Below are 114,393 nucleotides of genomic sequence, written 5' to 3'. Positions count from 1 at the left end.
ATTCGCTTGACCAAGTCAATCATTCCGACAGCTTTCGCTCTTTTTATGGTATGAACAAGATCCCAAATAGGTACATGTACAGGGGAAAAGAAAAAAACGCTGCGAGGGATTTCCTCACAGCGGCTGACGCTGATCGCTTATAGGCGTATGGCGCCTGAAACGGAGACTATAGTGCCTTGCTTCTTCGACGCTTGTTATCTTTTGCTTTTGCCATTCCAAAAGAATTCGGTCGATATAGCGGATGTGCAGCTTGCCGACCGTAGCTGCCTCCCGCAATGCTGTCAGAATCAGTTCATCCGAATAACCGTCCTGATTGGTCCAGATGTGGATCGTCTCCAGCTCAAACGGCGATAGCGGACGGCCAAACGCCTGTTCAAAGCGGGTGTACAATCCCGTCTGCTCGCCTTCCAATGTACTGGCCATTTCGGCAAAAGGCTCTACCACCGGGTCAATCATCCGGGATACGCTGCGCTGCTCCCGCCAGCTTTGATAAAGCTTGCGATACAAGGGAGTCAGATTGTACAGCTCATGACGCATCCCTGTCTCGGGATCGATGTATTCGTCAATGCTGATCCATTCTTCCTTCAAAAGCTTTTGCAATGTCTGGATCAGTCTGGTTGATGACATCGACATCCGATCCTCCAGCTCCTGAATCGTCGGAAAGCGATTTCCCTCTTGCTGAAAGGATAACAAATGGATAATGAGAATCATTTCTTCATCAGAGAGCGATGTTTGCTTGTACATTTTTAAAAGGAGGTTGGAAATCGATGTGGCTCCTTCTTGCAAAATCTGTAATAGTTGTGATTCCATGAGACATTTTCACCTCATCGCCATGATTGCATGCTGGCGTGCTGTTCGCGTTGGTTTGAAGAACGTAAATACCCTGCCGCCCTCCGGCAGCAGGGTGTAAGATACTGAGCGTGTAACCGCCAAAAAAGCAGCGGGTTACGGGTAGAGGCGATAAAGCATGCGCGGGAACGGAATCGTTTCGCGGACGTGGTCCAAACCGCAAATCCAGGCGATTGTGCGCTCCAGTCCCAAACCAAATCCGGAGTGAGGCACAGTCCCGTATTTGCGCAGATCGAGATACCATTTATACGCTTCTTCAGACAGTTCATGTTCTTTGAACCGCTCTTCCAAAAGGACAGGATCGTCAATACGCTGGCTTCCGCCAATGATTTCCCCATATCCCTCCGGTGCGATCAGATCGGCACAGAGGACAACCTCTGGTCTGTTCGGATCTGGCTTCATATAGAACGCCTTGATTTCTGTCGGGTAGTGGGTAATAAATACCGGTTTGTCAAAATGCTCGGCAATCGCCGTCTCGTCAGGAGCGCCGAAATCATCGCCCCATTTGATCTCGCTTCCTTTTTCCTGAAGCAGTTTGATCGCGTCATCATAAGAAATCCGCGGGAACGGTCCGACGACATTTTGCAGCTTGGTCGTGTCGCGCTCCAGTGTTTTCAGCTCGCGCTGGCAGTTTTTCAAAACAGACTGTACGACATGAGACACAAACTCTTCTTGAATGCGCAGGTTTTCTTCGTGATCGACGAAGGCCATCTCGGGCTCGATCATCCAAAACTCGATCAGGTGACGGCGCGTTTTGGATTTTTCCGCACGGAAGGTCGGACCAAAGGAGTATACCCGTCCCAGAGCCATCGCAGCAGCTTCCATGTACAACTGGCCGGATTGGGAAAGATAGGCGTCCTCGTCAAAATACTTCGTATGGAAGAGGTTTGTCGTCCCCTCCGCAGAGGTAGGAGTCAAAATCGGCGGATCTACTTTGTAAAAGCCGTTTTGGTGAAAATATTCGTTTACCGCACGAATCACTTCGGAACGGATCGACATAACCGCTCTCTGGCGAGGGCTTCTCAGCCACAGGTGGCGGTGGTCCATCAGGAAGTCAACCCCGTGCTCCTTCAGCGAAATCGGGTAATCGTGGGAGATTTGAATAATTTCAATGCCGGTCACGGTCAATTCATAGCCGCTCGGCGCACGGTCATCTGCCCGAACGATGCCGTTTATGTACAAAGAGCTCTCCTGTGTCAATTGCGATGCTGCTTCCCATACGTCTTCCGATACTTCTGCTTTGACGACTACCCCTTGAATGAATCCGGAGCCGTCGCGCAGCTGCAAAAATTGTATTTTTCCACTGCTGCGCTTGTTAAAAAGCCAACAGCCCAATCGTACTTCTTGTCCCACATGCTGCCCCAACTGGGCAATGGTCGTCATCATCGGCTTGTTTCCCTCCATTTGCCATTGCAACACAAAATCCATACTACTTGATATCGAATCAATTATACTATTCAGCGTAGTTGAATTCAATGAGAGTCTGCGCCCGTTAGTTTACCATAATATTTTTATGACAACTTTATAGCCCTTCATCAAAGCAAAACCGGACTCCATTATACAAAATAAAAGGCCCTGCTCCGCCGGGAGCCTGGCCTTTGCCTGTATATCTGTCCGACACTCCTATTCGTCAACAGCCACGCAAAGAGTTGACGGTCTGTTGCCCACACTCTGAATGGCTGCGCTTCGATTTAGTCTTCGTAATCCTCATCAATCTCTTCGCTAATGGTTAATTCCTCCCGATTGCGGCCCTTGTTCCGATGTCTTTGCGCTGCCCTCCTGGACTCGATGGCATCCTCATCTGCAAATTCCTGATCAGCGTCCCCGTTTGACTCATGCTCGCCATCATCATGCACATACAGGACGGCATTCTCTTCCTCGTCCTTATCTTCTGCACTTAACTCTTCCTGTGCGATCTCGCCATCCTCTTCGAGTGCTTCGAGCAGATCATTCTCCTCCAGCTCCTGCTCGAAATATTCCCTCATCTCACCGGTGATGGTGCCACCTTTTTCTCCGACTGCAATCCACTGAATCACTCCTTTTTCCTCTTGTCCGGAGCGATTTCGAAACACAGTGACTACTGCAGAAGTCCGATTGCCGTATTTAAAGGAAACATGGCAGCCCATCCGGTTTGTCATTGCCACCAGACAATAGTCGGCATTTGCGAACGGAGCGTCGAGCCGTATCGTTACGTCAACTGACTTTTTGCTGGCAGGGATCCGGAAGGAAAGGAACCCGAATTGCTGCAAAGTGACCCCTTGCGGCCTGCTGGTCTCCACCGGAACAAACGCCAGTTTATCCATTGTAACCGTGCCGTCCGCCAGATGGTTAGCCGTGATCGCTCCGTCGACGATATGTTCGCCTGCCACGCTTTCGGTCTTCAGATGTTTGGCGCCTACACTTCTTTCCATCAACTGCTCGCTGCCGATAGAATTATCCAGGAGGTGTTCTGCTCTGATCGCTCCTGGCGTAATTTTGTCCCTCGTGATCGACCGATCCTCGATGTGATCAGTCGAGATCGCAAACAGGCTGATCTTTTCTCCGGTTACGCTGCGTATCGCTATTTTCGAAGTAACGACTGCTTCCTCGCCAAGCTTCTCTGTCGTAATGGAAAGCGGTTTTAGATGCTGCGAGTCGACGGCTTTGTTGGCAATGTGAATGCCATGTACGCTCCCTGGAGCCAGATGGTCGGACGTAATGGCGCCAGCGATGAGATGCTCTCCGCTCAGGGTGTTTTTCTCCACATGGCCACCTGTTACCGACTGCAGCTCAAGCCTGGTGCCGTCCACGCTGCGAGCAACCAGTTTTTCCCGCGTTACACTGCTGGGTGCAAGCTTTTCAGACGTGACTGCTTGATTTTGCAAGTGCTCGGTTTGAACGGCGTTATTCGTCAGATGCCTTGACTGTATAGCTTTGTCGGCCAGCTTCTCCTCTGTAACGATATTTCGGGAGAGATGTCTTGCTTTGACCGATTCGCTGGCCAGTTTCGCGGAGGTGATGGCGCCGTCAGCCAGTTTGGTCGTCGTTATGCTCAGCTCCGTCACTTTGTCGGTCGACACGGATTCTGCCGCAAGCTTGGAGGTCGTAATGACGTGGTCGGCCAAATTATGCGTTTGCACAATATTGTCCTTCAAATGAATATTGCTGACAACCCGTTCACCCAAATGGGTGGCATCGATCACGCCCTTCGCCAGTTTATCCTTGGTGATCGAACCGTCAGCCAAATGCTTTGCATCGATCGTTCCCTCGTTTATGTGGTGGCTGTTCACGGAACGCGGGGCCAACTTGTCGGCATTCACTGCCTTGTCAGCAAGCTTTGCGGTCGTGACCTGGGCATCGCCTATTTTCTTATGTGTGACACTGTTGTCCTGGAGATGGGCCGTTTGAATGACGGATGGTTGCAAATGAACACTGGCTACCGACTCTTTAGCCAGTTTGGTTGAGGTCACGCTGTTCTCATCAAGGTGTTCGGTTGTGATGGCATAAGGTGCCACTTTTTGGCCCGTAACCGACTCTGGCGACAAGTGCTGTGATTGGACACTGAAGGAAGCCAGATGTTGGTCCTGGATGCTGCCCGGCATGATATTGCTGGCGTCAACGGCTCTGTCATTCAAATGTTCGTGCTGGATCGCACCGCGTTTGATATGGTGCGACTCAATGGCATCCTCGTCGATTTTGCTGCCGGTGACTGCTCCATCGCGAATTTTTTCATTGCTGACAGCGTTGTCTTCCAATTTGACAGAGTTGATAATGTAGTTGGCCAAATTTCCTTTTTGGATGGTACCCATCTTGATTTTCTCTGCGGTAATCGCTTGATCCTGGATGAGCTCTGTCGTGATGGCCTGCTCCTGGATGTGCTTCGTCTGAATGGAACTTTCAGCAAATTTGATTGCGTCAATCGTCTTGTCGGCAAGCTTCTCAGACGTAATGCTGTTGTTTTGCAGCTTGTCGCCCGAAATGGAACGGTCCTGGAGCATGTCGCCACCGATCACATTCTTGCCGATATGTGTGGATTGGATTGCTTCAGGTGCAATCTTGTTCGACGTTACTGCCCTGTCTGCCAGCTTGGAACTGTCCACAGCGTAATCTTTCAGCAAATTGTTGTCGATCGTTCCCGGTTTGATTTTGGAAGCGTCAACTGCCCGATTGGCGATTTTTTCGGTAGTGACAGCCTGGTCGGTCAAATCATCCGTATAGACCACCGAATTGTTCGTCTCATCCCGACGTTCCTTGAGGACTTTGGAAAAAGTCGTCTGGTTTGAATTGACTTGCTGTTTCGGGATTTTTTGCAGAGGCGGATTGACACTGACAGGCTCCTTTTTCACGCTTGATACAGTAAATGACTCTTGTCCCCCGCTGGCCAACTGCCGGTCTGACTCCAAATCCTCGAGCCAGTCCACGTCAATATCGTTGTGCAGCAAAGGGAGTTCCAGCCTATCTGACCTTTTCCCCAACGGTTTGCTTACTTTTCGACGGTTCACCTTCGCCATGGTATATTCTTCCCTCCTGAAATCGTCCATGTCCTTCTGTAGGATATTCACCAGACCGCTCATTGGGCACCGTCAATATAAAATAATGCAAAGAAAAAAAAGAAGCCGGCGTTATACCGCCAGCTCCTTTTCAGGGGTGGATACAGAGGCAAGCAAGCTGCGAAAAGCATCGCCATGCAAAACCTCCGCTTGAAGCAATGTATGAAGACCCTCTTGAAAAACAGAGTCGTACTTGTTTAACAGCGTGCGGGTTTTCTCCAGAAGGTCTTCGAGTATGCGCTCCACCTCGTCGTGAACCCGTTCCTTGGCCACGTACTGCAGGTGAACGATGCCCAATCCGGACATGCCGCTCTGCACGATCTCCTGTGCCATATTCAGCGCCTGCTCGAAGTCGTTCTTGGAGCCTGTGCTGCGGCCGCCGTAGTAGATTTCCTCAGCCACGGCCCCGCCCAAGCATACCATAATCTGCTTTTCCAAGGCTTCCTTCGTGTACAAGTACCGGTCTTCCATCGGATTTTGCCGGACGTATCCCAATGCTTTGCCGCGAGGGCTAAGCGTCACCTGGGAGACTGAACCGGGACGTACGGTTTCACTTACGATAGCATGGCCCAATTCGTGCAAAGCCACACGCTTTTTCTCTTCAGCCGAAGCTTCCCGGTCTACTTTTTCTCCCATCATGACTTTGTCTACGGCAAAGGCAAAATGACGCGCTTCAATTTGCGGGCTTTTCTCGCGCATTGCGTAAATGGCTGCTTCATTGGCTACGCTTTCAAGCTGGGCACCTGAAAAGCCAAATGTCTCCTGAGCGACTTGCTCCAGGGAAACATCGGGTGCGAGCGGTTTATTGGCCGTATGAATCACCAAGATTTGCTCCCGCGCCGTCTTGTCAGGCAAATCGACACTGATATGACGGTCGAAGCGTCCCGGACGCAGCAGCGCCGAGTCCAGCATGTCCTTCCGGTTCGTTGCCGCAATCATCAAGATGCGCGGTTTTTCGCTCGTTCCAATGCCATCCATCTCGGTCAACAGCTGGTTCAGCGTCTGATCGTACTCTCGCTGCTGTCCGTCACGCTTTCCGCCGATCACATCGATCTCGTCGATGAAAATGATGCCGCTGTCCTGACCGTTCTTTTCAGCCAATGCCTTGACTTCCTTGAACAGATCACGGACACGCTGGGCTCCGACACCCACGTACATCTCCACAAATTGGGAACCGGACGCTGCGACAAAAGCGGAATTCGTGTAGTTTGCCGCCGCCTTCGCCATCAGTGTCTTCCCTGTCCCCGGCGGTCCTGTTAACAGCACGCCTTTCAATGGACGGATGCCGTACTGGGCGATTTGATCCTTGTGCTTCAAAAAATCAAGTGCTTCCTTCAGTTCGTTTTTGGCTCTTTCCTGGCCCCCGATCTCCGCAAACTGAACATTCGACTTGGGAACCACATTTTTCGTTTGCTTGCCTTTGCCACCGAACGATACATTTCCTTGGCTTTGTCGGACGACCAAAAAATAAAGGGCGAGCAGAACGACACCAAAGACGAGAAGGGGCGTTACATTGATGCCTAAAAACCAGAGAAACACCAGTATGGCCGGTATTGCTCCGCAGACGATTTCCTTACCCACGAACTGCCACCTCGCTTCCGGACGAACGAGGGACGATCGCGTAATAGTCGTCTGCCCCTCGCTTCAGGTATACGTATACATGCTCTGCATCCATCTGCGCCATCGCTTGGTCCAATTGATAAGCTGTTTTCCATTCGCCCACCAATTGCGGAATCCGGCTGTACTGATGCAAATCAACGGCTTCCGTGAACGAAAACAAGCCGTTCATCCATACCTTTTCCAGCTCTTTTGACTGGTTGCCAAGAGTGACCTGAATCTCTTTGCCCCCTGCCATTTCTTTTGCTTGCTGCATCAGCTTGCGATATTCCTGCGGGAACAGCTCCGGATGCGTTACATTCAAATCTATTTGGATGTGATCTTTTCCCACGTGTAGATGAGCCAGCTCTGCCGACTGCAATTGTCCGATCTGGGTGCGGATAGGCTCTTCGACCTCTATTTTCTGATATAAAAACCAACCGCCGAACAATAGCAGCAGGGTCGCCAGCAGTGAGAGTCCGATTGCCCCTTTGCGCATTTGCACAGTTTTCCCCCCAAACTATCTCAGAATGCTATGGTCTATCAACTTTTTCTCTTTTTGTCAACGGTTTTAGTATATCATACTGATATATTATTTTTTGCTTACAGTTGTTGGATGGAAATGAAAAAAGCCCTTCCGAAAATGGAAGGGCTATCTGACTATTTTGGGAGAAACGACGTAAGAGGTAAGCAGGGCACCTGTAAACAGATCGTAGTGCAAATAATGAAAACGGCCCTGTTGGTCCTGCAACGTTACTTCCCAAAAGCGATTCTTTTCGTCAATACCCGGAACGATATGGCGAATCGCTCCATCTGGAAATCCTTTTTTAACGGCCGCTTCCACGCTTTCACGGGTAACGGCTTTTTCCAGAGAATCAAATGCGACTGTTTCGGCCGTCAACCAGACCACCACAGGGGTGCCCGCCTGGTTTTTTCCCAGCACTACCGCATAGGATTGATTCCCGCGATACTCGTCTATGGAATCGATCTGCGCGACTGTTGTCCGCTCCTGGACCCATTGCCGTACCTGGGCCTCAAAATCATCCTGCTTCCCCACAACGGTTGCGCCCAGATGATAGGCCGAGCCCAGAACGAGCACAAGAATAACGGCGATTACTCCTGCAACGATTTTTACATACACCGGTAAAACTCCTTTATCCCCTTACATTACAACCGAAAGCGAAGCTGATCCTGCTTGAGTCCCGCAGCTGTCTCCATTTGCAAATAGATCTCCAATTGCCGCAATTCACTTGTCGGTCCATCGTACCATAATTGGTACTCGACTGCAATCTGATTGGCCAGACGCTGAGTCATATCCTTGATCGGAAAGGATGGTCCGAGCCACATGGACAACAGATCGGTCACCTCTGTAGAAGGCACGCTGAGACGATAGCCTTGCCAGCCCTGACCGGAACCATCTGCGACCGGAAGCGGCGCAACCCGCTCCAGCTTGCTTTTCAAGATAGCCGCATGCTGCTGGGGCGTATATAGCGAGTATGGCAAAGCCTGGTGGTCTTGAATTTCTCCGTCAATCGTGACATTGACCTGTTCCGCTTCTTTTTGCAGTTCAAAGCGATGTCCGGCTATTTCCCCGGCCAGCTGAAAATTTTCACCCTTGTACTTTCCGCTCAGAACGTAATCCTTTACGAAAACGGAGAATGGCCGCTCCGTATCTTTGGTTACCTGATCCAGCAAACTGGCAACGATCGCCCGGTCTGCCTCTTCTCGCTGTGTCGTCGAGATTACATGCGCTTCTTTTATATCCAGACGATTGTGAAGTTCTCCAAGCAAGGTGCCCAAGGCAAACAGGACGAGAAATAATGACGGAAGCCACCAGAGCTGTTTGGGCTTAATATACAAGTCCGTTCACCCCTGTCCCTTTTTCCTTATGCGTATGAATTCTGGGAAGGTTTTAGAACAGGACGGAAAACTTGCTAAACATACGACCCGGCACCTGGGCCATACTACAGATACACCCCGAGGAGGTGAGCGCGTGAAGCTGTCAAACCAAACGACATCTCCTGACCTCTTAGGGTCTATGCTGCAGGATTATCGCGTCTCCTGGGCAGCATTGTCTTCACCTCTAAGAGCATCGTCTCACTCATCCCCACTGGAATTTCGCCATACCTCGCTTGCGGAAGTATGGCGAAAATAAGTCGGCATGGTGACCAATCAAAATCCCTCTACCTACACCTACAACCTTTCTCCTGTCCCCCATGACAGGAGCCTTTTCCCTTATCGCTTCAATTGCTGAAACATCCGGTTGGCTTCAAAAATAACGCGCTCCTCGTCGACGGTGAGAAGCTCTCTGTTGCGCATCAGGAAAGAACCGGCCACAATCGTATCCTTAACATCGCGGCCATTTGCTGCGTACACGACATGGGACACGGGATCATGAGCCGGATGGAAATGCGCCTGATGACTGTCAAGCACAATCAAATCCGCTTGTTTCCCAGTCTCGATCGTTCCGAGTGTATCCGGCTGGAATACGCCCTCTGCGCCATAACGGGTTGCCATGCGCAGCGCTTCCTCGGCTGGAACTGCGACGGGGTCGTTGTTTACGCCCTTGTGCAAAATGGCAGCCAGCTTCAGCTCCTCAAACAGGTTGAGGTTGTTGTTGCTCGCGCTGCTGTCTGTTCCGAGGGAAACGTGAATCCCTTTTGCCAGCATTTTCGGTACTGGCGCCACTCCACTTGCCAGCTTCAGGTTGCTGACGACATTATGCGATACCTTCACGTGATAGTTTGCCAAGACGTCGATCTCTTCATCCGTGAGGTGAACGGCGTGGGCGAGCAAAGTTGGACGATTGAAGACACCCAGCTTTTCCAGGTGAGCAACCGGGCGAACCCCATAATCCTTTACATTCTGACCAACTTCCCACTCCGTCTCCGACATGTGGATATGGATCGGCAGAGACAGCTCCTCCGCTTTTTCCACAATTTGTGTGATAAATTCCGGTGGGCAAGTGTACGGAGCATGTGGAGCCATCATGACGGTCACGCGTCCATCCGCCTGGTTATGCCATTCACGGGCGAAAGAAACGGCATCCCGCAGCTTTGCCTGACGCTCTTCCTCGGAGCAAAGGCCGATCATTCCGCGGCAGAGACGCGCTCTCATCCCGGACGCTTGCACGGCTTTTGCCACTTCATCCATATGATCATACATATCGACGAATGTCGTCGTACCGGTCCGAATCATTTCGATAAGGGATATGTATGTGCCCCATTTCACATGCTCGGACGTGAATTGTGCCTCCAGCGGCCACATTTTGTCTTCGAGCCACTGCTGGAGCGGCAAGTCATCCGCATAACCGCGGAGCAGCGACATTCCTGCGTGCCCGTGTGTATTGATGAAGCCTGGCAGCACATAATCCCCTTTCAGATCAATCACTTCGTCATAGCCGGAGAGATCATCGGGGGTCGGACCGACGTACGTAATACCCGCTCCTTCAAATCCGACAGCTCCGTCCTGAATCACTTCATTTTGGTCATTTGCGGTAATTACCGTTGCATGGGTCAATATGGTCTTTTTCATCGTTACACTCCATTCTTACGTCAAGTAATAAGCAAGGCTCTGCAAACTGGATGTCACATCGGCATAGTGGATCCTGACATCGCGTTCGGTGCGAATCGTGGTGGGAGCAAAATTCAAAATCCCTTCAATCCCGGCCTCAAACAGCAGGTTGGCGACCGACTGGGCCGCCGCTGCTGGCACTGTTAGGATGGCAAGACGAATTTTCTGCTCTTTCACGGTCTGAATCAGCTCTTCCAGTGGCTGAATGGTGATTCCCGCGAGCACTTTTCCGCATTTGGCCGGGTCATTGTCAAAGATAGCCGCAATCCGCATGTAATCCTCTACCTGCGCATTGTAATTGCTAATGGCGTGTCCCAGATGCCCGGCCCCGATCAGCGCCACGCGAATTTCCTCGCTCAATTTTAAGATCTGACGGATTTTTTCTACCAAATAGTTCACGTCATAGCCGATGCCCTTTTTGCCGAAATCCCCAAAGGAAGAGAGATCTTTTCTGATTTGGGCAGGGTTGACGTCGAGATTTTTGCCCATCTGCTGGGAGGACACCGTCGTCACGCCCACTTGCTGCAGATAGCTTAGGTAGCGCAGATAAATCGGCAACCGGCGCACAACCGCTTCCGAAATCTTTTCACTTTTGGCCACGTACGGTCGATCCTCCTTACTTTTTTCTTTTCAAAACGCGATAATCCTTTCCATTGGAGAGGATCGTGATGGTTCCGTTCTGACTGGTAATGTAGGTCTCAACCCAGGATTCGCCGAGCCGCTCCAGCACTTCTTCCTGGCCATCCTTTAGCTTTTCTCTCGGCTTTCCGGTTAAAATGACCGCCACTTGCGGATCCACCTTGCTCAAAAATGGCTGCGAGGAAGCCTGATTGCTGCCTTGAGCAGCAACCTTCAAAACCGCTGCTTTCAATTGATCTGCGTGTTTCTCAAGCAGCCTCTCCTCGGCCTTTTCATTCATCGCACTGGCGAAGAGAAAAGACAACTTGTCATGCCGCAATTGAAAGACAAGGGAGTTGTCTTGCGGAGACAGGAACAGCGGTTCACTCGGGTGCAGGACCTGGAGCATCACATCTTCGTCCAGTCTGATTGCTTCTCCGTCAGTAACAGTCACTGCCTTTTTTGCTGCTTTGAGCGGGGCCGCGTTGCGAATCGAAGACTCAATCGGACGGGGCAAAATGACGTTCTCTACAAGCACCCGCTCCACAAGAAAAGCGAAGCCCCCTGCGTGCCCCGGCAAATCATTTGTCAAGACCACGTAATCCAACCGGGTAATTTTCCGTTCGGTCAGCGCCGCAAACAAGCGGGGCCAATCCTCAGCGCTTCCGGTATCAACGAGCATGTTTTTTCCATTCGGCAATCGAATCAAGGTTGCTTCCCCGTGCGGCAGCTCCAGATAGTGGATGACAAGCCCGATGAATTCACTCTCGTCTTCACTTGCGAACGGATCTTCTACTTTTACCGCCTTTTGCAAGTGGTTGTCGATCGAGCAGCCGGGTATCAAAAGCATTGTGACAGCCAACACCAACAGCCAAGCTCTTCCCGCTTTCCACAGCATTTATTTTATCACCTATATCCCTGTGAGACTATTGATTCATTTTATGAATCAGACAGGGATTGCATGCCCCGAAGAAACGGAGCGATGTCTTCGCGCAGGGTTGTCCAGGGGCCTGTTCTCGTATCGAAAGGTGGGAGCGATTTGAGAAACGAGCGTCCGTAGCGGGATTCCACGATGCGTGTATCAAGCACGACAACTACACCGCGATCGTCCTGGTGGCGGATCAGTCTTCCGACCCCTTGTTTGAATTGGATGACAGCCTGAGGCAAAGCGATCGACATAAACGCGTTTTTGCCCTGCTCTTTTACCTGCTCTGCCCTCGCCTGATAAATCGGGTGGTTCGGCGGAGTAAACGGAAGGCGTACAATCACCAGACAGCTCAATGCCTCGCCCTGGATATCTACCCCTTCCCAGAAGCTGCTCGTCCCCAGGAGAACGCTGTTTGTTTCTCTCTGGAACATGCGCACCAGCTTTGTCCGGTTGTTGCTGTCGATTCCGTGTCCGAGCAGTGTATAAGGCTCGTTGTCCAGTTGTTCCTTCAAGCCTTGGTACACCACACGCAGCATCGAATAGGAGGTGAACAGGATCATTGTCCGGCCGCCTGCTGCCCTGATGGCATCCACGCATCCCTGAATCACGGCCTCGAGGTACTGCTGCTCGCTCTCTTTGCCCAATGTAGGCAGATCGGATGGAATCAGCAGGAGCCCTTGCTTTTCATAACAGAACGGAGACGGCAGCTGGAGTGTTCGGACGCGCTCCTCTGGCAGCCGGTCGAGCCCCATCCTTTCCAGAATATATGAAAAGCTGTCTTTGACTGTCAGCGTCGCCGAGGTGAGAATCACGCTTCTGCGCTCGTCAAAAAGCGGTTCCGCCAAGCGTGTTGCCACTTGCAGCGGCGCAGCATGAAAGTACACTTGCTTTTTCGGGGTGCGAGACTCGATTTCCATCCAGCACACATACTCATCATCCGGCTCCAGGAGAAAGAAGTGAACCATTTCCATCCCTTCTTGCCACTCCTTCAGCAAGCCTGCAGCATCGGTATGAAGACTTTGCAGTTCAAAAGACGGCTTTTCGCCGGATGGCATGGAAGACAAAAGCGATTCCAGGTCAGACGCGTAGATCGACATCGATTCGATTACCCGCCGGGCCGTTTTTCGGATTCGCTCGTGCTTGCCGGAAAAAGACAGCGTCTGGTAACGGACCGTATCTCTTCCGGTATCGGAGGTCTCTTCTCCTCGGTCTGCCGCCCACTGATACAACAACTGCGTCAGTTGCTGGGCCTTTTCCTTGAGCCGGAGAAAATGCTCATTCATGCTTGCCCGCACCGAATTGACAGCCGCTGCCTTCTCATTTCCTGGCCAAGCCAAGAGCTGCTCGGCAAAACGGTGGAGATAGCTGCCCTCCTCCGGATTGGCTCGCTCCAGCAAAAACAAGAGCTGGGCCGTCGAAAATTGCTTGCCCAGATGGTGGGTTGCCACACTCTCCAAATGATGGGCCTCGTCAATGATCGTGATGTCATGAGCAGGCAGGATTCTTTTCTCAGCCTGCAGATCGCTGATGAGCAATGCGTGATTGACGATGAGAACATCTGCTTCGGCGGCTCTTTCCCGCGCCTGAAAGTAATAGCAGCGGCTAAACCATGGACAATTCCGGTGAAGACATGAATCCGTATCGCTTTTCACCTGCTGCCAGTACAACTGGCCGGTTGACGGCATGCTTAATTCTTCGACATCCCCGGTCTCGGTCTGGGTCAGCCAGGTCACCATTTGGCCTTTCACCAGCCGGAGCTCCTGGCTGCTGCCTTCCATGGACTCTTCCAGACTCTGTTCAAATTTTCGCAGACAGAGGTAGTTCCCTCTCCCCTTGAGCGTGGAAGCCCGGAAGGAGAACGGGAGCGACTGCTGCAGCGCGGGGATTTCTTTGTGAAACAGCTGCTCCTGGAGCTGAATCGTATTCGTACTGATGACGACAGGCTCGCGCCGCTGCTTCGACCAGAGGATGGCCGGCAGCAAATACGCGAGAGATTTGCCGGTGCCGGTCCCCGCTTCCACTAGCAAGTGAGATCCCTTCTCCATCGAGTCAAAAATGGCCCGCATCATCGATTCTTGGGCCTCCCTCCGCTGGTACCCCGCAAGGTTGCGGGAAAATGCGGCTTCTTCCCCAATCATCTGTTCGATCATGTCCTCAAACGAAGAAGTGGCCGGCAAGCCTGGGCTTTCTTCCCTTTTCAGAGAAGCTTTGAGGCGTTCCGGCTTTTTGCGCAGAGCAAGCTGCCTGTACACATCCCATTTTTCGGAATCGTCCGGGTCTGACATCCCGTCAGCGTCCCGCCCGAGCGTATCCAACTGGTCCATCGATCCCCATTTTTTCATCTCAAAGAACCGCAAGAGCTCCGAAATATCGGAACGAAAAGAAGAGACCAGCATCTGCAGGCGTTGGATGGTCACCAGAGGCAGCTCATTTATAATGTCCAGCAGATGCAAAAACAGCTGGGCCGTAGCCAAAGCGTCACTGTCCGCCTGGTGCGGACGATCATGTTCAATGTGCAGGTCATCAGCCAATTCTCCCAACCGATAGCTGCCTTGCATCGGCAACAGGAAACGAGAGAGCTCGACCGTGTCCAGTACATATCCGTCAAACGTATAATAGCCCTGGCTCAGCAGGGCTTCTTGCAAAAACTGAAGATCGAAGCTGGCATTATGCGCGACGAATGCCCGTCCTTCCAGCATGCGAAGGAATCGCGGCAGGACCTCCTCCATTGTTGGCGCATCCGCTACCATCTCGTCGGTAATGCCAGTCAATTGCTTAATAAAAGGGGGAATCGCCTGTCCCGGATTGATCAGGGTGGAAAATGACTCGGTAATATGTCCGTCGTCAATCGTAACGGCACCGATCTGAATGATGCTGTCTCCCTGTCTGGGATGGCTCCCCGTGGTTTCGAAGTCTACTACGATGAAACGATTCAAGCTATGGTCACCTCGTACTTGCGCGGCCCGTATCATGTCCGCTTCCCTAACACTTCGGCAAAGACCGGGAAATTTCCTGCTCCCTGATCAAGGATGCAAAAGTTCGCTCTCGGCTACGTGTTCCCCCAGCTTGCCTGCGCACATTTGCAGATAAAACGGTATTTCCCTGAAGTGATCGCTGTGCGGCAATACCCGGCGGAAATATTGTTCGGCCAGTCGCCAGTTTTCCTCTGCCAAGGCGATCCGCCCCAGGTGGTAGTATCCGAGTGATCGGACGTATGGATCCTGGTCTTCGGTAAACGGCTTTGCCAGTTGTTTGGCCGCCAAAATATCCCCCATCCATTCATAGGCCGTGATCATTCCCGATTGGGCAAGGCGATGATCCCGCTGCTTCAGCAAAATGAACCGGAAGGCTGCCAATGCCTCTTCGATTTTGCCGTCAAATAACAGCATCCAGCCATAGCTAAAGGTAAAGTCGAGCTGATCGGGGGCCAGGGCGATCGCCTTTTTCATCAATGTCAAAGCGCGGCGCGTTCCGGCGATGAGCCACGTGTTCCAGGCCAGCCCATGCCAAGCATGGCCGTCTTGCGGATAACGCTCGGTCAGGAAGTGATAGCAGATCTGTGCCCGGTGGTAATTCCCCAACGATTCATAGAGGGAGGCCATCTCCTGCAGCGTCGCGCTGTCAAGATTGCGGTTGGGCAGCCTAAGTCCGCCAGGCGGCGCCAGCTCCGCTGCCGGGTCGCTCATTTGCAGCAGACGGGCTGCCCGCAGCCAAAGCATCTGCGCTTCCCAATCCTGTTCTCCTTCATCGAGCACCTTCTCGATCGTCTCCATGGCCTCGTGGATGTATCTGTCTTCCAGATAGCACAGCGCCAAGTTAAACCAGGCATCCCGGTGATCGGGCTTGATCGAAACGGCTTCCTTGAACGCTTGGGCAGCTTCCAGCCACTGCCGTTCTTCGGCCAGGATGCATCCGATGGCATTATAGCTGATCGCCGTGACCGCAGGGGAGCTGGCCGATCTGCTAAGGAGGCGAAATTCCCGCAGCGCCGTTTCCTTTTCACCGCAAAACAAGAGACTGTACCCGTAATACAACCGCCCGCTTTCCCAGTCCGGAGACTGGTCTACCAGCTCGGCAAAACAGCGTTTGGCATCCTGGTACATCCGGAGGTGGTAAAAGCCCTCTCCTTTCCGAAACATATGCTCATATTCCCGATGCAACTCGAGGTGACCCTGCTTTTGCTGGGAAGCTGCTTGTGCCAAGGACTGCTCTTCGGCCGTAGTCGCGCCGTCTGTCAAAGCGGATTGCAAATCCTTCCACTCAGATGTGGAAGCGTTTTGATCTGCTTTTGGCTGTTTCCCCTCGGTCTTCGGCTTGTCCTGTGATGTATACGATTGTCCAGCAAGAGGCTCGCCAAAAGCTTCTTCCTGCTCATCATCCTGGCCTTCCATCTTTTTAATCTGCCGAATTGCAGCAGACAGCTTCTCTTCAAACTGCAGCCACAGATCGACGACTCTGTCGCTTACCTGGCGAAGCTGAAACAACTGATCAGCAAGCTGAAGCTTTTCATGCTCGGAAGCCGCCGGCCACCTTTGTTCAATTGTTTCCGCTTTTGTTTGCAATGTATCAAACCATTCTTCCAGCTTCAAAAAAAAGCCACCCCCTGTGAGGCGTGTGTAGTCTCATTGTTTCACAAGGGATGGGGCTCTATGCAGATTCTCCCGATTAATAGACGGTGGCGTGTACTTCCTCGGCGAGAAGCTGTGCAATTTTATTGTGCTCATCCATGATCGCAACCCGCGGTTTGTGGCTGCGGGCTTCTTCATCGCTTACCAGCGCATAGGAAATGATGATGACGATATCGCCGGGCTGCACCAACCGGGCTGCCGCTCCATTCAGGCAAATAACGCCGCTTCCCGGTTCTCCCTCGATCACGTACGTCTCCAGACGAGCTCCGTTGTTGTTGTTGACAATCTGCACTTTTTCATTCGGCAAGATGTCCAAGGCATCGAGAATGTCCTTGTCAATCGTAATACTTCCTACGTAATTCAGATTCGCTTCCGTTACCGTTGCCCGGTGAATCTTTGCTTTCATCATCGTACGAAACAAAGGGGAATCCTCCTTTTCCTGCATCAAACTGTCACAATCACGTTGTCAATCAAGCGTGTTTTGCCAAATCGCACAGCCAGGGCGATCAATACCCGGTCTCCCTTTTCCGGTGCTTCTGGCTTTGTCAAATCAGGGTATCGCAACAGCTCTACATAATCGATGTCCGCCAGCGGCTCGGCCTTGATGGTACGGATCATCTCATCCCGGACGCTATCGAGGTCTGCTCCGCTCGCCACTTTCTTTTCGGCTAGCTGCAGGCTGCGGTACAAGACAGCAGCCTGTTTTCGTTCTTCGGCGCTGAGATAAACATTTCGCGAGCTCATCGCCACGCCGTCTGCTTCGCGGACAATCGGGCAAGGGATGATGGTCACAGGCACGGAAAGATCCCGTACCATCTGCTCCACAACAGCAACCTGCTGCGCATCCTTTTGTCCAAAAAAGGCGTAATCGGGCTGCACGATCTGGAACAGCTTCAAAACGACTGTTGCCACACCGTCAAAATGACCGGGACGGGAGCGGCCGCAGAGCGGTTCCGAGACGCCTGAGACAGAGACGTTTGTTTTTACTTGCTGCGGGTACATTTCCCCTACACTGGGCGAGAACACAAAGTCAACACCGGCAGACGCCGCCATCTTCAAATCCCGCTCCATATCGCGAGGATAACGGTCAAAATCCTCGTTTGGCCCAAACTGCAGCGGATTGACGAAAATGCTCATTACGACGATCTCACAGTGTTTTTTTGCTTCATTCACCAAACTGAGGTGTCCCTCATGCAAGTAACCCATCGTCGGTACGAGCCCAACCCGTTTTCCCTGACGACGAGCTTCTTTCAGATGCTGCCGCAGCTCGGCAATCGTCACTACTTGCTGCATGGTCTGCATCATGACCGTAATCCCCCTCCTCCGTACAGCTTCGAAACCATTTCTTCTTTGGCATGAAAGACATGTTCCGGAGCGGGGAAACGGCGTTCCTTTACTTCGGATACATAATCACGCACTGCGTCCCGGATGGAAGTGCCGACATCCGCGTACCGTTTCACGAACTTCGGCTGCAATTGCGATGCGTACCCCACCAGGTCATGAAAAACGAGGACTTGTCCATCGCAAGAACTGCCAGCGCCGATGCCGATAACCGGAATGTCCAGTTTGGCGGAAATAAGCGCTGCCACCTCTTCCGGCACACATTCCAGCACGAGGGAGAAAATGCCTGCCTCCTGCAATGCTTCCGCCTCGTCCATCAGCCGGCGCGCCGCTTCCAGATCCCTTCCCTGGACCTTGTAGCCGCCTAATTGATGAACAGCCTGGGGGGTCAAGCCGATATGACCCATCACGGGTATGCCCGCCTGCACGCAACGTTTTACGAGCGGAACAAGTTCGGTGCCCCCCTCCATTTTGACGGCCTTTGCCAACCCTTCCTGCAAGAGCCTGCCCGCATTTTTCACGCCTTCTTCTACGGTACCGTGATAGCTGAGAAACGGCAAATCCGCCACGACGAACGCTCTCTTGGCCGCTCTGGTCACAGCTTTGGTATGGTGCAGCATGTCATCCATTGTCACTGGCAGCGTCGAGTCGTATCCGAGTACGACCATGCCGAGTGAATCACCGACAAGGATCATTTCGGCCCCGGCCTCTTCCACCAGCTTGGCTGAGGGAAAATCGTAAGCGGTAATCATGGCGATTGGTTCGCCCGCATGTTTTTTTGCGCGCAGATCAGACGTTGTGATCGGCGCCAGGTTGTTTGTCATCTCTCTCCCACCTCTACATGCGCCCTTTCCCGTGAGACCAGTACGGAAACAAAAAAACCTTCTCGCCGATAAAGGGAGAAGGTTGTCCACGCAAATACCTGGCAACATCATCAATGTCGCCGGATTCCTTCTGTCTCGGTCCACACAGGCTCTGAGCAGATTGTTGTCCATAGCATTACACAGAATGAAAAGAAAAACCCCACATACGGGAGTGCCGGTCGGAAACCCGATACAGCCTCCACTCATGGAGTATATCAAAAGAATCAGGAATTTGCACCATAATTGACGTCTGCCGAGTACACCTTGTGCCTCTTTCCAGTAGCGTCTTCCAGGATCAGCACGCCTTCCTCGTCCAGGCCAATCGCCCTTCCTTCGAGCGTATGCTGAATCGTGCTCACGGTAATCCATTTGCCGATCGTATAGGAGTGCTGCTCCCATTCCGATTTGACCCGCTCAAAGCCCTCCCGCAAATAGTGATCGTATTCCCGCTCAAAATTCTCGCAAAAGCGCTGGATGAAAGCGACCCGCTTGATCGGCTTGCCCGATTCGATGCGAAGGGAAGTCGCGATCGAGGACAGCTCCGGCGGGACGTCCTTTTGCTCGAGATTGGCGTTGATCCCCATTCCGATCACCAGGTAGTTGACGCGGTCCGACTCTGCATTCAATTCCGTCAAAACTCCGCTGACCTTCTTGTCGCCGATAAAAAGATCATTGGGCCACTTTATTTTGATGTCAACGCCGGTTTCTTCCCACATCGTCTTGGCCAACGCTACCGCGGTCAACAGCGTCATTTGCGGAGTTTTGGGCAGCGGAATTTCGGGTCTGATGATCAGACTCATCCAGATACCGGTCCCCCTCGGAGAATGCCAGGGGCGGCCAAGTCGTCCCTTTCCGCCCGTTTGCTGCTCCGCGATCACTAGTGTTCCCTCAGGCGCACCTTTGGCGGCAGCCTCGTGCGCCAATGGCTGCGTCGAGAGAACGGTGTCATACGCCAGAACCTGCTGGCCGATCCGATAGGTGCTGAGTCCGGCTCTGATCTCCTCCGCTGAAAGGCGGTCGGGTGCAGCGATCAAGCGATAGCCTGATTTCCGCAGAGCCTCAAACTCATACCCGTCCTTGCGCAGCTCCTCGATATGCTTCCAGATCGCTGTACGCGAGCATCCACAGGTCTGACTCAGCTCCTCCCCGGAGATGAACTCCCCGGGTTTTTCATGAAATGCCTTGATAATCTCTTGCTTAATATTCATGACGGGCAACCTCTTTCTTCGCTTCCTCAAGCAATGCCTCCGGCGTATTCGCCAAACCGTAAAATGCCGTCTGCTCCCACAGATGCTGCAGCATGTGCTGTACCCATTGGCCGGGCTTTTTGTCCAGCAACGTATACAGTTGCTTTCCGTTCAAGGCCAATTCCTGCACCGATTTGACAGGCATTTTTTCGCAGGTATCTTCCAATGATTTTTTCAAATCAAGAGCCGGCATGTTTTTCCATACGGCCTCAAGAAGATTCGACAGCTCCAGACAGAACGGCAAACCCGTTTGCAAGAGCAGGGGCCTCCAGTCGATCACAGTTGGTTCATCCCATTTCGGCTTCAATTGCGTAATATGCTGGACAAAGGAACAGACCGCTTCTGTCTCCCGTTTTGACAGCTTCAGCTCATGGCAAACGCCTCTTGCCTGATCGGGGTCAAGCCCGGCCGCATACATCAGCAATGCCCATTTTTGCGGAAGGTTCGCAAGGAAAGGCAATCGCGAGACATACTCCTGTCTCACCGAGAAAAGGCGCTGCAGCAAAGGTGATGTGTGCAGTGCTGCCGTCTCCGCCAAAAGCCTTGCCCCTACCTCCGGCGCTGGACTGTCCATGATTTTATGCAGTTCATCACGAACTCGCTCCATCGCGATATGGGACAGCAGAAAAGAGGTTTCGCTCATGGCTGCAAGAGTTGCGGGCTCGATCTGAAAGTGTAATTGTGCGGCAAAGCGAACAGCCCGCAAAATACGAAGCGCATCCTCTCGAAAGCGTTGAACCGGTATGCCTACCGCCCGAATCAGACCGTTTTCCAGATCAGCCTTGCCCTGAAGGGGGTCTTTCAAACAGCCATTCCGATCCATGGCAATGGCATTCATCGTAAAGTCCCTTCGCTCCAAATCGATTCGCAGCTCCGAGACAAAACTGACTTCGCTCGGCCTGCGAAAATCTTCATACCTTCCTTCAGTGCGATAGGTCGTCACTTCATAGAGCGAGCCGTCCAGCTTGACAGAAACAGTCCCATGCTTGAGTCCTGTCGGCACATGGTCGGGGAACAAGCGCATCACGTCGCCTGGATGGGCATTGGTACATATGTCTATATCATGCACAGGTCTATTCAGCAGCCAGTCACGGACGCAACCGCCGACGAAATAAGCCTCGTACCCGTTTTCCTCCAGTATTTTCAAAATGATTTCTGCCTGTTTCTTTCCCACACGTTACACTCCGTTTTCGTCCGCCCTGGTTAGTAGGAGGCGTAGTTGATGAAATTTCTCATGGGTTTATTTATTATGATTTCGAAGCTGTTTCAGCTTGCAAAAAGCAGTCCGGTCCGTTCCGTCCATAAATCAAGATTGATTGATTAATTGCAGATAGAGCGACTCGTACTCCGAAGCGATCTTGTCGTGACAAAATGTTTCACATGAGCGCTCGATGCTGCTCCGGGAAAAGCGGGCGTACAATTCTTCATCCTGCAGTAAACGCAGCGTCTGTTCAGCCATTCCAGCCACATCTCCGATTGGGCGGAGAAACCCGCACACGCCGTCCAACACGACTTCCGGCAAGCCGCCAGCCAGTGTAGCGACCACAGGTACGCCACATGCCATCGCTTCCAAGGCTACGAGTCCAAAGCTCTCTTTTTCGGAAGGAAGCAGCATCACATCCGCCATCGAGATGACTTCGGCAACATCCTCCTGCTTCCCGAGGAAATGAACGTCTCCCTCCAGGCCTTTTTCAACGATTTTCTGGCGTACCATGCTCAGATCAGGCCCTTCTCCGATCAACAGCAGCTTTGCCGGCATCTGATCCCGGACCCTTGCGAAGACTTCAATCACGTCCTGTGAACGCTTGACCGGTCGGAAGTTGGAAATATGCATGATAATTTTCTCGCCGTTCGGGGCAAATACCCGCTTGATTTCGCTTACTTCCTTGGGGTAGTACCGGCGCTTGTCGACGAAGTTATACACAGGGACAATGTCTTTCTCCACGTGAAGCAATTCTTTTGTCTGGCGTATCAAATCATGGGATACCGCCGTGACCATGTCGCTTTGTTCGATCCCAAAGCGGATCAGGCTGCTCAAGCTCGAATCGTAACCGAGCACCGTGATATCGGTCCCGTGCAAAGTCGTGACGATTTTAAGCTGCTCGCCCACCATCTGTTTGGCCAGATAGGCACAGAGAGCATGCGGTACGGCGTAGTGAACATGCAGAACGTCCAGCTTCTCGTTCTTTGCCACTTGTGCCATGCGGTTCGCCAGCGTCAGATCATAGGGCGGATATTTGAAGACGTCGTAATGACTGACCTCTACCTCGTGATAAAAAATGTTGGGGTGAAACTTCCCGAGGCGAAACGGCATGCTTGATGTAATGAAATGCACCTGATGCCCGCGTTCGGCAAGAAGCTTCCCCAGCTCTGTCGCCACAACGCCAGAACCTCCCAGTGACGGATAGCAGGTAATTCCGATGTTCATTCTTGATTTCACCTCTGTTTACAAACGATCCAGCACATAGGGTGTGGCGCTGACAAACCCTTCGGCATACATAACACCAGACTGCTGTCCGAATAACCGCTCCCGGTATTCCACTGATTCCAGATAGCCGTTATTCAACGGGGTAGCGACTGTCCCCTCTTCACGTTCAAATTGGCTCCGGTAACAGCGCAGCACATCCATTTTTTCTTTGTAGACAGATGTAATGTCTACAACGACATTTGGTGTCACGGTCGTATTGATAAAGTAGTACAACAGTTTTTCCGGACGATAAGCAGGAAGCGACAGGCCAGCCGGGTACTTGCGGATTCCCGCGGAAAACACGGCTTCGCGGACGATTCTGCTCACGCTTTCGTGATCGGGATGCCGGTCTTGCCAATAAGGAGCGAGCACAACGCGCGGTTTGATCTGCCGAATCAAATCGACCGTCCGGCTGATAGCCTCTTCCTTTACAGCTTCCAGGCCGCGGTCAGGCAACCCGAAATTGTACCTTGTAATTCCCCCTAAAGCCCGGTCTGCCGCCGCTGCTTCCTGCTGCCTGCGCTCTACGGTCCCATTGGAAGAGAGCTCTGCATAGGTCAAGTCCAGGATTCCGACACGCTCTCCTCGTTTTGTGGCGAGCAGCAAGGTTCCTGCGGCGCCTATTTCCACGTCATCGGGATGCGCTCCGATTGCCAGGATATCTACACGATCCATGCGTTTCACTCCTTGTGAACAATTTCCCGCCAGCTAAGCTCACCGCGTTCCAGAGCTTTCAATAAGACCTCAGCCGTTCCCAGATTGGTGGCAAACGGGATTTTGTGCACGTCGCAAAGTCTCAGCAAAGCGATAATATCCGGCTCATGAGGCTGAGCCGTCAGCGGGTCGCGCAGGAAGATGATCAGATCCATTTCATTCCGTGCGATCATGGCCCCAATCTGTTGGTCACCACCAAGCGGTCCGGAAAGGAAACGAGTCAGGGTCAAGGAGGTCGCCTCCATGATCCGAAGACCTGTCGTACCGGTTGCATACAGCTCGTGTTCAGATAAAATGCCTTCGTACGCCATGGATAGGTTTACAATCTCTTCTTTCATCCGGTCATGGGCAATCAATGCGATTTTCAATCAGACCTCTCCCTTGCTGTCAGTAGGAATTAAACGATCGTTTAAAAATGCAACCTAGTCGATCAAATGCTCCAGTCCATAGACCAATTGATTGAGGTTCATCACGGCTTTAATGGCCATGTTCACGCCAGGCATGAACGATTCGCGGTTGATCGAATCGTGCCGAATCGAAAGAGTCTGACCAGCCGCTCCAAACAGCACTTCCTGATGAGCCACCATCCCCGGCAAACGAACGCTGTGGATGCGAAAACCATCGTAGTCAGCACCCCTGGCTCCAGCGATTGTTTCTTTCTCTTCCGGATGCCCTTGCTTCATGTTCTCCCGGACAGCAGCGATCATTTCTGCTGTTTTCAATGCGGTTCCGCTTGGTGCATCCAGCTTTTTATCGTGGTGAAGCTCGATAATTTCCACATGCGGCATGTATTTTGCTGCCATCGCCGCGAATTTCATGCACAAAATGGCCCCGATCGCAAAGTTCGGGGCAATAATGGCTCCAAGCCCCGCTTCTTTATAGCGGGCCGTCAAGTCTTCCAATTGCTCCGGAGTAAGCCCGGTCGTCCCGACAACCGGTCTTACATTGTGACGCAAGCACAGCTCCATATGCCGATAAACCGTATGCGGAGTCGTGAAGTCAACCAGCACATCCGGCTTCATCTCTGCCAGCTGCCGCTCAATTACTTCATCACTCACCCTCGTGTCCAATGCTCCAGTATAGACCAGCTCCTGATCCTCGCCAAGCATTTTGACGACTTCTTGTCCCATTCGGCCTTGCGCTCCTGCAACCGCGATACGAATCTGTTTTTCCATCATTCTTCCGTCTCCTCTATTCTTGTCCACCGGTCTTTATCCCGTGTGTTGAACTTATGCATGATACGGTCAAATGCCTCTTGCAGGTCGATGCCGAGCGAATTGGCAAAACAGAGCACAATAAAGAAAACATCACCCAGCTCCTCTTCGACCGTTTTTTCGCCCTCATCCTTTTTCTTTGGCTTTTCGCCGTAAAAATGATTGATCTCCCTTGCCAGCTCGCCCACTTCTTCTGTCATTCGGGCCATCATTGCCAAGGGGGAAAAATAACCTTCTTTAAACTGTGATATGTATTGATCTACTTCTTGCTGGATTTCCTCCAGGGTTTTGCGCTGAGTCATCGGGTCACTCCTTTTGCAGCCTTGATTTGCCATTGCCTTTATCGTAACCGAAACAGGGCCGTTTGCCAAATCTCAATACGCTGCGACTGGCAGCATATGGACATTTCCATCAGCCTTCAATTATAATGGCTGTCGTATACATCAAAGCAACTAGGTATGATAAACAAAGTTTCGCCAGTATGAAGGAGGCACCCGAAGGGCACGGGATCTGGCTGCGCATGGATGCTTATTCGAGGCAGTTTCGCCAGTTTAAGGAGGACTTTATGAAAATTCGGTTGACAAGCATTATTGCCATCATCATTGGTTCTGCCATCATGGGGTTTGGCATTAACGCCTTTAATATTCCCAATAACCTGGCAGAAGGCGGAATCACAGGGATCAGTATCTTGATCAAGCTGCTTTTCCCGAGCGTCGACCAAGGTATTGTGTTTTTCTTGCTGAACATTCCCCTGTTCATCCTCGGCTGGAAGGTTTTGGGGCGGACTGCTTTCATCTATACCATTTTGGGAACTGTCTCGTTATCCGTTTTTCTCTCCTTGTTTGAAGGTGTCTACCCGATGCCGATGCAGGACCGCCTGCTCGCCTCCCTGTTTGCCGGGGTTGCTGTAGGTGTCGGACTGGGGATCATTTTCCGATACGACGGAACGACGGGTGGAGTCGACATCATTGCCCGATTGCTGCAAAAATACATGGGAATTAGCATGGGACGTACACTCTTTTTCGGAGATATTCTCGTCATCGGAGCATCCCTTGTCTATTTGAATGTGGAAAGCGCGATGTACACGCTGGTGGCGGTATTTATCGCTGCGCGAGTGATCGACTTTTTTCAGGATGGAGCGTATGCCGGAAAAGCGCTCACCATCATTTCCGATCACGCAGACGACATTGCCAAACAAATTCTTGACCTTGGCCGCGGCGTAACACTTTTGGCGGGAAAAGGGGCATTCTCCGGCGCAGAAAAGCAAGTCGTCTATGTCGTCGTTAGCCGAAATGAGGTAATGCGCTACAAAAGCATCGTACAGGGCATCGATCCTCACGCGTTTGTGATCGTCAATGATGTTCATGAGGTGCTTGGCGAAGGCTTTACATTGGACGAAAACAAGCAGCCTATACGGAGTTAACGATTTAAGCCAATCAACGGGAAAACACCTCGGGATTTTTTCATCTCGAGGTGTTTTTTTCGGGAAAGTATAAAAGCCTAATAAGAAGAAAAAGAGGACAGGCATAAGGCGGTTAGCTTCAGCATCTATCTCCTCCACGCTGCTACGATACCGTCCGGAACTGTCCCTGATACTTTTTCCACGCTACGTAGGCCAAGGTCATCAAAACAGCCGCTACGATGCTGAAAATCAATCCAAAAGGCGATTCGCTGCTGATCAGGTAGGCAATCGTGCTCTTGTCTTCGCCGATAAAAGCTTCCTGCATGCTGGTTTGCAGTTCCCGCAGAGCGCTCCGGATTTGATTCCATTCGATTTTGCTGTTCCTCATTTCCTTGGAGATGGCGTCATATGCCGAATCGATTTTCTTTAGCTGTTGTTCGGGAAGATGGATCGTCATCGCTGGTCTGATCACGTGATACAACCGAGAGTTTTCTTCGAATTGTTCGCGAAAATGAGCGTAATCACGCTTGACCGCAGATTCCAACAAATCCTGCAGCTGTGCAGAAACGGACGTGTAATAGCCCCTCCACATCGGCTGATGATCATGTGTCAGCGCGTCGATAACGACTCGTACACGAGTAGCATGCTCCAGCAGTTGCTGCTCATCGAGCGCCGTGTTGTTCAAGCCGTTCCTGGCAGCAAGAATTGATTGCGTGACCGCATTCAAGCTTTCGATTCTCAGCGTTTCCGGCAGCTGCAGATGAGGGAACTGCTCTGCCAGCATCCGGACCCGCTGCCGGGCCGACTCCAGGTCCCCTTTTCGTGCTGCGTCCAACATCTGGTGAGCTATGTCATCCAATGCGGCAAGCTGCTTTTCCTCCGCCGGCCGCTCAAGGTTCGTCAGTAATGAATGAATCGGCCACGATAAGAGCAAGCCGATCACCAGGAAGAACAGCAGGAACCGGATGTTCTTCTTCACACAAAAACCCTCCTTCCCTTAGTACAACCTATGGAAAGGAGGACATGTTTAGACCTTGTTTCTGCCGAATCGCATATTGGCAAACCAAATAATCGAGATCGAAACGATACTGAGAAGCACTGTACAAAAACCGATGATACCCGTATAGGGATCGAGCACGGCAGGCAGCCACGGATGAATATCCATCACATAATCGAGGAAATCATTGTTCAATGTCCATAGTGCAGCAATTCCTACAGGAAGCCAGCTCAATTTATAAAAACGAGCATACAACACGGACTCGGCGGCCATTCCAGTATGAGAAACCAACAGCATAATATCGGTTCCGCGAATGGGATTCCCCATCATCCAGCCGGCAATGATAATCGCTACCGCCCATATGCCGTATTTAAAATTAGTAATGCCAGCGAGGGCTTCCAAAACAGGAATGTGGCGTCCGAGCAAATACGTTAGCAACACCAGGGTAAACAAACCACTGCCTGTCGGGCTGTCCGGGACGAACAAGCGAAGATACGCCGGTGTGTCAGCTAATTGATTGCCGTACCAGATGAATCCATAAATGGTTCCTAGCAAGTTTACGACAAACAGGGTCCAGAGAAACCACCTTTTCCCTAATGACTGCCAAAACCACTCCCATAACAAGCTCATGAAAATCGTCTCCCGCTATGTTCGCCGCTAAAGAAAAAGCTGACCGAACGACAGTCAGCTTTTTCTTTATAGGCTTATTTCAAGGATGCCAGGTACTCTGCAAGTTTTTGGATCTCTGCCTCGTCCTGAATCAGGCCGCCAGGCATCTGTCCTTTACCGTTCTTGATGACTTCTGCAATCTGTGCAGCGTCGAGCTGGCTACCGATCTTTTGCAGATTCGGTCCGAGTGCGCCTTCCATGTTTTTGCCGTGGCAACCCATGCAACCCGTTTGTGCTGTCCAGAGAGGATCTGGCTTGAAGCTTGGGTCGGCTGGTGCTGCAGGAGCAGCAGCGCCGGAGCCACCGCCGTGTCCGCCGCTTCCGCCCTTGCTGGAGGCATGGTTCAGAGAGTGCTCATGGTCAGCTGCCCAAGTCAGGTAAAAGATACCAACCAACGCTGTCAGCATCAGGCCTGTCGCAACAGGACGACGAGACGGACGGCGGTCTTTACCAGTGTCCAGCCAAGGTGCCAGCATCAAAGCACCGAACGCAATACCTGGGATGACAACTGTTCCGAGGACGACCCAGTCCCCTGCAGCCCAAGGATACTTGAGCAATTGGTACAGGAACAAGAAGTACCAGTCAGGCAGCGGGATGAACGAAGTGTCGTTCGGGTTTGCCAAATCGGTCAAAGGCGATGGGTGTGAAACCGTTAACACCAGGAAACCGACCAAACAAACAGCTGCGACCATCCATTCTTTCAGCAGGAAGTTCGGCCAAAACGGCTCGGATTTTCCCGGAAAATCCGAATAAGATGGGGCAATATTCGGGATGCGCTTCGCCGATATTCGGGAGTCTCCGACGAAGGTAGCATCTTTGTCCTGTTTTGCCATGCTAATACCTCCTTAGTATCGAAAACTTATAGTGGGCCCGAAATACCTTGCACCCGAATCATAACGAAGTGAGCTCCCAACAGTCCAAGCAGTGCGCCTGGGAGGAAGAACACGTGAATCGCGAAGAAGCGAGAAAGCGTCGTCGCCCCTACGATGTCCCCACCGGTCAGCAGCGTCTTCAAATAAGGTCCGATCAGGGGAACAGAGTTTGCGATCTCCAGACCTACCTTTGTTGCGAAGTACGCAGTGTTATCCCAAGGAAGCAGGTAACCGGTGAAACCGAGGCCGAGCATTACGAAAAAGATCAGAACGCCCACTACCCAGTTCAGTTCGCGTGGACGCTTGTAGGAACCGGTAAAGAATACGCGCAATGTATGTAGGAACATCATTACGATAACCAAGCTGGCTCCCCAGTGGTGCATACCGCGAACGATTACGCCAAAGGCTACTTCGTTCTGCAGGTATTTTACCGATTCGTACGCGTTGATAATATCTGGTACATAGTACATGGTCAAGAACATACCAGACAGAATTTGAATGACTGTAATAAAGAACGTAAGGCCACCAAAGCAGTAAACAAATGCAGAGAAATGGTGAGCAGGGTTTACGTGCTCCGGTACTTCATGGTCGGCCAAATCCCGCCACATCGGAGTAATGTTTAAGCGTTCATCGACCCAGTCATACATTTTTTGCAACATGTTAGCCACTCACCCCCGGACGTGGATTTGGTTTCAGTTTGCCCAGATAGAGCTTGCCGTCTTTTACTTCCGTCTCGTATTCATCGAGGGATGCTGTCGGCGGTGTACCCAGAATGTGTGCCCCTTCAATGTCATAGCGTCCAAGGTGGCACGGGCAGAAATACTCGTTTGGATGATTCGGGTCGGTATTCCAGTTGACCGTGCAACCCAAGTGCTTACAGATTGGGGACAGAGCGAGAATCTCACCCTTCTCATTCTTGGTTACCCATGCAGACAAGGTCGATTCGGATTCATACCAACCGTCCTTGGTATGTACCTTAAATTCCACAAGCTTTGGCTCTGGACCAAAATCATCGACACTACCAACAGCTACTGTATCTCCACCCGCATGGCCCTTGAGCAAGGGGTCGACCGCAAAACGGATCATAGGTGTGATCATACCCGCAGCAAGGAACCCGCCAGTTCCCATAAGTGCGTAGTTTAGAAATGTTCGCCTGGAAATTTCTCTGTTATCGCCCATCTCTTTTTCCCTCCTTATCCTGTAGAATCGCACAACGATGGCGTTTTCAATACATATACACTAGGTCAATCCCAATCATAGCTAACGCCTAAAAAGATGTCAAGAATGTCCAATAGACATGCCGCATGGCAATCGCGCAAGTAGAAGAGATTGTTACCATTTTGTCAAATATGGCATATTGCTTCTCTGATTTTCCTAGTGTCTCCAAAAATATCAAGCATTAATGCCTCTATTTCTCCTGCCACATGCGGATGACTTCCTGAGTCAAAATGTCGACCGTAACCTCGAACCGGAGGGGGGAATCGAGGTCCTCATCGCCAACTGTCAGCCTGCGCGCTTCTTGACCGAGCAGCTTGATATCATCTCCGCTGAACTGAAGCAGGATGCAATGCTGAAAGCCCTCGGGAAACTGCTGCGGGATCGGTTCGTGCCCAAATTGGTAGCAGAGTGGAAACAGAAGCACTCTCCCCTTCAACTTCTGCTCAATCGAGGCTGCCACATTTAACAGATAACTCGTTCTCATCACATGATCCACGAGCTTTGTGTCCGGACGGTACAAATAAAGAGGGAGCAGCGCAGTATCCACGAAGGGCTGCAACTCCTCCCACTTTTCCATTTCCTGTATGTTCCATTGCATATGCCGTCTCCTCTTTCCTGTTTTTTTCTGGAGACTAGCGTATCACGAAATCCGCAGCTCTAGCAATTGTCCTTTCCCAAACTACGTGGCTTCGTAAGCCATGATTTCACGCAGCTCGTTCGTCAAGACGAGGAAGCGCTCCTTGTCCTTTTCCGCTAAAGCTTCGTCAATTTCCTGGTACAGCGTTCTCTTCCGGTACAGCCGCACTTGCTCGTCGATCAGCATTTCGGAAAGCAAACCGGATACTTGCTGATTGTTCGTTCCATATGTATTCGAATAAAAATTTGGCCACTCCATGCACATCCCTCACTTCAATAAAATGGTAGATTCTGTAAATCCATTGTATTTGCGAAGCCAAGATTGGCTGGCGTACGTCCCGGAGTAAATCCACTCTTCACCCGACTGGCCGACGCGAATCAAGCCAAGGTGGACCATCATTTTTAAAATCCGATTCACCAGAATATTGTTCGGATCATCATAGTAAAAAGCGCGAATCCAGGGAAGAAGACTTCTCGCAAGAGCCGTCTGAGTGACCCAGCCGCTTGCTGCCATCATCGGTATCAGTTGGACGAGCATGGGCAGATTCGGTACGGCACGCTTGTACAGCCTCATCCAGAAGCGGATGACTTCGTGATACAATGCGTCACTATACGGTTTCTGCAATTGTTCATTGCCCGCTTCCGTGAGTGATACCTGACCCGGAACCTCTTCGATCCACCTCTGGTAGTAGCAAAAATCGTAGATGAGAGAAAACCTGTCCGGATACAGATCAAAATGCAGACCGTAGCCAAAGCGCCAGCGCTCCGGCGTGAGCGGCTCCTCCTTCACCTGCAAAAATTGAAGCACCTGCTGCTGATACCGTTTGTACATCCCGCCTTCTGCAGTCAATGGGACGGGCTCCCGCTGAAGAAATCGCAAAAATTGCATGATATCGTCAACAAGGGCCGTGCCTTCATCCCGATACGCATCCGGCTCCAAAACGAATGCATTTTCGTCCTTCTGCCATTTTTGCAGCCAAGTGTGAAGAAGCGGCTCTCTGATGTCCAGCGGCACCTGGTACTGTCCGATCGTCCTGCTTTTTGCCGGAAAAATCCAGCCGCGCTTCATCGCTTTCGCTACGTATTTGCGGGCCTCCTCCTGCTTGCCTTCCTTCTTCGCATCCAAAGCTACGCCGGCCTTTGCGAGAAGGTCCTCCAGAGACATCTCCGTGCGCTTGTCCAAGAACAGGAGCAGAAAAAAATGCGTCTCTTCCGGCGACAGCTGTTCGATCTCGCGGGAGATTGTCTGCTTATGGCGCAGGTTGGCCAGCAACGTAGTGATCAATTCGTTTTTTGAGTGAGGATTGCATTCACAGCCGTAATGGTCGGCCATCTGATTGAGCTGCCGGATGTCGGTGTAGACTAAAATCTCTGCCAAGTTCATCTGGGCATCCCTTCCTTAACGAAGGCTTTTGTTACCCACCATTCTTGTCCAATTTCCGGCAAAATAAACAGGAAGCCACAATAGTGACTTCCCTAGGAAACAAGCAATTTGCCCGCATTTACTCTTCGTCTACATTCCAAGCATCGAGCAGCTTCTGGTATTCTTTTGCGTCCTCATAGCGTCCGGATTGCGTCAACAGGGCGACCAGCCTGCGGATTTGATCGAGATCGAAGCCCGACAGCTCCACGTATTGCTCAAGCGCTTCGATCGATTTTTCCGTTTTCCCCATGGAGAGGAAAATGTCAGCCGCCAACGGATACCCGGCGACGTACTCTTCATCCAGCGCGAGCAATCTTCCCACATAATCAGCTGCCTCTTCGACATTGCCCGTATGAAAAGCCATCAGGGCACAGCCGTACAGAATCTCTGCGCTTTGCTCCTGTTCGAGAGCATGCTGGTACAGATGATAAGCCTGCTCAAAGTCTCCATTCTGAGCCAGAACGCGGGACTTCGAGAGGAGCAGCTCCACACTTTGCTCCCCGGCCTGTTCCAGCGCTTTCATCGCTTCATCATCTTTGCCGATCTGGAAGTACATGTTCCCAAGCGCCGTGAGAATTTCCTTGTTGTCAGGTTCCTTCTGGCGCGCCTGTTCCAGGTACTTGATGGCGACCTCATCCAGCCCTTGCATGGCGTACAGATCAGTCAGCAATAGGTCCAGCCGCAGGTTCTCATAGCCGGACTCCTTCAATTCGTACAAGATGTGCTGCGCCGCTTCAAAATCGTTCCCATCCAGCGCAATTTCCGCCAGGAGCAGCTGGCACTCCCGTCGCAGCGGCGGATCAAGCTCAGGATTTGCCTTCATGACCTCTGCAAGCAATTCCGCCGCTTCATCCAGATGGCCCAATCGATACCACACCTCCGCCAGATACAGCATCACTTCCGGCAAATCCTTGCCATGCTCCTGAACCTTTTGGAGCGCTTGCAGCCCTAGCTCCACTTCATCGTTCTCAATCCGCTTGATCGCTTCGTCGATCACATACAGCCACTGTTTCGTCATTTTTGTTCACCTCATCTATAGGGTGGCATTTCTTATGTACAAGCTTTATATCAAAACAAGCTGCAAAAGACCGTCCGAAGACGGTCTTCCCAAATAGGACGATACTATAAAGATAAACCATTAAGCCCGCGTAAACCAGCTCATTGTCAAAACGGTTACCAAAATGCCAAACACACTGAGGACGACGGCGTAATTTGGGCTTTCATACTCGCTGGCTCCCTGCTTTCCGTCCATCGGTACAATAGAGGCCGTCGCATTGGCAAGCGGCTGTCCTTCAGAGACTAACTGATCCGATTCGACGATATATGTACCGTCTTCGGTCTGCATGGAGGAGGTCACGACTTGCGCCTGTTTGCCCATCGCCAAAACCTCGCCGCCGATCAAAAGAGAGTTTGCCTGTTCTGCATTGCTTGTGTTTACATACAACGTAAACGTACAAAGCATCAACAAAACGACAGCGGCGCACGCACCGATGCGACGCATTCTCGCTGTAACCGAAAACACCTTTCGGCCAAACGGAATCGCCCACTTCTCTTCTGACAGAATACGCGCCATGACCGCATCCACGATCGACTTGGTGGGCGCAATGGAATGGTACCGCTCTTTGTCAGTCTCCATCCACTCGCTGCTGTCCTTCCACAGTTCGTAATCTGAGCGACAGGAAGAACATGCAGCCAAATGATGATCGACACGCCGCCGCGTTACATCGGGCAGTTGTCCATCTGCGTAATCCGGCAACTTATCTTGCACATCTTCACATCTCATCATCGATTCATCCCTTCAGCTTCATCCAAATGAGGGTCCAGGATGTAGGCTTCCAATTGAGTCTTGATGCTCTGCCGCGCTCGAAACAGCAAAGATTTCACTGAACTCACTGTCAAATCGAGGATCACGGCTATCTCATTGTAGTCCATTTGCTCGTATTCCCGCAAAATCAGGGCGGAGCGCTGTTTTTCAGGCAAATTGTTAATCGCCTGGCGAACGAGATGCTCCCGCTCGTTGCGAAGCAGCACTTGCTCCGGCAAGCGTTCAAACGAAGCCAACGGCACCTGCAAAGTATCTTCGAGATACACATCCGAATTCCGGCTCTTGCGCAGCTCGCTCAATACGGAATTGCGGGCTATGGTGTAGAGCCAGGTAGAAAAGGTCGCTTCTACATCACGGAACGAATGAATGCTCTTGTACGCCTTGTAAAAAGTCTCCTGGCATAAATCCTCTGCCACATGCTCCAGATGTGCCTGACGGAGCAGATGCGTGATAAATGCAAGAATCTTTTTTTCATACCGACGTATCAACTCGGCATAGCATTCGAGATTACCTTCTTTTATTTCGCGGATAAGCTGGGAATCGGTCATGATCAGGATTACCTCCTTGCGATTCCGATCCCTCCGCAGTCTTTGTATGTTTAGACTGCCAGGGATGTAAAAAGTTGCGCTGACCTGACAAATCTTTTTCTCGTCAGGTACCCGGAATCCTTTACGAAAAAACCCCCAAATCTGGGGTCACATGACAAAATTGTATGGCTTGATGTCCAGATGGCATCGTCCCATGCCTATGGTTGCGGCAAATTGCTGCTCGGCAAAAATCCACTTTCCGTTCGACATAACAGATGTTGGAAGGCGGATTTCGCTAAAATTGAGAATAGTGTAAAGATCAAATTTTGTCAACCATTGTTCTTTTTTCACGAATAAAAGATCTGCGTCAGCACCGGGAATGATGCACCCTTTGCGTGGGTAAAGCCCCAATGCCTTGGCGGTATTTGTCGAACAGAGCTTGACGAGTAAGCGGAGCAATTCCGCATCCAGCCACTTCGTACGCCTCAGATCTACCTGGACGCTGTCCAGCGAAGCCATTACGGAAAGCGAGCGGAAAGGATGCTCGGCCAGAAAACGGAGCGCATGATCTGCGGTCATCCCCTTTACTTGATACACATGGTAGAAATCATCAAATGACTCCAAAGCCTGTGCCCAATCGGCCTTGACCCATGTGCGAATCTGCCAGAAGCGGCAGCGCCTGAGCCATTGCCTGTGCATATTTCGCTTTTCCTCCCGTGAAATAGCGGAATCGTCCGGTATGTGCAAAGTTAGTAGCACCCTATAAGACGTAAGTATCGGGGAAAACGTTTCCCATTCCAGACGGTTAATTTCTTCCTGCTTGCGAACGGTCACCCTGATCGACCTGTATCCTTCCAAGCAAAGCTGCCGAACCAGTCCATGCGCCATTTGGCTGGCGGAGACCTCCACCACCATCGTATAGTCGATGACATTGTTGAAATGAATGGCAGCCTGATACCGCCATTGATCGGATTTTTTCCAAGGATCTACGTGCAGCACATCGGTCATGCAGGTGTAGCCGTTTGCTGCCAAAGAACGGACGGCATGCAGATATTCTTCCAAGCTTCTGATTTTCGCATAGGATTTATCGGGCAAGGCAAGAAAGCCCGGCAAAATGTACATTCCGGAGGCATCCCACTCTTCAAGCGGCTGGTCGGTATCTCTGTACACCCGTAACAGCTCCTTGGCCACCCGTTTGATTTTCCCGTCCTCTATCCAAATGTCTGCTTCGACAATACCGCTCGCGGTTACAACAGTTCCATTTCGAATAACCAGTTCGTTCATTGCCATAGCTCGTCCCTCCTCCATCCGCAGATGGACGCTCTTCCAGTACGAGCATATGCATGGGTGGAGGAAAAAAGGACAAAAAAAAGCCACCGTCAATGTAAGCGCATTCAAACGGCGGCAGCACATCTGTGCTTTATTATATTGGATAGGAGTGGAGAGAAACCATACTGTACCTTTATTATATCTGAATGTAAGCGCTTGTCAAACACTTTTTACCTATTTTTCTGTCCATTCTTTTCGAGGCTTATCCCGTCTTCACTAGTCAAAAAACGAACCCGCGATCAGCACGGGTTCGTCTCGTTGTTTCATCGTTTCGCTATTTACTGATGCTCTGGAGAACGTCAGGAAAGCCAGGGAATGAAACCAAAATGGCGTCGTCATTCTCGATCAGCGTTTCCCCTTCTGCTGCCAGCCCTGCGATCGCCATGGCCATTCCGATCCGATGATCGCCAAAGCTGTCGATGACTGCACCCTTCAGCGGAGTTGGTCCCTCGATAATCATGCCATCCTCCGTCGCGATGATCTTTGCTCCCAGCTTTGACAGTTCGCTCACAACAGTGGCAATTCTGTCCGTTTCCTTTACTTTTAACTCCTCCGCGTCCTTGATGACGGTGCGTCCGCCAGCTTGCGTCGCCATTACAGCAATAACGGGGATTTCATCGATCAGCCGGGGGATGATGTCGCCGCTGATCTCGATTCCTTGCAGCTCGGAATAGGTCACGAGCAGGTCTGCGACCGGCTCTTCATTGACCACTCGTTCGTTGATCCGCTCAATTTTTCCGCCCATTCTGTCTACGACATCCAAAATTCCGGTGCGGCTTGGGTTGATCCCCACATTTTCGATCAGCAGAGAGCTGCCCGGCACCATCATCACTGCCGCAATCATGTAGGCTGCAGAGGAAATGTCTCCTGGGACCTGAATGGCTCTCCCCTTCAATTTCTGCCCGCCTTCAATTGAAACGGTCAAGCCGTCGCGGACGAGCTTGACGCCGAACGCTTGCAGCATTCTCTCCGTGTGATCTCGGGATAGATGCGGCTCGGTCACACTCGTAACGCCGTTTGCCTGCATGCCGGCGAGCAAAATCGCCGATTTGATTTGGGCACTGGCCACAGGGGATTGATACGATATCCCTTGCAGCTCCCCTCCACGTATGGAGAGCGGCGTGTATTCCCCATCCTTTCGCCCATCGATTTTTGCCCCCATCTGGCGGAGCGGTCCGATTACTCTGCGCATCGGGCGTTTCGCGATGGATTCGTCCCCTTCCATCACACTGTGAAACGGTTGGGTAGCGAGAATGCCGGCCATCAACCGAATGGTCGTACCGGAGTTTCCTACGTCGAGGTGCTGGGAAGGCTCCTGCAGTCCGTACCAGCCCTGGCCGTGAACGGTGACCCGGTCCTTGTCCTGCTCAATCTCTATGCCCATCTTGCGAAAACAGCTGATCGTGCTCAAACAATCGGCACCCGGGAGGAAGCCTTCAATACTTGTTGTTCCTTCTGCCAGCGCGCCAAACATGACGGCGCGATGGGAAATCGATTTATCTCCTGGTACTCGAACGGTTCCGTTGATCTGACTTGCTCGTTGAACGCGCAGCACAGTGACTCTCCCCTTTTTTCTCTGTATTTCTACGTATCGTAGCTATATTCTGTCCACGCACGTGCATTCGCACAGCAAAGCGTCTATCCCCCAAAGCGGGATCGTATGAGCAAACTACTCCCGTCTGTATACGTTATATCCGAAGTAACAGAGCAGCTCTTCGCCCTTTTCCAATTCGAGCTGACTGCGAAACGTTATCCGCAGGACACCGAGTATATCTTCGCGGGTTTCCCGAATCTGGAGATTGGTGATGTTGATGTTTTTCGCGCCAAGCAAAGTCGTAATCCGGCCGATTTCCCCCGGATGGTCCGGGATATCGATATACAAGTCGTACAGCGGAGGCATTGCTCCCTTTTTTCTTTCGGGAAGGCCGTCTCGGAAATCTCGGGCGGTCCGGAAGAAATGCTCGATCTGTTCGGCATCTCCTTCTTTTACAAGCCCCATGACATTATCCAGCGCTTTCGCCCAATCCTCGGCAATACGCAGGAGATGCTCCCTGTTGTTCAGCAGAACATCCCGCCACATCCTCGGGTTGCTTGATGCGATCCTCGTAATGTCGCGAAAGCCGCCAGCAGCCAAGCGATGGTGCCACGGATTGCTGTCGTCGTAGCTGGCGACGAGATTCACCAGAGCCGACGCCAAAATATGCGGGAAGTGGCTGACCGAACCGACAACCTGATCGTGTTCATCCGGGTCCATGCGAATCACTTTGGCTCGTGTCAAAGCAAGCAAGCTGGCCAATTTCTCCACCTGATCCTCCGGAACATCAGATGCCGGAGTCAACACGTAATAGGCATTTTCAAACAGCCGGTCAGACGCCGCCTCGACCCCCGACTTGTGCGATCCCGCCATCGGGTGCCCGCCGATGAAGGTGACTTCTCTTGGCATTTTCTCCCGTGCGTAGCGGACAATGCCGGATTTTGTGCTCCCCACATCCGTGACGATGACTCCCGGCTGCAGGGACAAGGACGGAAGCCTGTCCAATGTAGCGTAAATTTGCTCCACCGGTGCAGCGATAAAAATAATGTTTGCTTCTCTGACGGCGGTCTGCAGATCAGTCGTTCCGGCGTGTATGACACCGGAAGTAAGCGCCTTGTCCAGGCACTCCTGGCGCACGTCGAAGCCGACGACACTCACCTGCGGGTCCTGGCGCAGCGAAAGCGCGATGGACCCGCCGATCAAACCGACCCCGATAATTGCGATGGTGGTCTTCATCTCCACACTCTATCCTCTCTGTGTATGTCTAGACAAAAATGCCGGATGCTGAACACCGGCATTCTTGCATTTATTTTCCTGCTCCCACGACGATATTGGCCAAAGCCTGCAATACCTTTTCGTTTTGCTCTGCCGTTCCCACTGTGATGCGCTGATATCCCGGAAAGCCGAGCGCCTTGCCGGAGCGAACGATGATTCCCTGCTGCAGAAGTTGTTTGAACACTTCATCGGAATCGAGGTTCAGATTGACCAGGACGAAGTTCGTTTGAGACGGGTAGTAGGACAATCCCCACTCGTCAAACCGGTCTGTGAGCTGCTTCAAGCCTTCCCGGTTTCGTCTGCTGCATTCCTTGACGAACTCCTGGTCTTTCAACGCAGCGCGAGCGGCAGCCTGGCCAAGCGAGCTGGTGTTGAACGGTTCGCGGACGTGGTCCAAATGGCTGATGATCTCTTCGGATGCGATACCATAGCCGACACGCAGCGTAGCCAGACCGTAAATCTTGGAGAAAGTGCGAAGAATGATCAGGTTTGGATACTGTGCGAGCATCGGGATGGTCTGCGGATACGCTTCGTCCACGACATACTCGTAGTACGCTTCATCCATCACAACGAGGACGTCTTTTGGCACCTTCTTCAGAAACGCCTCCAGCTCGGACGTGCCGACAATCGTTCCGGACGGATTGTTCGGGTTGCACACCCAGACTACCCTCGTCTGCCCGTTGATCGCGGACGCCATGGCCTCCAGATCGTGAACGCCGTCTTTCAGCGGCACCTCGATCAGCTCGGCACCCTCCACCATTGCGTTGGAACGGTATTGGGAAAACGTCGGAGTTGCCATTACCGTATTGGTTCCCGGTTCCAGATAAGCCCGGGAAATCATCAGAACAATCTCATCCGATCCGTTTCCAAACATCAGCTGCTCTGGCTTTACACCGAGGAAGTCTGCCAGATCCCAGCGAAGCTGGAGACTTGCTCCGTCCGGGTAGAGTGCGAGCGAATCCAACTGCGCTGCAATCGCTTCTTTGGCCTTGGGTGAACAGCCGTAAGGATTTTCGTTGGACGCCAGTTTGATAACTTCTGTCAAGCCGAATTCTCTTTTCACATCATCGATCGGCTTTCCCGGCTGGTAAACCGGGGCGCTGAGAATACGCTGCTTGGGTCGCATCCACACTTCACTCCAGTCACATTTTTCCCCTTATTGTAGCGCACTCGTCAGCTGATGTACAAAGGTTTTTATTCTTTCGACACCTTCCTCTACCCGATCTGGATCCGCCAACAGCTCGCGCTGACGCTCGATTTCCATCACGATGGCGCTGCCGACAATGATCCCGTCCGTGTGAGGAGCAACTGCCTTTACCTGCTCCGGCGTAGAAATGCCGAAACCGACGGCCGTAGGTGCCTTTGTCGAAGAGCGGACCCGCTGCAGGAAGTCAGCCAAATCCTCGCTCAAGCTGGCTCTCGCGCCGGTCACGCCAAGCGAAGAGACGCAGTATAGAAAGCCGGTGGCCTGCTCGCCAATTGTTCGAACGCGTTCCTCCGAGGTTGGAGCGACCAGTGAAATGACGTGGAGTCCATGCGCCGTAGCCGCTTTTACTGCAGGGGCATTCTCCTCCACGGGCAAATCGGGAATGACGATCCCGTCAGCTCCCTTCGCCGCCAAATCAGCGAACAGGCGATCGATCCCGTATTGCAGGACCGGGTTGATGTAGGTGAAGAGCACGAGCGGCGTCTCCATCCCGGATTGACGCAGACGCTCCACCAGTTCAAGCGCGTCCTTGATCGTCACTCCGTTGGCCAGTGCCCTTTGCGAGGCTCTTTGTATCGTAGGTCCATCTGCCAGCGGATCGGAGTAGGGAACGCCGAGCTCCAAAAGGTCTGCCCCCGCTTCTACAAGGCCGTGCGCCAGTTGGAATGTAGCCTCCAGGCTAGGGTCTCCCACGGTCAAAAAAGGGATGAACCGTTTGCGTGTACGGTCGGCAAACAGGCGATCAATTCGATTTTCTCTCTGGCTCATTTTGCTTCCCCTCCTGCTGCTCTCGTCTCCAATGCATGCTGAATCGTTTCCACGTCTTTGTCTCCTCTTCCCGACAGACAAATGACCAGGACCTGGTCAGAGGACATGTGCGGCGCCCGCTTGATTGCTTCCGCTACGGCATGGGCGCTCTCCAGTGCAGGAATGATGCCCTCTGTACGGCACAACAGCTCTACCGCCTGCAAAGCTTCGTCATCCGTAACCGACGTGTAATGCACCCGTCCCGTATCTTTCAAGTACGAATGCTCCGGACCTACGCCCGGATAATCAAGTCCGGCGGAAATCGAATGCGCCTCTTGTACCTGGCCGTACTCATCCTGCAATAGATAGGTCATGGCCCCGTGGATGACACCCGGCCTGCCGAGACTGAGCGTCGCGGCATGCTTGTCTGTCTGGATACCGTGTCCTGCCGCTTCCACTCCGCGCAACGAAACGGCATCGTCCTGGATGAACGGATAGAACATCCCGATGGCGTTGCTCCCTCCGCCGACGCAGGCAATCACTTCGTCCGGAAGCCGTCCGAGCATCTCCCGTATTTGTGCACGTGTCTCTTCGCCGATGATTTTTTGAAACTCCCGGACCATGTAAGGATACGGATGCGGGCCGACGACCGAACCGATGACATAAAAGGTTTGATCCACATGGGACACCCAGTATCGGATCGCTTCATTGGTGGCATCCTTCAGTGTCCGCGAGCCCGATTCTGCCGGAATCACCTCGGCTCCCAGCATCTTCATCCGAAAGACGTTCAGCGCTTGCCGCTTGATATCTTCCGTTCCCATAAACACTTTGCAGGACAAGCCCAGCTTCGCTGCTACCGTTGCACTGGCAACGCCGTGCTGGCCAGCGCCCGTCTCTGCGATAATGGAGGTCTTGCCCATCCGTTTGGCCAGCAGCCCTTGACCCAAGGCGTTGTTGAGCTTGTGGGCGCCGGTATGGTTCAAATCCTCGCGTTTTAAATAAATCCGGGCACCGCCGAGATGTTCGGTCAGTTTATCGGCGTAAGTGAGCGGAGTCGGTCTGCCGGCATATTCGCGCAGCAAATCGCCCAGCTCTTTGCGGAAAGCCGGATCAGCCTGCGCATCGGCAAATGCTGCCTCCAGCTCAGCCAGAGCGTTCATCAGCGTCTCCGGAACGTATTTCCCCCCAAAAGCCCCAAACCGTCCGTACTGATCAGGTACTTGCTTTGCCTGCGTTTCCGTCGTTGTCATGCCTCTCTCACCCTTCCGACAAATTCTCGTATTTTCTGTTCGTCCTTTTCTCCCTCTGTTTCCACACCGCTCGAAACGTCAATCACGGACGGCCGGTAATTCCTGATCAGCTCGCCGACGTTTTCTGCGTGAATCCCGCCAGCAATAATACAGGGGAGCGGCGACGCCGATTGTTGCAGAAGCGGGATTTGCTCCCAGGAAAAGCGTTTCCCCGTCCCTCCTGCCAGCGCCGGATCATACGTATCAAACAGCAGGGCATTTGTCACGCCAAGGTACGCTTCTATCTGTTCTGCCCCTGCATGAGCGCCGTTGTCGCTTCCCACCGCCATTGCTTTCCAGACCGGCAAGGAGAAGCGTTCCTGTACTTGCTGGCAAAAATCTGGGGTTTCACGGCCGTGGAGCTGGATCACGGAAAGTTCGGCCTGTTCCAGAACCTCTTCCAGTTCGGCCAGTGTCGGATCTACAAACACCCCGACAGCAGGTGGATGACCCGGCACTGCGTTCATTATGGCTCCAGCTTGTTCAGCCGTCACTTGACGCCTGCTTTGCGCAAAAACAAATCCGACGTAATCGACAGCCAATGCTGTGAGACATGCAAGTGTCTCCGCTCGTTTAATGCCGCAAATCTTGATCTTCGTCATAACCTCACCTGCTCGCTGTTCTCCGCTTTTTTCCCGACCAGATCAAGCACGGCCTGAGTGACGTTCTTCTGGCGCATGAAATGCTCCCCTACCAGAATCGCACGCGCCCCGGCTTCTTGGACATAAGCTACGCAGTCCACGCTGTTTATCCCGCTTTCGCTGATGATCGGAATCCCGGCAGGCACCAGAGCCGCAAGCTCGCTGGTAGCAGCCAGATCGGTCTGAAACGTATGCAAATTACGGTTGTTGATGCCCAAAAGAGTCGGTGTGACAACTTGGAATACCGATTCCAGCTCCCGCCTGTCATGAACCTCGATCAGATAGTCCATGCCAAGCTCCGTTGCCGTCTCGGCCAGCTCCTTTAGCTGTGGCCCATCAAGAATAGCAGCGATCAACAAAATGCAATCGGCACCGCAGGCTCTCGCTTCGACTACCTGCAGTGGGTCGATCATAAAATCCTTGCGCAGCAAAGGCTGGGAAACGGCCTTTCTGATGTCCTTCAGATACACTTTGCTTCCCTGAAAAAAAGGAGTATCGGTCAGCACCGACATGCATTCAACTTCGGCAGCAGCATAGCTTTGGGCAATGGCTACCGGATCAAAATCGGGCCGGATCAATCCTTTTGACGGCGAAGCCTTTTTCACCTCGGCAATCACACTGACAGGGCGGCTGCTGTGCAGCAAAGCTTTCCCGAAGCCCTTGGCCGGCTGCATTTCCTTTGCCTCCTGCAGCAGCTTTGCCATGCTGGTGGCGGCCCGAAGCTGCGCCACTTCCTCCCGTTTTCTCTCCACAATTTTAAGAAGCATGAATCAGCCCTCCTGCCACTTGCCGAAATTGTTCCAATTTTTCCTTCACAATGCCATCGTCGATCAATTCGGCAGCGGTTATGACACCGTGGCCGATACTGCTGACTCTGCCGGAAAGATAGAGGATTGCTCCCGCATTCAGGAGTACGATGTCGCGGGCTGCGCCTCGCTTCCCGTTGTAGATGTCCTCTATGATTTTCGCATTTTCCTTGGCGTCCCCGCCCCGCAGGGCATCCAGGGAATATCGCTTTAGTCCGAATTGCTCCGGCTCGATTTCGTAATTGGTAATGATGCCGTCGCGAAGCTCGGAGATATAACTGGTCCCCGTCACTGTCAGCTCGTCGAGACCATCCGCACCAGCCACGACCAGCGCCCGCTCGACACCCAATTCACGCAATACTTCAGCAACGGTATGCAATAGCTTGGCGTCATATATACCGAGCAGCTGGTACTTTGCGCGCGCCGGGTTGGTCAGCGGGCCGAGCAGATTGAAAACGGTCCTGACCGCCAGCTCTTTGCGCGGGCCGGCTGCATGCTTCATCGCCTGATGGTAGAGCGGAGCGAACAAAAAGCAAAGGTTCGTCGCTCGCAAGCAATCGGCTGCATCTTCCGGGGAAAGGGTAATTGGCACGCCTAACGCCTCAAGCACATCGGCGCTCCCGCTTTTGCTCGATACGGCCCGGTTCCCGTGCTTGGCAATCGGCACGCCTGCACTGGCCGCCACAATAGCCGCTGCTGTCGAGATGTTGAAGGTGTGGCTGCCGTCTCCGCCGGTACCGCATGTATCGACCATGCCAGGGACATCAAGAGGAAATTGCACCGCTCGGTCTCTCATCGCTTTTGCAAATCCGATGATTTCTTCGACGCTTTCCCCTTTCATCCGCATGCCCGCCATAAAAGCACCGATCTGTGCCGCCGTCGCTTTGCCATCCATGATCTCACCCATGGCTGCTTCCGCTTGCACTCGGTCCAGATCGCATCCGCCAATGATTTTTTCCAACGCTTTCTTCAGCATATCGGCTCCTCCTTCCGGGCGAAAAGCTGCTCTGCCTTTTCCAAAGCCGCCAGCATCGCCGCCGCCTTGTTCACGGATTCCTGGTACTCTGCCGCCGGATCGGAATCGGCTACGATCCCTGCACCTGCCTGGACGTAGGCGTATCCTCCCTGGAACAGCAGCGTCCGGATTGTAATGCACGTATCCATCGTCCCGTCAAACGCCAGGTACCCAATTGCCCCGGCGTACAGATGGCGGGAATCCGGCTCCAATTCAGCGATAATTTCCATAGCCCTGAGCTTGGGCGCACCCGAGACCGTTCCGGCCGGAAAGGCTGACAGCAAAGCGTCGAAGGGATGGGCGTCCTCGCGCAGCTGTCCCGTTACGTGAGAGACCATGTGCATGACATGTGAATAGTTTTCGATAACAAGTGCTTCTTCGACCTGAACGCTGCCGTAGCGCGACACTCTGCCCACGTCATTTCTCCCAAGATCCAGCAGCATGTAATGTTCAGCCCGCTCTTTTGGGTCATTCAACAGGTCTTCCGCCAGCCTGGCGTCTTCCTCGGCAGAGCTGCCCCTCTTTCGCGTACCGGCGATCGGGCGCATTTCCACCTTGCCGTTCTCTACCCTCACCAAAAGCTCCGGAGAAGTGCCGACGATCGTTTCCTGATCGTACTGCAGAACGTACATGTACGGGGATGGATTTAGCGTCCGCAGCACTCTGTAGACGGAAAACGGATCAACCTCTGTCGCGGCCCGGAAGCGCTGGGAGAGCACCACCTGGAAAATATCCCCTGCGGCAATATACGACTTCGCTGCTTCCACCATCTTCTCGTAAGCTTCGCGGCTCATGTTGCTCTCAACCGCTATTTTCCGTGCCGGCACTTCCCCCAACGGAAGCCGTTGATTCCCATCTTGTCCCGGGGCTGTCACCCGGACGGCCAGCTCCTCCAGTCTGCTGCATACTGCCGCATACTTTTCACTGATGCGCTCCGGGGTGTCATCCGTCTCCACGTGGAGGTTGACGATCAGCTGGATCTCCAGTTTCAAGTGGTCAAAAGCGATGATCTCGTCGGCAAACAAGAAGCGCATATCCGGCAGCTCCAGGCTGTCTTGCCGATGGCGCGGCAATTGTTCGAAGTAATGCAGGGTGTTATAGCCAAAAAATCCGACGGCTCCGCCGCTGAGACGGGGAAAATGACTTAGCTTCGGACTCTTGTAGCGCTCCATTTCCTCACGCAGGTAATGGACTGGGTTCCCTTCGAGCGTAAACTGCTCTCCGTTTCGTTTCTTGACCGCAATCAGGTTGCCGGTTGCTTCGACGGTCTGAAACGGATTGAGCCCGATGAACGAGTAGCGGGCCCAGCGGGAGCCTCCCTCCACACTTTCCAACAGGAAAGAATGGGGTGTACGAATCTTCTGATACAAGCGGATGGGGGTTTCTTGGTCAGCCAGCAGTGTCATACGAACCGGAATCAGCGAGTATGACTTCGCCAGTGACTGGACTTCTGTCAAGGATGGGGTAAACATGAATACTCTCACCTCTTTTGTCGAGGTGCCAAAAGAGTATAGGGGGAAGAAGCCTTCGCAAGCAGAGCAAAAGGAAACCCAAGCACAAGTCGTCGAAATTGTGCGCCTTTTCCTCGTATGCTGTCTGCTATCGATGCACAGGGCGTGCACTGGCCGATTCTGTCCCGGGGCATGGGCAGATCCCGCCACGGCTCTTGATCCTCTTCCTCTTTTGACACCTGCGTGTTAGAGGAAGAGATAGGGGGAGAATAAAAAAACCAGGAGGATCCCTGGATTGATTGTGTATGCATGCACAATCCCAGCTTGCTCTTCTCTCCTCAGCCTAACTCTTCTTCACTCAACTCTGCTCAATCTCTACTCTGCCGGTTTTGCTTGTTACCGGTAAAACGAGGCACCCTCGTTTTTTACTATACTAAAAGAGGGTGCCCATGATGTCAATCTACTTTACCAAATCCGGCCGCAATTTTACGGCATCCCGCATAAAGACGTGCTCGATTTCGGCTGCTGCTTTATCGGTGTTGACCAGCATCATGACACGGATACAGGAAGGCAGGCTTCCCGGCACCGGTATCTCTCTGGCACACATCAACGGAACGTATTGCCAGCCCTCGATCTGCCTGGCTGCTTGAGCAGGAAACGCCGCCTTTACATCCTCAGTCGTCGTGATTAAGATGCTGGCGATGTCATCTGGTAAAACGTGATTTCGCTTGACCATTTCTTCAAGCAACAGCTTGGTGGAAGAGACAATCTCCTCTTTCGTATCTTTTTCTATCGTAATGGCTCCTCGTATTCCTCGCACTCCCATTTTCTCTTACGCCCCCGATTCTTCATTCATGACTGACAAGATAAGTTCTTCGTCTACCTGAGAAAACAATTCTACGGCGCCGATAGCCCGCGGCAAAACAAGCGCCAGTTTGCCGCCGACAGCCTTTTTATCGCGCTTCATCACTTCCAACACCTTTGCCGGATCGAGCTTGTGCGGCCATTCTGTCGGCAATTGATACTGCCGCAGAAGCCCCCGGGTACGATTGTGAACGCCTGCCTGCGCAATCCCCATGCGCTCCGCCACCTTCGCTGCGAGGCACATCCCGATTGAGATCGCTTCACCGTGATTGAGCGTCGAATACTCGCAGAGGGCTTCAAAGGCATGCCCGAACGTATGCCCCAGATTAAGCAGCGCCCGCTGATTCTGCTCGGTTTCATCTGCCGAAACGATGTTCGCCTTCACTTCACAGCCGCGATAAATCGCTTTGCTCAACAATTCAGAATCCAGCTGCCAAAGCTTTTCTGCGTTTGTCTCCAGCCAGGAAACAAACGTCTCGTCGGCAATCAAACCGTGCTTGAGCACCTCCGCAAAACCGGCAGCACGTTCCCTCTCCGGCAATGAGCGGATTGTGGATGTGTCGTATAGAACGAGCCGCGGCTGGTGAAAGGCGCCGATCAGATTTTTCCCGAGGGGATGGTTGATCGCTACCTTTCCTCCGACAGAGCTGTCGTGCGCCAAAAGTGTTGTCGGCACTTGGACAAAAGCGATGCCGCGCATGTAAGTCGCAGCGACAAAGCCTGCCAAATCACCTACTACCCCGCCGCCAAGGGCGAGGACAGCCGATTTGCGGTCCAATCCGGCAGAAATCGCTGCGGTCATCACTGCTTCATACACGGCGAGGCTTTTTGACTGCTCTCCGGACGCAATCACAAAGGAATGGACAGCGTATCCCTCCGCTTCCAAGGCGGTTTTCAGCATTTGCAGATAAAGCGGTGCCACGTTTTCATCCGTAACCACGAATAACTTGGACGTCGGGGCCAGCCCCGCCTCCCGCAGCATGGGCCCCGCCTGCTGCAAGAGGCCGTCGCCGATGACGATCGGATACGAGCGTTCGCCCAGTTCTACTCGCAAGATTTCTCTATTCATCAGAATTTCTCCGTATAAGCACGGTATTGGCGGACGTTTTCCAGCATGTCATCGAGCGAATCGGATGGGAACTTCTCGCACATCGCCGACGCGATTTCCCAAGCGACCACTGCTTCAGCCACTACGCTCGCGGCCGGGACCGCGCAGCTGTCGGAGCGCTCGATGCTGGCTGAAAACGCTTCGCGGCTATCAATGTCAACGCTCATCAACGGCTTGTACAGGGTCGGAATCGGCTTCATGACGCCACGCACCACGACAGGCATTCCGGTCGTCATGCCGCCTTCCAGCCCCCCTGCCCGATTGGATTTTCGGCTGTATCCGGTCTCTTCGCTCCAGACGATTTCATCATGAACCTGCGATCCCGGCCGTCCTGCCGCTTCGAATCCGATCCCGATTTCGACGCCTTTGAACGCCTGGATGCTCATGACTGCCTGCGCCAAACGGCCATCGAGCTTTCGATCCCATTGAACATGGCTGCCCAGGCCGACCGGAACGCCATCGACGATCACCTCGACGATTCCGCCCAGCGAATCTCCGTCCTGCTTCGCCTGATCGATCGCAGCCATCATCAGCTGTGCAGCCTCCTCATCGAGACAGCGAACAGGGGATTCTTCCGTGCGGGCAATCAGCTCTTCCAGAGGAAGATCGATTCTTTTGGCAACGACATTGCCGATCTGCAGCACCTGTCCGCCAACGCGAATGCCGAACGCCTCCAGCAATTGTCTGGCTACCGCCCCGACAGCGACACGAATCGTCGTCTCACGGGCGCTGGACCGCTCCAGAATATTGCGCATATCGCGCTGATGGTACTTGATCGCTCCATTCAGGTCTGCATGACCAGGGCGCGGCCGGGAAACACGGCGTTTTTCTTCAGCACCCTCGACCGGCTCGACACTCATGATGCCCTGCCAGTGGGCCCAGTCTTTATTTTCGACGACCAGCGTGATCGGAGCCCCGGTTGTATAACCGTGTCTGACACCGGAGAGTACCTTCACCTGGTCCTTTTCAATTTGCATTCTTCGGCCTCGACCGTGACCTTTTTGCCGTCTCGCCAATTGTTCATTGATCGCCTCGACAGAGAACGGCAGGTTGCTTGGAATCCCTTCGATTATCGCCGTCAATTGCGGCCCGTGCGATTCCCCTGCTGTCAAATAACGCATCTCTCGCTTCCTCCATCCTCCAGGCAGCACTTTCTTTTCCCGAACGGGGGCGCTGTCCTTTATCACTTTTAAGCGTTATAATATCATACCTATTACCCCGAGGAAATACAAAAGTGGGAAACTTTCTGAATCTAGACAAAACGCTTCTCTTTTCGGAGAAGCGTCTGCTGTCACGTCCAGTTTAGTAATAATCAGCCAAAAACAAAGGATTCGAAGGAACCGAACGCCGGCTATGATCTGCGCGGACGAGGTCATCCACCTGCGTTTTTTCCGCACCAAGAATTTGACCGCACTCCTGGAGAGTGATCAAGCCTCTTCGATATGCCTCGATGACCTTATGCTTATCCATCTGCTTCCTCCCTATCGGCTTGTTATTCATAGTGTTGGGAAAAAACAGCATGGATATACCCGCTCGGCTCCTTTTACCCTAATTTTCGGTAAAAGAATGTATCCTCTGTTTCAAACTGGTACTGCTGCGGCTGAAAAATCTGCTCCGTGCTGCCGACGAACAGGACGCCGCCAGGCTTTAGGGCACGGCTGAATTTGTGGTAAAGCTCATGCTTGGCCTCTTCCGTAAAGTAGATCATCACATTGCGGCAAATGATCAGGTCAAACCCGGATTCGAACGTATCGGCCAGAAGGTTGTGCTTGCGGAAATTCACGCGTTTTTTTACTTCATCTGAAATGCGGTAGCTCAAGCTGTCCTTTTGAAAATATTTGTCCAGCAAATCTTTTGGACAATCCTGCAAGGCTCTTTCTGTATAAACCCCTTGCTTTGCTTTTGCGATCGCTCCTTCGTCAATATCCGATGCCAGCACCGAAGCGTCCCAGCGATGGCGCAGCAGCAAGAGCGACAGTGTGTAAGGCTCTTCTCCCGTCGAACATGCGGCACTCCAACATTTCAGACGCGGAGACTGACGTACCAGCCTGGGCAAGATCTTATTTTCAAGCACTTCCCAACGCCCCGGATTGCGAAAAAACTCCGACACGTTGATCGTCATGCGATCGAGAAACTCGTAAAACAGCTCTTTGTCTTTTGCGATCGCCTCGAAGTACTGAGCGAATGTCGTATAACCCCGTTTCAAGCGGAGCGAAGTAAGCCGCCGTTTCATCTGTGCTTCCTTGTAGAGTGCGAGGTCAATTCCTGTCATTTTTTTTACGCTGGCGATGAACTGGAGAAAATCCTTGTCTTCCATACTTCGAAATCCCCTTTCGACGACTTACTCATGCGATTCGCGTTTTTTTGACAAAATCCTGCCGAATTTTGTTGCAGATTCGCGAATAAAAGAAAAAGACCCCTTAGCGGAGTCTTTATCCATCTGCGTGATTGCTCTTTGTTCAAGAGCTTAGATCCAGCGTTGGATCGTCTTTTCGTAGGAAAGAACTTCTCCTTGGCCAAACCACAGAGCGATTTCGCGCTCAGCGCTTTCTGGAGAGTCGGAACCGTGGATGATGTTCATGCCAACGGAAGTTGCGAAGTCGCCGCGGATTGTTCCGGATGCAGCGTCTGCAGGGTTGGTTTTGCCCATCATGGAACGAGCGGTGGAAATCACGTTGTTGCCTTGCCATACCATTGCGAATACAGGTCCGGAGGTAATGAAGTCAACCAGTTCACCAAAGAACGGGCGCTCTTTATGCTCAGCATAGTGCTGTTCAGCCAGCTCGCGGCTAACATTCATCAGCTTTGCTCCAACGAGTTGGAAGCCTTTTTTCTCGAAGCGGGAAACGATCTCTCCGATCAGGTTGCGTTGTACGCCATCAGGTTTTACCATCAGAAACGTTTTTTCCATCGTAAGGTTGCCTCCAGTATAGCTTATGTATTGGTATTTCACACACCATCAGAAATTTTATCAAAAGATAGAGGGGCAATCAACCTGCTCCTCAGCAAAAAACGCTAAAATTTGCGATCGATAATAAAATCGGCCACACCGATCAGCGATTTTTTCGTTGAATTGTTCGGCAGGTCGGCGATAATGCTGCGCGCTCTGGCGATATAGCGCTCCGCCAGCCTCTGCGAAAAAGCGATGCCTTCGTCTTTTCTCACCAGCTGGATCGCCTCGTCCACATGGTTCCAGAAGGTATCCTCCCGAATCCATTTTTGAAACTGTTCCCGAGCAATGCCGTGATGAGCCGTGTACATCGCGGGAAGGGTAATGTTGCCCTGGCGCAAATCGCTTCCCGCAGGCTTGCCCAATTGCTTTTCCGTACCGGTAAAGTCAAGGATGTCATCCGTGATTTGAAAAGCCATCCCGACATTGTAGCCGTACCAGTACATCCTGCGGACGAGATCCTCTGTCGCTCCGCTCGCAATCGCCCCCATCTGGCAGCTGATCGCGATCAAGAGAGCGGTCTTGCGCTTGATTCTGCGCAGGTACATACGGAAATTTTGATCCCAGCTGTGCAGAGCCCGCACCTGCTCGATCTCTCCCTTGACCATTTCGACGATCGCGTTGGCCAAAATCTGGTGGAGCTGAGGAATCTTCAGCTCCGTCACAATCGACAGCGCCCGGGCAAGAATGTAATCGCCGGTGTACATCGCTACTTTGTTGTCCCATTTTGTTTTGACCGTATCCCGGCCTCTACGCTTGTCCGCATTGTCGACAACATCGTCGTGCACAAGCGTGGCCATATGAATCAGTTCGAGCGGAACTGCCACGTACTTGAGCCGGGTCACGTCATAGGACCCCCACTTTCCACCAAGCAACACAAATACGGGACGGATGCGCTTCCCTCCCGCCTTCAGCAGGTGCGTGGACGACTGATACAGCTCCCGTACTCCCGTATCGATGGACAGCTCCAACTGATTTTCGATGTACTCCACATCTTTTTTCATCTCAAAGTATATATCGACTAGGTTCATCCGCTCCACCTATTTTCGTTCAACGTAGTTTTTGCCGTCCGGACTTCTCCCACAATTCCACAGTAACCGGTCCCGGAAGCAGTCCCTGCTCCGCCGCGCAGCGATAGTAGTACTCCAGCCCCGTTCTTTGCTCATCGCCAAAAACGTGCTGCAGACCTTGAAAGTATTGGCGCCAATCAGCCTTTTCTCCGCCATAATGCTGATGTACGTACTCGATCAACGGTTCAGGATTGCTTAGATGTTTCTGTTTGCTCTCCAAAAAGGCATTGTGCACCTCGCTGAGCAATTCGGCATGTTCGGCCAGAATCGCCTTGCGGACTGTCCACAAAGCAAAGGTCATGGAATATCCGGTGAAGCGATACCAAAGTTCGCCCAGATCGTAAATCATATAGGGAACACGCTGGCGTATCGCCCTGATCGCATCGTCTCCAATCAGGAGAGCCGCATCGGCACCAAGCATCATTTCTTCAAGTACAGGTGCTTGCATCGAGTAAGAGACTTGCAGCCCGTAAAACTTTTGCAGAATCACTTTCAACAAATTGATGGAAGTAGCTGACGTATTGGTCAAGGCAATTCGCGCCTCATTCAGCTCTTCGATCGGCTTTTTGCTGAACAGAAAGATCGAGCCGACTGGGCCTTTGGCGCTGACGGACAGGTCCGGCAGTACCAGGTAATCCTTCGCATGCTCTGCGTAGCTGAAAGAAGAGATTGGTCCAAGGTCGATCTCGCCGCGGGCCATCGCCTCGTTTAACTGGGCAGGAACCTGCCGGATAAACGAAATCCGATCTTCAAAACGGGCTTGGTCAAAATGAAATGTGACAGGGAAGGTGTTGGTGTATAGGATTTGTCCAATGCGCAAGGACTTTTGCATATTCTTATTCCCCCCAGCGCCGAAACAAAGCGTGCGGCACATCGAGTGCGTCCAATGCTTTGCCTACGACAAAATTGACTAGGTCATCCATCGTCTGCGGTTTTTGATAAAAACCAGGCATGGCCGGCAATATCTTGACACCGAGCCTGCTCAATCGCAGCATGTTCTCCAGCTGGATCGCGTTCAAAGGCGTTTCTCTGGGAACGAGTACGAGCTTTCGTCCTTCTTTCAACATGACATCTGCGACACGCTCAAGCAGGTTGCCTGAGGCACCGTGCGCAATGCCGGAAAGAGTTCCCATCGAACAAGGCACAACAATCATCCCCTCGCAGCGGTACGATCCGCTCGCAGCGGGACAATTAAAATCGCGCAAGCCCCAGTAACGAAGCTCTCCGGGAAAATCCTGCTGAAGCTTTTCCGCCAATAGTCCTTCGCGGTTTTCCGTATTCCAGTCCAGTTCGTCATGAAACACCTGCCAGCCTGCCTCCGTCACCATCAAGTGTACGGTATGCCCGCTCTTCAAGAGCTCCTGAACCAGTCTCACGCCATAAATCGCACCACTAGCACCTGTGATTCCAACAGCCCATGCTTGTGTACTCATGATATCACCAGATCAAGCATGGTAAAAGTAAACATAACCATGCTGAGTATTCCGTTCATATTGAAAAAGGCGACGTCAAGCTTGGACAAATCCGTCGGCTTCACCAAGCTGTGTTCGTACAGCAGAATGGCCCCGGAGATCAAAACGCCGACCAGGAACCAAATGGACAAATCTGCGATCATGTACAGCGACAAAAGGCCGAAGAACGTAATCACGTGGCAGCCTCTGGCAATCAGCAGCGCTTTGCTGATGCCAAACCGGCTTGGCATGGAGTACAAACCTTCCTTGCGGTCAAAGTCCGCGTCCTGACAAGCGTACATAATATCAAAGCCGGCTGTCCAGAACAGCACGCTGATAAACAGCAGAAGACCGGTGCCGTCTACCTGCCCTGTCGTTGCCACCCAACCGCCCAGAGGCCCAAACCCGATCGCTACACCCAGCACAAAATGGCAGAGCCAGGTAAAGCGCTTCGTATAGGAGTACAGAATGAGTACAAAAACAGCTAAAGGCAACAATTTTACCGCAAGTGAATTCAACTGGAAGGCAGCAAAGAACAACACAGCAAAAGACACGACGATGAAGACGACAACTTCTACTATCGAGATCAAACCGGCAGGAATCGCCCTGTTCGCGGTTCGCGGGTTCTTCGCATCGATGAACCGGTCAATCAACCGATTGAGCGACATGGCCGCGCTTCGTGCCCCTACCATCGCGACAGTCACCCATAAAATTTCCATCCAGGTCGGCCACGTTTGCTCTACTACAATATTACCCAATACGGCACCCATAAAAGCAAACGGCAACGCAAAAATAGAGTGCTCGAATTTAATCATTTCCAAAATAATTTTTAATTTACGGAGACTCACAAAATACACTTCCTATCCACTGAAGAGATACCCGATGATTGATCAGGGCTTGGTCCCGATATGCAGTGCAGCCACTCCACCCATGAACAATTTCACCTCAACCGGGTCAAGGCCTGCCTGCTGAAACATGCGGGCAAGCTCTCGGCTATCGGGAAAATTCGTCAGTGACTGTGGCAGCCAGGCGTACTCCTCATACTTGTTAACTGTCCATTTCGCAATCAATGGCAAGATTTTGTAGAAATACAAATAGAAAAGCTGGCGATACGGATAAAAAGGAGGCTTGGACACCTCCAACGACACGACTTTGCCCCCAGGCTTGACCACTCGAGCCATTTCTTTCAACACGGTTTGGATATCAGGGACGTTCCGCAGCGCAAAGCCAATCGTTGCAAAGTCAAAGGAGTTATCCTCGTACGGCAGCTTCATGGCGTCACCGTTTACCAGTTGCACGATTCCGCCCACGCCCCTCTGCGCAACCTTGTATGCGCCTACATCCAGCATATTCTGGCTGAAATCAAGTCCGACGACACGACCATCCTTGCCAACGGCATCCGCTAATGCGATCGTCCAGTCACCCGTGCCGCAAGCCACATCAATCGCCGTTTGGCCCGGTTGGATATTCATTCGCTTCATCGTATAGTTGCGCCAGGCAACGTGGCTGCCAAAGCTGATGACATTGTTCATCTTGTCGTACTCTTGCGCGATGCTTTCAAACACGCTGTGCACGTGCTGTGCTTTTTCTCTCATCTGCATCTCGTTCACTTCCATCACATCTCCTCAATAACCCGTTTCAGACGATTCACGCGGTGGGAATATCGAGATGTAAACCAAACGAGCACGTCCTGGGCTTCAGTCTGATGAAGGGTACGCAATAGCTGTTCGCACATGTTGATCAGTTCAGTCGCTTTTGTTTCAATCCCGGCCAGTACCTGGGCTAGTGTCGCCCCTGGTTTTTGCAGCAAAAAACGGGCAAAGCCGGCAGGAACCTGGTCTTGCCACTTTAATTGTTCCCATTCGTTTATCATGCTTTCCACCGTTGACGTGTCCTTTAGGAGCGACGTCCAGAAGCGGCGTTCTTCCTCCGATTCGGCATACTTGTCAACCATCGCGACGTACAAGCCCGTATCAATGACAGTTCGCAGCTCCAAATACGCTTCGGAGGACAATTTTCCCTCTTTATCTGCCAAATAAAGCTTCATCTTGGCCTCGTTTACATGCTGAATCGCATCCGCCAAGACGCGAATGGCTTCTACTTCACCGGCATGAGCGAGCAACTGGTAGTAACGGCTGCTGTAATAATCGCCTGCCAAAACCGTTAATTGCCTGTTCCGTTCTTCCACAAGTGTATCGCCATAAGCATTTTTGACAGTTTCATGCATGTCCAATCCTAATTGCATGAGGCCGGTTGTAATTGAGAACGTCCGTGCGCGTTCCTTGCCTATTCCCCGGTTCAATAAAAAGAGGTACAACAGCGCTAGCCGATTCTCAGCTATGGCCGGTACGTCTACGTATTGTTCCACATAGGAAATGGATATTCGCTGGTAGATCTGATCGATAATGGCACGGATCTCGTCGATGAATGGGTTTTTTTCTTTGCTCATGCGTCCTCCTCCACAACCTGGTCATTACCTGTTCCGTTCGGTTTCATGCTTTTACCGAGTGTCGGCAAAATACCATCCCTACCATCATACCATACTTCACCCGTCAAGGACTAACTCTCTCGTAAAAATAAGGCTCTACCCGCACCGGGAATCTTGTCTTGACGTGCGTCTCATAATCCTCCACATCCGTCGGTGAGACGAAGTAGGCTGCTCGATCCGGACGATTCGCTTCGATGGCTACAAGCAGTTTGCTCGTGTTCTCTACCTCTTCTTTTTCCAGCAGCCGAAAATATACATGCTCCACATTGCCGGTCAATCGAAAGAGATCGTACGTTACTGCGTAAAAATCATGAAACACCCGATTTGCATCTATCCGGTCTTTTGGACTCACCGCCAGATCGACAAAAACCGACGGATTTTCCCATTTTACACGCTTAATATTATAATGAGTCGTCATGAATGTAAATAAATCCACTACATTTTGTTCACTCAGCTCTACTGGTCTGGCGGCTTGAAAAGCAGGCACATCCTCCTGTTTCCAGGACAATGTCGGAACCCATGACAACATGGCGGCCAGGAACGCGGACATAGCGATGGCGACAAACAGTCTGCGCGGCATAGACATCCCTCCTCACCACCATTGTACAAATAAAAAAAGCAGGCTATGCCTGCTTTTCATCCGACGTATCGATAATCCCGTGATGCGTATAGATCACGGCTTTTCCTCTTACCTTGATCGCGGAGGTGTGCTCGGTAAACTGGGCCAGCATGACCTCGCCCTTGTCCAATTTCTCCGTATGATGGAAACGGGTATCGGAGCCTCTTGTCAAACCGATCACGTGGACCCCGTTTTCTTTTGCCTTCACCACAAAATATTCTTGCTGCCCATTCGGTGTTTGTGCCACCTAAGTTCCTCCTAACTGGCAATTCCGTAGTTTTTCGTTTCTAGGATGTCCCGCCTGGTTCCAAGCGTTTCATGATCTTGTCAACATACCTCTGGGTCTCCTGTGGAAGAAGCTCGTACTTTTGCTCTAGCTCATCATCCGTATCAATGCCCAGGCGGCTGATCCGTCCGGGGCCGGCATTGTAGGCAGCCAGAGCGACCTTCACGTTGCCATCGTAACGGTCAAGCAGGCCGCGCAAGTACTTTGTTCCCCCGGCCAAATTGTCGTCCGGATTATAGACGTTTCGCACATGCAAGGACTTGGCCGTGGCATCCATCAGCTGCATCAAGCCTTTGGCTCCAGCACGAGAGACTGCGTTGGGATTGAAGTTCGATTCTGCGCGAACGACCTCCCGAACCAGATTTTCATCGACGCCGTACGAACGGGCGACTCGGCTAATTTTGTCCAATATGCCCTGCACGTTCTGCGGTGTTTGACTGCTCGATCCGGTTGTATATGTATCAGAAGCATCAGTAAAATCCCAGTCTGTTGATCCGTCTAGCTCGGCCAATATCTGCTCGGCCCGAATAACCCTTTGACCATTTGCTAGTTCCGCTTGAAGCACTTCAGAAAAAGGCATCTCTGCTGAAGGCACATAAGAAGCAGGCTCGCTTTCGCTCAGATCATACCTGTTCATTGCCGACAGATAGGGTTGGATAGGCAGTGACATCTTCATCAGTGAACAACCTTTCTGCTTGTCATTCTTCTATCATATTATAGGGAAGAAAAATAAGGAAGCCAAGAGGCATTTTGACTGACAGAAAAAAAGAAGCCTGACTGATCGATACACAATCAGAGGCTTCTTTTCACAACGAGCTGCTCGCTGTGTGTATGGTCGGAATGCAGGGATTTGAACCCTGGACCTCACCCACCCCAAGGGTGCGCGCTACCGGGCTGCGCCACATCCCGAAAATCATTCAAGCGTATATTCGGAAATATCCAATCACAGCAAACTTGAAAGTTTTTGAACTTGACATTCCACGCTTTCAGGACTTATTTTATCATACATTTACTCACCTTCGCAAGAAAAAAACCAGCCCGCCATAATATGAAAAAGTGCGGACGGGCTAGGTTTTTTGAACAGAGCTCTTTTTACAGCAATACGATACCCCGCCTTGAATGCAATCAGAAAATCACCTTGAAGACTCATTCAACTCAGATGAGCGGGCATCACTGCTTTTGCCTATTGTACTTGCTTGGTTTTGCCTCCCTGCTCTTGCTCACTGCTGACTTTATCCAAATCGGCTGCCGACCGCATCAATTTGCCCATAGAAAAGGCTATTCCTAGCGCCGCCATCAGCAATAGGCCAGCAAGTACGAGGTAACCTGCCGCTGCCCCGGTGTAATCAAGCATGACGGTGAACAAAGCGAGCAGCAGCAGCCTCATCAACGTACCGACCGATCTGAAGAAGCTGATTACCCTCCCCATAAATCGATTTGGCACCAGCTCCATATACAAAGTTTGCCGGATAAGCCGGGTCGAGACATTGCACCAGCCTAATAGGGCAGATAGCAGTACAAAGACCCAGGCTTTCGGCATGGCAACTGTCAAAACAAGAGCGATCGCCATCAGCACGTAGGTAAAAACCATATAAGGAAATGCACCGAATTTTCGGCAAAGCAAGACAACCAGCACTCCTGCCACCACTGCTCCAATCGAATAGGTAACCTCCCCAAGTGAATAGATCCTTACATCGCTCTGCAATGCTTGGCTCACAAAGATAGGGTTCAGAAGATTTGCCAGCATCACGGCTAGAAATGGCATCAGAGCCGAGACGCCAAAAATCAGAAAACCACGTCTTTCGTTGATATAGACCCAGCTTTGGTGAAATTGCATCATCCAAGATGTTCGAGGGGCCGTTGCTTTCTGTTGTTCCGTGGAAAACGCATACTCCATTCCCCACAGCATCAGAAAGGCAAGCAAGTACGTCAATGAGTTAATCAGCAATACCGCCTGCAACCCAAAGCTCTCCAAAAGCAGCCCGGAAAATGCTCCAGCCAGGACCAGAGCAGATTGGTTTTCCATCTCCAGCAAGGAGTTGATCGACTTGTAATGCTTTTGGTCAAATGCTTCCTGTACGAAGGCAGCCTGTGCCGGTTCGTGAATATGGAGCATAAACGTGGATGCCAAAAAAATGAGGACCATCATCCACTCATGGTAGGCACCGAAAAATCCCCATACTGTCAAAAGCGCTAAAACAGTAGAGCCTCCCAGCTGTTCGACCTGCAATATCGCCTTGCGCGAAAATCGGTCAATCAGTGTACCTGAATACGGTCCGATGAGAAGCGTCAATATTGAAGAGATAAGCATCGCAGAGCCAAGCAAGCTGGCTGAGCCTGTCGACTCAACCAAATGCCAGGAGATCCCAATCATGGTCATCCCCTGACCAAATCCTGAAAATAAATTTGAAAAGAACAACCTCCGAAAATTCCGATTGCCAAAAACCTCTCCCACTTCCGTCACTCCTTCGGTTTATTAGGGCTGATGGGGGATCAATTTTCAACCTATTTTGCAGCCCTAATAAAAACATAAAAGGAGCCTGAATATTGGAGAGTGTTTACACTCAACAATGATCAGGCTCCCGGAATTCCCATGGGCTCAGTAGGTTTTTCACGGCAACGTATACAGCCTTTCTCTTTCAATGGCATACTCGGCTTCCTGCGAGGGAAATGACCGAAGCGTACCAGAATGCTACTTTTGACTTTGGATCTGGTTGGTGCCAATAACATTTTAACTGCCTGGATGGCCTACTCCTCATTTTCCTCGGAGGCAATGACGCCAAACCGAACTCTGGAGGGCAGTGGGTCAACACCGATATGACGGTAAGCATCGATAGTATCAGGCACATAGCTTTCCGTTAACTGAATGACGCGGATAATCTGCTGTCGCTCCTCGGGAGAAAAGGTGAGCAATCGATTCCCGCACTTTTCACAAGCAAGGCACCATAAGTCGTCTACCTCCACCAAGTGGTGGATATTATACCCGCCTGCATGATTGCAGTTTGAACAGCTCGTTTTGAAACGCATGCATTCCTCTCCCCCTTTGATTCTGATTATACCAGAATCCAGGAGTCGCTTTCGTTTCTATGTTCCGGTTTCTATGTTCCGATGTATTTGTCTTTCTCGAAAACAAAAAACACCTCTCTATTGATCGGAACTGATCAATGAGAAGCGTTCTATTTCGCGGTGTGTACACTCGTTCACTCCAACAGATAATCTCAAGCGGCGACGGGCCGCTGCTGTGCACCTTGGTTACCTGCATCAAGCGTGAAGACGCTGATTTTGACGAATGGTCGGAATGCAGGGATTTGAACCCTGGACCTCACCCACCCCAAGGGTGCGCGCTACCGGGCTGCGCCACATCCCGACTGTACATCATCACTATACAAAATTTTAATTACACTGTCAAGAAAAAATTTCCATTCAGCATCCGTCTACTTGATCAGACTGAATACCTCTGCCCGTGCCGCGGGGTCATTTGCAAAGATTCCTCGTACAGCCGAGGTGACTGTTTTGGAGCCTGGCTTTTTCACTCCGCGCATCGTCATGCACATATGCTCAGCTTCGACGACGACAACTACTCCGTGAGGGTCCAGCTTGCGAACGATCGCATCCGCTACATGAGCCGTAATGCGCTCCTGAAGCTGCGGCCTGCGAGCGACAGTCTCGACGGCGCGAGCCAGCTTGCTCAATCCTACGACACGACCTCCGCGGGGAATATAGGCAACATGCGCCTTGCCAAAAAACGGAACCAGGTGGTGTTCGCACATGGAGTAAAACGGAATATCCTTTACAAGCACCATTTCCTCATGGTCTTCGCTGAAAACCGTCTCAAAATACTTCTCTTCATCTATGCCAAGGCCTTCGAATGCCTCTGCGTACATCTTCGCTACGCGCTTCGGCGTATCCAGCAGACCTTCCCGGTCCGGATTTTCACCGATCGCTTCGAGTATCATTCGAACGGCAGTCTGAATCTTTTCCAAATCGACGTTCATTCTCGTACCTCCTCCTCACACAGCGAAACAAGCCCATCTTACCACATTAGCCCAGAAAAGACAAAACGAACTGTGCTTGAGAAACACTTTGACCGAAAAAGGCATAAAACGTAAAAAAATCCACATTTATTCAATGTGGATTTTATGTAAGTGAAACTTTAGCAGACGTTATTACTTGATAGAGTCCTTGAGTTGTTTGCCAGGTTTGAAGGCAGGGACTTTGCTGGATGCGATTTCGATTTCTTCACCAGTTTGCGGGTTACGACCTTTACGAGCCGCGCGCTCGCGAACTTCGAAGTTACCGAAGCCGATCAGTTGGACTTTATCACCGTCTTTCAACGCTTCAGCGATTGCATCGAGAACCGCGTCAACAGCTTTCGTTGCATCTTTCTTTGTGAGCTCGGTGGTCTCAGCCACTTTTGCGATCAGTTCTGTTTTGTTCATATTGTTCACCTCCCCTCAATGACGGTTGAGTCGTAGGTATTACTTTTCTTTACCGAAACCCTGCGTTTTATACGCGATTGGGTGTTTTTACCGCTCTGACAAGCTTATAGTAATACACCATTCTTGTAAATTCAAGCCCCCTGATGTCGAATTTAAACGAAATCCAAGAAAAAAAGGCTTCCCGTCATGCCGGGAGCCTCCTTTGCCTGTCTATATTCTGGTTCTTTATACCTATTTTCACAAGATAATAGCAATCAGTCCGCCCGAGCCCTCGTTGATGATGCGACCGAGTGTTTCCTGCAGCTTGTAGCGTGCGTTGTCCGGCATCATGGTGATTTTCGCCTGAATTCCTTCGCGGACGATCGAATGGAGCGAACGCCCGAATATATCCGAATTCCAGATGGAGAGCGGATCTTTATCAAAATCTTGCATCAGGTAACGGACCAGCTCTTCACTCTGTTTTTCCGTTCCGATGATCGGCGCAAACTCCGATTCAACATCAACGCGAATCATGTGAATCGACGGAGCCGTCGCTTTTAGCCTCACACCGAAGCGAGGTCCCTGTCGGATAAGTTCAGGTTCGTCCAAGGTCATCTCATGCAAGGACGGTGCCGCTATGCCGTAGCCTGTGGTACGAACCATGTGAAGCGCCTCGGCAACCTGGTCATACTCGCGTTTTGCATGTGCGAAATCCTGCATAATCGTCAAGAGGTGGTCTTTTCCGTTTATCTCTACACCAACGATCTCCATCAAAATCCGATCGTACAGTTCATCCGGCGCATACAGATCGATTTCAGCGATACCCTGCCCCATATGCATACCGGCAAGCGAAGCCCGCTCGACAAAGTCATATTCATTAAAGAACCCTACGACCCTGTCGACATCGCGCAAGCGCCGGATGTCCTGTACAGTGTCTCTGACGGCTTCCTCGTAGTTTTGACGCAGCCAGTGTCCATTTTCCAGTACCATCACCCAACTGGGCAGGTTCACGTTTACTTCATGTACAGGGAATTCAAACAGCACTTCTCTCATGAGCATCAATATTTCCTGCTCAGACATGTGATCGACGGACAACGCCACAACAGGCACATCGTATTTCTCCTGCAAGTCCAATCGCAGGTTCTGAGTTTCATCCGAGCGCGGCCGAGTCGAGTTGACGATAATGACAAAGGGTTTCCCCACTTCTTTCAACTCGTTGATGACTCGCTCCTCCGCTTCGATATAACCGGCCCTCGGGATCTCCGCGATACTGCCATCCGTTGTGACGACGATACCGATCGTGGAGTGCTCCTGGATTACTTTTCGCGTCCCCACTTCGGCCGCTTCCTCGAACGGTACCGGCTCCTCATACCAAGGGGTATGCACCATGCGCGGTCCGTTGTCGTCCTCGAAGCCCTTGGCTCCTTGAACCGTATAGCCGACGCAGTCAACGAGGCGAACGTTGATGCTGAGCCCTTCTGTAACGTCTACCTGGACGGCTTGGTTCGGAACGAATTTCGGCTCCGTAGTCATGATTGTTCGCCCGGAAGCGCTCTGAGGCAATTCATCTGTCGCCCGAATACGTTCCGCCTCCGAGTGAATGTTGGGGATGACGACCTGTTCCATAAACCTTTTGATAAAGGTCGATTTTCCCGTGCGAACCGGGCCAACTACCCCCAGGTAGATATCCCCGCCCGTCCGTTCGGCAATGTCTTTAAAGATATCGACTCGTTCCACCATCGATGACCTCCTTCTATTTGTCTATTGTTACACTATGACCGTTTTTCCGAATTATCCCTGACCGCCAGCATTTTCCCGTGAATCTCGTACTAGAATCTTGGACAATACAAATATATGTGAGAATCAGTTCCGTAGAACAAAAAAAAGCAGCTCAACTTGAGCTGCCCCGATCATTTCAATTATTCAATTTGAGCAATTTCGGTTCCCCATTGACCATTTCGTAGGGGAATGATTTTGCCGGGACAAACATAGATTTTCTAGCCATGACGTATCTCGGATCCGTAGCCTTGGGGACCTCCGCCTTTGAATTCCGCAGGACCGTCGCAATGTCCGCCGCATAATCGATCCCTACTTCTCCTTTTTCGTTCATCACCAGTGGCAACAGGTAATTGCCTGCTGTGCCCGGAACCTGCACTTCCTTCATGCTCAGCTTTGAAAAATCAATGGAATAGTAACCGTTGCCGATGTCTGCCTTAATCGGCAGCTTTTCGTAATTTCGTTGATAACGGATGACGGCAGCCTGGATGTCCGCCACCTTGCTCACCGATCCGAGATGGATCAATCTCACTGTCGGTTTTGTCTCGACATCGATCAGGGTGTACATATAAATACCGCCCTTTTCAAACGCGTTGGCAGGTACGTCAGGCAAATATTTGGGCATCAGCTTCCGAAAATCGATCTCATACTTTTCGAAGATCGGCGTGTTGATGTCCTTTGTAGCAATCGGAAGCACCCCTGTGTCCTTCTGGAACTGCTCGACAGCCTTTTGGGTCGCTTCCAGGTAAAATTCGCTAGGGATCTGGTTTTCCAGCTTTTTTTCCTCGGGATACATACAGCCGCCTAGCAGTGCCGCGATCATCACCAGCAGCGCTGTCAACAGTCCTGTGTTTCTCATTTTACGCAACATCTCTCGCTACTCCTCTAGCTACCATTCTTCTTCCTCCAGGCGCTGTCTCTCCAGCGCCGCCTGAACGACCGATTTCCATTTGCTCTCCGGAATCCGGACGGAACAATCGGTCCCCATCACCTTTGCCTGACAGGCAAGCCGGATGCCTTTGCCAAGGTCCGCTTCAGGCATTTTCCGCTTTTCCAGCGTACTCGGCTCACTGAGTTGCCCGCTTTCCACAACTACCCGGCACATGAGACAGGACGCATGTCCCCCGCATCGCTGCGGAATGACGACTCTTGCCGCCTTCGCTACGCTCGTAATCGATTGCCCCGGCCTCGCTTTTATCGACTTGCCCGCAGGCAGAAACGTAATTTTTGCCATTTCACCACTCTCCCGTCAATACGGACGGTGAGCCAGAGTAACATTGCCCTCGTGAATCACTTTGATTTGACAACCGAGCCGATACCCTTCGGCCCGCTCCGCTTTTCTCAGACGAAGCTTTTCCGCATCCGTAATCTCATTCAAGTGTTCCGCGCCTGCCTCAACATGCGTTCGGCATTGCGCGCATATCCCCCGCTCGCAAGCATAGCCCCAGCTCAGCTTATGCTCCTTTGCGATAGCGACGATTGTTTTTCCCATCACAAGAGGCATCTGGTGCGTGCCGGAGCGCGTATGTAATGTCAATTCCTTCAACTTCTGCCACTCCCCTTAGGCAAATATAACGATGATGATCATGACGAAGGTGACCAATAGCATGAGAAAAGCAAACGTCTTCAACAAGAAGCGAACCAGGTTGTTTGCGGTCTTTCGTGCAAAAATCATCAAAAAATTACAGATGAACATCAGCGCAATCGCAACCAAAGAGATGTTCATCTTGGTCATCGGATCGATAGGCATTGTCTTGACAGCATCCTTTTCTCTTTAAGTTTTGCTTTATTATACCATACTTCCCGTATTCCACGCTTTTTCATCTGAACCATGCACTAGACGCCCGCATAGACTATTTTGATGAATCCGCCCAATGGAGGGATACAGATGAGTACGAAAAAATGGCGCAATCCTTATGCCCCCATACCGAGTAAAAAGCTAAGCGATCAAATAACCGATGTTTCTTTGGCTGTGACGCCAAAGAAAGTGGTGCAGCCAGTCGATCTCCGGACATCCGTATCAAAGATGCGCACCAATATCAAGGGGATCAGCAGCACGATCCGCCAAGTCGAAGAAACCATGGATACGCTTTACGGTGCCATGGAGATGTTTGAATCGATTGGCAAGCGCAGCGCCAAAGGAAACGCCACAGAAAAATCTGTGGAAAGACCCGCAGACAGGCCCGTTTCCAAAAAACAAACCGCAGAGAGCAGCCAGGAACCTGAAACCGTGCGGGACGAAGCAGAAAACAGCGGATCAAACCCTTTGGCAAACATAGATATCGGACAGCTTCTGGGGCTTTTGCAATCTCCTCTCGTTCAAAACCTGCTGAGCCAGTCGACAAACGGCGCAGCAAAACGAAAAAAAGAGGGATAATCTCCCTCTTTTTTTTCTTGATCCTGCAGACCAGCCATGTCCCTGTAGAGCCATGATTGTTCCTAGTCATACTGTATGACATTTTGTCAAGCATGCAACGGTCATAACCGCCCATTTCTCTACGAGCGCAATAGTTTTGTAAGGGACTGGATGTCGTTTAGGCTGATCTCCTGATTGCGGAACATTTCCACGATCTTGTCTTCCCGCTCTTCATTCAAAGTCTTCCCACTCAGCGCTGCAAGCGAGCGAATGATTTGACGCAGCTTGGTTTCATCCTCAAAGTCGCTGCGCTGGAATTGACCGGCCAGCGAGCGCAATTTCCCTTCATCGACTTTATCTGAAGCCTGTTTTTGCAACCTCTCCAAAAAACGGCGAGAAATACTGTTGCTCATCGCTCAAAGCCCTCCTTGCAACATTTGGATTACACCATTAACGTATGTGCAGGAGCCTAAAAAGGTGAGCGAATCGGCTTAGATACTGTATGGGCCGAGGTATTCGTTTTCACGTGTGCGCCCGCGTCCCATCAATTCCTCCACTCCTTGCCGGGGGGAGGTTCCTTCAAACAAGATCCGGTATAAAACGTCCGTGATGGGCATGCTGACATTTTCCCGTCCCGCCAGCGCATAGGCAGCGTTGGTTGTCCGGACGCCTTCCACGACCATCCCCATTTGTTCCAACACCTGGTCAAGCGGCTTTCCTTGTCCAAGCAAATAGCCTGCCCGCCAATTTCGGCTGTGCTTGCTCGTGCACGTAACTACAAGATCGCCAATTCCGGCAAGACCGGCAAAGGTAAGCGGCATTGCTCCGAGCTGGATGCCCAGCCTCGTGATTTCCGCCAAGCCCCGCGTCAGCAGTGCAGCTTTTGCATTGTCTCCGAACCCCAGTCCATCGGACATCCCCGCTCCGAGCGCAATGATGTTTTTGAGCGCCCCCGCAATTTCTGCCCCGACCATATCCGGATTGGTGTACACGCGGAAATAGTTGTTCATCAACAGGTCTTGGGCTCGCAGCATCTTTTCATCTGAAGCAGACGCTACCACTACTGTCGTCGGAGAGCGAAGAATCACTTCCTCGGCATGGCTGGGGCCGCTCAGCACGACCAGTCCGCTGGCGATCGATGCCGGCACTTCTTCACCGATCACCTCCGACATCCGTTTGAGCGTTTCCATCTCAAAGCCTTTGGTCGCATGAATCAGCAGTACGTCTGGTTCCAGGTAAGGCACCAGCTCACGCGTTACCTGCCGCATGGCATGCGACGGAACAGCCAGCAGGACGACTGGCTTCCCTTGCACCGCTTCCTTCATGTCTGTCGTCGCGACGATTTGCGGGGACAACCGAGCCTCCGGCAAATACTTTTCGTTTACGTGCAACGTATTTACTTTCTCAGCCAGCTTTGCATCCCGCATCCACAAAGTGACCTGATGGCCGTTGTATGCAAAAACGGATGCCAGCGCCGTTCCCCAACTTCCCGCACCTATGACTGCAACTTGTAAACTCAATAGTTCCCCCTCCACACTACACATTGTCTCGGAACTTACTTAAACGGGCGCTGGGCAGATTCCCCCAGCCTTCGTTCCTTGCCTGAGAGAAGATTTCGGATATTACTGTAATGACGAATGTAAGCGAAAATGGCGAGTACGGTACTCACCCATATAAAGGCAGGTTCCTTGGCAAATACGTATAGAAAAATTGGAAGCATCGTCACCAACACGAGTGAACCAAGGGAAACGTATCGCGTAATCGCAATAACAATAATCGTAATAATGCCCGAAATCAGAAAGGCAAGCGGAGAAAAGCCGAATGCCACCCCAACGGTTGTGGCAATCCCCTTTCCTCCGCGGAATCCGAAAAAGACAGGCCAATTGTGTCCAATGATGGCAAACAAACCGGACAAAGCGTACGCCAGTGCATTCCCATCAGTCAACAAATGGGTAAGTCCCATTGCGGCCAGACCTTTCAAAGCATCCAATACCAGCACGGTGACAGCGGGTCCTTTCCCCAGGACACGCAGCGTGTTGGTAGCGCCGGCATTGCCGCTGCCGTGAGAACGTATATCGATACCCGCGATTTTTTTGGCAATGAGGTAACTGAAGCTGACTGATCCGATCAAATAGCTGATCAGCAAGGACAAATACACCATGGTCGTTTCCTCTCCCTATGTTTTTTTGCGCGTCCAGATACGAATCGGCGTTCCCTCAAAGACAAACGCTTCTCGTATTTTGTTTTCTATGTAACGCTCATAGGAGAAATGCATGAGTTCCGGATCGTTGACAAATAGGATGAAAGTAGGCGGTTTGACCGTCGCCTGTGTCGCATAGTTGATTTTAAGGCGTTTCCCGCGGTCTGAAGGCGGCGGCGTCATGATTGTCGCATCGGTAATCAGGTCATTGAGAACCGATGTAGGCACCCGCATCGAATGGGCTTCCGCCACTTGGTTTACCTTTGGCAGGATGGTGTGAACACGTTGCTTCGTCTTCGCCGACACATACAGGATCGGAGCGTAGTCGAGGTATTTAAACTCTTCGCGGATCAGCTCGGTAAAGCGATTCATCGTTTTGTCGTCTTTTTCGAGCGCATCCCATTTGTTCACGATGATAATGACGGCACGTCCCGCTTCATGGGCATATCCGGCAATCTTTTTGTCCTGCTCAATGATTCCTTCTTCCCCGTTCAAAACGACCAATACCACGTCAGATTCCTCAATGGCACGCATAGCGCGCATCACACTGTATTTTTCCGTGGTCTCGTACACTTTTCCGCGCTTGCGCATACCTGCCGTATCCACAAGCACATACTGCTGTCCGTCGCGTTCGAACGGAGTATCAATCGCATCCCGCGTAGTTCCGGCAACATCGCTGACAATGACGCGTTCTTCACCGAGAATGGCGTTCGTCAAAGAAGACTTGCCCACATTCGGGCGCCCGATGATCGAGACGCGGATGACGTCGTCGGCCTGATCTTCTTCCTCTTTTGCAGGGAAATGACGGACCACTTCCTCCAGCACGTCTCCGAGTCCCAAACCATGGCTGCCGGATACGGGAAACGGCTCTCCAAGCCCCAACGTATAGAAATCGTAAATCTCCGCTCGCATCTCCGGATTGTCTACCTTATTTACGGCCAATACGACGGGTTTTCCCGTGCGGTTCAGCATGCGCGCAAGCTCCAGATCGGCGTCTGTCGCACCAGTACGGCTGTCTGCGATCATGATGATGACGTCCGCCTCATCGATGGCAAGCTCCGCCTGATGGCGCATTTGCGTCAAAATCTCGTCGGTCTCGCCGAACTCAATACCTCCCGTGTCAATCACGTGAAAATATTGATCCAGCCATTCCCCTTTCCCGTACAAACGGTCCCGGGTAACGCCTGGCTTGTCCTCTACAATGGCAATACGTTCACCGACCAATCGATTAAATATCGTGGATTTGCCCACGTTGGGTCTCCCCACAATGGCTACCACTGGCAATCCCATAGTTGACAACACTCTCTCTCGTATCTGTTTTTAACTAGACAATCATACCACACACTACTTGTGACTCACAATGACCAGGGTATCATCATTCAATTCGTGGACCATCGCATCCAAAATTTTTTCCAGAACAAAGGCTGTCTTCTGCAGACTTTCCTTGTCCTCTACTGCGAAAATGGGGGCTCCGCCTGCTACTTGCTCTTTCTTCATCGTAACGATGGCCATGATCTTACCCGCCATGAGCGCCTCCCTCCGCCGCAGCAGGCGATTCCAGCGGCTTTCGGAACACGCTTTCCAAAATCGGCACAGACTCAATGACGATTTTTGCCCGCTCCTGATCCATGACCTGCGGCAGCAAAAATACGCCCAGCCGACCACTAGCCAAATCTCTCTTGATTAAAGGGGTCAGGGATGGCTCTCCCTCGTCCGTGAACAGGCCCATCTGAACAGCAACGTCATGCAAAATAGCCTGGCGCTGGCCCGGGTGCGCAATTGTAACGCTGGCATTCGCGTCTTTCGGTACAAGGATAAATCCCAGCCCCTGCTTCTTGATGACGTCCTGTGCATCTCGAAGTCCGACGTTCATGATATAGATATCGCCGACATACAAATCCTTTCCGTCGACTCGCACCTCCGCGGGAACGACATCGACGATATGGGACAAGTTCTTGCCTGATTTCAGCCACCGGGAGACCAGCAAAGTACCGATACCCGCCAAAACACCGCCCCACCAGTCGAACAGGACCGTTGCAAAGGTCGTCAGCAGGGAAGTGAAGATAACCAAATAGTTTCTTCCCTCGAACACCATCGCAATACCTTCGATATAGGGACCTCCGCGGGGGATCAGCTCCCTCTTGTCGATCTCCGTCAAAGTAGTGCGTTCCATGTTGCGCACATCGCGAAACTGCTGGGCAGCAACCGTTAAAAAGGTTACCGCCGTATAATCCTGCTTTAGCAGCGAGGGAACTGCAAGAGCGCCGAGAGCAGAAGCAATGACTCCCAGAGAAACGTGTATAATCTTGCCGTGCGGATAGGTGGGGTACTGCCGATAATCCGTTTGCAACAGGTATATGCGGCAAACGATCCCGAATCCAAAGCCAAGCGAGAGCGGAATTACATATTCATTGGAGAGCAGTTCTTGAAACAATGAGCATCACCTGTTCGTGTCTGAATTGGAAGTCTTCCTCCCCCCAAACCGGAAGAGCATTCTCGCCATCGCCCAGCCGCCGGCGCATACTCCCCACAAGGAAATTGCGCTCCACAACAAATCGTGCGCATACTCGTTGCCAATTTGACAGGAGCCAGTCAGCTTCCACTCATAAAGCGAATACAGCAAATCGCTTAGAGGCAAGGAGAGGAGCAGCAAGAACATCTGGGTTAGGCTTGAACGACTCACTGTCAAAGCGGCAAAAACAGCACATACAGGCACCATCCACCTTACATCCCAGACGGCGAGCACCGGATCTGTAAAGAGCAGCCAGCGAAACCAAAACAGCGCTATCCCGATACATCCGCCGATGATCACGTAGATTCTCTTCCGCCCGTGCTGCTGGTTCGAATACAGCCAACCGGCGCACAGAAAGGGCAGGATCGCTCCACTGACGCTGACGCGAATAGCCGGAAAAAAGGAGAGCTGCCAGCTGACGAACGTGCAGACGAGAAAAAGGGTCACTACAGCCAACGCACCAGCTCTCTTGATCCCCCAGCGGTGAAAAACTCCGTCGCAGACACCCATCCATATCAGACAGAGGAAGCACCACTGGATGAGGATCGCTAGCGTTCCATCGTTCATGTCCATCTCCCTCTAGAAACGGTTGTCTTCCCCAAGTATGCCTCATTTTTCATCCTTTCATGAATCAGGAATCTCGCTTGCCCAGTCTTTTCCTCGCATATTTTTCAGGCGCTATTCCGCGCAGGCGAGCACGCTCTGCCGTTCTGCCTGTGATCATTACCGTCACCTGCTGCAGTTCGTTGATCGAGGCTGCTCCCAGTGCTGTCATGGCCACGCGGATCTGATGATGCCAGAGGTCGACGGTCGCCAGGCACTCCTCTATGGAAACCGTCTGAACAAGACGCAAAAAAGAACCGGCCATGCCAACGGCGGACGCTCCCAGAGCAATGGCTTTGACAGCGTCAAGCCCATGACGAATGCCTCCCGAGGCAATAAAAGTGATTCCCCTTGATTGAAGCTCGGCCGATTCCAACAGACTCTCCGGTGTTGTAAAGCCCCAATCCTCGAACATGAACATCGGCGTGTGATGGCGTCTGTTCTCAACTTTGGCAAAGTTGGTACCTCCCCTGCCCCCTACATCCAGGAGGGTGATACCGGCATCTGCGAGTTTTTCCATGCTTTCTGCAGACATGCCAAACCCTACTTCCTTTACGATCACCGGGACCCCAACGTGCTCCTTGATGCGCCTGATGTTATCGAGATAACCTCGGAAGTCACGGTCTCCTTCCGGCATCAGGAGTTCTTGCATGACATTGAGGTGAATCTGAAGGCCATTTGCTTCAATCATCTCCACTGCTTGTACTGCTTGTTCAACAGTTGCTTCCGCACCCAGGTTGGCAAACACCATCCCTTTCGGATTTTCACGCCGGACAACCTGGTAGCTTTCTCTGACGGCAGGATCGCGCAACGCCGCCATTTGTGACCCCACTGCCATCGCCAACCCTCTTTCGCGGGCGATGACCGCAAGCTTCTGATTGATTGCGGTGACCGCAGGAGCACCCCCGGTCATGGCATTTATCAGCAGGGGAGAAGAAAGCTGGAGGGGAGGCAGTGATGCAGCAAGATTGCAGTTACCATAAGACATATTCGGTAAACTATTTGGCGCAAAGGATATGTCATCCCAGATACTGCTTTCTTCCTCTCTCGTTTCTAATGCAAATTGTATATGGTCCATTTTCCGACGCGAACGATCCATGGATTACCTCCGTATCTACAGAAAAAGGGACACGCCTATGCGCATCCCCTTTTATTCTTACTTCAGTTTATCTTTCAGGTCTCCAAACAGTTCTCCCAGCGTCACACCCAAAGGTTGATTGTTCTCTTGCTGGAACTGCTGCTGTTCGCGCTTGCTCGCACGCTCTGCCTGCTCTACACGATCTTCTTCAACGGCACGAATGCTGAGACTGATGCGCTGCTCTTTTGGCACCACATCCAGGATTTTCACCTGAACCTCTTGGCCTTCCTTCAGCACCTCACCTGGAGTCGCTACCCGTCGGTTCGCGATTTGGGAGATATGGACGAGGCCTTCGATCCCTGGCGCCACTTCTACAAATGCTCCAAAGGAGACGAGGCGTTTTACCGTACCGGAGACCACATCGCCAGCTTTGAATTTCTCAGCGGCTTCTGCCCAAGGTCCCGGCTGCGTTTCCTTGATGCTGAGGCTGATCCGTTCGTTTTCCTTGTCAACCTTCAGAACCTTCACCTTTACTTTGTCGCCTTCTTTGACGACATCAGAAGGCTTGTCGACACGGTTCCAGGCCAACTCGGATACGTGTACCAGTCCGTCAACTCCGCCGATGTCAACGAATACGCCAAAATCAGTCATTCGCTGCACGGTACCTTCCAGTACTTGACCTGGCTGCAGTTGATCCAAAACAGCGCTCTTCTGCTGTTTCGCCTCGTCCTCCAAAACCGCTTTATGGGAGAGGATTACCTTATTCTTTTCTTTATCCATTTCGACAACCTTCAAGCGAAGGTTTTTGCCCTTGTACTCGCTGAAATCTTCAACAAAGTGACGCTCAACCATGGAGGCAGGGATAAAACCGCGCACCCCTACATCTACGACGAGACCGCCTTTGACGATTTCCTTTACAACGGCTTCAATTACTTCGCCAGAAGCCATTTTTTGCTCCAGATCGCTCCAAGAAGTTTCCATGGCAACAGCCTTTTTGGAGACAACCAGTTCTTCTTTTTCATCGTTGAGCTTGATTACCTTTACCTCGAACGTGTCCCCTACCGAAACGACATCGGACACCTTTTCCACGTGCAGCGGAGAAAGTTCGCTGATCGGAATCAGCCCGTCGTATTTGTAGCCGACGTCTACCAATGCCTGTTTTTCCTCCACCTTGGTAACCGTAGCCTTAACTACATCACCCACGGAAATCACTGTTGCATCCGTCAGGCTTACGTTGCTTTCTTCCATCATGAGTAAAACCTCCTTCGATACCATCAAGTCCCAAGCGTCTATTTAGAGGCTGTTTAAAAAGCGAGGCAACCAAAATTTTGCATGATTGCAGGAAACAGACTGTCATCCAGCCGGTTACTCCTCCTTTTTAAACCTCCACTGTATAAGAACCGGGAACATGTATATTTGCAACTGACGCCAAATGGCTGACAGTTAGCTGACAAGCCAGGAAGTTCCAGCAAAGTTAGTATTCTACCCTTTGCTGTTTCTATTCCGCCTTGCGCGAGAATCGATGTTGATCCAGCAGCGATTGGATATGGCTCATGATCAGGTCAGTCGTCTCACGCAACGTTTCGGAGTCCGTTTTTCTCTCCCGCAAAGCCGAGAGGTCAATCGGCTGTCCGTAGACGATCTTGACCGGCCGGAACAACTTGTATGGACCGATGATGGCCACTGGTATGACTGCAGCATCAGATTTGAGGGCAAACATGGAGACGCCGGGCATACCAGCGCCCAACTCTCCCGTTTTGCTGCGAGTTCCTTCCGGGAAAATTCCAAAGATTTTTCCCTCTTCCAGCAATTTGAGAGTCGCGCGGATCGCTCCGCGGTCGCCAGCTCCCCTTTTCACGGGGAAGGCGCCGAATTTGGTGATCAGAAACGAAATGACGGGGATCCGGAACAGCTCTTCCTTTGCCATGAAATGCACCTGTCTGTCGATCCCGCTGCCCAGCAACGGCGGATCCCACAAGGAGAGGTGGTTGCAGCAAAGAATTACAGGGCCTTCCTTAGGTATATGTTCGGCACCGATTACTTGCCAACGGTAAAATGTAGAAAATATAAAGCGGAAAAAGCCCCGAAATACACGATAGTAACTCACGTTCTTACTCACCCGATCGCTTGCAAATTTGTAGGATCCGATCGACAACCTGCGGAATGGTCATGCCTGTCGTATCCAACAGAACGGCATCCTCTGCCTGTCGCAGCGGAGCAACCTCCCGCTCCATATCGCGTTTATCTCGCTGCGCGATCTCCGCTTCCAGCTCGGCCAGATCCGTTTGATGCCCTTTTTGCTGCAATTCCTTCAATCTTCGCTCTGCCCGCTCACGGATGGATGCGGTCAAAAAGATCTTTACTTCCGCATCGGGCAGCACATGCGTGCCAATGTCCCGCCCATCCATGACGACATTGCCTACCTGAGCCAGTTGCCGCTGCAAAACGAGCATTTGCTCTCTGACCGCACCATAGCTGGCTACGACAGAAGCGTATTGACTTACCTGCGGTGTCCGGATTCGATCGGTAATATCCTCGTCATTCCAATAAACGCGCTGCTGCGCAGAGTCTCGCTTCAAGTGAATAACGTTGTTTTTCAACAATTCGGAGACGGCTTGCTCGTCTTCTATTTCAATCTGGTGCTCTTGGGCAGCCCAGGCCAAGGCCCGGTACATAGAGCCGGTGTCGATGTACAGGTAGCCGAGCTGTTCTGCAACCATCTTGGCTACGGTGCTTTTCCCCGCTCCTGCTGGGCCGTCTATTGCAATGTTCATTCTGTTTCTCACCCGCTATGTATGAGTGCCGGAAAGATACAAAAACAAGAAAAGCTTCTGTCGAAGCCCTTTCATAACTTTCTCAACTCTCTATGTTGTCTATAATAGTACCATAGTATGGAAGCATGCGCAAACCCTTAAGGAATATGCGACACGCCTTCCAGACGTTCTGTTTCCAACAGGAAGACTCGCAGCGGATCAACCGCAAGCAGCAGTTCACCAGCTATGAGCAAAGCTGCGCAGACGAAAATAAGCAGGACCATTGCTCTTTCTACTCGCCTGGATAAACGGTCAAATTGCTGGTCGAAGTCTTCAGCCATCCGGTATCACCCTTCAGCAGTTGTTATTCCAGTACGCCTTTTTTTCTCATTTCCAACTGTCTCTCGTAGCATGTACGAACGATCTTTGCCCGATCGGATTCGTTGATTTTCGTGAATTTCACTGACACCCATTGATGCTTCCCCTTTTCATCTGCAGGCTTTTGCCGCACAATTTCTCCAAGGGCAAAAGCGTGATGCACCTGACCTGCCTTGCTGGGCAGCGACAGCCATATCTCCAGACTATCCTTCTCCTGCAAGCGCATGTTGTCCTCGCATGTAAAGGAGAGGCCGCCTCCACTCAAGTCGACTGTCCGAGCGAGAAAATGGTACTGTCTCAGCGGATCGTCCATTTTCACTGCAATCTCTACAGCCGTTTGAATACGGAGGTAATTGCGCCTTTGATTCCGAATGACCGCATCTTTACTTGGGAGACTCATTAGCAGGACCGGAATGTTTTCCGTTTGCCTGCCGATGATCGTTGAGCGAAACTCATAGCGGGAGCCGTCTTCTCCGATGTACCACACATCGCATTCAGTACCAGTCAACAGCGGGGCGGTTCTTCCGGTCTTCTCGCTAATGGGAAGCTCGATTACTGCCGTGTCGTCCCGAAGGTCTGCAACTCTTGTTTTTAATGTATGATCGCGGTTCTCATCCCAGGCATCGACGAGGTTAAGGCGGAGTGTTTGTCCGATTCTAGGCAGCAACATGATCATGCTTTTCCCCCTTTTTCTCCTCATGCCTTCCATTATAACCCGGGGGCCCAATAAACGGCAAATAGGGAAAACCGTCGCCAGCCGGCTTTCCCTTTGAAGAAGCATCTATTCTGTAGCTTTGCTTTCTTGTCCTGTGGTCATTTTCACAATTTCTTCCTCTTCACCGGTCATTGCATTGATGTAGACCATGTACGAATTCCCTTCAAAGCTGCAGGCCAGCTCCCAGCACAGCACTTCATTTCCATCGTTTTTTCCTTCAATGAGCGCCAGCCGCTGGTCGGTGACTTTTACGCTGGGATTCACTTTTTTCTTTGCTTGCTCAGCTGTCACTTTCGGCTTGGAAAGGATTCGCTGCTTGTGGTTAAACAGATATTCGGTCGAATTGAAGCTGACTACTGTGCCATTGTCCAAAGCCGTTTTCACCGCAACTGCATCGGGATAGATGCGGACGCCATCTTGCTCGGGGACAAAGGTCATAACGGCCATGCCCTCATAACCGTCTTTTTCCGCTACGACCATATTCGAAAAGCCATGCGCCTCCAAAAATTTCTTGGCGCTCGCTTCCGCTTGCTCCATGGACATCCGCTGTTCCCCTACATCCCGTTCGTTCATTAACCATGCTACCTTGCCGCCGCGCTTCGTCACATCCATGTAAATAGGTGTCGGCGACTGGGGGGAGGTTAAGCGAACGCTGTACGCCGAATACGTTTCCGCCTTGCCGTTATCGTCGACCTCTACCTTTGTATTGGCCGGGTCTAAACCGGTAAAGGACAGAGCGATTTTTTGCGCCTCCTCCTTGGAAACCGGGTTTCCGTCAATTCCTTTGATCCGCTGCTGCTTTTTCTTGTCCAGGCTCTTGATGCCTACGCCCCAGTCTACTTCCGGAAATTCCTGTACCTTCTTTTCAATCGTTCGGAAACCGTCAATAATGGTGTTGTCCGTCTTTTTGTCATCAGATGCAAGAGCGGTCTCCACATCCATCCAGCGCAGCCGTTTGTCGATCACCTTCGTCTGTACGTGCTGAAGCTGCTTTTGAATGCTTTTGGAATTGTTGTACAAGCTCTTTAACGTTTGATATTCCTGATTAGTGAGCGGATTTTTGTCCAGGTCGCGCACGGCTACCCTGTATGAAAAGTCAGCTACCTTGGCCAAAAATTCCTCTGTATTGTTGAACGGCATCAGTGTCAGCGGCAATTGGCCGACATCGGATTGAGCTGCATAAGCAAGTCGCCACACGTTTGTCAAAGATGGGGTCATCTGACTCCGCGAGTTGATTACGAGAGATTTCCCCAGTTCGTCATGAAGCTTGTCGATATGGTGGTTCAAGTCATGGAATGCGCGTTGATACTGGTTTTCGGCCTTGATCAGCACCGAGTTTTTTTCGTTGTGCTCCTGATAGCCCCACATGCCCGCTCCTACCAAGCCAACGAGAGCAACGGGCAAAGCAACACGTGCAATTGCTCCATATACCATGTTGTGATAGTCCCCCCTTCACTAGTTAACGACAAAATATATGTCTGCCGATTCTTTTTACCTGCGGTCGGCTCCAAATCCATTTTGAAGTAGCGGTCGCCGGATTGAAGTAATACGTGCAGCCCCCTGTCGGGTCCCAGCCGTTCAAGGCATCCCGGACAGCTTTTTTCGCCTGGGCATTTGGAGTCAGCCAGATTTGCCCGTCTGCAACGGCCGTAAATGCTCTTGGCTCAAAAATGACACCGGAGGGTGTATCGGGAAACGAAGGGCTTTCCACCCGATTCAAAATGACTGCCGCAATCGCTACTTGCCCCTCATACGGCTCTCCCCTGGCTTCACCGTAAACAGCATTGGCCATCATCTTCAGCTCATTGTCCGACAAGCGGGAGGGATGGAAGCTTTGCGTCTTTGCCTGCGCCTTTCCTTTTGCCGGTGCAGCGACTTCCACTTCCTGTGCAGTCGCCACCTGTTTATCCGGTTCGTCTGAATAAATCCAGTACCCGGCAACTGCAGCCAGCACTGCCAGTACCCCTGCGATCAGCTTCGTTCCCACGGTACACATCCTCCTTGACATATCATGCAATCTTTGCATAGTGTTAGTGGAGCTAGAAATGTTTATTCACGAATCCACCTTTCCGGGCAGAAAAAAAGAACCGGCATCATGGCCGATTCTTCTCTGCTCCGCGATCTCGTCGAAGCTAACGTTATTCGATTAGGGCAAAGACTATGGTTGTTCCTGAATGCTGAAATGTCTGTCGTTGTTGCAAAGACATTGTTTAAAGCCGGTCTCCACTTCTCCGCTGGGCTCTCGCCGTCCCCGGAGCGTAAACTTTTCTCCGCATTCATTGCAGCGAATCGTCACTTTCGTTCGTTGGTTCCTAGACACGTCTCTTCTCCTCCTCGCTACTTATTGTGGACGGGAAGTTAGTGTTTTAGAACCGAAATCGTGGGCCCTCTGCACTTTTTTCAGCCCTTGCCACCATAGAAGCAGCATAAAGGGAACTATGATCCAAATCCAGTGCTCTGTCGTCAAAAAGATGGAATTGTACAACGCGTGCAAAATGATCGGCAATGCAAGGGAGACAAACAAACGTCTCAGCTCCAGGTTTGCTTTTCCCGAAAACTTGGCTTTCCCTAAATAATACCCCATCCACACGCCGAACAGCGCGTGACTGGAAACGGGCAAAAAAGCGCGCCAAAAGGCAATATCCACCCCATTAATGATCAGGTAAATAAAGTTTTCCAATGTGGCAAACCCAAGGGAAACGGCTACCGCATACACAATTCCGTCATAAGGCTCATCAAACTCCACGTGTTTATAGACAGTGAAATACAGGACCATCCATTTAAAAAATTCTTCTACCACCGCTGACTGGAAAATACTCGCAAACAGCTCACTTCGCCAGTTCCACTCGGTCTGCATAATATGCTGCAGGACTATCACGGGAAAGACTAAGAGAACCCCGAAAATAAAGGTCCGAATCACCATGGATATCGGCTCGGGCTCCAAATTGTCACGGAGATAAAAATAACTCAGGATGGCGATACCGGGGGCGATAGCGGCCCCAATGACAGCAAGCATCTGAGTATTGCTCCTTTACACAAGACTATTATTCATCGTACCATGAATAATGGTTACTTGAAAACCGCTACAGGAGAGAGACTTTATGCAAAAGAAAATTTTAGTCATTAACACAGGCGGCACCATCGCCATGTCCGTCGACGAATCAGAAGGAGTCAAGCCTCTGGAAGATCACGCTGTCGAAAAAATTTTGCCTTTTTTGGATCGGTACGCCGATGTAACCATGATCAATCACATCAATCTGCCAAGTCCCCATATCACTCCTGCGATTATGAATGAGCTTCGCCTTTTCATTCAACACGAGTTGAGCCAGCACGGCTATGACGGGGTCGTGGTCACCCATGGAACCGATACATTGGAAGAAACCGCTTATTTCCTCGACCTAACCTTGCCTGTGACCGTGCCAGTCGTTGTGACCGGCGCCATGCGGAGCAGCAATGAGCTGGGAGCTGACGGACCTGTAAACCTGATCTCCTCCGTACGAACTGCCGCTGATCCCCAGAGCAGGAACAAAGGTGTACTGGTCGTGTTTAACGATGAGATTCACGCAGCCAGACATGTAACCAAGACCCACACCAGCAATGTCGCTACCTTTCAATCGCCGCAATACGGTCCGATCGGGACTATTTCCAAAAAAAGCGTCAGTTACCATCATGCTCCACTGGTCAGGGAATACTACCCGATCGCCAGCGCCCAGGCCGATGTACCGCTGCTGAAGGCTGTTTCCGGGATGGACCCTCGCTGGCTTGGCTTTTTGCTGGAGCAGCCGGTTGACGGTCTTGTTCTGGAGGCATTCGGGCTTGGAAACCTGCCACCCGCGATCGTCCCTGTCCTGCAAGAGCTGCTGGACAAGAAAATCCCGATCGTCCTCGTCTCGCGCTGCTACAACGGCCAAGTCCAGGATGTCTACGATTACGCCGGCGGCGGCCGCCAGCTCAAGGAAATGGGCGTCTTGTTTTCAAATGGCTTGAATGGCCAGAAGGCACGCCTGAAATTGATGGTCGCCCTGCAGCAAACCCGCGACTTTCAAGAGCTTCAACAATTGTTCGAGCAATAAAGAAACCTCCTTGCTGCATACGCAAGGAGGTTTTTTTTTCGGAACAAAGCCTGTCTTATACCCAACCGCGGAAGCGGGAAGCTTCTGCCATTTTGCGTACACCCACCATGTAGGCGGCCAGACGCATGTCGATGCGGCGTGTTTGAGCGAGGGAGTATACATTCTCAAACGCTTTTACGAGAACTTTTTCCAGCTTTTCAATAACTTCTTCTTCGGACCAGTAGTAGCCCTGGTTGTTTTGCACCCACTCGAAGTAGGAAACCGTTACCCCGCCAGAGCTCGCCAATACGTCTGGTACCAGCAGAATGCCGCGCTCTGTGAGAATTTTTGTAGCTTCGAGTGTGGTTGGTCCGTTTGCTGCTTCCACCACGATCTGCGCTTTGATGTTGTGCGCATTTTCAGCCGTGATTTGGTTTTCAATCGCAGCAGGAACGAGAATATCGCATTCCAGTTCCAGCAATTCTTTATTGGAAATGGTGTTGTTGAACAGCTTTGTAACAGTACCGAAAGAATCGCGACGGTCGAGGAGATAGTCGATATCAAGACCGTTCGGATCGTACAGGGCACCGTAAGCATCAGAAATACCGACGACTTTTGCACCTGCATCGTGCATGAATTTGGACAGGTAGCTTCCTGCGTTACCGAAGCCTTGAACGACTACGCGAGCTCCTTCCAGTTGAATGCCGCGGCGTTTTGCAGCTTCGCGGATGCAAATAGTTACACCCTTGGCGGTAGCTGTTTCGCGGCCGTGGGAACCGCCCAGCGCAATCGGTTTTCCTGTAATGAAACCTGGCGAATCAAACTCGCGGATGCGGCTGTACTCGTCCATCATCCAGGCCATAATTTGCGAGTTGGTGAACACGTCTGGTGCTGGAATGTCTTTTGTCGGGCCTACGATTTGGCTGATCGCGCGGACGTACCCGCGGCTCAGGCGCTCCAGTTCGCGGAACGACATTTCACGCGGGTCACAAATGATACCGCCTTTACCGCCACCATATGGCAGGTCGACGATACCCGCTTTCAAACTCATCCAAATAGAAAGCGCTTTAACTTCATCTTCTGTAACTTCCGGGTGGAAACGAATGCCCCCCTTGGCAGGACCCACTGCATCATTATGCTGTGAGCGATAACCTGTAAAGACCTTAACTTCTCCGTTGTCCATGCGAACCGGAATACGTACGGTCAGAACGCGCAACGGCTCCTTCAAGAGTTCGTACATTGCTTCCTGGTAACCTAGCTTTTCCAGTGCCTCTTTGATCACCGTTTGGGTCGAATGCAGCAAGTTCATGCTTTCTTGTTGTTCTTTTTTCCCTTGGGTGTTTTCGGTTACCACTTCGTGATTACCCATTACTTATTCACCTCAAAATAGTTGTCGGTAAACCCATCGTTAAGTATACACGCTTGTATCAGGGATGAGAAGATGAAAATTCCCTTTTCATGCGGAATAGGCACTTTCGGGCTAGACCCGGCACGTTTTTTTCAGCAGTTTATTCAGCAGGTAAATATGCTTGAAAGCCTGTCCTGACAGCAAATTCAAGGGAGGCTGCTCCTCCTTTCAGACGTGTCGTTAGCTTGCCCATTTTATTGGAAAAACATTACCTTTGCTGCACTTCCCCGACTGTCAAAACCGATTTTCTGTGCCATAATATAGATTATCACCCCATGCTGCCTAACGGAGGTTCATCATGAAAGAGAAAAGAATCTTGTTCGTTTTTGCTCACCCCGATGACGAAACGTTTACCTCTGGCGTCACGATCTGCAAGTACGCATCCCAGCCCGATGTATCCATACATCTTTTGTGCGCAACCCGAGGAGAGGCAGGCAAGCCCGGAGATCCGCCCATCTGCACGATGGAGGAGCTGCCGGCGGTACGGGAAGCCGAATTGCGAAAGGCTGCTTCCATCCTCGGCATTTCCCGTGTGGAATTCATGGGCTACCGAGACAAAGAACTATCGAATATCCCTCCGGCGGAGCTAGAGCAGAAGATCAATGAAGCGATTGAGCGGATCAAGCCACAGGTCGTCATTACATTTGCTCCGCATGGCATCTCCGGCCATCCGGACCATCAGGCGATATCAGCCGCAACTACGAGCGCGGTTCAAGCCTTGCCTGCCGGCTCAGTTACCCAGAAACTGTATTATGTTACTCATGCTGCGGACCAGAATTTCGGCATAGCGTCACCTCCCTATACCGATCCGATCGACAGCATCACTACGATTATTTCCGCGCCTGCTTATGTACCGCAGGTAGCCCAAGCACTGGCCGCCCACCGGACACAGCACCTGTCCGTCAGCCGTGTCTTCCCTGGCGTCCTGCAGGGCGATACGACTTATGTTCGTACAGTCAATCACTTCATTCTCGTCGGCGACCGTCCCCGGGAAACCTCTGTAGAGGAAAAGGAAACAGACCTTTTCAGCGGCATAACGACGTAGAAGCCTACATTTTGATGAAAACAGGAAAAGCACCTAGTTGCGCAACTAGGTGCTGTTTTCACGCGTATATGCGGAAGTTCGTTAGGTAAAGTGCCTGCATATTTCCTTGACAGCATCATCTGCGACAACCACTTTCCCGTATTCCTCCAAAACGTATACGGTCGTTGGCGTCGCCTCTCCATATTCCGAGAGGATCGCAATCATTTTCTGGTAGCGGTCCTGATCCAGGTCGAGCTCTTCCAGTACCAAATAGTATTTCCCTTGATAGAAATAAGCTGCGCCTCCGTTGATCAGGAATGCGTTTATACGATGAGCGGCTTCAACCAGGTGCTCAAAGTCGCGGAAAGAATAAATGACAAGATCGCTTTCCTCGAGTGTGACCTCGAGTTCGTACACATCGTCCTCGTCGTACTCTTCCTCATCTTTTTCAGTCTTTGAGCCTGTTTTTCCGCGAGTTACGATTACGACCATCCCCTGAGCTGGCAAGGCAAACACTTCAACGGCGACAGGACCCGACACCTCGAAACCAAGTTCCTGGTAAGCCTGCTCCATCATATCGTTGAACAGTTCATGAACTTTGGGAATGTCACGCCACATGTCCTCTTTTTCGATTCCTCGTTCCGACAAATCGTCGAACGTGAGAAAGATTCGTATCTTGTCTTGACCAAGGCGTTCAACACGCATGACCGTCCCCTCCTCGCCATCCAGTCGTACTACAAATTATGAATGAAAGCCTGTAAGAGTTCTCCGCATTTTCCGACGAATACCTGGCAGCGGATGACCCAATTTCCTACATTTCGGTCATACCTATATCATATCACATTTATGGACAAGTACATAGCGCTCTACCTGTCTTTTCAATCGGGGAGAACACTTTGACCGTGTCGAAAGCTAGCGAACTGTCACCTTTGCAAGGTTGGGGGATGTCGCTTCCTGCGCTTTCCCAGGAAAGATTTTCGCACTCATTTCTTTCGCGTCAGTTGAGTGATTTCCGTATAGAGTGCCCTTCGCCGTATGAGCTTGATTATTGAAAACAACAAGAGAAAGATGAGCAGTACAGCTGTCGGGCCGGGCATCTTCACATACTGGATGTAGGCAATCAGCGAGAAATACCCGCACATCATCAGATGCAAGAAGCTGTCCATGGAGAGAGGCCGCTGCGTCAACCGGAGAAAATGGCCTACAAATGGTTTTCCCCACAGGAGCGAAGCAATTAAAAACAAGGAAACAGAGATGATCAATTCGATGGGCTTAAACAACAGTAATGTCATCCCTTCTCCCAAGCCGCGTGCAGCCAGCTCCTTGACGGGAAACAATTTGTAAGCGCCATTCATAGACCACCAGGCAAGAACGCCGGCTATCAAATCCTTCAGGTACGCCGTCACTTCTCCCCCATCCTCCTCAATACCATACTTGCTATCAAATTATATGGCGTTCCTATTCACTTGTGCCTATCAACCCATGAAAAAAGATTGCACCTGTCAAAATGCAATCCGTCTACACCTAATCTTGTTGTAGCAACCGTTTATGTATCCAAATGGCCGCCTGGGAACCATCCCCCATAGCGATGGCTACCTGCTGAGAATGGGCAGCAACGTCACCGATCGCCCAAATGCCGGGATAGCTTGTCTCTTTCGTGCGGGGATTCACGATTGCATGCCCTTTCTCATTCATCTCAACCGGAAACGCCCGCAGCAAATGGGATTGTGCACGTGCTCCTGGGAATGCGAGAAAAACTCTGGACAGCTCGACCTGCTCTCCGGTTGCCAAATGCAAGCACCGCACTTCACCGGCTTGATGTTCAAGCGACACTACCGGTTCAAAGCAACAGGGGTACGAAGAGTTCTTGGCGCTGTCAACGTCCGCTGTTTCTTCCTCCGTGCTCGAGATGAAAAGCTGCAGCTTGTCCGTATAATAAGAAAGCGCATTTGCCATCTGAACTGCCTGCCTTGCCCGGCCGATCACCCCTGTTTGCTTGCCGACGGTTTCATACCCGTCACAATCAGGACAGATGAAAGCCGAGATGCCGAGGCACTCGTGCAATCCGTCGATATCAGGGAACGGGTCTGCGATTCCCGTTGCCAGCACGATTGTGCGCCCCCGGATTGTACTACGCGTACGTCTCGTTTCTACGCGAAAGAGCTGATCAGCATCCTGAACAAGGGAGACCACTTCATCCTCGAAGTACTCCGCTCCATAGCGCATCGCATGCGTCCGTCCTGCCTGCCGCAATTCGTCGCCACTGATTCCGGCGGGAAAGCCCAACAGGTTTCGATACCTCTTGGCCGCAGACGAACGCCCGCCACCGTCATCGATCACCGCTACCTTTCGCAGGCTTCGGCTCAATTGAATGGCAGCCTGCCAGCCAGCGATCCCGCCGCCAATTATCACGGTGTCAAATGTCAATGGTCATTCCACCTCGTCTGTCTGGTTTCCGTTATTTTTCCCCAGACATCCCCGGCTCATTACCGGGAAAGCGGAATTTGTACGATTTGCCCTTCCAAAAGCTGTGCTTCCGCGCTGATCCCGTTGTAACTTGCAATTTTCTTTACCCCGCTGTTATGGCCGTAGTACATCCGGGAAAGCTGAAACAGCGTCTCCCCTTTTTTCACTTTATGCTGTTTTACTTCGGATTGCGGCGAAGAAGCCTGTTGCTTTTCCACAGCGGCAGGCTTGTCTTCCGGTTTGGTCGCCGGGGAACTGCTGCCGCTTCCCTGATGGGCTTCCGAAGCAGCCTTCTCTGCTTGTTTTTCTCCTCCCGCAACAGCATTGGTCTCCGCTTGGCTCGCAGAAGGAGACTGGGAGGCAGAACCGAGCTTTTGTGATCCAGGCGACTGGTTTTCCGCATTTTGCTGTTGCCCAGGGGTTGACGAGTCTTGGCCCGACGCCGTATCTGCCTGTGGATGTACCGCTCCCTCTGCTGAGGCTTCGACTGGCCCCCTCTCTGCTTGCGAAGATTCTGTTCCCTGCGAACTCTCTACAAAGGAAACGGCACCTGGCACTGCTTGTGACGCCTTGTACAATTCGAATCCGATCAGAATCAAAAACAAAGTTCCAAAGACAGCAAGCCCTGATTGCAGGATGGTCCTGTAAGAAAAGGCTGGCATCTTCACCTGACCGGCCTGCTTGTGCTTTGTTCTCCTGGGGGGCAAGCCTCCATGCTGAGCGTTTGCTCCGTACTCAAAGCTTTCTATGCTCTCGGGCTGTTTTTTGTTCTCGTTTGGTGTCACTCCAGGTTCCTCCTCTCACGGGAATATCCATGTTGAATATAGAAGGCCAACAAAAGGTCAATGACGATGTGGGCCAGAATGGACGGAAGCAGGGAACCGCTCGTCTCCATCAGCCACCCCAACAGCCAGCTGGTGACAAATACACTCCCGACAAGCAATGGTTTGGACAAATAGCGGACGTGAACCAGCGTAAAAAGAACGCTCGTCCACACATTGCCGATAACCGGCTGGACGACACCGCGAAACAGCCATTCCTCGCCAATGCCAATGACGCAGCAGAGAACGAACGTGCCGCCGATAGAGAGCCCGGAAAAAATGCGTTCATTGATACTCCCGTCGTCCTGCCAGCGAGGAGGCAAAAAACGGTCCATGCCAATGCTTGACCCGACGACGACAGCAGCAACCCCTATCGCCCACATCAACGACCCGATGCCTGGAAAGCGAAACAGGGAAAGCGTGTCTGCCCATCCGTGGACAAAGAGGCTGCCGATCAGGGCCACACCAATGACGACGACTTGTGTCAGCCAGAGATTAAATCGCAATGTCGCATCGTCCAGACCATGGTGCACGCGCTTCAAAAGATGCTTCCTCCCTTTTTATTCGGCAAAAGCTTTTCCAATGCCTTCCTCAGATTCCATGCGTTTTTCCCTGTTCTTTCCGTTCGCGATCCGGACTTGTCCAAATAGGCGGATCTGTCCAACCCGCAATGACTGCAGCAGGCAGCCGATGAAGTATGATCGAGCTCGCCAAAGTATCTATTTAATCGCATCCGATAGCATTCGTTCCCTTCGAGCCAGCGAAGCATTTCCAACAGTTTTTGACGCTTTAGCCATTTCGGCTTTTCCATCGCTTCGATCATTTGGGATGCTTTTTCGGCGAGGTTCCCCATCTGCGAGGCATCACTCAGTTCATAGCGGTATTCTTCTCGTCCCGCTGCCACGTCACTGACGATCCCCGCTAGCTCTGCATAGAAAAATAAGAGAGCTGCCATCTCTTCCGGGATGTCATGCATCGCAAGCTCGGAGATGGGCTTGGTCCCTGCCTGGGAAAGCCCTTGCAAAAACCGAAGCGCCTGCTCCGTGGTGGGATACTCCTTCTCCTGCAGATGGGTGTGAATCAGCCTGTCTTCCGGGACGTAGTAAAGCCCGGCATAGCCTGCTTTTCCATCCCTTCCGACTCTGCCGATCTCCTGCGCATAGGCTTCCAGACTTGGCGGAAAGTGATAGTGCAGAACAAAGCGGATATCGGATTTGTCGATTCCCATGCCAAACGCATTGGTAGCTATGATGGCATCGAGCTCCCCCCGCAAAAACTGCGTTTGCACAACCATTCTCTCCATGCTGCTCATCCCGCCGTGATAGCCATGCACACTTTTTTTCCCGGAAAGCTGATACTCCGCAACGAGCAGTTCCACTGTTTGCCGGGTACTGCAATAAACGATTCCCGGTCCTTGCAATTCGTCTATGGATTTTTTCACCATCTGTCTGCGATCCGCTTCGGACTCAGCCAGGATGACGTCTATGGCGATATTTTCCCGATTGAGCGGCTGGGTAATGACATTTTCCTGCTTGATGTCAAAGAGATCGCAAATCTCCGCTTTCACCCCTGGCGTCGCCGTTGCCGTCACTGCCAGCACAGGAGGCGATCCCAAGCTTTGTACCACCTGTGGCAGACGCAAATAATCGGTGCGAAAATCATGGCCCCACTGCGAAATGCAATGGGCTTCATCAATCGCGAGCATAGATACGCCAGCGCGAACCAGCGCTTTTTGAACTGCGGAATTTTGCAATTTTTCCGGTGATACATAAATGAGCTTGTACGCTCCGCGGCTGATTTCAAACAGGCGCTCCCGCGTCTCTGCAGGCTCCATAGTGCTATTGATGTACGCAGCGGGGATTTTTCTCTTCCCGCGAAGCTGCTGCACCTGATCGGTCATCAAAGAGATTAGCGGGGAAACGACGACTGCCGTCCCTGGCAAATAAAGCGCAGGAAGCTGATATGTCACGGACTTACCTCCCCCCGTAGCCATCAGTCCCAGCACGTTTTCGCCTCGGAGAATCCGCTCGATGATTTCCCACTGTCCCGGACGAAAAGAGGAGTAGCCGAAATGACGCTTCAGAAGATCCCCGAGTCTTAGGTCAAGCGTCTCTTTTTGCATCTTCTTCTCCTCCTTTCTTTCTTGCCAGCGCCAGTCGGATTTGCAGATACGAAACGCCCGGGCCGAGCTGGTCTTTAATGAGTCTCAACCTGCTCGTCCCAAGCCGCTCACTGATTTTGACAATTTCTTCTGCCAGTTCAGCTGAAAGATATCGCGAGCCGTCCCACTCCGGGCAGCGCAAAGCGATTTCCACCAGGTGGTCTTCGACCGTACTCGGCTTGATGCCCCGCCTATTGGCAATCTGCTCGATGCTGCTTCCCTGTTTGGCCAATACGTATGTCAAAGATGCGCTTTCAGTCAGACGCGGGTCTTTTCCCCCCTCATTTTTCAGCAAAGCAGACAGCAGGGGGAACTCAGCGCGATTGTCCTGAATCGTACGGATCATCCGAGCCAGCCCGCAGCGAATCTGCATGTGAATATAAGCTGGAGCTTCCCGTTTTCGCAAACTCAGTTGTGACAGCGTGAGTCCCGACTGGGAAACGCCCGAAAAACGCTGGAAGATCATTTCCTGGACGGACTCAGAAAGCGGAGACATGGAACAGAACAGCTCCTGTGCCAAGCCTTCTGTCCAGCGAGCCCGCCGCTCCTTGTCCGCCAGACACTCTTTTACCCAGCGCTGGGTGCGTTTTTCCTGGACGATCGGCTGAAAGGAAAGATCGCCTTCCAATAAGTGGGAAACCGTCTGAACGATCAGATGCAGCCGCAGCCAAAACAAATCAATCTGCTCGGCGATATCTGCGGCGGTAAAGGGTTCAAACCAGTACGAAAAGTTGTACTCTCTTTCGCTTTCGGACGCGATTTGAAGAGCTTTTTCCGTCAAGACAAATGACGGTTTTCTTCCACTTTCCGCCCTCTGCATCGGGATCAGCAAAGACTCCTCCTGCAATTTATAAACAATTTTCTCCCAATCCTCTTTCAAAAGACGGGGAAACATCCGATAATACGGATAAAGGCTGTATAAATGAACGTCCTGCAGGGTCTGGTTTGCTTTTCTGCCACGCAGTATGTAATAAAGGGCCTGAACCGTCCGCTCGCCTGCCAAGGGAAGCATCCCTGTAATGGTCAGCGAACGTATGAAAGCCCATTCCCGATCATGAAGAGTTGAACTGCTCATGAGTACTCCTTTTCCATATCGGGATACAGACCCGTGTATGATTGCTCTCCTGCTGCCAACACGAGACTCATCCCTTAATCGTACCAACAACTGTGGAGGATTGTATGAACAAGCGTCTGTCGAAGTCAGAATTTATCTTTGCCTACATGATCATCATAACACTTGCTTGCTTTGTTGGCGGATTTTTTTTCGGTGCCTACTATATGAAATCAAAGATTGAAGCACAGCAAGCAGCCGTTCTCGAACAGCAGAAGCTGGAAGCAGAACGGGAACGCCAGTTGCGCGAGCAAAAGCTGTACAGCGAACAGGACTTTATCCGTTTTTACTACGCCGTTTATGCTCCTGTGCAGGAATTGAAACGAGCGCATTTTGAGAAGATGGCAGCTTGGCCGAATCTGGACAAGTCCGCGCAAAAGGATGCGTTGGAGCAACTGGTCGAAGCCGCAAAGCAGACTGGCAAACAGTTGGACAAAGAAGTTCCCTTGCCAACCTCTCCTCTTCTCGTTCAGGCACACAGCCAATTTAATACTGGGGTGCGGGCTTATTTGGATGGTATGAAGCAATTGCTCTCCGATCAGAATAGTAATGCTCTCTCTCCGGCTGCAATCTCTTCTCGGCTGTCCTTGGACGGCTGGTTCAAGGGAAGCGAGCAGTTCTACCATTCATTGGCCGTTTGGGAGTCGGCGTACGTTACAAAGCAGACGCTCCCAAAAGACGTCCCAGCCAATGTGAGCGCAGACCAATGGAAGCAGTTGCCGTTCCACTACAAGACGTACATCGCGGCTCATTCCATCAGCGCCCATAAAAAATGGGAGAGCTACAGCCCGGAGGATTTGACCGCTCGTCTCGACTTGCTGTTTGGTTCTGACGATGCCAAGAACTTGGGTATAAAAGACGTTGACGCCGCAGTTCGCCTGTTGACAGCGACTGATGCGGTGCACAGCGGAGATTTTAAAGAGGTACAAGGCAAGCATTACAGCAGCCTGAAGGCACCTGAGATACCGCTTTATCGATAGTCGTACATTTTTAGATACGATTCATTCTTGAAATCTTTCCAGACAGAGCATACAATGAGTTATGACAGTGGACGTACCATCAGGTATGGGAGGTGAAACCACGATGACCACATGGGTAGATAAAGAAACCTGTATCGCTTGCGGTGCTTGTGGCGCAACGGCTCCTGACGTTTTCGATTACGATGACGAAGGCCTTGCTTTCAACAAGATCGACGATAACACCAATAGTGCTGAGATTCCGGAAATCCTTTTTGACGACGTTCGCGACGCGGCTGAAGGATGCCCTACTGATTCCATTAAAGTGGAAGAGTAAGATTCCCAGCTCACAAAAAACCGCTCACCGCTCTTCAGCTGTGGGGGGTTTTTTCATTTTCATCGCATTTCTCCCCCTTTTCATGGTATAATTTTCTCGCCAAAAACAACGAAGGAGCATTAGAATGGGAAAAACGCTTATTTTCGGACATAAAAATCCGGACACTGATTCCATTTGTTCTGCAATTGTATATGCGGATCTCAAAACCAAGCTGGGTGCAGATGTGGAGCCCGTTCGCCTGGGCGAGATCAGCAGCGAAACGCAATTTGTGCTGGATACGTTCAAAGTAGATGCCCCCCGCCTGGTCGAGACCGTGGCAAACGAAGCAAACGAGGTCATCCTGGTAGACCATAACGAGCGCCAGCAAAGTGCAAACGACATTGATAAGGTCCAAGTAGTCGAAGTCATCGACCACCATCGAATCGCCAACTTTGAAACGAGCAATCCTCTGTATTACCGGGCCGAACCAGTCGGCTGCACAACGACCATCCTGAAAAAGCTGTACAAGGAACACGGCGTTGAAATTTCGAAGACAATGGCTGGGCTGATGCTGTCTGCGATTATTTCCGATACGCTGCTGTTGAAATCCCCTACTTGCACGGAGCAGGACGTAGCGGCAGCCCATGAATTGGCGGAGATTGCCGGAGTCGATCTGAATGCGTACGGCCTGGATATGCTGAAAGCCGGTGCCGATTTGAGTACGAAATCGATCGCCCAGCTGATCTCTCTTGACTCGAAGGAATTCCAGATGGGCAGCTACAAGGTGGAAATTGCTCAGGTAAATGCAGTCGATGTGAACGACGTTCTGGCACGCAAAGCGGAGCTGGAAGAAGCACTTTCTGCAATTATCTCCGACAAGGGCCTGGATTTGTTCCTGTTCGTGGTAACCGATATTTTGAACAACGATTCCATCGGCCTTGCTCTTGGACGCGCTTCGAATGCGGTAGAAAAGGCATACAACGTCAGCCTTGTTGATAATCAGGCGGTACTGAAAGGCGTCGTGTCACGGAAAAAACAAATCGTACCTGTTCTGACGGATACGCTGACCAACATGTAACCACTCTCCCCTGCATCACTTCCTTTCGTAAGCACTTGAGAAAAATGCCCTGTACCCTTCTGTGAGCTGACGGTAAAGGGCATTTTTCTTCAATGGGCATTCGATCAAGCAAAACCCGAACATTTTCCGAGCAAAAACCCATTTTATAGGAAACTTATTACTTAACGTTCGGTTTTAGGTTATTTTCATTAATCCCTTTTGGTAAAACCCCCTATATTTCACGAACTATATATTGTTTTTTTGTATCAATGTTCTTTTTTTCTGTTTTTTGTGCTTGACGACTATAATTACCCGTGTTATCGTAGATACAAATCTTAGCGAATACTTCAACAACGGTGACGAAGATAGGCCTAGCCCGGAAACCCTCAGAGAGCCGATGGTAGCTGCGAATCGGTGGTTCCGCACTAGGATGAGCACTTCCGAGTTGTTGCGCTGAACCGATATCCCGGGTATCGCAGTAGGCGCGAACGGTAGATCCGTTATCTCTCAGGTCTTGTACCTGCCAAGGTCTTTCTTTGCGAGAAGAAGGACAAATGAGGGTGGCACCGCGAAGCATAGCCTCTCGTCCCTCACTGTTTCCAAGCTGGGAGCAGTGTGGGAACGGGAGGCTTTTTTGCATTCAGCAAATGTTTGCCTGCACTTTCGATTTGCTATTTTCATGGCGATCTTCGATGCTCGAACCGTCATGTTGCTTACTTTCCACTCACAGATCGATAACCAAGGAGGAGAGAAACCATGTTTGCAGACAAAATGATTTTGAGAATACCAGGTCCTACCCCGATCCCGCCCCGTGTCCAACAAGCGATGAATCAGCCGATGATCGGCCATCGCAGCGGACAATTTTCCGATTTGTTTGCCAGTACGGCAGAGCGGCTGCGTCCCTACTTCGGGACATCGGGAGACGTCTTTATCCTGGCCGGCAGCGGTACGAGCGCACTGGAAATGAGCGTGGTGAATACGCTTCAGCCTGGCGAAGAGGCCGCCGTACTGGTCAGCGGCGCATTCGGCGAGCGTTTTGCCAAAATTTGCGAGCGATACGGCATCGTGGTGCATCGCCTGGAGGTTCCTTGGGGCGAGGCTGTCACAGCAGAAAAGCTGGCGACGTTCCTGGCGAATAAACCGTCTGTGCAAGCGGTATTTGCAACATATTGCGAAACCTCAACAGGGGTACAAAATCCAATCCGCGAGCTTGCACAAGTCGTTCGCGAAAAATCCGATGCCCTCTTTATCGTCGATGCAGTCAGCTGCCTTGGCGCGGTCGCTTGCGAAATGGACGAATGGGGCGTAGACATCGTGGTTACCGGCTCGCAAAAGGCATTCATGCTGCCTACGGGACTTGCTTTTCTGGCAGCGAGCAAGCGGGCATGGGAAGTGATTGACAGGAAAAAGCCACTCGCCTTTTACCTGGATCTCAAAGCGTACCGGAAGAGCTTCGCTGACAAAACAACTCCGTACACACCAGCCGTCTCGCTCGTTTTTGGCCTGGCAGAGGTATGCAATATGCTCGAGGAAGAGGGATTGCCGGCGATCATCAAACGTCACGAGCTCATGCGTGATATGACCCGTGCAGCGATGCGTGCGCTGAACATCCCATTGATGGCCCAGGATGAATTCGCTGCCGCTACCGTTACTTCTTGCCATCCGCAGGATGCATTCGACCCCGAGCAGTTGAGAAAGGTGCTGAAAAATCATCACAACATCGTAATTGCCGGCGGTCAGCAGCATCTGAAAGGAAAGATCTTCCGCATCGGCCATATGGGTTATTGCGAACCGCTTGATGTCCTTCAGGTCGTTGCCGCCATTGAATTGTCGCTTCGCCAAATCGGCGCTCCCGCAGAATTGGGAGCCGGTGTAAAAGCTGCCCAGGAGGTGCTCCTTACTCATGTATAAAGTATTGATTACGGATCCGCTCAGCGAATACGGCATCCAACAGCTGTTGGACGCACCAGATGTAGAAGTTGTCCGCAACACAAGCCTCTCCCCTACCGACCTGCTAACGGTCATCGGAGATTACGATGCGCTGCTCGTTCGCAGCCAGACACAGGTCACAGCAGAAGTGCTGGCAGCCGGCAAACGCCTGAAGGCTGTCGGACGCGCCGGTGTCGGTGTGGATAATATTGATGTCAATGCAGCTACGGAAGCCGGTGTCGTCGTCATCAACGCACCAGACGGAAATACGATCTCTACTGCGGAACACTCTTTTGCCATGCTCATGGCTGTCGCCCGCAATATTCCGCAAGCCTACCGAAAACTTGCTGACGGCACGTGGGATCGGAAAAGCTTCCAAGGTGTTGAACTGAACAACAAAGTGCTGGGTGTCATCGGCATGGGACGTATCGGGACCGAGGTAGCCAAAAGGGCAAAAGCGTTCGGGATGACCGTGCTCGGTTACGATCCATTTCTGACTGAGGAGCGTGCCCAAAAGCTGGGTGTTGCCAACGCAACGGTGGACGAAATTTGCCGCCAGGCTGATTTCATTACCGTCCACACTCCGCTGACAAAGGAAACGCGCTACCTGATCAGCAGCAGAGAATTTGCCAAAATGAAGAATGGCGTTCGCCTGATCAACTGCGCACGTGGCGGCATTATCGACGAAAAAGCACTCTACGAAGCGATCCTGACAGGAAAAGTAGCCGGAGCCGCGCTTGACGTATTTGAAGTGGAGCCGCCTGTCGACAACCCGCTGATCGGACTGCCCCAGGTAGTCGTAACGCCACACTTGGGAGCATCCACTGTCGAGGCGCAGGAAAACGTCGCTGTCGACGTATCGGGGGAAATTTTGAAGGTGCTTCGCGGCGAGCCGTTTAAAAATGCGGTCAACCTGCCTTCCATGCCGCCTCATGTAATGGAGCGCCTCCAGCCTTACTTCACCTTGGGCGAAAAACTGGGTCATTTCCTGGCTCAAGTAACGGTTGGTTCTGTTCAGGAAATAGCCATCACATACAGTGGAGAATTGACCGACGTCGACACTGCTCCACTCACCCGGACAGTCGTGAAAGGCGTGCTTTCGTTCCACCTGGGCGAGGAGGTCAATTTCGTAAACGCGCCTCTGCTCGCAAAGGTTCGCGATATCACCGTCACCGAACAAAAAGCGGCTCAGAACAAAGGTTTTACCAATCTGTTGACCGTTACGCTCAAAACGACTCAGCAGTCGCGCAAGGTCGCCGGCACCCGGCTCAACGGTTACGGAGCGCGCATCGTGAAAATCGACGAGTTTGCCATCGACGTGGCTCCAGAAGGCTATCTGCTCTACATTCACCACAACGACCGTCCCGGTGTCATCGGGCGCGTCGGTTCCATCCTCGGTGAAAACGGCGTCAACATCGCCACGATGCAGGTAGGACGCCGTGACATGGGCGGCGATGCGATCATGATGCTGTCTGTGGATAAACCGATTACCGCCGAACTGTTGGACACAATGGGCGAACTTGCTGAAGTGAAAAGTGTGACCCAAATCGAGCTGTAGCCGCCTTATGCTTGCTTTTCCATCCACACGGCCTGGTCTATTGACCAGGCTCTTCCTTTACCCATATTAAAGTTATCGTTATAATTATATCCAGACTAATCCATTCACCGAGAGGAGATTCTTATGGCCACACAAGCGATAATCGCAATCGGCATCTTTTTGGTTACATATGCCTTCATTATCAGCGAAAAGCTTCACCGTACCATTGTCGCCATGTTTGGCGGAATCCTGATGATCCTGTTTGGCGTCATCGATCAGGAGCAGGCCGTGCATCACATTGATTTCAACACCCTCGGCCTTTTGATCGGCATGATGATCCTTGTCGCCATTACAGCGCAAACAGGCGTGTTCAAGTACATGGCGATTCGTGCTGCCAAGGCCGCGAAGGGAGATCCCCTGCGTATCCTGATCTATCTGAGTCTCATTACAGCAGCCGCATCTGCTTTCCTCGACAACGTGACGACTGTTCTGCTGATCGTACCGGTCACATTCAGCATTGCAAGACAACTGCAGGTCAATCCTCTCCCCTATCTGATCTCGGAGATCATTGCCTCGAACGTCGGAGGAACGGCAACGCTGATCGGCGACCCACCGAACATCATGATCGGAAGCTCTGTGCCTGAGCTGGATTTCATGGCGTTTCTGACAAACCTGGCTCCAGTCGTTATCGTCATTATGATTGCAACCGTTTTCTGTTTTGCTCTGATCTATCGAAAGGATCTCAAGACGACGCCGGAACTGAAAACAAAAATTATGAGCCTCAATGAGCTGGATGAGATCACAGACTCCAAGCTGCTCAAAAAATCGCTCACCGTCCTTGGACTTACGATTGTCGGCTTCATGCTCCACGGAATGCTGCATCTCGAATCCGCAACGATTGCCCTTACCGGCGCCTTCCTGCTCCTGCTCATCACTGGTGAGCACTATTTGGAAGAGGCTATCAGCAAAGTGGAATGGACAACCATCTTCTTCTTCGTAGGTCTGTTCGTACTCGTCTCCGGATTGGTGGAAACAGGCGTAATCGCGAAGCTGGCCGCAGAAGCGATCAACCTGACTGGCGGAGATGCCATGAAGACTTCGTTTTTGATCCTCTGGTTGAGTGCGATTGCATCGGCGTTCGTCGACAATATCCCGTTTGTCGCCACGATGATTCCGATGATCAAGGAGATGGGCGCACTGGGAATTACCAATCTGGAGCCGCTCTGGTGGAGCCTGGCATTGGGTGCGTGTCTCGGCGGCAACGGTACGCTGATTGGCGCGAGTGCAAACGTGATTGTGGCCGGCTTGGCGGCCAAGGAAGGACATCACATCAGTTTCGTCGGCTTCCTGAAGGTCGCTTTTCCGCTGATGATCATGTCCATCATCCTGTCGCACGCATACATTTTCCTGCGCTACTTTTTCTAATAAGGAGGATCGGGTATGGTTGCATATACGTTTGATCAGTCCCTGATCGAGATTCAGGAAACGGAAAATGAAAACGATGTTACCTTCTCCATCGAAGTGAAGTCCGAAGACATGCGCAATCGTCTGAAGCAGGTTCGCTCCTATTTTGAGGACAACAAGGACTATACCGATGCCTTTTTCTACTCCCGTCAAGGCGGCTCTTACGAAGTGATCGTGCGTAAGGATGCGGTTATTCCTTTCCTCGTACAAGCCTTCCGCTTCCGCTGTCTGGAATCTCTTCAATGGAAGTAATCAACGAATTTCACTATTAATTGAAAGCAATTGATTGAAAGCATACGAAAAGCCGGTTCTCTGCGAGCCGGCTTTTTTTATTTTTTCACGCATTCGTCATCGCTTGCGATGAGTCCCAAGCAACCTTTTTTTGCTGTCTGACTGCATCCATGCAGCGCCGCGACGCAAGCTGGGAGACGGCTGGAAATGACCCTAACAGCCCCTGATCCTCATTTAAAAAGCCCCGCCAACCACTGCTGACGGAGCCAAACACTTGCCATTATTCAAGAATCGAGAGAATGTCGCGAACATCGTCTAAAATATAGTCCGCTTTTGCGCTTTCGAATTTGCTCCGTGCCGCCTTTCCGGACAAACCTGTCAGTGTTGCAGCAAAACGGCATCCCATCGCCTGTGCGGCCAGCATATCTGCGGGGGAATCTCCGACGATCAACACTTCGTCCCCGTTCGGAACAGGCAGTGCAAAGCTATGGACTTCGCTGTTTGGCGTATCCAGGCCGAGCAGTCCTTTTACATAGCAGAATGGATGCGGCTTGGACAAAGGCGCGTGGGCCGGTGATTCCTTTTCTGCTTCCAGCACATGTGTCGCCGTCACGACACGGTTGGGATCAAACCACTCCAGCAGCTTCAGTTCTCCCAGCGGCACGTGCGTTTCGATAGACGGACGGCCTGTGCCGATTCCCAATGTGTAGCCCTTCTCTTTTAGTGTCCGGAACAGCTGAATCATCTCTTCCGGGCTGACAATCGGGATTTCATCATTCAGAAAGCCTTTCTTGCCGGGCTGCATCGTTTCACGGCCAATCGAAGCCGCGATACGGTCATCACCCAGGTACCACTCCTGAAAGGTCTCCTGGCAGAGCTGCCAGAGGTCGCTGTTTCTGGAAAAGACGTTGGTGACGACACCACACCGTTCGCGGGCGATCTGGTTGAGATACAGGAGCATTTCCGCCTTCTGGGCATTCCCGCGGGAAAAGTCGGTAGTAAACTTCGCATACTCGATCGCAAAGTCCGGAGCGTACTCTTTCGCCCATTCAGCCAGACGCGCCAGCTCTGCACGATTGATTTGTCCAGTCAAAAGATCGGTGACCTTTTGGCCCAATTCCGCTTTCAGCCGCTCACAGAGTCTGATGATCTGATAGGCAACAGTCAAGTAGACCATATCCCAGTTGGAGTTGATCCCTCGCGACTTGATGAAATTGAGCACTTCGTCATTCACAAAAACGAGTTCGCGGACGCGGCGGATGTCTTTTTCTTCCGGTGAAGCGGTAAAGACATCGCCGCTCAACCCGAGATAGAGAGGGCTGTGCAGAAATTCCCACACGGTTAACGCCGAGGCGTCAAAATAGCGCTCTTCGCTCAACATAACACCGTCTACATCAAACAGGATGGTTTTGATCATTCTCTCTCACTCCTCTAAATTATTTCTGTTTCTGTTTGTCAGGCAGGGCTATCGTAAAGGTCGTCCCTTCTCCCAGCTTGCTCTGTACGCCAATCGTGCCTCCGTGTGCCTCGACAATGTTCTTGGCGATTGCCAGGCCCAGACCCGTCCCCCCGGCTTTTCCCCGGGTGCGAGCCTTGTCTGCCTTGTAAAAGCGTTCGAAGACAAACGGAAGGTCTTCCTGGGGAATGCCGCTGCCTGTATCGTTTACTTCCAGGAGGAGTGTCCGATCGCCGCGCGCCCGCAACGTGACATTACCGTTCTCCGGGGTATGGCGGATCGCGTTGTCGATCAAATTGGTCAGCACCTGCTCCATTTTGTCCGGATCGATCCAGATGCTCGTGACAGATGTGTTGATTTCCAGGAGGAGGTGAATCTTTTGCTCCCTGGCCAGATTGACAAACTTGCGCTGAATCCGTTCCAGATACGGGCTGACCTCGACCTTTTCCAGCGAGACCTCCACATGGCCGGCCTCCATCCTTGCCAGATTGAGAAGCTCATTTACCAGCTTGGTCATGCGTACGGACTCGTCGTAAATGATCTGTGCCAGTTCCTTGTGCTCCTCGGGGGTAGCGGCGATGTCATCCACGATCGCTTCGCTATACCCTTGAAGCATCGACAGCGGCGTTCGCAGCTCATGTGAAACATTGGCCACGAAGTCATTGCGCATCTTGTCCAGCTTGCGCTCACGGGTCACCTCGCGGACGACGGCAACCGCCCCGCGGATTTGCTCGCGATCCGTGAGCGGAATCATCACCAGTGACCAGATTCGCCCCTGTGCCGGGATTTCATCTGTCACTTCCTGCCCTGTCTGCACGACCATTTGATAGAACGGGAACAATGGGATAGGCTCGTCTGGATGCTCATAAGTCCAGTCCCGCAAAAAGTGCTCGGCCGGAGGGTTCGTAACGGCAATTTTTCCTTGCTCGTCGATCATGATGACACCGTCAACCATGCTCCTCAAAACACTTGCGAGCTGTTCCTTTTCCTTGGACAAGGCGTCGACCAGCTTGTTCAGATGACTAGCCATGCTGTTGAAAGAAGCCGCCAACTCCCCGATCTCGTCGTTCGTGCGGATGGGGATTTCGGCATGGAAGTCGCCTTCCGCGATGCGGTGGGCTGTCTCTTTCATCTGCCGAAGCGGAAAGGTAATCCGTGAAGACAGGAAGAAGGCAAAGACCGTTGTGGAAATAAAACCGATCACGCCTACTACGAATATCAGCTTTCTGACTTCCTTCACGGTATCGTCAAAATCTTCAATCGCCTGATACATAACAAGTGCGCCCTGCTTGTCCTTCGACAGCTCGATCGGAACAGCCACAGCCAATAGCTGCACGGCTCCATTTCGGTCCGCCGGATTGTGCGAAAAGATAATTCGTTCAGGCGTATGGTGCTTGCCCTGCAGCGCTTCGCCCAGCTTCAGCTCCGGCGCTTCCAGCAGCTGCTCAACAGGGATAAACGAAAAATCGTTTCCCTCGCTCGCCCCGATCGGCTTCCCTTTTTCGTCCACCATGATCAGTCCGGTGCGGTGCACGGCGGAAAAGCTGGCTGCTACTGAGAGAGCCGTCGTTTTATCGGTATAGGCCGACAAGGTTTGCGAGAGGCCTTCTGCCACGTTTTGCAAATTTTTCGTTTGTCGTTGAAAGTAAAAGCTGTCAAAGGACTGTACGATCATCAGACTGAACAGCGTCAGTACGAGAGCGAAAAGCGCGATGATGGTCATCCATAGTTTTCCAACTACGCTGCGAACAATATCCACTTACTTTGGCACCTCAAGCTTGTAGCCGACGCCCCAGACCGTCGCGATCATTTGCGCGGCTGCCGGCGACACGCGGTTCAGTTTTTCCCGAAGCCGTTTGATATGCGTGTCCACTGTGCGCAAATCGCCAAAAAACTCGTAGTGCCAGACGTCTTTCAGCAGCTCTTCGCGAGTGAACACCTTGTCGGGTGAAAGCGCCAAATAATGCAGCAGCTCGTATTCCTTTGGTGTCAAGCTGACCTCCTGTCCGCTTGCAATCACCTTATGCGCGTCGTGATCAATCGTCAGCTCCGGAAAAACGAGAACGGAGTGGCTGTTATAGGTCTCTGTCTTGAGATAAGCCGTTGCTGAAGAACGGCGGAGGATCGCTTTTACACGATAAACGACTTCACGCGGGCTGAACGGTTTGATCACATAGTCATCTACGCCAGCCTCGAAGCCGTGAACGCGATTCGTTTCCTCGCCTTTTGCCGTAAGCATGATGATCGGCGTCGCTTTTCGCTCGCGGATCTTTTGGCATACTTCAATTCCATCCATCCCAGGCAGCATCAGATCAAGCAAAATAATATCGTAATCGGATGTCAAAGCCATCTCCAATGCCTGTTCGCCGTTATCGGCCTCGTCAATCAGAAAAGATTCGCGCTCCAAATACATTCTCAGCAGGCGACGAATGCGCTCCTCGTCGTCAACGACCAAAATGCTTGCTGTTTTTTCCATAAGATCACCTCGTGGCTCCCTTTAAATTCGATCTGTTTCAACAACCGGATGATAGTCTAAAAAGCTGGCATCAAAACCAGCTTTTTAGACATCCAGTTTTCCCTTACACGCCTGCGTAAGAATGCAATCCGGCAATCACCAGATTGACGACGACAAGCGTTATTAAAATGATGACAAATCCGATGACAGACATCCAGGCGGATTTCGCCCCGATCCATCCCCGCGACAAGCGCAAATGCAGGTATGCGCTGTAGAACAGCCATACGATCAGCGCCCATACCTCTTTAGGGTCCCAGCCCCAGAAGCGTCCCCAGGCTTCTTCTGCCCAGATCATCGCGAAGATCAAGGCGCCCAGCGTAAATACGGGGTATCCGATACTGATCGCCCGGTAGCTGATCTCATCGATCAACTCGGGGTCAATGTCTTTGACGGCTGGCTGCATAGCCGCCCCCAACCGTTTGCGCAGGATCAAGCGCAATCCCCCGTACAAAACCAAACCGGAAATCACGGACCAGATCATCGTGTTGAGCTTTCGAGCCGCGTCTTTTCCTTCCATCCAGCTCGGAGCTGTAAACAGCGGTGTCATGGGACCTGCCTGGATAATCTTCGATCCTTCCGGAGCGACGATTGCAGGCAGCGTATACTCTACCTTCATTTTCTCCATTTCACCCTGAAAGTTCAATTGTTCTTTTGGCAATTCGAATACTGTTTTGTGATCCAGGCGCGAAAAAGTAGATTCCATACCGATAAAGCCCACCAGCATCATGACGACTGCCAGAACAATTTCAAGCCAGCGCGTGCTTTTGGTAGCCGCTTCTTGCGGTACCGTACGCACCAGATACATCAAGCCTGCGGCAAAGCCGACAGCGAGAATCCCTTCTCCCAAAGCTGCCGTCGTCACGTGAATATGCAGCCAGTAGCTTTGCAGAGCAGGAATCAAAGGCGTGATTTCCTTTGGAAAAACGTAGGAATAAGCAAGCATGATAACACCGAGCGGCAGAACGAACGCGCCGATCACGGTAAGCTTGTAAATACGATAAATAATCAGATACGCAAGGATAATACAGTAATCCAGGAAGGCCATAAATTCAAACATGTTGCTCGTCGGGCTGTGGCCCCCTGCGATCCAACGGAAAATGACGTACCCGGTCTGGGCGATAAAGCCGATGAGCGCCAGCCAATAGGCGATCCGGCCGTATTTTAATTCATGCTGCTTGGGATCGCGTCCCGCCCAATTTTTCCCCGTCATGGCTACGACAAAAACGATGGACGCCAACACGTACAGCACGAAAGCAATATCCAGCAACCAATCACTTAATTGTACAAGCTGCACGTCTAAAAACCTCCTCAAAGCTGTTTACGCTTTTGATTTATCTTCGATCGCAATCGGCAGTTTGGCTTGCTCGATCATCGCCCCCGCCTCCTGTTTCAAACCGTACCAGTTCTTGTTGGTATGTCCGGCCAACATGACTCTGGTGCCATGGAACTGGAGCCAGATGCGTCGGTGCTGCCAAAAGAATCCCATCGCCACGCCGATCATGAAGATAAAGGAGCCGAAATAGATGAGCGGAACAGCCTTGTCCTTGCGAACCATCAAACCGCTGATGTCGATCAGATCCGGCATTTTTATTTCAAGTGTATAGCGGGAGTCGTCTTTTTCCGTAATAATCGATCCGCTCAGATAGACCAGCTTTTCTGAAGCGTTGTCCGCCTCCGAGACAACTTCGAGCGCAAACATCGGGTTTTTCGGCAAATTCGTCTGGGTCGCCGGCTTCCCGTCTTTTCCCATCACAAAGTCAGGGAAGTAATCCAGGACGCGAACCTTGACACCATCTGCGACCTGTTGCTCAGCCGGGACATTGTAGAGATCCAGCTTGATCGGTCCGATCTCCTTGTTGCCGGCCTTTTTGTCGACCAGAACAAAATTCAAGGCTCCCAGCTGCATTTCCTGAACGCCAGTTTGATAAAGGGCCAGTCCTTCGTGTTCCATCGGGTGGTTGACGATGATCGGACCGCTTTTGATCTCGACCAGATCCGGGTTGGCCCCTGGCAGATCAGCATTTTTGTTGAGGTAGAGGATGGCGTCTGTCTGGTAACTCTTTACGACGGCTCCGCCTTTGAGATCCAGCTTCTGAGCCATTTCCTCCTCTTTCCAGTACTCTGTGTGATACTGAACATTTTTGACGTAGTACGGCGTGTCCGGGATCGCTATGGTCTGCCCTTCGCGTACCCAGACGAATTCGTCCAGATAGAAGCCCGGGACATTCCGAAGCAGCACACCAAGCAAGAAGATGATCAGACCGATGTGGTTGATGTACGGGCCCCATCGGCTGAAACGGCCTTTTTCCGCCATCATCGCTTGATCGTTTTGGAATATCCGGTATCCCTTTTTCCGCAATGCTGCCGAAGCGGCTTCCACCAATGCGGCGGAGTCTGTTTCTGCAGGCAATTCGGCTTCGCCGTAAAATTTCTGTCCTTTCAAAAAGGACTTGTGCTGATTGACGCGCGGTTTGCTCAGCGCCTTGTACAAAGGGATAACCCGGTCCAGACTGCAGATCACAAGCGACGTACCCAGCGCTACCAAGAGCGTGACGTACCACCAGGATGAGTACATATTGTGGAAGCCCAGGGTATAGTAGATCGTTCCCAGCTTTCCGTATGTTTCGGTGTAAAACCTCGCGACGTCCGGCTCTGTCGGAACCGGAACAGGAATATATTGCTGTTGGGGGAAAACGGTTCCAATTGCCGAAGCGACTAAAATAATAACGATAATGCCGATAGCAACCTTTACCGAGGAGAAGTAGTTCCAGATACGGTCGATGATGGTCCGGGAGTACGTCTGTGAACGGCGAGCCATCCCTTCATAGCGCATGTCCGGGAACGATGCTTCTCCTTTGATCTCCAATTCCAGCGGCCTGCCGCACGACTCGCAGAGCATGGTTCCGACCGGATTGGCATGACCGCATTCGCATTTTATCTGATCCATATTGCTCCTCACTTAGGCAAGATTTTTGCCACTTTTTGTGTAATCATGTCCTCGTTGAGCGGTCCCAAAAAGATTTCCTGCACCTTTCCATCCGGGTCGATGAAAAATGTGCTGGGAATTGGAACGATTCGATAGAGCTTGGTAATCTCCGATTGCTTATCCATCAGGATCGGGAACGTAATCCCGAATTGCTTCGTAAACGGCTCAACAGTAACAGGAGATTCTCCGATATTCACCCCGAGGACGACCAAGCCTTTGTCCTTGTAAGCCTCATACTGCTTCTGAAGGTCTGGCATCTCTTTTTTGCATGGTTCGCACCAGGTACCCCAGAAGTTGAGGATGACGCCTTTTCCTCTGAAATCCGACAACGTGACAGCCGGGCCGTTCAACTGCTCCAGGCTGAAGTTGGGGGCTTCCTTCCCTACTTTGACTGCATTGGGGTCCTTGACGAAACTGGTATAAACGGCGAAGACGAGCGCCGCCAGCAAAACACCCAGGATCGCCACCCTGATGTATGTACGATTCTTTTTGTCCATTCTGCCCTAGCTCCCATCCTGCATCTTTTGGGTAACCAGATAAACGGTTCGGCGGTATGCAGCTCTCGTTTGTTACCCATATTTCCCTTCTATTATAGCCTTGCTTTTTTTTCTGACAGCCTACAACATATGAACAGATTTTGAACGTCGCAAAAAACGGCTTAACGATGCCGTTTCCTTCTTTTTGGACCCGCCGAAAGTCCGCTCTTTATTTTCTCTACCTCAGCAGAAGTAAGCGGGCGATACTGCCCCGGCTGCAAGCCCTCCAATGTCAAAAAACCCAACTGGATGCGCTCCAGACTCAATACCGGATGGCCTATCGCTTCGCACATCCGGCGCACCTGCCGATTTCGTCCTTCGTGGATGGTGAGCTCCAGCAGTGAACGGTCACGAGCCGAAGTTGTTTTCAGCAGCTTGGCCTGTGCCGGCGCGGTCATTCCGTCCTCCAGCCTGATCCCGCTCTCGAGCTGGCTCACTTTCTCTCTGGCAGGAACCCCTTTGACCCATGCCCTGTACACTTTGTCCATCTCGTAGGAGGGATGGGTGAGCATATGAGCCATTTCTCCGTCGTTCGTCAAGAGCAGCAGACCTGACGTATCGTAATCGAGACGCCCGACTGGATAGACGCGCTCTTTGATTCCTTTTAGCAAATCGACCACGACCCGTCTTCCCTGCGGATCCGAGACGCTGGTGATGTAGCCGGTGGGCTTGTACAGCAAGACGTATATCTTCCTTTCGAGATGCACCAGCTTTCCATCGACCTTGATCTTGTCGTTATCCGGATCAACCCGTGTCCCCAGTTCCTTCACGATCTGACCGTTGACTTGAACCCTGCCTTGGACGATCAGCTCCTCGCAATGTCGACGAGAGGCAACTCCTGCATTTGCCAGCACCTTCTGTAAACGTTCCATGTCGAATCACCTCTACAACATCATACCCATTCTTACCAGTGTGGACAAGAACAACGGAAAATCTCCCTGCTGGTTTGCAAGTTTCTTCAAGTGGGTTGACAACGAGACATAAATATATTAGAGTTTAGTTAAGTTAACTTAACCATTTAGAAACAGGAGCTTGTTTATCATGACAGATACTAGCGTAAAATTGCGAGAAACACCTATCAGAAAGCTTTTCATTTCGTATTTGATTCCCTCTGTCCTCGGCATGCTGCTGATGTCGATCAATATCGTCGTCGATGGCATCTTTGTCGGGCACGGTGTGGGACCTAACGGTTTGGCCGGGGTCAATATCGCGGTCCCCGCTTTCTCTATCTTTCTCTCCATCTCACTCTGGATCGGGATGGGCGGGGCTACCATGTACTCGATCGCTCTGGGACAAAATGAAATCAAGCAAGCGAGAACGATCTTTTCTCACGCCATAGCACTTGCTGTTTTCCTCGTAGCTTCCATTACCGCCCTTTGTCTATGGAAGCTCGATGAGATTGCCTATCTGTTCGGAGCAAACGAAGTCATCCTTCCCTACGTTCGGGATTATTTGACTGTGCTCCTGGCCTTTGGCTTTGTCTACGTACTGGAAAATATCTTGAGTGTCTTTGTCCGCAATGACGGAAACCCGACTCTTTCGATGGCTTCATTGATCGTCACAGCGATCCTGAACATTTTGTTCAACTATGTGTTCATTTTCATTTGGGGCATGGGTGTGAAAGGGGCGGCGGCTGCTACGGTCCTGTCTGCGGCAGTCGGCTTTCTCGTCTTGCTGACCCATTTTCTCAGAAGGAGCAGCACTCTGCGCGTCGTTGCCTTCCGCTTGCAGCCGAAAATCTTCAAAGACATCCTGAGCATCGGATTTCCCAGCTTTGTCGCTGAAGCGTCGACAGCAATCGTGACCATCGGGTTCAACATCGCTTTCATGAAAGCGATGGGTGAAACTGGTGTCGCTTCCTACGCGATCGTGAACTACATCCACGCCGTCATGGTTCTGTTGTTCCTGGGCATTGGCGCAGCGCTGCAGCCGATCGCCAGCTTCCATTTTGGAGCAGGTCTTTTCGGAAGGCTGAAAAAAAGCCTGAGGCTCGGTGTGCAGACCGCCTTGGTTGCCGGAGTTGTCGCCGTCTGCTGCGGATTTGTATTTGCCGGCCCGCTCGTCAATTTGTTCGACGTCCAGTCTGAAGAGCTCTTTACTCTTACGGTAAAAGGGATAGGCATGTTCTTTCTGGCGTACCTGTTTCTCGGATACAACCTGGTTTACGCCGAATATTTCCAGTCTATTGGACAAATAAAAAAATCGCTAGTGATCATTGCCAGCCAGGGATTGCTTCTCGTCCCTCCGTTTCTATGGCTGTTCCCGAAATGGTTTGGAGTAGACGGGATCTGGTTTGTCTACCCTGCCGTTCAGGCAGTTACCGCTCTCGCAGTTGTTTTCATAAACCGATTGCAACAGCCGGTGCCGACCAGTCCTACTGTCGCTGCAGGCTGGGGCAGCAAGCAATGACCGCCACGTCGCATTGTCTTCGTTGCTGATGATGTTTCAATGGAAAGCCTGTACGAACCATGACCTTATCGTTACAATAATAAGGATGGTTATGTTCTTCACTTATGCCGTTCATTCTACTTTTCTCAGGAGTGTTGCGGATGTTCGAGCAATATCAGCAGGTAACAACCGAATTGCACAAGGCGATTGACGAGTTTAACGCCTTGATTTTAAACGATACCAAAGAGCTGGATCAGTATAAGCTGACTGCGCAGCAGGAGATTATCATGCTGCAAATCATTCAAAGGGACGAGATCACCTCCAATGAGCTGGCCAACAGCTTCAACATCTCCAAAAGCGCAGTCAGCCAGGTCATCTCGAAGCTGGAAAGCCGCCAGCTGATATACCGCCAGCCCAATCCCGCGAACAAGCGCGAGTTTTTTCTCAAGCTGACCGCAGAGGGTGAGCAGTATAAAAAGGTACTTGAGTCGATCGATATGCGACTCATCAATAGCTACTATTCAAAGGTCGATCTCGACGAGCTTCAGCAGGTCGTACGGACGATGAAGAAGCTTGTCGATATAGCAAAAACGGTCAATCAGCGCAGTTAACCGCATGTCACCTCGCTTGATCATCCAGGACGAAAAAAGCCAAACGCTCTGCAGCCTTCAGAGTGTTTGGCTTTTCTTTTAATCAGACAAAACACGGATACATCAGCGTGCAGCGAAGCATTTTATCCAAACACGTAGGATACGATCACCAAAGAAAAAATGACCCCGGCCAGGTCGGACCATAGACCCACGCGCAGAGCATAAGCGGAATTGCGAATGCCCACCGCTCCGAAATAGACAGTCAGCACATACAGGGTCGTATCTGTACTTCCTTGCATAGTCGCTGCCAATCTTCCCAAAAATGAGTCCGGGCCGTACTGTGCAATCATATCCGTCGCTACGGCAAGCGATCCTGTCCCGGTAATCGGACGAAGCAAGGCGAGCGGGACGATTTCCTCCGGGACATGCAGCAGCTCCAGCAGCGGCGACATCAGGGAGAGCAGACATTCCAGCGCACCCGACTCGCGAAACATCGTGACAGCTACCATCATCGCAACCAAGTGGGGCAATATCCGGACTGTGGTGGTCAGGCCTCCCTTTGCCCCGTCTACAAACGTCTCATATACAGGAACGCTCCTGCTCCAGCCATAAACCAAAATAAAGGCGATCATGACCGGGATAGCCCAAAGAGAGATCATGGAAATCCATTGGTACATGGCTGCGCCCCCTTATCTTGTTTTGCGTTCGTGACGGTAGCGGTACAGGCGGTCGAGTGTGAGCGCGACAACAGTAGCGCCAAAGGATGCAAGCAAGGTCGTGCCGACAATTTCTACAGGATTGGCTGAGCCGTATTGCATGCGAATGGCAATCATCGTCGTCGGTATCAGCGTAATACTGGCGGTATTGATCGCAAGCAGCGTACACATGGCGGGAGTGGCCTTCTGCTTGTCAGGGTTCAGCTTCTGAAGCTCTTCCATCGCCTTCAGTCCCATGGGAGTAGCGGCATTTCCCAGCCCGAGCAGGTTTGCGCTCATATTGGACAGAATGTATCCCATCGCCGGATGGCCTTTCGGCACGTCGGGAAACAGGCGGCTGATAATGGGCGAAAGCAGCCTGGCCAGCCCTTCCAAAAGGCCGCTCTTCTCCGCTATCCGCATCATCCCCATCCAGAACGCCAGGACACTCAACAGGCCAAAGCAGACGGTCACCCCCGTCTTGGCACCCTCGAAAGCCGCCTGGTTCACCGCTTCGATCCGGCCGTTGAGCGCACCAACGACGATACTGATCACGATCAAGGCAAGCCAGATGTAGTTAAGCACTCCACATTCCCCCTGCGATGATCTTCCATACCCTCTCCCAGAAGGTTGGATGATGGCCGCTTTTCGCCATGGTCGGCGAGTCGCCCAGAACCGCGAGCGGAACCTGCCCGATCTGCCGGTCGCCGATAAATATTTGCAAAAAGCCGGCATGACTCCCCGCGAGCGCTTGGCTGACCTGCTTCTCGGTCAAGACAACCTTTTTCTTGATCTGTGCGGTTTCCTCTTTTCGCAGCGGATAAATCCATTCGTTGAGCGCCGACAGCCTGATCCCCTGGCCCCTGTCGGACAACGCTGTCTCCACGATTTCCCCTTTTTCTACCACGGTGACATTGGAAAACTGCTGAAAGCCCCAATCCATCAACGCCATTGAATCATTCCAGTCATCCGGTGCATTGAGCGTAATCGTTGCCAACTGCCTTCCGTCTCTGGTCGCCGAGGATGCGAGACATCTTTTCGCCAGCTTGGTATAGCCTGTCTTCACGCCGTCTGCGCCCTGGTACAGATGGAGCAATTTGTTCTTGTTTTGCAGCCGGCGGTCGTACTCCTCGCCTTCCCAGGAGATGTTTTTTACTTTCGTGGAAACGATCTGCCGAAAGACGGGATTTTTCAGCGCATAGGCGGACAGCTTTGCCATGTCTTCCGCTGTAGAGTAGTGCATGTTGCTGTCATCAAGTCCATGCGGATTGGTGAAATTGGTGTGACTCATCCCGATCATGGCCGCTTTCTCGTTCATCAGGTAGACAAAACCGGGCACCGAACCGCCAATGTGATGCGCTACAGTAACCGCTGCGTCATTTCCGGAGCGAAGCATCAGTCCGTACAGCAGTTCCTCCAGCGTCAGCTTCTCGCCATTTTTCAAATAAATCGAGGAGCCCTCCACGCCGACAGCTTCCTTCGGCACGCTCACGATATCCTCCAACCGGCCGTTTTCAATCGCAACAATGGCTGTCATCGTCTTCGTCAAGCTGGCAATCCTCATTTTTTTCGAACCGTTTTTGGAATACAGAATCCGACCGCTGGCTACATCGATCAGGGCTGCCGCTTCCGCTGAGATTCCGGGTGCTTTGGATGCGGCTTTCACACTTGCGATATTCGGTGTCCCTAGCAGGAAAAAAAGAAAAACGACGAGCGCGCCGGACAGATATTTCCGTACGTTCATAACGTCCTCCCCATTTTGCGATACCAGTGTTTGTACCAGTATATGGGGACGAGTTATTCAATAGTACCGAATCTGTCCTGGACGAAGCTAGTCGTTTACGGGTTCTTCCGGGCTGCCAAAGAGTGCTGCAGCCTCCATTCTCGCTTCTTCAATATTTAAACTGACCGGCGGTTCCGGCAAATCGCTCAGTTCGCGCAGCCCGAAATGCTCGAGAAATTCTTTCGTCGTGGCATACAAGATGGGACGACCTACGCCTTCGGCTCTGCCAGCCTCCCGGATCAACTGCTTGGAGAGCAGCGTATTCAGCGCCTTTTCGCATTTTACCCCGCGAATTTCCTCGATTTCCGAACGCGTAATCGGCTGTCTGTAGGCCACGATTGCCAGCGTCTCCAAGGCTGCCTGGGAAAGGGTCGACTGACTGGGGGAAGTAGCGAGTCGTTCAAAGTAGGGAACATGCTCAGGCAGTGTCGTCAATTGATACGCTCTGGCTACCTCGACAATTTGGATCCCTCGCCCGGCTCGGCGAAAATCCGCCTTCATATCCTCGATCAGATCGACAATCGTCTCTTCGGGCACTTCGACGATTTCGCTAATTTGCTTGGCGTCGATTCCCTCATCGCCCGAAATGAACAGCAGCCCCTCAATGACGCCTTTCAGCTTGTCGTAATCCATCAGCTAAAGGCCCCCTTCTTTCGATTGTTCACAGATCATGATGTCATGAAACAGCTTGGTTTGTACGCATGTAATGTGCTTGGACTTCATCAGCTCCAGCAAGGCGAGAAATGTCGTGACGATTTCCGTGCGCGTGGCATTCGCTGAAAACAACTGAAAGAAACGAACCATCCCTCCGCCAACCTTCAACAATTGGCGGATTTCCTGCATCCTGTCCTTGATCGAAATTTCATCACGGGATACTTTGGCCACCGGGTCTGTCTGGGTTACCCTTTTTACCAGCTTCTCCAAGGCGTGAAGCAGATCGTACAGCGTTACGTCCTTCACCGTATTTTCCTCTTCGCGCACATAGGGGGCCAAATTTTCCGCCGGACGGGTGAACACCTGGTTGCGGCCTACTTCCATCTCACGCAAATTCTCCGCCAGCATTTTATATCGCTTGTACTCAAGCAGTCGCTGAACGAGCTCTTCGCGGGGATCGATCTCTTCCATTTCCATATCCAGATGAGGCTGGAAGACATGCTCTTCCTTGCGCGGCAATAGCATCTTGCTCTTGATCGACAACAGCGTCGCTGCCATTACCACGAACTCGCTGGCCACGTCCAGCTGAAGCTCTTGCATCGTGTCGATCGTCGCCAAGTACTGCTCGGTGATCTCCGCGATGGGAATGTCGTAAATATCCACTTCCGCCTTGTCGATCAGATGCAAGAGGAGGTCAAGCGGCCCTTCAAAGGAATCAAGTTTGATGCTGTAAGACACGACTTCTCCCTCGTTTCTTGACTAGAACAGCGCTAAAATTGAAAAAGCAATTTCTTCCACGCTCTTCAGGGCTAATTCCAGCGGCACTCCCAGGATCAGCCCCCTGATCGCAGGCAAGAAAATTAACAACAGCAACAGCCACGGGCCGTAAATCTCCCATTTGTAAAAGAAGCTGTCCCACCGGCGCGGCGATAAAAACCGGACGATCTTCGACCCGTCCAGCGGGTGGATCGGCAGCAGGTTAAATACAAACAGCGCGCAGTTGATGACCACACAGTTGACGAGCGTCAATCTGATGGCGAGGCTCATTTTGTCGCTCATGTCCAGCAGTACGCCGGATTGCATCACCACGACGAAAATGACCATGAAAAAGACGGCCAAAATAAAGTTCACGAGCGGTCCCGCCGCTGCAACATAGACGATCCCCAGCCGTTTGTTGCCGCGAAAGTTAATCGGATTGAACGGTACGGGCTTGGCCCAGCCAAAAGGACCGAACAAGATCAAAATCAATCCGAAGGGATCGATGTGCGGAACAGGGTTTAGCGTAAGACGCCCCATTTGTTTCGCGGTGTCGTCTCCCAGTTTCCAGGCGACAAAGGCGTGTGCCCATTCATGCAACGTAAAGGCGATGACAAATGCAATCAGGCGAAAGGGCACCGTCTCCCAATCAAAGTGAAACAAATTCCCAAAGTCCATTCCGTTCTCCTCCGTAAAAAGGCTATCTTCTAGCATACCAGCAGAGCGCCGGGCTTACAAGCCTGTCTGTTCGCGGAGGAGAAGGAATCAAGCCGAGACTGGCGCCAGGAATTTGACGAGAAGCACGAGAAAAAGACTGATCCCGAAGCCGAGGAACACATTTTTCCAGCGGATCATGACAAGTACACAAATGACGCTTGCTCCCGCATACAACGGATTAAAGGTCCACTCCCCTCCCTTGACAAACAGGGAGGGAAAAATCAAAGCAGCGAATATGCCCAGCGGAATCATGTCCAGGCCGTTTTTAAGCCGCGCAGTGAAAAAAGACTCCGGCAAGGTAAGAAACGCCCTGCGCGTAAAATAAGTCACGATGCCCATCGCCAGGATTAGCAAAAACATACGCAAATCGCCGTTCATCCCGCTTTTCGCTCCTCTCCTTGCGCTCCCTTGCCTCCGTCTGCGGGCTTTCGGATAAATCCGACTGCAAATGCGAGCAGTCCGGCTCCCAGGACATGCAGGCCGCTGGTTGAGGCCATGCTCAAAAGACAGGCCACAGCACCGCAGCCGAGGAAAATCGCTACGCGGATTGGCGAAGACAGCATGCCGACTGACAGCGCAAGAAACATGGCGGTGAAGCTGTACTCAAGCCCAAACCTTTGCGGGTCCGGCAGCAAGTACCCGAACAAGCTGCCCAGCCATGTACCCAGCGCCCAGAACAAATGCAGAAAAAGGCTTACGGATAAAATGTAGGACTTGTCGAAGCCGTACTGCTGAATCCGGTTGTAGGTGATCGCATACTGTTCGTCTGACAGGAAAAACGCGATGAGATCGGCAAATCTTTTGTTTTGCCTGGAATAGTAGGGAGCCAGAGACATCGCCATAAGAAAATGCCTCGAATTCATGAAAAAGGTGACCATGACCATCGTCCAAAAGCCAGCCCCTTCCACCAGCATGGGCAGAACCGCAAATTGCGACGAGCCCGCATGTACAAAAAAGGACATCCATACGCTTTCTGCTGTGCTCATGCCAGTCTGCAGAGCCAGCATGCCGAATATCCCGCCAAAGACCAGAAAGCTCATGCCGACGGGGACGGAATCCCGGATTCCTTGCTTCCACGAGGCCATCTGTTGTTGCTCGTTCATCAGCTTTCCACCGCGGCCGGCAGCACGGCCCTTACTTCCATCCGCTTGTTGTTTTTCCCTTTGCTTTTTATATCGGTGATCACCAATGACCCGATTTCACTCGTTCGCTTTACATGCGTGCCCCCGCAAGCCTGCTCATCGATTGAGCCGATCGCCACAAGCCGCACCTCACGGACGGCTGGAGGCAGCAGGCTGATCATCGTTTTGATCATGCCGGAAGTCGCCTCGGCCTCCTCCCTGCTGACAGTCCGGTACGTGATCAGATGATCTTCGGCAATGATGCGGTTCGCTTCTCTGACAATCTCCTCCACCTCTTCTGAGGACAAGTCCTGCAATTGGTTGAAATCAATGCGCGCACGCTCGGGATATATTTGGTTTCCGGTGCAAAGAGCGCCGTATTTTTCATAAACGACCGCTCCGAGCACATGCAGCAGACTGTGATGCCGCATCAACCCGTACCGGCGCTGCCAGTCGATCTTTACTACTGCCTCTCCTTCGTTCAGCGTCTCGGCACCCTTTACGTAATGAACGATTTGGCCAGCTTCCTTTTTGACCTGATAGACTTCATATGCGTGCCCATTTTGCATCAATACACCTGTATCGCATTCCTGGCCCCCGCCAGTCGGATAAAAGATGGTCTGATCCAAAATGACTTTTTCGCCGTCTACCCGTTTTATCAAAACGGTGCATTCCTGATTGTAGCTGTCCTCCAAAAACAATGTCTGGGTCATTTCTGTTTCCTCCTGTTTATGAAGTTAGTATACTAACGACTAATATAGTGCCGGTAAAAAACGGTTCACTCTTCCATGAACCGCTTGCCGGTCACTACCTCGGACAAAATCCGATTGCTGCGCCAAAGCTTTTCCAGTTTTTCAGAGCCAAATTCTCTCGTCAGCTCTTCGATCATGATGTCATGCCTGATGTACTCGACTGCAACCTGAACGAGTGCAGGATCGGTCGTTTTGACAGCCCATGCCACGCCCTTTTCCGAAAAGTGGGCAATGACCACTTCTTCTCCGTCCCGAGCCGCGATCGTCAGTCTTCCGCCCATCCGCTCCTCAACCACTTCTGGCGGCATATAATTGTGGTGGAAGGTACTCCCCAAGCGTTTATCCTCGCTGCCGAACAGGATCGAGTAAACCGAAACGCCCCGCTTCAGCAGTGTCTGCACGCAAGGAAGCAAAGCCTCGTACTGCTGCTCCCAGACCGACAGCCAGCATTCCTGCTTGCTTCGCTCCATAACGGCCAGCATCTCGTTTAACACTGCCTGCTTGCCTCGAATATGCCAGATCACGTCCATTTCCGTCGTATTTCCTACAGAATCCAAGGCCTGCTCCAGGTAATCGAGCGTCTCTTCCATGCCTTTTCGCAGACGGCCAATCAACTCCTTGGCAGGGACTGGAGCGTATTTGACCGGATCGGAAGGAACGGTGTGAACGGCCTCTCTGTCCAGCAGCTTGCCGAGCACCTCATAAATCATCGAACGGGGCACTCCGGTGCGCTTGCTAAGCTCGTATCCGGTAACCGGCGACCCTTGCAGCAAGCCGACATAAGCTTTGCACTCGTACAAGGAAAAGTTCAGTTTTTGCAGTTCTCTGTAGATTTCTTCCATGATTGCTCCGTTAGTAGTTTGACTTATAACTACTATTTATCACAAACCGCCAATATATGTCAATCCTTGATTCGGTCTTCTTGGTTGATTGCAGCCTCGGTATATTCTGCTGGCCGGTCTTCATAAAAAAACCCGCGACATCGATTCGCGGGTTTTGTGCCACATTCGGCGTTTTTTATTCAGAAATCGTTACTTCCTTCATTTTGTCGCCCTGCTTGATTTTGTCTACGTGCTCCATGCCTTCCACCACTTGTCCGAAAACGGTGTGAACGCCGTCCAGATGCGGGAAAGCATCGTAGCAGATGAAGAACTGGCTGCCGCCTGTGTCCTTGCCTGCGTGAGCCATGGACAGAGCGCCGCGAACGTGTTTGTGCGGGTTTCCTTTGGTTTCGCATTTGATGGTGTAGCCAGGGCCGCCAGTACCAGTGCCATGCGGGCAGCCGCCTTGGGCAACGAAGCCAGGGATTACGCGGTGGAACGTCAGGCCGTTATAGAAACCCTCTTTGGACAATTTTTCAAAGTTGGCTACCGTGCCGGGCGCTTCCTTTTCAAACAGCTCCAGCTTTACGGTTCCGCCGTTTTCCAATTCGATTGTTGCATACTTGCTCATATGTAAGGACCCCTTTCAGTCTCGAAATATGTACGACTACGATTATACGCGAATCAGACAAAAAAGGAAAACAGTAGATCAAAGGTGCAATGCCCCGAGCGCAGTGACACGCTTATTTCCCTGACACACCGCGGACAAGCAAGCAGTTCGAATATCCGACAGAATGCCTTAACACTCCCGGACTGCGTCAGAAAAACTGACCCCGTGCTCCTCCGCTTTGTCGGCGACAAATACGGTTCCCGGAATGCTTTTGGCGATTTTTTTCATCGCAGCGGCTTGCTGGGCGAGCTCCTCGACACTGCCAAATCGTCCTGGTGAAAGCCGCACACCTGCCATCGACATCGACAGTCCATTCGCGTCTGTGAGATTGCGCCTGTGATAAATATCTAAGAAATAGGATGAAA

The 114,393-nt window shown here is 51.7% G+C and carries 123 protein-coding genes, 2 tRNA genes, 1 pseudogene and 1 other annotated feature (1 of these 127 only partly in view); of the genes and pseudogenes, 13 read left to right on the top strand and 113 right to left on the bottom strand.

The genetic code is table 11. The features are described 5' to 3' along the window. Positions 1–114: 114 nt before the first annotated feature. The 22 genes from NST37_RS11735 to NST37_RS11630 all read right to left on the bottom strand — a co-directional run bounded on the left by NST37_RS11735 (position 115) and on the right by NST37_RS11630 (position 24,869). The gene (locus NST37_RS11735; RefSeq protein WP_003387029.1) at positions 115–810 is read right to left on the bottom strand and encodes a DnaD domain protein; all 696 of its coding nucleotides are present in this window, start codon (positions 808–810) and stop codon (positions 115–117) included. A gap of 135 nt (positions 811–945) precedes the next feature. After that, positions 946–2,235, bottom strand: coding sequence for an asparagine--tRNA ligase (gene asnS / locus NST37_RS11730; protein ID WP_003387030.1), 1,290 nt, complete (start codon positions 2,233–2,235; stop codon positions 946–948). Positions 2,236–2,540: 305 nt separating this feature from the next. Continuing rightward, positions 2,541–5,339 carry a WIAG-tail domain gene (locus tag NST37_RS11725; protein WP_031933276.1) on the bottom strand — a complete coding sequence of 933 codons (2,799 nt, stop codon included), beginning with the start codon at positions 5,337–5,339 and terminating at the stop codon, positions 2,541–2,543. Between the two features lie 111 nt (positions 5,340–5,450). Continuing rightward, positions 5,451–6,959, bottom strand: coding sequence for an AAA family ATPase (locus tag NST37_RS11720; protein ID WP_339186681.1), 1,509 nt, complete (start codon positions 6,957–6,959; stop codon positions 5,451–5,453). Next, a complete protein-coding gene (locus NST37_RS11715) occupies positions 6,952–7,473 on the bottom strand; it encodes a hypothetical protein (RefSeq protein WP_003387033.1) in 522 nt (173 codons plus the stop codon). Before NST37_RS11715 ends, NST37_RS11720 begins: the two co-directional genes overlap by 8 nt. A 153-nt stretch (positions 7,474–7,626) precedes the next feature. Continuing rightward, entirely contained in the window at positions 7,627–8,115 is a 489-nt protein-coding gene (locus tag NST37_RS11710; RefSeq protein WP_003387034.1) for a DUF5590 domain-containing protein, read from the bottom strand. A 26-nt stretch (positions 8,116–8,141) separates the two neighbouring features. Beyond that, positions 8,142–8,834 (bottom strand): hypothetical protein, encoded by a 693-nt coding sequence (locus tag NST37_RS11705; RefSeq protein WP_031933274.1) that lies wholly within the window; start codon positions 8,832–8,834, stop codon positions 8,142–8,144. Positions 8,835–9,209: 375 nt separating this feature from the next. Then, positions 9,210–10,508 (bottom strand): amidohydrolase, encoded by a 1,299-nt coding sequence (locus NST37_RS11700; protein WP_031933273.1) that lies wholly within the window; start codon positions 10,506–10,508, stop codon positions 9,210–9,212. A 15-nt stretch (positions 10,509–10,523) separates the two neighbouring features. After that, on the bottom strand, positions 10,524–11,147 hold the full coding sequence (locus NST37_RS11695) for a redox-sensing transcriptional repressor Rex (protein WP_003387037.1): 624 nt from the start codon (positions 11,145–11,147) through the stop codon (positions 10,524–10,526). Positions 11,148–11,163: 16 nt separating this feature from the next. Then, entirely contained in the window at positions 11,164–12,063 is a 900-nt protein-coding gene (locus NST37_RS11690) for an MBL fold metallo-hydrolase (protein ID WP_003387038.1), read from the bottom strand. A gap of 41 nt (positions 12,064–12,104) precedes the next feature. Next, on the bottom strand, positions 12,105–15,029 hold the full coding sequence (dinG, locus tag NST37_RS11685; RefSeq protein WP_327970341.1) for an ATP-dependent DNA helicase DinG: 2,925 nt from the start codon (positions 15,027–15,029) through the stop codon (positions 12,105–12,107). Positions 15,030–15,116: 87 nt separating this feature from the next. Continuing rightward, complete coding sequence (locus NST37_RS11680; RefSeq protein ID WP_339186678.1) at positions 15,117–16,682, bottom strand: tetratricopeptide repeat protein; 1,566 nt, start codon at positions 16,680–16,682, stop codon at positions 15,117–15,119. A gap of 76 nt (positions 16,683–16,758) precedes the next feature. Beyond that, the gene (gene panD, locus NST37_RS11675; RefSeq protein ID WP_003387042.1) at positions 16,759–17,142 is read right to left on the bottom strand and encodes an aspartate 1-decarboxylase; all 384 of its coding nucleotides are present in this window, start codon (positions 17,140–17,142) and stop codon (positions 16,759–16,761) included. A gap of 23 nt (positions 17,143–17,165) precedes the next feature. Further along, the gene (panC, locus tag NST37_RS11670; protein WP_031933271.1) at positions 17,166–18,026 is read right to left on the bottom strand and encodes a pantoate--beta-alanine ligase; all 861 of its coding nucleotides are present in this window, start codon (positions 18,024–18,026) and stop codon (positions 17,166–17,168) included. Then, positions 18,023–18,886, bottom strand: coding sequence for a 3-methyl-2-oxobutanoate hydroxymethyltransferase (gene panB, locus NST37_RS11665; protein ID WP_003387044.1), 864 nt, complete (start codon positions 18,884–18,886; stop codon positions 18,023–18,025). Before panB ends, panC begins: the two co-directional genes overlap by 4 nt. A 263-nt stretch (positions 18,887–19,149) precedes the next feature. Beyond that, the gene (locus NST37_RS11660) at positions 19,150–20,133 is read right to left on the bottom strand and encodes a biotin--[acetyl-CoA-carboxylase] ligase (RefSeq protein ID WP_024985008.1); all 984 of its coding nucleotides are present in this window, start codon (positions 20,131–20,133) and stop codon (positions 19,150–19,152) included. Further along, positions 20,123–21,346, bottom strand: a complete 1,224-nt coding sequence (locus NST37_RS11655; protein ID WP_024985007.1) for a CCA tRNA nucleotidyltransferase — start codon at positions 21,344–21,346, stop codon at positions 20,123–20,125. Before NST37_RS11655 ends, NST37_RS11660 begins: the two co-directional genes overlap by 11 nt. A gap of 132 nt (positions 21,347–21,478) precedes the next feature. Beyond that, positions 21,479–22,600, bottom strand: a complete 1,122-nt coding sequence (gene bshA / locus NST37_RS11650) for an N-acetyl-alpha-D-glucosaminyl L-malate synthase BshA (protein WP_031933270.1) — start codon at positions 22,598–22,600, stop codon at positions 21,479–21,481. An 18-nt stretch (positions 22,601–22,618) separates the two neighbouring features. Next, positions 22,619–23,314: a bacillithiol biosynthesis deacetylase BshB1 gene (gene bshB1, locus NST37_RS11645; protein ID WP_003387048.1), complete on the bottom strand. Its 696-nt coding sequence runs from the start codon at positions 23,312–23,314 to the stop codon at positions 22,619–22,621. 5 nt (positions 23,315–23,319) lie between these two features. Further along, entirely contained in the window at positions 23,320–23,721 is a 402-nt protein-coding gene (locus NST37_RS11640) for a methylglyoxal synthase (RefSeq protein ID WP_003387049.1), read from the bottom strand. Positions 23,722–23,775: 54 nt separating this feature from the next. Further along, positions 23,776–24,528, bottom strand: coding sequence for a 4-hydroxy-tetrahydrodipicolinate reductase (gene dapB, locus NST37_RS11635; RefSeq protein ID WP_339186781.1), 753 nt, complete (start codon positions 24,526–24,528; stop codon positions 23,776–23,778). Beyond that, positions 24,528–24,869: a nucleotide pyrophosphohydrolase gene (locus NST37_RS11630; protein WP_003387052.1), complete on the bottom strand. Its 342-nt coding sequence runs from the start codon at positions 24,867–24,869 to the stop codon at positions 24,528–24,530. Before NST37_RS11630 ends, dapB begins: the two co-directional genes overlap by 1 nt. A 263-nt stretch (positions 24,870–25,132) precedes the next feature. Here NST37_RS11630 and NST37_RS11625 point away from each other — a divergent pair, with 263 nt between their 5' ends. Next, the gene (locus NST37_RS11625) at positions 25,133–25,990 is read left to right on the top strand and encodes a YitT family protein (RefSeq protein WP_003387053.1); all 858 of its coding nucleotides are present in this window, start codon (positions 25,133–25,135) and stop codon (positions 25,988–25,990) included. A 142-nt stretch (positions 25,991–26,132) separates the two neighbouring features. Here the strand turns inward: NST37_RS11625 and NST37_RS11620 are convergent, their stop codons facing one another. The 47 genes from NST37_RS11620 to NST37_RS11390 form a co-directional block, all read right to left on the bottom strand. Next, positions 26,133–26,948, bottom strand: a complete 816-nt coding sequence (locus NST37_RS11620) for a sporulation protein YpjB (RefSeq protein WP_031933269.1) — start codon at positions 26,946–26,948, stop codon at positions 26,133–26,135. 48 nt (positions 26,949–26,996) lie between these two features. Then, entirely contained in the window at positions 26,997–27,596 is a 600-nt protein-coding gene (locus NST37_RS11615) for a DUF1405 domain-containing protein (protein ID WP_003387055.1), read from the bottom strand. Positions 27,597–27,670: 74 nt separating this feature from the next. After that, positions 27,671–28,468 (bottom strand): menaquinol-cytochrome c reductase cytochrome b/c subunit, encoded by a 798-nt coding sequence (locus NST37_RS11610; protein WP_003387056.1) that lies wholly within the window; start codon positions 28,466–28,468, stop codon positions 27,671–27,673. Positions 28,469–28,494: 26 nt separating this feature from the next. After that, a complete protein-coding gene (locus tag NST37_RS11605; protein ID WP_003387057.1) occupies positions 28,495–29,166 on the bottom strand; it encodes a cytochrome b6 in 672 nt (223 codons plus the stop codon). A 1-nt stretch (position 29,167) separates the two neighbouring features. Then, positions 29,168–29,686: a ubiquinol-cytochrome c reductase iron-sulfur subunit gene (locus NST37_RS11600; RefSeq protein WP_003387058.1), complete on the bottom strand. Its 519-nt coding sequence runs from the start codon at positions 29,684–29,686 to the stop codon at positions 29,168–29,170. A gap of 229 nt (positions 29,687–29,915) precedes the next feature. Further along, positions 29,916–30,323, bottom strand: coding sequence for a DUF2487 family protein (locus NST37_RS11595; RefSeq protein ID WP_003387059.1), 408 nt, complete (start codon positions 30,321–30,323; stop codon positions 29,916–29,918). A gap of 81 nt (positions 30,324–30,404) precedes the next feature. After that, on the bottom strand, positions 30,405–30,620 hold the full coding sequence (locus tag NST37_RS11590) for an IDEAL domain-containing protein (RefSeq protein ID WP_003387061.1): 216 nt from the start codon (positions 30,618–30,620) through the stop codon (positions 30,405–30,407). Between the two features lie 9 nt (positions 30,621–30,629). Beyond that, positions 30,630–31,745 (bottom strand): hypothetical protein, encoded by a 1,116-nt coding sequence (locus tag NST37_RS11585; RefSeq protein WP_003387062.1) that lies wholly within the window; start codon positions 31,743–31,745, stop codon positions 30,630–30,632. A gap of 118 nt (positions 31,746–31,863) precedes the next feature. Further along, on the bottom strand, positions 31,864–32,802 hold the full coding sequence (locus NST37_RS11580) for a tetratricopeptide repeat protein (protein WP_003387063.1): 939 nt from the start codon (positions 32,800–32,802) through the stop codon (positions 31,864–31,866). 120 nt (positions 32,803–32,922) lie between these two features. After that, the gene (locus NST37_RS11575; RefSeq protein WP_231504352.1) at positions 32,923–33,552 is read right to left on the bottom strand and encodes a zf-HC2 domain-containing protein; all 630 of its coding nucleotides are present in this window, start codon (positions 33,550–33,552) and stop codon (positions 32,923–32,925) included. Between the two features lie 14 nt (positions 33,553–33,566). Then, positions 33,567–34,157, bottom strand: a complete 591-nt coding sequence (locus NST37_RS11570) for a sigma-70 family RNA polymerase sigma factor (RefSeq protein ID WP_003387065.1) — start codon at positions 34,155–34,157, stop codon at positions 33,567–33,569. A gap of 147 nt (positions 34,158–34,304) precedes the next feature. Next, complete coding sequence (locus tag NST37_RS11565; RefSeq protein WP_251237476.1) at positions 34,305–35,426, bottom strand: amidohydrolase family protein; 1,122 nt, start codon at positions 35,424–35,426, stop codon at positions 34,305–34,307. A gap of 313 nt (positions 35,427–35,739) precedes the next feature. Beyond that, a complete protein-coding gene (gene aroA, locus NST37_RS11560) occupies positions 35,740–37,020 on the bottom strand; it encodes a 3-phosphoshikimate 1-carboxyvinyltransferase (protein ID WP_003387067.1) in 1,281 nt (426 codons plus the stop codon). Between the two features lie 114 nt (positions 37,021–37,134). Then, positions 37,135–38,235: a prephenate dehydrogenase gene (locus tag NST37_RS11555; protein WP_024985000.1), complete on the bottom strand. Its 1,101-nt coding sequence runs from the start codon at positions 38,233–38,235 to the stop codon at positions 37,135–37,137. Positions 38,236–38,305: 70 nt separating this feature from the next. After that, positions 38,306–39,400 (bottom strand): histidinol-phosphate transaminase, encoded by a 1,095-nt coding sequence (hisC, locus tag NST37_RS11550; RefSeq protein ID WP_003387069.1) that lies wholly within the window; start codon positions 39,398–39,400, stop codon positions 38,306–38,308. Between the two features lie 30 nt (positions 39,401–39,430). Next, entirely contained in the window at positions 39,431–40,249 is an 819-nt protein-coding gene (gene trpA / locus NST37_RS11545) for a tryptophan synthase subunit alpha (protein WP_003387070.1), read from the bottom strand. Further along, complete coding sequence (trpB, locus tag NST37_RS11540) at positions 40,246–41,478, bottom strand: tryptophan synthase subunit beta (protein WP_003387071.1); 1,233 nt, start codon at positions 41,476–41,478, stop codon at positions 40,246–40,248. Before trpB ends, trpA begins: the two co-directional genes overlap by 4 nt. Continuing rightward, positions 41,475–42,119: a phosphoribosylanthranilate isomerase gene (locus tag NST37_RS11535; protein WP_003387072.1), complete on the bottom strand. Its 645-nt coding sequence runs from the start codon at positions 42,117–42,119 to the stop codon at positions 41,475–41,477. Before NST37_RS11535 ends, trpB begins: the two co-directional genes overlap by 4 nt. Beyond that, on the bottom strand, positions 42,116–42,925 hold the full coding sequence (trpC, locus tag NST37_RS11530; protein ID WP_003387073.1) for an indole-3-glycerol phosphate synthase TrpC: 810 nt from the start codon (positions 42,923–42,925) through the stop codon (positions 42,116–42,118). The genes NST37_RS11535 and trpC overlap by 4 nt, the downstream gene beginning before the upstream one ends. Continuing rightward, complete coding sequence (gene trpD, locus NST37_RS11525) at positions 42,915–43,940, bottom strand: anthranilate phosphoribosyltransferase (RefSeq protein ID WP_003387074.1); 1,026 nt, start codon at positions 43,938–43,940, stop codon at positions 42,915–42,917. The genes trpC and trpD overlap by 11 nt, the downstream gene beginning before the upstream one ends. Further along, a complete protein-coding gene (trpE, locus tag NST37_RS11520) occupies positions 43,934–45,451 on the bottom strand; it encodes an anthranilate synthase component I (protein WP_031933264.1) in 1,518 nt (505 codons plus the stop codon). The genes trpD and trpE overlap by 7 nt, the downstream gene beginning before the upstream one ends. A 439-nt stretch (positions 45,452–45,890) precedes the next feature. Then, complete coding sequence (aroH, locus tag NST37_RS11515; RefSeq protein WP_024984995.1) at positions 45,891–46,256, bottom strand: chorismate mutase; 366 nt, start codon at positions 46,254–46,256, stop codon at positions 45,891–45,893. A 6-nt stretch (positions 46,257–46,262) separates the two neighbouring features. After that, positions 46,263–47,363 (bottom strand): 3-dehydroquinate synthase, encoded by a 1,101-nt coding sequence (gene aroB, locus NST37_RS11510; RefSeq protein WP_227277472.1) that lies wholly within the window; start codon positions 47,361–47,363, stop codon positions 46,263–46,265. Next, on the bottom strand, positions 47,363–48,523 hold the full coding sequence (aroC, locus tag NST37_RS11505) for a chorismate synthase (protein ID WP_003387080.1): 1,161 nt from the start codon (positions 48,521–48,523) through the stop codon (positions 47,363–47,365). Before aroC ends, aroB begins: the two co-directional genes overlap by 1 nt. A gap of 181 nt (positions 48,524–48,704) precedes the next feature. Next, a complete protein-coding gene (locus tag NST37_RS11500) occupies positions 48,705–48,872 on the bottom strand; it encodes a hypothetical protein (RefSeq protein ID WP_170208335.1) in 168 nt (55 codons plus the stop codon). Between the two features lie 73 nt (positions 48,873–48,945). Further along, positions 48,946–49,719, bottom strand: coding sequence for a protein-glutamate O-methyltransferase CheR (locus tag NST37_RS11495; protein WP_003387081.1), 774 nt, complete (start codon positions 49,717–49,719; stop codon positions 48,946–48,948). Positions 49,720–49,869: 150 nt separating this feature from the next. Beyond that, complete coding sequence (gene ndk, locus NST37_RS11490; RefSeq protein ID WP_003387082.1) at positions 49,870–50,313, bottom strand: nucleoside-diphosphate kinase; 444 nt, start codon at positions 50,311–50,313, stop codon at positions 49,870–49,872. Between the two features lie 104 nt (positions 50,314–50,417). Further along, the gene (locus NST37_RS11485) at positions 50,418–51,383 is read right to left on the bottom strand and encodes a polyprenyl synthetase family protein (protein WP_003387083.1); all 966 of its coding nucleotides are present in this window, start codon (positions 51,381–51,383) and stop codon (positions 50,418–50,420) included. Between the two features lie 19 nt (positions 51,384–51,402). Continuing rightward, the gene (locus NST37_RS11480; RefSeq protein WP_024984993.1) at positions 51,403–52,254 is read right to left on the bottom strand and encodes a menaquinone biosynthesis protein; all 852 of its coding nucleotides are present in this window, start codon (positions 52,252–52,254) and stop codon (positions 51,403–51,405) included. Positions 52,255–52,258: 4 nt separating this feature from the next. Continuing rightward, on the bottom strand, positions 52,259–52,855 hold the full coding sequence (locus NST37_RS11475; protein WP_024984992.1) for a flavin prenyltransferase UbiX: 597 nt from the start codon (positions 52,853–52,855) through the stop codon (positions 52,259–52,261). Continuing rightward, positions 52,852–53,721, bottom strand: coding sequence for a UbiA-like polyprenyltransferase (locus tag NST37_RS11470; RefSeq protein WP_003387086.1), 870 nt, complete (start codon positions 53,719–53,721; stop codon positions 52,852–52,854). Before NST37_RS11470 ends, NST37_RS11475 begins: the two co-directional genes overlap by 4 nt. Before the next feature lie 42 nt (positions 53,722–53,763). Then, positions 53,764–54,483, bottom strand: a complete 720-nt coding sequence (locus NST37_RS11465; protein WP_024984991.1) for a demethylmenaquinone methyltransferase — start codon at positions 54,481–54,483, stop codon at positions 53,764–53,766. Positions 54,484–54,488: 5 nt separating this feature from the next. Next, positions 54,489–55,322: a heptaprenyl diphosphate synthase component 1 gene (locus NST37_RS11460; protein WP_003387089.1), complete on the bottom strand. Its 834-nt coding sequence runs from the start codon at positions 55,320–55,322 to the stop codon at positions 54,489–54,491. A gap of 103 nt (positions 55,323–55,425) precedes the next feature. Then, on the bottom strand, positions 55,426–55,941 hold the full coding sequence (locus NST37_RS11455) for a hypothetical protein (protein ID WP_003387091.1): 516 nt from the start codon (positions 55,939–55,941) through the stop codon (positions 55,426–55,428). 43 nt (positions 55,942–55,984) lie between these two features. After that, positions 55,985–56,227, bottom strand: coding sequence for a trp RNA-binding attenuation protein MtrB (gene mtrB / locus NST37_RS11450; RefSeq protein WP_003387092.1), 243 nt, complete (start codon positions 56,225–56,227; stop codon positions 55,985–55,987). 40 nt (positions 56,228–56,267) lie between these two features. Beyond that, positions 56,268–56,942, bottom strand: a complete 675-nt coding sequence (locus tag NST37_RS11445) for a lytic transglycosylase domain-containing protein (RefSeq protein WP_003387093.1) — start codon at positions 56,940–56,942, stop codon at positions 56,268–56,270. Between the two features lie 156 nt (positions 56,943–57,098). Next, a tRNA-Pro gene (locus NST37_RS11440) sits at positions 57,099–57,175 on the bottom strand. Positions 57,176–57,449: 274 nt separating this feature from the next. After that, the gene (locus NST37_RS11435) at positions 57,450–58,721 is read right to left on the bottom strand and encodes an MFS transporter (protein ID WP_024984951.1); all 1,272 of its coding nucleotides are present in this window, start codon (positions 58,719–58,721) and stop codon (positions 57,450–57,452) included. A gap of 293 nt (positions 58,722–59,014) precedes the next feature. Further along, on the bottom strand, positions 59,015–59,293 hold the full coding sequence (locus tag NST37_RS11430) for a hypothetical protein (RefSeq protein ID WP_339186674.1): 279 nt from the start codon (positions 59,291–59,293) through the stop codon (positions 59,015–59,017). 263 nt (positions 59,294–59,556) lie between these two features. Then, a tRNA-Pro gene (locus NST37_RS11425) sits at positions 59,557–59,633 on the bottom strand. Between the two features lie 67 nt (positions 59,634–59,700). After that, on the bottom strand, positions 59,701–60,261 hold the full coding sequence (folE, locus tag NST37_RS11420; protein ID WP_003387096.1) for a GTP cyclohydrolase I FolE: 561 nt from the start codon (positions 60,259–60,261) through the stop codon (positions 59,701–59,703). Positions 60,262–60,432: 171 nt separating this feature from the next. Beyond that, entirely contained in the window at positions 60,433–60,705 is a 273-nt protein-coding gene (locus NST37_RS11415; protein WP_003387097.1) for an HU family DNA-binding protein, read from the bottom strand. Between the two features lie 237 nt (positions 60,706–60,942). Next, positions 60,943–62,421: a stage IV sporulation protein A gene (gene spoIVA / locus NST37_RS11410; RefSeq protein ID WP_003387098.1), complete on the bottom strand. Its 1,479-nt coding sequence runs from the start codon at positions 62,419–62,421 to the stop codon at positions 60,943–60,945. 178 nt (positions 62,422–62,599) lie between these two features. After that, on the bottom strand, positions 62,600–63,331 hold the full coding sequence (locus tag NST37_RS11405; protein WP_003387099.1) for a hypothetical protein: 732 nt from the start codon (positions 63,329–63,331) through the stop codon (positions 62,600–62,602). A gap of 18 nt (positions 63,332–63,349) precedes the next feature. Beyond that, positions 63,350–63,694 (bottom strand): 2Fe-2S iron-sulfur cluster-binding protein, encoded by a 345-nt coding sequence (locus NST37_RS11400; protein WP_003387100.1) that lies wholly within the window; start codon positions 63,692–63,694, stop codon positions 63,350–63,352. 15 nt (positions 63,695–63,709) lie between these two features. Next, positions 63,710–64,006, bottom strand: coding sequence for a 2Fe-2S iron-sulfur cluster-binding protein (locus tag NST37_RS11395; protein WP_003387102.1), 297 nt, complete (start codon positions 64,004–64,006; stop codon positions 63,710–63,712). A 15-nt stretch (positions 64,007–64,021) separates the two neighbouring features. Beyond that, positions 64,022–64,210, bottom strand: a complete 189-nt coding sequence (locus tag NST37_RS11390; RefSeq protein WP_003387103.1) for a DUF2768 family protein — start codon at positions 64,208–64,210, stop codon at positions 64,022–64,024. Between the two features lie 138 nt (positions 64,211–64,348). On the opposite strand from NST37_RS11390, the gene NST37_RS11385 reads away from it, so the two are divergent. After that, positions 64,349–64,837: a hypothetical protein gene (locus NST37_RS11385; RefSeq protein WP_003387104.1), complete on the top strand. Its 489-nt coding sequence runs from the start codon at positions 64,349–64,351 to the stop codon at positions 64,835–64,837. Between the two features lie 119 nt (positions 64,838–64,956). Here NST37_RS11385 and NST37_RS11380 read toward each other — a convergent pair whose 3' ends face one another. From NST37_RS11380 to prsW, 17 genes and pseudogenes are all read right to left on the bottom strand, one after another. Beyond that, positions 64,957–65,229, bottom strand: coding sequence for a stage VI sporulation protein F (locus NST37_RS11380; RefSeq protein WP_003387105.1), 273 nt, complete (start codon positions 65,227–65,229; stop codon positions 64,957–64,959). A 78-nt stretch (positions 65,230–65,307) separates the two neighbouring features. Then, entirely contained in the window at positions 65,308–66,336 is a 1,029-nt protein-coding gene (locus tag NST37_RS11375; RefSeq protein ID WP_024984948.1) for an NAD(P)H-dependent glycerol-3-phosphate dehydrogenase, read from the bottom strand. 35 nt (positions 66,337–66,371) lie between these two features. After that, positions 66,372–66,977, bottom strand: coding sequence for a glycerol-3-phosphate 1-O-acyltransferase PlsY (plsY, locus tag NST37_RS11370; RefSeq protein WP_024984947.1), 606 nt, complete (start codon positions 66,975–66,977; stop codon positions 66,372–66,374). 15 nt (positions 66,978–66,992) lie between these two features. Continuing rightward, the gene (gene der / locus NST37_RS11365) at positions 66,993–68,306 is read right to left on the bottom strand and encodes a ribosome biogenesis GTPase Der (RefSeq protein ID WP_003387108.1); all 1,314 of its coding nucleotides are present in this window, start codon (positions 68,304–68,306) and stop codon (positions 66,993–66,995) included. Positions 68,307–68,360: 54 nt separating this feature from the next. Next, a complete protein-coding gene (locus NST37_RS11360; RefSeq protein WP_003387109.1) occupies positions 68,361–68,543 on the bottom strand; it encodes a hypothetical protein in 183 nt (60 codons plus the stop codon). Next, positions 68,533–69,450 carry a YIEGIA family protein gene (locus NST37_RS11355; protein ID WP_003387111.1) on the bottom strand — a complete coding sequence of 306 codons (918 nt, stop codon included), beginning with the start codon at positions 69,448–69,450 and terminating at the stop codon, positions 68,533–68,535. Before NST37_RS11355 ends, NST37_RS11360 begins: the two co-directional genes overlap by 11 nt. 6 nt (positions 69,451–69,456) lie before the next feature. Then, positions 69,457–70,095, bottom strand: a complete 639-nt coding sequence (locus tag NST37_RS11350; protein WP_003387112.1) for a hypothetical protein — start codon at positions 70,093–70,095, stop codon at positions 69,457–69,459. Between the two features lie 64 nt (positions 70,096–70,159). Next, on the bottom strand, positions 70,160–71,230 hold the full coding sequence (gene fni / locus NST37_RS11345) for a type 2 isopentenyl-diphosphate Delta-isomerase (RefSeq protein WP_024984946.1): 1,071 nt from the start codon (positions 71,228–71,230) through the stop codon (positions 70,160–70,162). A 57-nt stretch (positions 71,231–71,287) separates the two neighbouring features. Next, positions 71,288–72,460, bottom strand: coding sequence for a 30S ribosomal protein S1 (gene rpsA, locus NST37_RS11340; RefSeq protein WP_327970334.1), 1,173 nt, complete (start codon positions 72,458–72,460; stop codon positions 71,288–71,290). A gap of 247 nt (positions 72,461–72,707) precedes the next feature. After that, on the bottom strand, positions 72,708–73,316 hold the full coding sequence (locus tag NST37_RS11335; RefSeq protein WP_003387115.1) for a lysophospholipid acyltransferase family protein: 609 nt from the start codon (positions 73,314–73,316) through the stop codon (positions 72,708–72,710). Between the two features lie 4 nt (positions 73,317–73,320). Next, positions 73,321–73,983 (bottom strand): (d)CMP kinase, encoded by a 663-nt coding sequence (cmk, locus tag NST37_RS11330; protein ID WP_003387116.1) that lies wholly within the window; start codon positions 73,981–73,983, stop codon positions 73,321–73,323. A 137-nt stretch (positions 73,984–74,120) separates the two neighbouring features. Continuing rightward, a complete protein-coding gene (locus NST37_RS11325) occupies positions 74,121–74,303 on the bottom strand; it encodes a hypothetical protein (protein WP_003387117.1) in 183 nt (60 codons plus the stop codon). A gap of 23 nt (positions 74,304–74,326) precedes the next feature. Next, entirely contained in the window at positions 74,327–75,016 is a 690-nt protein-coding gene (locus NST37_RS11320; protein WP_003387118.1) for a flagellar brake domain-containing protein, read from the bottom strand. Between the two features lie 105 nt (positions 75,017–75,121). Further along, positions 75,122–76,489, bottom strand: coding sequence for a germination protein YpeB (gene ypeB, locus NST37_RS11315; RefSeq protein ID WP_003387119.1), 1,368 nt, complete (start codon positions 76,487–76,489; stop codon positions 75,122–75,124). A gap of 25 nt (positions 76,490–76,514) precedes the next feature. Beyond that, positions 76,515–76,871, bottom strand: a pseudogene (locus NST37_RS11310) (cell wall hydrolase); the annotation flags it as partial. A gap of 342 nt (positions 76,872–77,213) precedes the next feature. Continuing rightward, positions 77,214–77,375: a hypothetical protein gene (locus NST37_RS11305; protein WP_170208336.1), complete on the bottom strand. Its 162-nt coding sequence runs from the start codon at positions 77,373–77,375 to the stop codon at positions 77,214–77,216. 21 nt (positions 77,376–77,396) lie between these two features. Then, positions 77,397–78,071, bottom strand: a complete 675-nt coding sequence (gene prsW / locus NST37_RS11300) for a glutamic-type intramembrane protease PrsW (protein ID WP_327957018.1) — start codon at positions 78,069–78,071, stop codon at positions 77,397–77,399. An 85-nt stretch (positions 78,072–78,156) separates the two neighbouring features. Here prsW and NST37_RS11295 point away from each other — a divergent pair, with 85 nt between their 5' ends. Continuing rightward, positions 78,157–79,128: an asparaginase gene (locus NST37_RS11295; protein WP_003387125.1), complete on the top strand. Its 972-nt coding sequence runs from the start codon at positions 78,157–78,159 to the stop codon at positions 79,126–79,128. A 55-nt stretch (positions 79,129–79,183) separates the two neighbouring features. Here NST37_RS11295 and NST37_RS11290 read toward each other — a convergent pair whose 3' ends face one another. Further along, on the bottom strand, positions 79,184–80,476 hold the full coding sequence (locus tag NST37_RS11290) for a Glu/Leu/Phe/Val dehydrogenase (RefSeq protein WP_003387126.1): 1,293 nt from the start codon (positions 80,474–80,476) through the stop codon (positions 79,184–79,186). Positions 80,477–80,813: 337 nt separating this feature from the next. Here NST37_RS11290 and NST37_RS11285 point away from each other — a divergent pair, with 337 nt between their 5' ends. Then, a complete protein-coding gene (locus tag NST37_RS11285; RefSeq protein ID WP_039070924.1) occupies positions 80,814–81,560 on the top strand; it encodes a PIG-L deacetylase family protein in 747 nt (248 codons plus the stop codon). Positions 81,561–81,641: 81 nt separating this feature from the next. Here the strand turns inward: NST37_RS11285 and NST37_RS11280 are convergent, their stop codons facing one another. The 7 genes from NST37_RS11280 to NST37_RS11250 form a co-directional block, all read right to left on the bottom strand. Further along, a complete protein-coding gene (locus NST37_RS11280; protein ID WP_003387128.1) occupies positions 81,642–82,244 on the bottom strand; it encodes a genetic competence negative regulator in 603 nt (200 codons plus the stop codon). A 278-nt stretch (positions 82,245–82,522) separates the two neighbouring features. Next, positions 82,523–82,945, bottom strand: a complete 423-nt coding sequence (locus NST37_RS11275) for a hypothetical protein (RefSeq protein ID WP_003387129.1) — start codon at positions 82,943–82,945, stop codon at positions 82,523–82,525. A gap of 118 nt (positions 82,946–83,063) precedes the next feature. Continuing rightward, on the bottom strand, positions 83,064–83,966 hold the full coding sequence (locus tag NST37_RS11270; RefSeq protein WP_003387130.1) for an NAD(P)/FAD-dependent oxidoreductase: 903 nt from the start codon (positions 83,964–83,966) through the stop codon (positions 83,064–83,066). Positions 83,967–84,025: 59 nt separating this feature from the next. Further along, on the bottom strand, positions 84,026–84,790 hold the full coding sequence (locus NST37_RS11265) for a LysM peptidoglycan-binding domain-containing protein (protein WP_122958403.1): 765 nt from the start codon (positions 84,788–84,790) through the stop codon (positions 84,026–84,028). Further along, positions 84,787–85,359 (bottom strand): type II CAAX endopeptidase family protein, encoded by a 573-nt coding sequence (locus tag NST37_RS11260; RefSeq protein WP_227277478.1) that lies wholly within the window; start codon positions 85,357–85,359, stop codon positions 84,787–84,789. Before NST37_RS11260 ends, NST37_RS11265 begins: the two co-directional genes overlap by 4 nt. A gap of 5 nt (positions 85,360–85,364) precedes the next feature. Further along, a complete protein-coding gene (locus NST37_RS11255; protein ID WP_122958405.1) occupies positions 85,365–86,948 on the bottom strand; it encodes an ATP-dependent DNA helicase RecQ in 1,584 nt (527 codons plus the stop codon). Continuing rightward, positions 86,929–88,062 (bottom strand): helix-turn-helix domain-containing protein, encoded by a 1,134-nt coding sequence (locus tag NST37_RS11250; RefSeq protein ID WP_003387137.1) that lies wholly within the window; start codon positions 88,060–88,062, stop codon positions 86,929–86,931. The genes NST37_RS11255 and NST37_RS11250 overlap by 20 nt, the downstream gene beginning before the upstream one ends. A 104-nt stretch (positions 88,063–88,166) precedes the next feature. On the opposite strand from NST37_RS11250, the gene NST37_RS11245 reads away from it, so the two are divergent. The 7 genes from NST37_RS11245 (at position 88,167) to NST37_RS11215 (ending at position 95,609) form a co-directional block, all read left to right on the top strand. Then, positions 88,167–89,078, top strand: a complete 912-nt coding sequence (locus NST37_RS11245) for a hypothetical protein (protein WP_003387143.1) — start codon at positions 88,167–88,169, stop codon at positions 89,076–89,078. Between the two features lie 103 nt (positions 89,079–89,181). Then, positions 89,182–89,391, top strand: a complete 210-nt coding sequence (locus NST37_RS11240; protein ID WP_003387144.1) for a ferredoxin — start codon at positions 89,182–89,184, stop codon at positions 89,389–89,391. A 124-nt stretch (positions 89,392–89,515) separates the two neighbouring features. Then, positions 89,516–90,448, top strand: coding sequence for a manganese-dependent inorganic pyrophosphatase (locus NST37_RS11235; RefSeq protein WP_003387145.1), 933 nt, complete (start codon positions 89,516–89,518; stop codon positions 90,446–90,448). Between the two features lie 326 nt (positions 90,449–90,774). Then, positions 90,775–91,021 (top strand) — a binding site (T-box leader). Between the two features lie 162 nt (positions 91,022–91,183). After that, positions 91,184–92,338, top strand: a complete 1,155-nt coding sequence (locus NST37_RS11230; RefSeq protein ID WP_031933253.1) for an alanine--glyoxylate aminotransferase family protein — start codon at positions 91,184–91,186, stop codon at positions 92,336–92,338. Further along, positions 92,331–93,914, top strand: a complete 1,584-nt coding sequence (serA, locus tag NST37_RS11225) for a phosphoglycerate dehydrogenase (protein WP_003387147.1) — start codon at positions 92,331–92,333, stop codon at positions 93,912–93,914. Before NST37_RS11230 ends, serA begins: the two co-directional genes overlap by 8 nt. Positions 93,915–94,037: 123 nt before the next feature. Further along, positions 94,038–95,318 (top strand): ArsB/NhaD family transporter, encoded by a 1,281-nt coding sequence (locus NST37_RS11220; RefSeq protein ID WP_003387148.1) that lies wholly within the window; start codon positions 94,038–94,040, stop codon positions 95,316–95,318. Positions 95,319–95,333: 15 nt separating this feature from the next. Continuing rightward, positions 95,334–95,609, top strand: a complete 276-nt coding sequence (locus NST37_RS11215) for a hypothetical protein (protein ID WP_003387149.1) — start codon at positions 95,334–95,336, stop codon at positions 95,607–95,609. 259 nt (positions 95,610–95,868) lie between these two features. Here NST37_RS11215 and NST37_RS11210 read toward each other — a convergent pair whose 3' ends face one another. From NST37_RS11210 to NST37_RS11180, 7 genes are all read right to left on the bottom strand, one after another. Next, positions 95,869–97,005 carry an HAD hydrolase-like protein gene (locus tag NST37_RS11210; protein WP_003387150.1) on the bottom strand — a complete coding sequence of 379 codons (1,137 nt, stop codon included), beginning with the start codon at positions 97,003–97,005 and terminating at the stop codon, positions 95,869–95,871. A gap of 19 nt (positions 97,006–97,024) precedes the next feature. Beyond that, positions 97,025–98,803, bottom strand: a complete 1,779-nt coding sequence (locus NST37_RS11205) for an ATP-binding protein (protein ID WP_122958410.1) — start codon at positions 98,801–98,803, stop codon at positions 97,025–97,027. Further along, the gene (locus tag NST37_RS11200) at positions 98,804–99,520 is read right to left on the bottom strand and encodes a response regulator transcription factor (RefSeq protein WP_003387153.1); all 717 of its coding nucleotides are present in this window, start codon (positions 99,518–99,520) and stop codon (positions 98,804–98,806) included. A 103-nt stretch (positions 99,521–99,623) separates the two neighbouring features. Further along, positions 99,624–100,853, bottom strand: a complete 1,230-nt coding sequence (ccsB, locus tag NST37_RS11195; RefSeq protein ID WP_003387154.1) for a c-type cytochrome biogenesis protein CcsB — start codon at positions 100,851–100,853, stop codon at positions 99,624–99,626. A 24-nt stretch (positions 100,854–100,877) separates the two neighbouring features. Beyond that, positions 100,878–102,506 carry a cytochrome c biogenesis protein ResB gene (locus tag NST37_RS11190; protein WP_339186668.1) on the bottom strand — a complete coding sequence of 543 codons (1,629 nt, stop codon included), beginning with the start codon at positions 102,504–102,506 and terminating at the stop codon, positions 100,878–100,880. Positions 102,507–102,514: 8 nt separating this feature from the next. Continuing rightward, entirely contained in the window at positions 102,515–103,042 is a 528-nt protein-coding gene (gene resA / locus NST37_RS11185; RefSeq protein WP_003387156.1) for a thiol-disulfide oxidoreductase ResA, read from the bottom strand. Positions 103,043–103,203: 161 nt separating this feature from the next. Then, positions 103,204–103,953, bottom strand: coding sequence for a pseudouridine synthase (locus tag NST37_RS11180; RefSeq protein WP_003387157.1), 750 nt, complete (start codon positions 103,951–103,953; stop codon positions 103,204–103,206). A 169-nt stretch (positions 103,954–104,122) separates the two neighbouring features. Between NST37_RS11180 and NST37_RS11175 the strand changes: the two genes are divergently transcribed. Next, the gene (locus tag NST37_RS11175) at positions 104,123–105,490 is read left to right on the top strand and encodes an MATE family efflux transporter (RefSeq protein WP_031931833.1); all 1,368 of its coding nucleotides are present in this window, start codon (positions 104,123–104,125) and stop codon (positions 105,488–105,490) included. Between the two features lie 140 nt (positions 105,491–105,630). After that, a complete protein-coding gene (locus NST37_RS11170) occupies positions 105,631–106,080 on the top strand; it encodes a MarR family transcriptional regulator (protein WP_003387160.1) in 450 nt (149 codons plus the stop codon). A gap of 122 nt (positions 106,081–106,202) precedes the next feature. On the opposite strand, the gene NST37_RS11165 is transcribed toward NST37_RS11170, so the two are convergent. The 12 genes from NST37_RS11165 to NST37_RS11110 all read right to left on the bottom strand — a co-directional run. Then, positions 106,203–106,736 (bottom strand): spore maturation protein, encoded by a 534-nt coding sequence (locus NST37_RS11165; protein WP_031931831.1) that lies wholly within the window; start codon positions 106,734–106,736, stop codon positions 106,203–106,205. Between the two features lie 12 nt (positions 106,737–106,748). Next, the gene (locus NST37_RS11160; RefSeq protein ID WP_003387162.1) at positions 106,749–107,339 is read right to left on the bottom strand and encodes a nucleoside recognition domain-containing protein; all 591 of its coding nucleotides are present in this window, start codon (positions 107,337–107,339) and stop codon (positions 106,749–106,751) included. Continuing rightward, entirely contained in the window at positions 107,332–108,498 is a 1,167-nt protein-coding gene (locus NST37_RS11155; protein WP_339186667.1) for a D-alanyl-D-alanine carboxypeptidase family protein, read from the bottom strand. Before NST37_RS11155 ends, NST37_RS11160 begins: the two co-directional genes overlap by 8 nt. An 87-nt stretch (positions 108,499–108,585) precedes the next feature. Beyond that, positions 108,586–109,170, bottom strand: coding sequence for an SMC-Scp complex subunit ScpB (scpB, locus tag NST37_RS11150; protein ID WP_003387165.1), 585 nt, complete (start codon positions 109,168–109,170; stop codon positions 108,586–108,588). Between the two features lie 3 nt (positions 109,171–109,173). Beyond that, positions 109,174–109,929: a segregation/condensation protein A gene (locus NST37_RS11145; RefSeq protein WP_003387167.1), complete on the bottom strand. Its 756-nt coding sequence runs from the start codon at positions 109,927–109,929 to the stop codon at positions 109,174–109,176. Between the two features lie 21 nt (positions 109,930–109,950). After that, positions 109,951–110,625, bottom strand: coding sequence for a site-2 protease family protein (locus tag NST37_RS11140; protein ID WP_003387168.1), 675 nt, complete (start codon positions 110,623–110,625; stop codon positions 109,951–109,953). An 87-nt stretch (positions 110,626–110,712) separates the two neighbouring features. Next, on the bottom strand, positions 110,713–111,042 hold the full coding sequence (locus NST37_RS11135; RefSeq protein WP_003387169.1) for an AzlD domain-containing protein: 330 nt from the start codon (positions 111,040–111,042) through the stop codon (positions 110,713–110,715). Then, positions 111,039–111,767: an AzlC family ABC transporter permease gene (locus NST37_RS11130; protein WP_003387170.1), complete on the bottom strand. Its 729-nt coding sequence runs from the start codon at positions 111,765–111,767 to the stop codon at positions 111,039–111,041. Before NST37_RS11130 ends, NST37_RS11135 begins: the two co-directional genes overlap by 4 nt. After that, positions 111,767–112,498 carry an alanyl-tRNA editing protein gene (locus tag NST37_RS11125; RefSeq protein WP_003387171.1) on the bottom strand — a complete coding sequence of 244 codons (732 nt, stop codon included), beginning with the start codon at positions 112,496–112,498 and terminating at the stop codon, positions 111,767–111,769. The genes NST37_RS11130 and NST37_RS11125 overlap by 1 nt, the downstream gene beginning before the upstream one ends. 65 nt (positions 112,499–112,563) lie before the next feature. After that, complete coding sequence (locus NST37_RS11120; RefSeq protein ID WP_122958411.1) at positions 112,564–113,379, bottom strand: helix-turn-helix domain-containing protein; 816 nt, start codon at positions 113,377–113,379, stop codon at positions 112,564–112,566. Positions 113,380–113,554: 175 nt separating this feature from the next. After that, complete coding sequence (locus NST37_RS11115; protein WP_003387173.1) at positions 113,555–113,989, bottom strand: peptidylprolyl isomerase; 435 nt, start codon at positions 113,987–113,989, stop codon at positions 113,555–113,557. Between the two features lie 168 nt (positions 113,990–114,157). Further along, positions 114,158–114,393, bottom strand: partial view of a GGDEF domain-containing protein gene (locus NST37_RS11110; RefSeq protein ID WP_339186779.1) — the end only. It continues 2,047 nt past the right edge of the window; the window shows 236 of its 2,283 coding nt (coding positions 2,048–2,283); its start codon lies off the right edge, out of view — the gene reads right to left on this strand; its stop codon occupies positions 114,158–114,160.

The organism is Brevibacillus sp. FSL K6-6036, from assembly GCF_037964015.1.
GTDB classification, from domain to species: domain Bacteria; phylum Bacillota; class Bacilli; order Brevibacillales; family Brevibacillaceae; genus Brevibacillus; species Brevibacillus borstelensis.
The sequence above is the reverse complement of the archived record's forward strand: the minus strand, read 5'-3'. Positions and strand labels throughout refer to the sequence as shown.

What these genes read in the sequence shown, in the direction of transcription:
- NST37_RS11735 (WP_003387029.1), bottom strand. Translation starts at nt 810, where the DNA reads ATGGAATCACAACTATTACAGATTTTGCAAGAAGGAGCCACATCGATT.
- asnS (WP_003387030.1), bottom strand. Translation starts at nt 2,235, where the DNA reads ATGATGACGACCATTGCCCAGTTGGGGCAGCATGTGGGACAAGAAGTA.
- NST37_RS11725 (WP_031933276.1), bottom strand. Translation starts at nt 5,339, where the DNA reads ATGGCGAAGGTGAACCGTCGAAAAGTAAGCAAACCGTTGGGGAAAAGG.
- NST37_RS11715 (WP_003387033.1), bottom strand. Translation starts at nt 7,473, where the DNA reads ATGCGCAAAGGGGCAATCGGACTCTCACTGCTGGCGACCCTGCTGCTA.
- NST37_RS11700 (WP_031933273.1), bottom strand. Translation starts at nt 10,508, where the DNA reads ATGAAAAAGACCATATTGACCCATGCAACGGTAATTACCGCAAATGAC.
- NST37_RS11690 (WP_003387038.1), bottom strand. Translation starts at nt 12,063, where the DNA reads ATGCTGTGGAAAGCGGGAAGAGCTTGGCTGTTGGTGTTGGCTGTCACA.
- panC (WP_031933271.1), bottom strand. Translation starts at nt 18,026, where the DNA reads ATGATGCAGACCATGCAGCAAGTAGTGACGATTGCCGAGCTGCGGCAG.
- panB (WP_003387044.1), bottom strand. Translation starts at nt 18,886, where the DNA reads ATGACAAACAACCTGGCGCCGATCACAACGTCTGATCTGCGCGCAAAA.
- NST37_RS11660 (WP_024985008.1), bottom strand. Translation starts at nt 20,133, where the DNA reads ATGAATATTAAGCAAGAGATTATCAAGGCATTTCATGAAAAACCCGGG.
- bshA (WP_031933270.1), bottom strand. Translation starts at nt 22,600, where the DNA reads ATGAACATCGGAATTACCTGCTATCCGTCACTGGGAGGTTCTGGCGTT.
- bshB1 (WP_003387048.1), bottom strand. Translation starts at nt 23,314, where the DNA reads ATGGATCGTGTAGATATCCTGGCAATCGGAGCGCATCCCGATGACGTG.
- dapB (WP_339186781.1), bottom strand. Translation starts at nt 24,528, where the DNA reads ATGGAAAAACAGATTCGTATCGCGGTTGCAGGAGCGCAAGGCCGAATG.
- NST37_RS11630 (WP_003387052.1), bottom strand. Translation starts at nt 24,869, where the DNA reads ATGACTCAGCGCAAAACCCTGGAGGAAATCCAGCAAGAAGTAGATCAA.
- NST37_RS11625 (WP_003387053.1), top strand. Translation starts at nt 25,133, where the DNA reads ATGAAAATTCGGTTGACAAGCATTATTGCCATCATCATTGGTTCTGCC.
- NST37_RS11615 (WP_003387055.1), bottom strand. Translation starts at nt 27,596, where the DNA reads ATGAGCTTGTTATGGGAGTGGTTTTGGCAGTCATTAGGGAAAAGGTGG.
- NST37_RS11610 (WP_003387056.1), bottom strand. Translation starts at nt 28,468, where the DNA reads ATGGCAAAACAGGACAAAGATGCTACCTTCGTCGGAGACTCCCGAATA.
- NST37_RS11605 (WP_003387057.1), bottom strand. Translation starts at nt 29,166, where the DNA reads ATGTTGCAAAAAATGTATGACTGGGTCGATGAACGCTTAAACATTACT.
- NST37_RS11600 (WP_003387058.1), bottom strand. Translation starts at nt 29,686, where the DNA reads ATGGGCGATAACAGAGAAATTTCCAGGCGAACATTTCTAAACTACGCA.
- NST37_RS11595 (WP_003387059.1), bottom strand. Translation starts at nt 30,323, where the DNA reads ATGCAATGGAACATACAGGAAATGGAAAAGTGGGAGGAGTTGCAGCCC.
- NST37_RS11590 (WP_003387061.1), bottom strand. Translation starts at nt 30,620, where the DNA reads ATGGAGTGGCCAAATTTTTATTCGAATACATATGGAACGAACAATCAG.
- NST37_RS11585 (WP_003387062.1), bottom strand. Translation starts at nt 31,745, where the DNA reads ATGAACTTGGCAGAGATTTTAGTCTACACCGACATCCGGCAGCTCAAT.
- NST37_RS11580 (WP_003387063.1), bottom strand. Translation starts at nt 32,802, where the DNA reads ATGACGAAACAGTGGCTGTATGTGATCGACGAAGCGATCAAGCGGATT.
- NST37_RS11570 (WP_003387065.1), bottom strand. Translation starts at nt 34,157, where the DNA reads ATGACCGATTCCCAGCTTATCCGCGAAATAAAAGAAGGTAATCTCGAA.
- NST37_RS11565 (WP_251237476.1), bottom strand. Translation starts at nt 35,426, where the DNA reads ATGGCAATGAACGAACTGGTTATTCGAAATGGAACTGTTGTAACCGCG.
- NST37_RS11555 (WP_024985000.1), bottom strand. Translation starts at nt 38,235, where the DNA reads ATGAAGACCACCATCGCAATTATCGGGGTCGGTTTGATCGGCGGGTCC.
- hisC (WP_003387069.1), bottom strand. Translation starts at nt 39,400, where the DNA reads ATGCGACCCAAGCAGCGTATTCTCAGCGCCCCGGTTTACCAGCCGGGA.
- trpA (WP_003387070.1), bottom strand. Translation starts at nt 40,249, where the DNA reads ATGAGCCAGAGAGAAAATCGAATTGATCGCCTGTTTGCCGACCGTACA.
- trpB (WP_003387071.1), bottom strand. Translation starts at nt 41,478, where the DNA reads ATGACAACGACGGAAACGCAGGCAAAGCAAGTACCTGATCAGTACGGA.
- NST37_RS11535 (WP_003387072.1), bottom strand. Translation starts at nt 42,119, where the DNA reads ATGACGAAGATCAAGATTTGCGGCATTAAACGAGCGGAGACACTTGCA.
- trpC (WP_003387073.1), bottom strand. Translation starts at nt 42,925, where the DNA reads ATGCTTCTTAAAATTGTGGAGAGAAAACGGGAGGAAGTGGCGCAGCTT.
- trpD (WP_003387074.1), bottom strand. Translation starts at nt 43,940, where the DNA reads ATGCTGAAGAAAGCGTTGGAAAAAATCATTGGCGGATGCGATCTGGAC.
- trpE (WP_031933264.1), bottom strand. Translation starts at nt 45,451, where the DNA reads ATGTTTACCCCATCCTTGACAGAAGTCCAGTCACTGGCGAAGTCATAC.
- aroH (WP_024984995.1), bottom strand. Translation starts at nt 46,256, where the DNA reads ATGGGAGTGCGAGGAATACGAGGAGCCATTACGATAGAAAAAGATACG.
- aroB (WP_227277472.1), bottom strand. Translation starts at nt 47,363, where the DNA reads ATGAATAGAGAAATCTTGCGAGTAGAACTGGGCGAACGCTCGTATCCG.
- aroC (WP_003387080.1), bottom strand. Translation starts at nt 48,523, where the DNA reads ATGCGTTATTTGACAGCAGGGGAATCGCACGGGCCGCAATTGACGGCG.
- NST37_RS11500 (WP_170208335.1), bottom strand. Translation starts at nt 48,872, where the DNA reads ATGGATAAGCATAAGGTCATCGAGGCATATCGAAGAGGCTTGATCACT.
- NST37_RS11495 (WP_003387081.1), bottom strand. Translation starts at nt 49,719, where the DNA reads ATGGAAGACAAGGATTTTCTCCAGTTCATCGCCAGCGTAAAAAAAATG.
- ndk (WP_003387082.1), bottom strand. Translation starts at nt 50,313, where the DNA reads ATGGAAAAAACGTTTCTGATGGTAAAACCTGATGGCGTACAACGCAAC.
- NST37_RS11485 (WP_003387083.1), bottom strand. Translation starts at nt 51,383, where the DNA reads ATGAACCTAGTCGATATATACTTTGAGATGAAAAAAGATGTGGAGTAC.
- NST37_RS11480 (WP_024984993.1), bottom strand. Translation starts at nt 52,254, where the DNA reads ATGCAAAAGTCCTTGCGCATTGGACAAATCCTATACACCAACACCTTC.
- NST37_RS11475 (WP_024984992.1), bottom strand. Translation starts at nt 52,855, where the DNA reads ATGAGTACACAAGCATGGGCTGTTGGAATCACAGGTGCTAGTGGTGCG.
- NST37_RS11460 (WP_003387089.1), bottom strand. Translation starts at nt 55,322, where the DNA reads ATGAGCAAAGAAAAAAACCCATTCATCGACGAGATCCGTGCCATTATC.
- NST37_RS11455 (WP_003387091.1), bottom strand. Translation starts at nt 55,941, where the DNA reads ATGCCGCGCAGACTGTTTGTCGCCATCGCTATGTCCGCGTTCCTGGCC.
- NST37_RS11445 (WP_003387093.1), bottom strand. Translation starts at nt 56,942, where the DNA reads ATGAAGATGTCACTGCCTATCCAACCCTATCTGTCGGCAATGAACAGG.
- NST37_RS11430 (WP_339186674.1), bottom strand. Translation starts at nt 59,293, where the DNA reads ATGCGTTTCAAAACGAGCTGTTCAAACTGCAATCATGCAGGCGGGTAT.
- folE (WP_003387096.1), bottom strand. Translation starts at nt 60,261, where the DNA reads ATGAACGTCGATTTGGAAAAGATTCAGACTGCCGTTCGAATGATACTC.
- NST37_RS11415 (WP_003387097.1), bottom strand. Translation starts at nt 60,705, where the DNA reads ATGAACAAAACAGAACTGATCGCAAAAGTGGCTGAGACCACCGAGCTC.
- NST37_RS11405 (WP_003387099.1), bottom strand. Translation starts at nt 63,331, where the DNA reads ATGTTGCGTAAAATGAGAAACACAGGACTGTTGACAGCGCTGCTGGTG.
- NST37_RS11400 (WP_003387100.1), bottom strand. Translation starts at nt 63,694, where the DNA reads ATGGCAAAAATTACGTTTCTGCCTGCGGGCAAGTCGATAAAAGCGAGG.
- NST37_RS11390 (WP_003387103.1), bottom strand. Translation starts at nt 64,210, where the DNA reads ATGCCTATCGATCCGATGACCAAGATGAACATCTCTTTGGTTGCGATT.
- NST37_RS11385 (WP_003387104.1), top strand. Translation starts at nt 64,349, where the DNA reads ATGAGTACGAAAAAATGGCGCAATCCTTATGCCCCCATACCGAGTAAA.
- NST37_RS11380 (WP_003387105.1), bottom strand. Translation starts at nt 65,229, where the DNA reads ATGAGCAACAGTATTTCTCGCCGTTTTTTGGAGAGGTTGCAAAAACAG.
- plsY (WP_024984947.1), bottom strand. Translation starts at nt 66,977, where the DNA reads ATGGTGTATTTGTCCTTGCTGATCAGCTATTTGATCGGATCAGTCAGC.
- der (WP_003387108.1), bottom strand. Translation starts at nt 68,306, where the DNA reads ATGGGATTGCCAGTGGTAGCCATTGTGGGGAGACCCAACGTGGGCAAA.
- NST37_RS11360 (WP_003387109.1), bottom strand. Translation starts at nt 68,543, where the DNA reads ATGGCGGGTAAGATCATGGCCATCGTTACGATGAAGAAAGAGCAAGTA.
- NST37_RS11350 (WP_003387112.1), bottom strand. Translation starts at nt 70,095, where the DNA reads ATGAACGATGGAACGCTAGCGATCCTCATCCAGTGGTGCTTCCTCTGT.
- fni (WP_024984946.1), bottom strand. Translation starts at nt 71,230, where the DNA reads ATGGATCGTTCGCGTCGGAAAATGGACCATATACAATTTGCATTAGAA.
- rpsA (WP_327970334.1), bottom strand. Translation starts at nt 72,460, where the DNA reads ATGATGGAAGAAAGCAACGTAAGCCTGACGGATGCAACAGTGATTTCC.
- cmk (WP_003387116.1), bottom strand. Translation starts at nt 73,983, where the DNA reads ATGAACATTGCAATAGACGGCCCAGCAGGAGCGGGGAAAAGCACCGTA.
- NST37_RS11325 (WP_003387117.1), bottom strand. Translation starts at nt 74,303, where the DNA reads ATGGCTGAAGACTTCGACCAGCAATTTGACCGTTTATCCAGGCGAGTA.
- NST37_RS11320 (WP_003387118.1), bottom strand. Translation starts at nt 75,016, where the DNA reads ATGATCATGTTGCTGCCTAGAATCGGACAAACACTCCGCCTTAACCTC.
- ypeB (WP_003387119.1), bottom strand. Translation starts at nt 76,489, where the DNA reads ATGGTATATGGAGCAATTGCACGTGTTGCTTTGCCCGTTGCTCTCGTT.
- prsW (WP_327957018.1), bottom strand. Translation starts at nt 78,071, where the DNA reads ATGCTTGCTGTCATTGGGGCCGCTATCGCCCCCGGTATCGCCATCCTG.
- NST37_RS11295 (WP_003387125.1), top strand. Translation starts at nt 78,157, where the DNA reads ATGCAAAAGAAAATTTTAGTCATTAACACAGGCGGCACCATCGCCATG.
- NST37_RS11290 (WP_003387126.1), bottom strand. Translation starts at nt 80,476, where the DNA reads ATGGGTAATCACGAAGTGGTAACCGAAAACACCCAAGGGAAAAAAGAA.
- NST37_RS11285 (WP_039070924.1), top strand. Translation starts at nt 80,814, where the DNA reads ATGAAAGAGAAAAGAATCTTGTTCGTTTTTGCTCACCCCGATGACGAA.
- NST37_RS11280 (WP_003387128.1), bottom strand. Translation starts at nt 82,244, where the DNA reads ATGCGTGTTGAACGCCTTGGTCAAGACAAGATACGAATCTTTCTCACG.
- NST37_RS11255 (WP_122958405.1), bottom strand. Translation starts at nt 86,948, where the DNA reads ATGCAAAAAGAGACGCTTGACCTAAGACTCGGGGATCTTCTGAAGCGT.
- NST37_RS11250 (WP_003387137.1), bottom strand. Translation starts at nt 88,062, where the DNA reads ATGAGCAGTTCAACTCTTCATGATCGGGAATGGGCTTTCATACGTTCG.
- NST37_RS11245 (WP_003387143.1), top strand. Translation starts at nt 88,167, where the DNA reads ATGAACAAGCGTCTGTCGAAGTCAGAATTTATCTTTGCCTACATGATC.
- NST37_RS11240 (WP_003387144.1), top strand. Translation starts at nt 89,182, where the DNA reads ATGACCACATGGGTAGATAAAGAAACCTGTATCGCTTGCGGTGCTTGT.
- NST37_RS11235 (WP_003387145.1), top strand. Translation starts at nt 89,516, where the DNA reads ATGGGAAAAACGCTTATTTTCGGACATAAAAATCCGGACACTGATTCC.
- NST37_RS11230 (WP_031933253.1), top strand. Translation starts at nt 91,184, where the DNA reads ATGTTTGCAGACAAAATGATTTTGAGAATACCAGGTCCTACCCCGATC.
- serA (WP_003387147.1), top strand. Translation starts at nt 92,331, where the DNA reads ATGTATAAAGTATTGATTACGGATCCGCTCAGCGAATACGGCATCCAA.
- NST37_RS11220 (WP_003387148.1), top strand. Translation starts at nt 94,038, where the DNA reads ATGGCCACACAAGCGATAATCGCAATCGGCATCTTTTTGGTTACATAT.
- NST37_RS11215 (WP_003387149.1), top strand. Translation starts at nt 95,334, where the DNA reads ATGGTTGCATATACGTTTGATCAGTCCCTGATCGAGATTCAGGAAACG.
- NST37_RS11210 (WP_003387150.1), bottom strand. Translation starts at nt 97,005, where the DNA reads ATGATCAAAACCATCCTGTTTGATGTAGACGGTGTTATGTTGAGCGAA.
- NST37_RS11200 (WP_003387153.1), bottom strand. Translation starts at nt 99,520, where the DNA reads ATGGAAAAAACAGCAAGCATTTTGGTCGTTGACGACGAGGAGCGCATT.
- NST37_RS11190 (WP_339186668.1), bottom strand. Translation starts at nt 102,506, where the DNA reads ATGGATCAGATAAAATGCGAATGCGGTCATGCCAATCCGGTCGGAACC.
- resA (WP_003387156.1), bottom strand. Translation starts at nt 103,042, where the DNA reads ATGGACAAAAAGAATCGTACATACATCAGGGTGGCGATCCTGGGTGTT.
- NST37_RS11180 (WP_003387157.1), bottom strand. Translation starts at nt 103,953, where the DNA reads ATGGAACGTTTACAGAAGGTGCTGGCAAATGCAGGAGTTGCCTCTCGT.
- NST37_RS11175 (WP_031931833.1), top strand. Translation starts at nt 104,123, where the DNA reads ATGACAGATACTAGCGTAAAATTGCGAGAAACACCTATCAGAAAGCTT.
- NST37_RS11170 (WP_003387160.1), top strand. Translation starts at nt 105,631, where the DNA reads ATGTTCGAGCAATATCAGCAGGTAACAACCGAATTGCACAAGGCGATT.
- NST37_RS11165 (WP_031931831.1), bottom strand. Translation starts at nt 106,736, where the DNA reads ATGTACCAATGGATTTCCATGATCTCTCTTTGGGCTATCCCGGTCATG.
- NST37_RS11155 (WP_339186667.1), bottom strand. Translation starts at nt 108,498, where the DNA reads ATGAACGTACGGAAATATCTGTCCGGCGCGCTCGTCGTTTTTCTTTTT.
- scpB (WP_003387165.1), bottom strand. Translation starts at nt 109,170, where the DNA reads ATGGATTACGACAAGCTGAAAGGCGTCATTGAGGGGCTGCTGTTCATT.
- NST37_RS11140 (WP_003387168.1), bottom strand. Translation starts at nt 110,625, where the DNA reads ATGGACTTTGGGAATTTGTTTCACTTTGATTGGGAGACGGTGCCCTTT.
- NST37_RS11135 (WP_003387169.1), bottom strand. Translation starts at nt 111,042, where the DNA reads ATGAACGGCGATTTGCGTATGTTTTTGCTAATCCTGGCGATGGGCATC.
- NST37_RS11130 (WP_003387170.1), bottom strand. Translation starts at nt 111,767, where the DNA reads ATGAACGAGCAACAACAGATGGCCTCGTGGAAGCAAGGAATCCGGGAT.
- NST37_RS11125 (WP_003387171.1), bottom strand. Translation starts at nt 112,498, where the DNA reads ATGACCCAGACATTGTTTTTGGAGGACAGCTACAATCAGGAATGCACC.
- NST37_RS11120 (WP_122958411.1), bottom strand. Translation starts at nt 113,379, where the DNA reads ATGGAAGAAATCTACAGAGAACTGCAAAAACTGAACTTTTCCTTGTAC.
- NST37_RS11115 (WP_003387173.1), bottom strand. Translation starts at nt 113,989, where the DNA reads ATGAGCAAGTATGCAACAATCGAATTGGAAAACGGCGGAACCGTAAAG.